Raw genomic sequence first — 114,685 nt, 5'->3', positions numbered from 1 at the left:
CGGCGCTGGAGATTGCGCAGGCGCAGGGCATGGCCAAGCGTGGCGACACTTTATTGATCACGGCGGGTGTGCCGTTTGGGCAGCCGGGGTCGACTAACTCATTGCGCATTGAGACGCTCATTTAGCGCCTATACCGGCCCCTTCGCGGGCAAGTCGGATCGCCGCCCGCTCGCTCCTACGGGGACAGCGTATTCCTGTAGGAGCGAGCGGGCGGCGATCCGACTTGCCCGCGAAGAACGATTACACGGTCCCCCAGACACACAGAAAAACATGCCTGCCAACCACTTCAACACCCACTGCCCCGACTGGGCGACTGCCCTGCTCAACGGTTTCAGTCAGGTCTTCCTCCAGCGCCATCCGCTGTGCGGCCTGCTGTGCCTGCTGGCCATTCTTTTTACCGCGCCGGCTCTGCTGGGCGGTGCGCTGCTGGGCGGTGTCGCCGGGTTGCTCGCCGCGCAACGACGCGGTTATGCCAAGGCCGATCGACAGGCTGGGCTTTTCAGTTACAACGGTGTCTTGCTCGGTTTGCTGCTAAGCCTCTACTTCCCATGGTCAGCGATGTTGCCGCCGCTGATCATCGCCGCTGGCGGCCTGAGCGCGATGTTGACCCAGCAATGGCTCAAGCGCGCCCGCGATCGTCATTGCCTGCCCGCCTACACCGCGCCCTTTGTCGGGTTGAGCTGGATCCTGCTTTCGTTTGCCGCGCCTCAATTACCCGCGCCTGTGATCGAGATGAACACACACAACCTGCTCGTCGCTTCATTGAAAGGGCTCGGTCAGGTGATGTTTCTGGATCATCCGCTGGCCGGTGCTCTGATTGCTGCGGGTTTGCTGATCGCCGATCGCCGCGCTTTCCTGTGGGCACTGCTGGGCTCCACTGCCGGCCTAGGCTTCGCTTTACTGCATCACGAAACTGCAGACGCGCTGCTGGGTTTGAGCGGTTACAACGCGGTGCTCGCCGCCCTCGCTTTCAGCCAGAATCGCCGTCAACCCTGGTTGCCGCTGCTCGGCATTGTATTGGCCGTATTGCTCACACCGGGCTTCGCCACGCTGGGATTGGCCACGCTCACTGCACCCTTCATCCTCGCCTGCTGGCTGATCCGTGCCGGCATTCGGGTGCTGCGCCAGTCCGTCGTGGATAGCGCGCCTTGCGCTATTGAGCGCCAAACCAAGGGTGGCGCCTGAAAGGGCTGAATCTGCATTCAGCGCAATGAGTCAGTCTCGCAAGCCAATGGCAGATCCGACCGCGAGCCCCAACTTTCATCGTATCCCTGATCGTGGGTGGCAAGGGTTTCGACGACTTCCAGGCATTTGCCCTGAAGCTGCGTGGTATAGACCTGGAGTATTTGAGGCGGCACGACCTTGTCATTCAAACCGATGAAATGGCGTTGCGGGAGCGCACGCAACTTGTCGCTAAACTCCAGAGGTGTCACCGGCTTCGAGAATGGCGCGAGCTGCATCAGCTTCGCCCACTTTACAGGGTCGAGATTCCCGGCAATCGTTTGCACCTGAGTTACGTCGTTACGAGAACCCGCAAGGATCAAGGCAATCGCCGCGCCGCCCGAGTATCCGACCAGTTCGAACTGCTCCACTGCAAAGCGACTTTTCAGACGATCAAGGGCGGCGCTCATGGTCTCTATGACCAATGAATTGAAACGACCGGAAGTCCACAAATCAGTGTTGCAACCCGGTGATGTCACGAACTGACAAGGGCGTGCCAGATAGGCGCTGGGCCCCCGATCTCCAGCGGCCAATCTCGCCATCAAGGACACGCGAGGGGTCGGATCGATACTCGGTTGAGACCGTGTCGCCCACGCCCGACCATCGCCTTCAATGTAAACACGCAGATGCTTGTAGCCCCCTGGTGGCGGTAGCAAGGCCATGAGTGTGTAAGGTGAACTATCAAGCGTGCCAGGAGTAAGCGAAGTGCCTTGGCTTACCGCCTGCAAATCGACTTTACCCGCGCACCCGCTGAGCCCGAGGAGCGAGAAGCCGATGGCGGCCAGTGCTTTAAACAGGGTTTTAATCTGTTGGTCAGACGCAACGGTCCGCCAGCGCGAACCGTTGCAATCCAGTCGATCAAAAAGCGTAGCGCGCTTCAAGGGTAAAGGTGTCGGCGTTAAAACCGGTCTTCGCTTGATAGCTGTAATGGGTCCCCAGGGTTAGAGCATCAATTTGATACTTCACTCCTATGCGACCTTCATAACTATCACGCACCGGACTGGCTCCCGCGACAATGAACGGCGAGCCCCCCAAGGTGAAACTGGAGGTCTGATTGATCTGGTCACCGATGAAGTCATGGTAAGCCATCACGCTCGCTTCAGGTGTAAGGGTGCCATTGAGCAATGGCACGTCAGCGGCCATTCGCAACCCGGCACCCAGCTCGCCAATTTCGAAGCGCTGGGCATTGGAGTGCAGGGCGGCCGAAGAGCCATGCTCATTAAAACTGTCCAGCTGAATATTGGTGTAACGCGCGGCGACACGCGGCTCGATAATCAGTTGGTCGGTGAGTTTGAAGGTATAACCGCTCAAGACGCTTAGTGCCCATGCGTCACTGTTGTAGCTGGCCTTGGCCACGCTGTCGGCGACATAACGTTTGCTGTCATTGTCATTGCGCCCGTAACTGAGGCTGCCATCGACAAACCAGTTGCGCAGATCCCAGCTACCGTACAGCGTCAATGCGCTGCCCTGTACATCGGTTTTATTTCCGGTATCGGAGGTGACGTTAGTGTTCAGATAGGAATAGGCCAGACCCACGGTGGAGTTGGCATTCAGCTTGCCATCCGCCCCGACGGCAATACCGCTGCTGTTGGCCGAATAACCGGCGACCGCATCACGACTGTCCTGATCCTGGTTGCTGCTCAACCCCTGAACCCATACGCCGGTATCTGCCAGCGAATCGCCTGATGAGAGCCCCGAGCGCAGACCGGACACGCGGTTGCCGATCGCTCCATTCATCATCGCCTGACCCGACACTGCCGCATTGACCGCCCCACCGCTGACTTCCGGAGCCAGTTGCTCACCGAGCTTTGCCAGTTCCTCTTGGGAGGAGGCGTTGGCAAAGGCTTTGAAGACCGCATCATCACTGTTCAATTGTCCCAGCGGGCCATTCTTGAAGCGATTGAGGATCTCGCGGGTGCTGCTGGAGGTGCCGATGCTCCCCTGTTCTTCATCCACCTGCCTGTCACTTTTCAGTGTGACCAGTGCGTTGACGGTCTGGGCATCGGTTGTATAGCTGGCGACGTTCAACAACGAGGACGAACTGGTGACGCTCAACCCGTTGTTCTGCAGGCTGCTGGCCTTGACCAGTGTGTATTGAGTGCCGGCAGCGGTCGGCGTGAAATCACCTGGTTTGGCATTCAACGTCACTCTGGAGGACTGGGCGAAGGTGGCCTTGCCGTCCACCGTCAAATAAGGCGTACCGGGTGTGACGCGATCCGAAAGCAACATATCGATGCCACTGTTGGCACCGACGTTCAGGTCACCGGTAATTTCGACCCCCGGGTTCTGAAGGTTTAGAGATCCCGAAACGATGGAAACCGTGCTGTCGATTTTGCTACCGGTGTAATTGGCCTGACCAGCGACATTCACCCCATTGAGGTTGAGCAGATCGCCCTTGATCGCACCGCCGGCCCAGTTCAGTTGCGCCAATCCTGCGCCATCGATGGCCGCCGCATGATTGCTGCGAATTTCGCCACCCTGCTGGTTGATCTCGAACGCTGATGTCTGGTCCGCATCGACCCGGATCGCCACACCGTCCGCAGTGATATTGCCGGAGTTGATAATGCCCCGAGCGCCAGACACAGCATTCTGCGTGAAAGTGGCACCGCCGAGCTTGATGCCCACGGCGTCTTCACCCGATGCCTCAATAGTCCCGGTGTTGAGCAAATAATCGACTGAACCCTCCAAAAACCCGATAGCTTCGGAGTTCTTGCCAACGCTCATGATCGTGCCGCTGTTCTCGATCCTCAACGCGCTGGTTTGGGTCTCGACGTGAAAAGCGGACGCGCTCTGACCCGTGGCACGAATCGTTCCTGAGTTGAGAAGCCTGCCGGCGATGCTCACGGGATGCCCGGAATGGGAATCCAGAATCAGCCCCATGGCATAGTTACCCTGCACATCGACAACACCACTGTTGATCAGATCGCCGCCAATAGTGGTCCCATGGAGGTAGATACCCTCAGGCTCGCCATTGATGTTGGCTCCCGATGCCTGGGTGATGGAGACAGTCCCGGCGTTGATGACATTGCCGGTGATAGTGGCATTGGCGATCTCGATTCCCTCAGCGCTATTCACGTTGGAAAGAGAAAGCTTGCCGGCATTGATGAAGTCACCCTGGATGTTGCTGCCGCTGGAGTTGAGGAAACTGACATCCAGTCCGATCCCGGTCACCGTCGCGCCTTGAGCGTCGAAAGTGAAGTCGCCCCGGTTAATGAGTGAGCCCGCGACAGTGTTCTGGAAGAACGTGACACCTGTTTTGTCCGTGTTGCTCTGGCGGGTTCGTTGCCCGGTCAGGGTCAAGGTTTCACTAAGGGTTTGACCAGTCCAGTCCTTGAAACCCTGGCTCAGATCGTACTCGCTGGCAAATACCTGAGCGGTCGAAGCGCTGACAACCATTGCCAGCAGGCTTTTCTTGAAAAACTTACTATCCATATCGCTTCCGTGTGGTTCTGAAATCCAAGCCGCACATCAAAATAAAGGCTTTTGTTCTGTGGGAAGTCGATATATCGACGAGAGAATCAATTTCTTAAGCCATGAACGACTAGAACCGGCTGAACATGGCGTACTCGGCGTCCCGCTTGCGAAATCCTCGTCAATCGCCCAGGCTTCTCTCATTTTCGGCCTGGGCAAGACATTATGGAAAGTAACAACGACTGGCGCCATCGCCTCTACGTCATGATTTTCCTGAGCGACACCAAGGCCGGTCGGCGCTTCGACGGCATTTTGCTGTTGATCATCCTCGCCAGCATTGTGATCGTGATGCTCGACAGCATCGACACGATCCACAAGAACTATGCCGACGTGCTGGCCTACATCGAATGGGGCTTCACCGTCATCTTCGCCATCGAATATGGCCTGCGGCTGTACTGTTCGCCGAGGCCGTTGCGCTATGCGTTCAGCTTTTATGGGTTGGTGGATTTGCTGGCCATCGTGCCCGGCATCCTCGCGCTGTATTACGCCGATGCGCAGTACCTGCTGATCATCCGGATCATTCGGATGCTGCGGATTTTCCGCGTGCTCAAGCTCAGCCCGTATCTGAAGCAAGCCAACTATTTGATGTCGGCGCTGCGCGGCAGCAAGCAGAAAATCGTCGTGTTTCTGGTCAGCGTCTGCACGCTGGTCACGGTGTTCGGCACACTGATGTACGTGATCGAAGGCCCGGACCACGGCTTCACCAGCATTCCCAAGGGTATCTATTGGGCCATCGTCACGCTGACCACCGTGGGCTTCGGCGACATCGTGCCCAAGACGCCGTTGGGCCAGGTGATCTCGTCGCTGGTGATGATCACCGGTTACTCGATCATCGCCGTGCCCACGGGAATTTTTACCGCCGAACTGGCCAACGCCATGCGTGGCGAACAACTGCAGCACGACTGCCCGGTGTGCAAGAAAAACAGCCACGAACACGGCGCGGCGTTCTGCTCGCAATGCGGCAATCAACTGTACAAGAAACTGGAATAAGCAAAGTGCTTTTTAATCTTTAAAGGACTATGCAAGCCCGGCTATAGTCGCTGGCAAATTGCCTCATAAAAACTTTATAGAACAAGGAATGCGCAGTGAAAAAACTCTTTGGCGCCTCACTTCTGGCCGCTGGCCTGGCATTGACCAGCGTGGCTCAGGCCGCACCGACCCTGCTCAATGTTTCCTACGACGTGATGCGAGATTTCTACAAGGACTACAACACTGCCTTCCAGAAACACTGGCAAGCCGAGCACAACGAAAACATCACCCTGCAGATGTCCTTCGGCGGCTCCAGCAAACAGGCGCGCTCGATCATCGATGGCCTGCCGGCTGACGTCATCACCATGAACATGGCCACCGACATCAACGCCCTGGCGGACAACGGCAAACTGGTCCCGGACAACTGGGTCACCCGCCTGCCGAACAACAGCGCGCCGTTCACCTCGGCCACCGTGTTCATCGTCCGCAAAGGTAACCCGAAAGCCCTGAAAGACTGGCCAGACCTGCTCAAGGACGGCGTGCAGGTGATCGTGCCGAACCCGAAAACCTCGGGCAACGGCCGCTACACCTACCTCTCGGCTTGGGGTTATGTGCTGAAAAACGGTGGTGACGAAAGCAAAGCCAAAGACTTCGTCGGCAAGCTGTTCAAACAAGCGCCGGTCCTCGACACCGGTGGCCGTGCAGCCACCACCACGTTCATGACCAACCAGATTGGCGACGTGCTGGTGACCTTCGAAAACGAAGCGGAAATGATTGCGCGTGAGTTTGGTCGTGACCAGTTTGAAGTGATCTACCCTAGCGTCTCCGCTGAAGCTGAGCCGCCGGTGTCGGTGGTCGACAAAACAGTCGACAAGAAAGGCACCCGCGCGGCAGCTGAGGAGTATTTGAAGTACCTGTGGTCGCCGGAAGGCCAGGAAATTGCGGCGGCGAACTACCTGCGTCCGCGTGATCCGGCGGTGCTGGCCAAGTACACCGACCGTTTCCCAAAAGTGGATTTCCTGTCGGTAGAAAAGACCTTTGGTGACTGGCGGACTGTGCAGAAGACTCACTTCAATGATGGTGGGATCTTTGATCAGATCTACAGCGGCCAGTAATTCCTGAGCCCAATGAACAAGGCGACCTGAGAAGGTCGCCTTTTTTTTGACGCAAGGTTCATCGACGGACATCGCACACGTCCGTCATTCATTCCGCAAAGGAATGATTGCTATCACTCCAACCCCTCTTCCGCCGTTCCGGTCAGCCCATTAGCCTGCGCGCATTCCCTTTTGTTCAGCGAGACCCGATATGAACCCAGCAACCCAGGTACCCCACGGCGCCGCGACAATGACAAAAGGCATGGTGCTACTATTTGCCTTCTGCTGCGGCGCCATTGTTGCCAACATTTACTACGCCCAACCGATCATCGGCCTGATCGCGCCCGACATCGGCCTGACCAGCACCATGGCCAGCCTGATCGTTTCGCTGACACAGATTGGTTACGCGTTAGGTTTGTTTTTCCTGGTGCCGCTGGGTGATCTGCTGGAAAACCGCCGCTTGATGATCATCACCACCGTGGTGGCGATTGCCAGTCTGCTGGGTGCAGCGTTCACCGATCAGCCAAACGTGTTTTTGCTGATCTCGCTACTGGTGGGTTTCAGTTCGGTGTCGGTGCAGATCCTGATACCGCTGGCTGCACACCTGGCGCCGGAAGAGTCTCGAGGCCGCGTGGTCGGTGGGATTATGGGCGGTTTGCTGCTGGGGATTCTGTTGGCGCGACCGGTGTCCAGTGTGGTGGCTGACCATTTCGGCTGGCGCGCGATGTTTGTGATTGCAGCGGTGTTGATGGCCGCGATCAGCATCGTGCTGGCGCTGACGATTCCCAAGCGCCAGCCTGATCACAGCGCTTCTTATGGTCAGTTGTTGGGCTCGCTCTGGACCCTGTTGCGTCAACAACCGGTATTGCGCCAACGCGCGTTTTACCAGGGTTGCATGTTCGCCACGTTCAGCCTGTTCTGGACCGCCGTGCCGCTGGAACTGGCGCGCAATCATGGCTTGTCGCAAACCCAGATAGCGATCTTCGCTCTGGTCGGGGCCATCGGGGCCATCGCCGCCCCCATTGCCGGTCGACTGGCCGATGCTGGCCATACCCGCATCGCTTCGTTGCTGGCCCTGCTGTTTGCCAGCCTGAGCTTCCTGCCCGCCTTCGTCCACCCGGCCTTCAGCGTCATCGCGCTCGCGGTCACCGGCGTGGTGCTCGACTTCTGCGTGCAGATGAACATGGTGCTCGGCCAACGCGCGGTCTACGCCCTCGACGCCAAAAGCCGCAGCCGTTTGAATGCGCTGTACATGACCAGCATTTTTATCGGCGGCGCGTTTGGATCCTCAGTGGCCAGTGCGGTGTATGAACACGGCGGCTGGTTATGGATCGTGATGGTGGGTAGCGCATTTCCGCTGTTGGCGTTGTTGCGGTTCTTGAGTGTTTCGCAGAGGCGTTCGTTGGCGACGGCATAGACCACCAATAGCTTCGCGGGCAAGGGTTAGGAGCCCGCGAAGGCAATGGGCTTGATATCACTTAGTGCCGAACCAACTTCTCCATCGCCGCATCTGCCAGAAAGGAAGAGCGGCTTTTGACATTGTGCTCACGCACATACCGGTCAATGCGCTGGATCACATAGCCAGGAAGCGTCACGTTAACCTTCTCGGTTTTGCCCATATAGGGCGCGATGTCCAACTCCAGCATTCCCCAGCCCATGTCGGCAAAGTCTGGATGTCCACGATGAGCAGCCGCAGAAGTAGGCATCGGAATCGACTCCCCGTCAGCCGCTATCTCCTGAAGCAGGATGTGGGCAATCTCGACCGCTGCGTTATAGGCGTCTTCAAACGTATCCCCGGCCGTTACGGCGCCTGGAATATCGGGGATCTGAATACCGATGGCAGTGTTCTCGTCGCCCCACTCGATACAGATTGGGTATTGCATTATGGATCTCCTGTGTAACTGGCTCCCGGGCAATACAGTCCGGCTCGCCTCCTGATGCTTTTGACCGTCCCGATCGGTAAATCCTTTTTCGGATTGAGGTACGGGAATCGTGTATGGGTTGTATCGGTGAGTGAAGATGTGATGGCTGCCGGTAATCCGATCCGGCGTCCAGCCCGCCTCCTCCAACTCCTTGATCAATAGCCTGCTCTGCACCACTCGCCTCCTTGCTCAGGCCCGATTAAAAATAACCCTAGAGTTATCTTTACTCAAGCACAAAAGTTCGGGACGCGACGCTCGGTTGTTTTACAGAGTGTGATTCATGGCGCCTCATTCCCTTATGGCGTGATTCGTTACACCGAGGTCAACCCGGATTACACTCAGCGACCTGAGCCTGAATCGATGCTGAATGCGATTCGCGGCTAACGATCAAATGCCGCCTGACCCGCGGCATGTTCTTTCAAGGAGTGTGCAATGACCCGACGTACCTTTCTCATTACTGGCGCCAGCAAAGGCATTGGCCGCGCGGTGGCCGAGTACCTGGACCGCGCGGGTCATCGGGTGGTCGGGATTGCCCGATCGCCCGACCTGAGCTTTCCCGGCATTCTGTTTCCGCTGGATCTGAGCGATAGAGCACTGACGCAGGAAGTGCTGGCGGAGCTGGCCAGGACTTATGAGTTCGACGGGCTGGTCAATAACGTCGGCCTGGTTCGCCCACAAGTGCTGGGCGAAATCGACCTCGACACCTTCGACGACGTGATCCGGGTCAACCTGCATTCGGCCTTGCAGGCCACCCAGGCACTGCTGCCGAACATGCGCGCCAAGGGCTGGGGTCGGGTGGTGAATATTTCCAGTTTGACCGTGCTTGGCATCACCCAACGCACGGCGTACGCGGCGGCCAAAGCGGCGCTGATCAGCTTCACGCGATCCTGGGCGCTGGAACTGGCTCAAACCGGTGTAACGGTGAACGCCGTGGCGCCGGGTCCGACCGAAACCGAACTGTTTCGCGCCAACAACCCGCCGGGCAGTGAGGGTGAAGCACGTTATCTGGCCGGCGTGCCGATGGGTCGGTTGGGGCAGCCGCAAGAGATCGCTGCGGCGATTGCGTTTTTGCTGTCCGAGCAGAGCGGGTTTATTACCGGGCAAACCTTGTTTGTCGACGGTGGCGCTTCGATAGGTAAAGCGGCGTTCTAACCAACAACACCAACCCCTGTGATCCTTAGATCGCCGTTTCTGTTTACTGCCCGAACTGCCTGCCCAACCCACCCGGCACGCCCTGAATATCGGTGTCCTCCCATGGCCCGTTCGGGCTGATCGACCGGCTCCAGCCGTTATTCCAGCGATAGTACGTGCGCTGGCGGTAGAAGGTGTTGGTCTGATCATCGAGAACGTACACGCCGAGCTTGGCATCCCAATGGCTGTTGCCACCCGGTGGCGGCGCGAAGCTGGCGGAGGTACGTGGCAACGGTTTGGCGGGCTTGGCCGGAATGCTCGGTTTGCCCGGAGCGGGTGCCGTAGAAGGCGTGGGTCTGGGCTGCGAGGGCGGGATCGGCGGCAGCGACGTCGGCGCGGGTCGCTGGACCGCACAAGCGCTTAACCCCAAAACCAGACCGAGGAGGGTGATACGAGCGATGGCGGTCATGTTGGCGTGTCCTGTTATTTATCCGGGCTATCGATGGTCAATTGTTGCGGCGCGGTGGTGCTGCTGGCCAGAGGCTGGCTGCGACCGATCCATTCGCCGGCAGTTGGTTGGCCGGCGCGGGAGATGCGCGCAACCACTTGGACTTCAGGGAAGTTCGACAGTTTCAACTGCGGCATCATTGCATCGGCGTCGCCCAGCTCGACGGTCGCTGGCAAGTCGGCCACGGTCAGGCGCTTGGCAGCCAGTGGCGCCGGTGGGCCTGAGGTGGCGCGGGCGAAGATGAATACGCTGTCGCCCGGCTGGACCTTGGCTTTCAGGTCTGGCGCCAGATCCACACGCACCTTGAGCAACGCCGCAACCTTGGCGGCTGGCGCCTGGGCAACCTTGCCGCCGCTGGCGACAAGTTTCTCGGTGGCCCGGGTGATCCCGCCTTGCAGCGCGGCACGGGAACTGTCTTCCGGCGACAGTTGCGCCAGTAAGCGATTCCAGTAGTCGATGGCGTCCTGATAGCGCTCGCTCTCGAAGGCGGCGATGCCGAGCAGACCAAGGCTGGTGACTTCTTTCGGATCAGCTTTCAGGGCTTCATCGGTCAAGGCCTGAACCTTGTCCGACCACTTCTTGCCGTCGGCGAAGTACTGGGCCTGAGCCCATTGGCCCAACAGTTCCGGCTGACGACCGGCCAGGTTCACCGTGCGCTCGAAGATCTTCGCCGCGTCGCCAGGACGGTCCTGGGCCATGTAAGTGCGACCCAGGAAGTACAAGCCCTCGGCCGAATCCGGTTGAGCGGCGACCGCACGCTCCAGGCGCTGGGTCATCTCTTCCATCGACTGGGGTGCCTGGGAGAATTCGCGGGTCAGTTCAACCTTGTCGCTGGCACCGAAATGCAGATAGAGGCCCAGGCCCAGCACCGGCACCAGAATCGCCGCCAGCAAGGGCCACGGTTTGCCCAGACGGGACACGCGCGGCGCCTCGGCGCCTTCAGTGTCGGCGAGCAATTCACGGGCCGCTTCGGCGCGGCCGGTGTCCATTTGCGCAGCATCGAGAACGCCCTCTTCCTGCTGAGTCTGCAACTCAGCCACGCGCTCCTGATACAGCGCGACGTTCAGGGCAGTACGATCCTCTTCAAGCTGCGCGCGACGACCACGCAGAACGGGGATCAGCAGAAAACTCAGGGCAACCAGAAGTAGCAGACCTGCAGCGAGCCAGAAATCAATCATTCTTGGTTTTATCCAACAGGTGGTCGAGGCGCTCGCGCTCCTCGGCAGAAAGCTCATCCTGGGTGTCAGTGCGTTGCACGCGACGACGGCGGACGATCACGGCGATGATCACAAAACCGCCCAGCAGCAGGCCGGCAGGGCCGAACCAGAGCAAAGCAGTCTTGGCGTTCAGAGCAGGTTTGTAGCGGACGAAATCACCGTAGCGGTCGACCATGAAGTCGATGATCTGTTGATTGTCCTTGCCCTCACCGAGCATGCGAAAAATCTCTTTGCGCAGGTCGGCGGCGATCGGTGCGTTGGAATCGGCGATGTCCTGATTCTGACACTTGGGGCAACGCAGCTCTTTGGTCAGCTCGCGAAAACGCTCACGATCACCTTCTTTGGCGAACTCGTAGGTGTCGATGGCCGCGTGCGCCACGCCGGCCATGCTCAAACCCAATACTGCGGCGGCTATCCAGCGCTTCATGGCTTGGCCTCATCGACCAGCGCCTGATACTTGGCCGCCAGTTTTTCGCGCCAGACCTGTTCGTCGATCACGCCAACGAACTTGTCGCGGATGATGCCCTTGGCATCAATGAAGAAGGTTTCCGGAGCACCATAAACGCCAAGGTTCAGGCCCAGGGTGCCTGCGTCGTCACGGATATCCAGCTGGTACGGATTGTGGAATTCGTCCAGCCATTTCAACGCATCCGCGTTGACGTCCTTGTAGTTGATGCCGTAGATCACCACACCCTGCTTGGCCAGTTTGTTCAGCACCGGGTGCTCGACCCGGCAGGAAATGCACCAGGTGCCCCAGACATTGACCAGCGCTGGCTTACCCAGAATGTCGGCCTTGGTCAGGGTCTTGTCACCCTGCACGGCTGGCAGGGAAAACGCCGGGAATGGCTTGTTGATCATCGCCGAGGGCAACTCTGCGGGGTCCAGGTACAGACCGCGGTAAAGAAAAACAGCCACCACCAGAAAAATCACCAGTGGCAACAGCATCAACCAACGTCTCATGCCGTGGCTCCCGTCATGCCCAGTGCTTCACGCACACGGCTTTTCACCTTGACCCGGTAACGGCGATCCAGCGCCGCCAGCAGCCCGCCCAAACCGGTGAGCAGACCACCGAACCAGATCCAGCGCACGAACGGTTTGACGTGGACGCGAACGGCCCAGGCGCCGTCGCCCAACGGTTCGCCAAGGGCGACGTAGAGGTCACGGGTGAAACCAGCGTCGATCCCGGCTTCGGTCATCACCGAGTTCTGCACGGTGTACAAGCGTTTTTCCGGGTGCAGCACGCTGACTTCCTTGCCGTCGCGGATCACCCGTACGGTGCCCTTGTCGGACGTAAAGTTCGGGCCTTCGAAGTGCTTGGCGCCTTCGAACACAAAGTGGTAACCGCCCAGGTCCATGGACTCGCCCGGTGCCAGACGCAGGTCGCGCTCGGCACTGTTCTGGCTCGACAGCACGACGCCGAGGGCGCACACGGCGATGCCGAGGTGAGCGACCTGCATGCCCCAATAACTGCGGGTCAGCGTCGGCAGGCCTTTGATCAGGCCTTTGTGGCGAGTTTTGTCGAAGATGTCACGCACGCCGGCCAGCAATACCCAGGCCGCGAGCATGAAGGTCGCGATCACCGCCCAGTTGAAATCGCCATAAGCGACGCCAGCCACCACCGCCAGCGCGGCGCTGCCGAGCAACACCGGGGTCAGCATGTTGAACAGCCATTTGACCGGGGTGTCTTTCCAGCGCACCAGCATGCCGACCGCCATCACCAGCATCAGTAACGCCATCAACGGAATGAACAGCGCGTTGAAGTACGGCGGGCCAACCGACAGCTTGGCACCGGTCATCGCATCGAGAATCAGCGGATACAACGTGCCCAGCAGGATCATCGACGCCGCCACCACCAGCACCAGGTTGTTACCCAGCAGCAGGGTTTCCCGGGACCAGAGGTTGAAGCCGACGTGGCTCTTCACCACTGGAGCGCGCAGGGCAAACAGTGTCAGCGAGCCACCGACCACAAACAGCAGGAAGATCAGGATGAACACGCCGCGCTCAGGATCGGACGCAAACGCGTGAACCGAGGTCAGCACGCCGGAACGCACGAGGAAGGTCCCCAGCAAGCTCAACGAGAACGCGGCGATGGCCAGCAACACGGTCCAGCTCTTGAACACGCCACGTTTTTCCGTGACCGCCAACGAGTGAATCAGCGCCGTGCCCACCAGCCATGGCATGAAGGATGCGTTTTCCACCGGGTCCCAGAACCACCAGCCGCCCCAGCCGAGTTCGTAGTAGGCCCACCACGAACCGAGGGTGATGCCGATACCGAGGAAGGCCCAGGCGACGATGGTCCACGGACGGGACCAACGCGCCCACGCGGCATCAAGACGACCGCCCAACAGTGCAGCAATGGCGAACGCGAACGCCACGGAGAAACCGACATAGCCCATGTACAGCATCGGCGGGTGAACGATCAGGCCGATGTCTTGCAGCAAGGGATTGAGGTCACGACCGTCTGCAGGAATTTGCGGCAGGATCCGTGCAAACGGGTTGGACGTGAGAATCAGGAACAACAGGAAACCGGTGCTGATCATGCCCATCACCGCCAGTACGCGAGCCAGCATCACTTGCGGCAATTGTCGGGAGAATACCGACACCGCGAAGGTCCAGCCGCCGAGAATCAACGCCCAGAGCAGCAACGAACCTTCGTGAGCGCCCCACACCGCGCTGAACTTGTAGTACCACGGCAACGCGCTGTTGGAGTTGCTGGCGACGTAGGCGACGGAGAAATCGTCGGCCATGAAGGCGTAAGTCAGGCAACCGAAGGCGAACAGCAGAAACGCGAATTGCCCCCAGGCGGCCGGTTGGGCCAGGCTCATCCACAAACGATCACCGCGCCAGGCACCGAGTAACGGCACCACGGCCTGAACCAGCGCGAAACACAGCGCCAGAATCATCGCCAGGTGGCCCAATTCGGGGATGAACAGCCCTGAACCATAAAGTGCAGAAGTCATCAATTAGCCCTCTTTGACGGGAGTGGGTGCCGACTGGCCGCTGTCTTTCAGGGCCTTGGTCACTTCCGGTGGCATGTACTTTTCATCGTGCTTGGCCAGCACTTCGTCGGCCACCACCACGCCGTCTGCGTTGATTTTTCCCAGGGCGACGATGCCCTGCCCTTCGCGGAACAGGTCCGGAAGGATGCCGCGGTAGCTGATGGTCACGGATTTATTAAAGTCGGTGACGATAAATTTCACGTCCAGCGAATCGCCGGAACGTTGCAGCGAACCTTTTTCGACCATGCCGCCGGCGCGGATGCGCGTGTCTTGCGGGGCTTCGCCGTTGGCGATCTGGGTCGGGGTGTAAAACAGATTGATGTTCTGCTGCAGGGCGCTCAGGGCCAGGCCGACAGCAGCGCCGACACCGACCAGGATCGCGAGAATGATGATAAGACGCTTTTTGCGTAGCGGATTCACTTGCCGTTCTCCCGGCGCAGACGACGCGCCTCTTGTTGCAGATACCGCTTGCGGGCCAGGATCGGCGCCGCCACGTTGAGGGCCAGCACTGCCAGGCAAATGCCATAGGCTGACCAGACATACAGGGCATGATGGCCCATGGCGAGGAAGTCGCCGAATGAAGCAAAACTCATCGCGCGGCCTCCAGACTGTTCTGCACTTCGGCCTTGACCCAACTGGCGCGGGCTTCGCGCTTGAGCACTTCAAGGCGCATGCGCAGCAGCAGCACCGCGCCGAAGAAACAGTAGAAACCCAGCACCGTCAGCAGCAGTGGCAGCCACATCTCGGCCGGCATTGCCGGTTTTTCGGTGAGGGTGAAGGTCGCGCCCTGGTGCAGGGTGTTCCACCACTCCACCGAGTATTTGATGATCGGGATGTTGATCACGCCGACAATCGCCAATACCGCGCAGGCCTTGGCGGCACTGTCACGATTGCTGATGGCGTTGCCCAGCGCAATGAGACCGAAGTACAGAAACAGCAGAATAAGCATGGACGTTAGTCGTGCATCCCAGACCCACCATGAACCCCAGGTCGGTTTGCCCCAGATCGCCCCGGTGACCAGCGCCACGGCGGTCATCCAGGCACCGATGGGCGCCGCGCACTGCAGGGCGACGTCGGCCAGCTTCATCTTCCACACCAGCCCGACGATGCCGCACACGGCCAGCATCACGTAGACGGATTGCGCCAGCATGGCGGCCGGAACGTGGATATAGATGATGCGAAAGCTGTTGCCTTGCTGGTAGTCCGGTGGCGCGAAGGCCAGGCCCCACACTACACCAACGCCGATCAGCAGCAACGCCGCAACGCTCAGCCACGGCAGCAGTTTGCCACTGATGCCGTAAAACCATTTGGGCGAGCCGAGCTTATGAAACCAAGTCCAGTTCATTACTGTTTCCATCACGGTTGCTGCTCGCTATCACAAGCAGCCAAGGGTCTTTACTGATTAAAAAATAACCAGACCTCATTATTCGCCGACGCTGATCTTCAGGCCAGCGGCTATTGCAAAAGGTGTCAGGGTTATCGCCAGGGCGGTCAGGCTACCAAGCCACAAGAGATAACCGGTCGCCGGCATGCCCTGCAATGCCGCCTGCAAGGCGCCACTGCCAAGAATCAACACCGGGATGTACAGCGGCAGAATCAGCAGCGCCAGCAACAGGCCGCCGCGTTTCAATCCCACCGTCAGGGCTGCGCCCACCGCACCGAGCAGGCTCAGCACCGGTGTACCCAGCAACAAAGAAAGCAGCAACACCGGCAGACAGGCGGTTGGCAAGCCGAGCATCAATGCCAGCAGTGGAGCGAGCAAAACCAGTGCCAGGCCAGAGAAGGCCCAGTGTGCCAGTACCTTGGCCAAAACCAGAAGAGGCAGGGGGTGCGACGAAAGGACCCACTGTTCAAGCGATCCGTCTTCGAAATCACTGCGGAAAAGCCCGTCCAGCGAGAGCAAAACCGATAAAAGGGCCGCTACCCAGACCAGTCCCGGAGACAAGGTTTGCAACAATTGAGACTCGGGGCCGACCGCCAATGGGAACAGCGAAACGACGATCGCGAAGAATACGAGCGGATTGGCCAGTTCCGCAGGACGGCGGAACAGCAAACGGGCCTCGCGGGCGACCAACAGGCCGAAAACACTCATACGGCCCAATTCCCCAAATCGATGTCGCGATAACCGGCCGGCATCCGGGTCAGCGTGTGGTGAGTGGTCAAGACCACCATGCCGCCGCGCTCGCAGTGCGCAGCCAGGTGTTCTTCAAGTTGCGCCACGCCTTGTTTGTCGAGCGCGGTGAACGGCTCATCGAGGATCCATAGCGGCGGGCTTTCCAGGTACAACCGCGCCAACGCGACCCGGCGTTGCTGCCCGGCAGACAGCGTGTGGCATGGAACATCCTCGAAACCGCGCAATCCGACGGCAGTCAGCGCTTGCCAGATCGCCTCATGGGAGCCCGGTTGATGCAAGGCGCAAAGCCAGCTCAGATTCTCTTCCGGCGTCAGCAGATCCTTGATCCCGGCGGCATGGCCGATCCACAGCAGGTTGCGCGCCAGCTCAAAGCGTTGCTCGTTCAGTGGCCGGCCGTTGAGCAGCACGTGACCGGCGGTCGGCTGCATTAGGCCGCAAAGCAGACGTAAAAGGCTGGTCTTGCCGCTGCCGTTGGGGCCGCTGATTTGCAACATTTCGCCACTGGCCAGTCTCAATTCGAGATTTTCGAAGAGCAGCCGAAGGTCTCGCTCACAAGCAAGGGCAACGGTTTGCAGGACTGGACTGGTCAAGAGATCACGGGCCTTTACGGTTCAAGTCGGCAGCGGAACGGCCGCTAAAGAGATGCAGGATAAATGCATTGGCGGCCCTTTCTAAGGAGCTGGATCAAGTAATTGAAATGTTTTCAGCGCTCCGGTTGCAACGGGGCGGCATTATACATGCCATGCCCTCCTCTCAAGAGGGCAATTTCCTCAGGTTGTGACCGCGTATGACAGGCGAAATGAACATTCTCCCGCTACCGCAGACCACGCCCGCGACTTCGCGGCCGCTGGTGGTGAGTGGCGATTTGCTCAAGCTGCTGACGCCAATGGAAGGCCTGATCACTGCCGGTCAGACCGCCAAGGCCGAAGTGCTGTCGCTCAAGCAGGCGGATCAAACCTTTCAACTGTTGCTCAAGGTCACCCTCGACAGCGGCCGTCAGACCACGGTCCAGGCCACCAGCACCCAACCGCTGCCCCAGGGCACCAGCCTGGCGATCACTCAGCCGTCGGCGGGTAATTTGGCCGTGACCGTGCAACAGGCCATCGCCTCCAGCGTTGCCACCCTCACCCGTATCGACACGGCGCAACTGCCCGTTGGCACCCTGCTGCAAGGCAAAGTGCTGACCTCTCAGGTGATGCCGCAGGTGCCGGGCCAGCCGACGGTGTTTCGCTCGATGGTGAGCTTGCTCAACACCGCGTTGAGCGGCAGCACCCTGAGCATCGACAGCCCGACGCCGCTGCGCATCAACACCTTGCTGAGCGCGCTGGTGCAGGACACCCAGACGTTGAAGTTCGTGCCGTTGAGCAGCCGTCAGGAGCAATTGGCAGTGACCCACCAACTGGCCAGCCAACAGAGCCGCCAGGGTTCGCTGGATGGCCTACTCAAACTCCTGCAAAACCTGCCGTCTTCGAATCAGACGTCCAGTGATCTGCGTGCCGCCGTCGACACGTTGCTCGCCGGCCTGCCCGATGTTCAACAACTCAGTACGCCTAAGGGGTTGGCCCAGGCACTGGCCAATAGCGGGTTGTTCCTTGAAGCCAAACTGCTCAGCGGTCAGAACCCGACATTGGCCCCGGACATGAAAGGCGATCTGCTCAAGCTGATCGCACAATTGACCCCAGGCCTGCCGGCCAGCACCAATCTCAACGCGATCATTGCCGCCAACACACTGGCCCAGGCCATGCCGAACTTCGTGCGCAACGCCCTCGGCATGCTCGGTCAGGTCAGCGCCAAACCGCAGCCAACCAGCTTCCCGCTGCCCGAGCGCCTACTACAAAGCATGGACGGCGAAGGCGATCTCGAGCACTTGCTGCGTTTGGCAGCAGCAGCTGTTTCGCGCCTGCAAAGTCATCAGCTGTCGAGCCTGGAACAGACCGGCGTCACTGACGACGGTCGGCTGATGAGCACCTGGCAGCTGGAAATCCCGATGCGCAATCTGCAAGACATCGTGCCGTTGCAGGTCAAGTTCCAGCGCGAAGAAGCCCCCGAGAAAGAACAACCAAAAGAACGCAATGAAGAACGTCCCCCGAAGCAACAGCTCTGGCGGGTCGAGTTGGCATTCGACATGGAGCCTTTAGGCCCGCTGCAGATTCAGGCGCAACTGATCAAAGGCAGCTTGTCCAGCCAGCTGTGGGCCGAACGACCGTACACCGCCAGCCTGATCGAACGTAATCTGGCCGAACTGCGCCAGCGTCTGCTGGCGTCCGGCCTGAATGTCGGCGATCTGGATTGCCACCTCGGCACACCGCCACAAGGCACTCAAACCCGTCTCGAACAACGCTGGGTCGACGAAACCGCATGAGAAACCCCAACACCCCCCGCCAAGCCATCGCCCTCAAATACGACGGCAGCCACGCCCCTACCCTCACGGCCAAAGGTGACGAGGCACTGGCCGAAGCCATTCTGAAGATCGCCCGCGATTATGAAGTGCCCATCTACGAAAACGCCGAGCTGGTGAAACTGCTGGCGCGGATGGAATTGGGGGAGAGTATTCCGCAGGAGTTATATCGCACGATTGCGGAGATCATTGCGTTTGCGTGGAATCTGAAGGGTAAGTTTCCTGAGGGGCAGGATCCGGATGCGCCGATGGTGGAGAAGGACATCACCGATCTCGGCGACGACTACTGATCATTCCCACGCTCTGCGTGGGAATGCAGCCCGTGACGCTCTGCGTCACATTCAACGACGGAACGCGGAGCGTCCCAAGAGACATTCCCACGCAGAGCGTCACTAGTGTCCGGTAAACATGCTTCATAGCTGAAGGCTGCCTTGGGCAGCCTTCAACTTTTCTCGCTCCTGCCTTCGTCGATCCCTCAATACTGGGGTTCCGAGCCGTTCAAACAGGACATGAACTATGCGAACCGTCAGTTCGAACAACGAGCCGGTAAATCCTGAGCGACGATGGAGTATTTGCAGTAACAGATAGCTGATCAAGGCACTGTAAATCTGCAAACGCACCGCATTTTCGGAGTAGGCATAAAAGCGTTTGAGCTTCAGATGTTGTTTGATCCACTTGAAAAATAGCTCGATCTGCCAACGATCTTTGTACAAGGACGCGATTTCTTCAGCTGTCCTCGTGAAGTCGTTGGTCACCAGAACTAACGGCGTCGCATGCCCCTCGCGCTCAACCACGACGCGTCTTACCGACTTTTCCCAATAGTCGTTCAGGCGTTTGCCGGCCAAATGCTTTTTGCCAAACTGGACGACTTCATCGGTCATGACCGAGCTTTGCTCAGTCACGGTCGAGTGCTCATGCAGCACTTTGATATTGGCGTTTTTCTTCAGGCGGGTGACGAAAAAAGCACCTTTGGTCTGCAACTCGTGCCACCAGTTGTAATCGCAGTAGCCCTTGTCGAAAACATACGTCATGCCGGTCTGGATCGGCATTTCCAGTGCATCGCTCAGGTCGTTGACGTTGGCAGGCGTAATGTTCACGTACACCGGGGCCAGCTGCGCCAGATCCAGCCCGACATGCACTTTGAGGCCTTGGGTGATGCGGGTTTTCGTCGCGGCTGTCCAGCCATCGAAGTGAGGTCCGCGCAAGGTGATCGACGTGGAGTCAATCAGGCTAACCATGGCCCCGACCTCCTTGCGCTGCTGGCGGCTGACGGCGCTCATCAGGTACCCACAAAGGTCCTGTAATGGCCGGTAGTCACGCTTGTTCAAGGCATCGGACATTGTCGAGCGGGCAATAGGGCCGGCATTAAGATGGTAGCTATGCGGGCCGAAATTTTCGGAGATAGTCGCCAAGGATCGCAGGCTTGAGGCTCGGGTCAAATGGCCGCTGATCAGTGTCACCAGCAATTGCCAGGTCGTGCAGCGTTTGACGTAGCGATCAGCTTGGTGTGTTTCGATGGATTGCTGGAAAAACTGGCGCGGGATCGCACTGAGTAGTTGGCTTAAACGGGTGCTGGAAAACATAAGTCAAAATCGAGTCTGAAAAAACCGATTATGCCTCACAGCCGCCAACAGCAAGAGGGAGCAAGCTCCCCCCTCGTTTTTTACCGGACACTAGTGACGCAGAGCGTGGGAACGATCTTTGGTAGGCCTCAGTCCTTGTCCAACTTACTCATCAACTCCGCCGCCGTCACGTTAGCGGACTTGAAAAAGCATAAAAGCCTTAGACTGCGACCCACAATCAAACCATTGATAAGGCCGGCCCCCAGTGCTGACCATGCCACCATCGATACTTCATTGGCCAGTTCCGGATGCATGGCCGCTTGGTAACCGCTGTAGTAACGCCAGGCAAAAAAACACCAATAAACAACAAGTACTTTGACCGAGCCACCCAGTACCAAACGATCGCCCTCGCGTTCGACGTCTTGGTACGAAAAGAAACGCTGTGCCACAAGCCATCCGGCAAATAACCCCAACGCGTAAACCGAAACGGAATCGCAATGCCCTGCGAGAACTTTAAGGACGCCACCGAAATGACGACGAATATCATCGGCGTTAACTGCAACAATCTTTTCGATTCATGATTTTTAAAGCAGGCAATGGCGCCGTAATACGTCACTACAAAAAAAACCGCATAAACCCATAGTGGTGTTCCGAGCAGAATATCGAGCATAAAAAGCCTTGGAATAAGATTTTAACTTTGACTGCGGACGGGTAAATCCAATCGATGATGAGTGGTTACACAGTTCAAGTTAGCGACGAGGGGCAACTCTCGCAAGTCGGCGGAATCCGTACAAGTTGTAGGCAGCGGACTAAGACAGGATTTGAGAAGGTGAAGAATGGGGCGAACACAGGGATAACGACTGAGGTTTGAGGACGCATTCGCGAGCAAGCTTTGCTCCTACAGAATCGAGATGTTCGCAAATTTTGTGAATGACATTAATTCTTAGGAGCAAGGCTTGCCTGCGATAAGGCCAGCACTTTCAACATCAACAGAGACTGACACACCGCCTTCGTCGGAACGCCGCCCGGAGCCAGCCCGGTCCCACATTAGATCTTCAGCGAACATAAAATTTGTGTTCGACACCGATTAAGTGTGGGAGCGGGCTTGCTCGCGAATAGCGGTATCAGAACAATCGCAAAAATCAGTTCTTGTGCAACTTACTCATCAACTCCGCCTCAGCCTGGGTCAAGCCACAGGATTGAGTCAGTTCATCAACACTCGCGCCCATCCCGACCAATCGCGCCGCTTGGGCAAACGACAGGCTCGACGGATCGCGCTGTTCCAGCTGAGCCAGTTTGTCCGGTAACGGGCCAACCACCGCGCGCAGTTCGTGCAGGTTTTCACCCATGCGCACGTTGCCGCTCTGGTAGTCCTCGACACGCCGGGTCAGGTCCTTGATGCGCTGATCACGCAGCGCATCGCCCTGGGCCTGTTGCGCAGCGATCATTCGCTGGCCTCGTATGTAAGCCAGAAACATCGCCAGCGTGCCTGCCCAGAAGAGGAACAGGACAATGACCGCCACCTCAAGAATCAATCAGATGTTCTCCAGGTCCGACCATTCTTCTTCGCTCATCATCTTGTCCAGCTCGACCAGAATCAGCAGTTCGTTGTTCTTGTTGCACACGCCTTGAATGAACTTGGCGGATTCTTCGTTACCGACGTTCGGCGCGGTTTCGATTTCCGACTGACGCAGGTAAACCACTTCGGCCACGCTGTCGACCATGATCCCGACCACTTGCTTGTCGGCTTCGATGATGACGATACGGGTGTTGTCGCTGATCTCGGCATTCATCAGCCCGAAGCGCTGACGGGTGTCGATCACGGTGACCACATTACCGCGCAGGTTGATGATGCCCAGCACATAGCTCGGGGCACCCGGGACCGGGGCGATTTCGGTGTAACGCAGGACTTCCTGAACGCGCATCACGTTGATGCCGTAGGTTTCGTTGTCCAGTTTGAAGGTTACCCATTGCAGGATCGGATCTTCGGAACCCTTTGCAGACGACGCCTTATCATTCATACCCTGACCCCTCGAAAAACCGCCCTAGCGGTGTGTGTTCTGTGCGACGGCAGTCACTGCCGTCACGTGTTTTATGTCGGTTTGTGAGCTGGTTTAACGCTGCTCATGTGCTTTGCCCCGCCGCTGGCGATCAACTCGGCCAATGCGGAAACATCGAGCAACGCACACATGTGTTCAATCACGGTGCCCGCCAGCCATGGCCGTTGACCACGGTGGCTGCGCCATTTGATTTCGTCCGGGTCCAGGCGCAACGAGCGGCTGACCTGATGCACCGCCAACCCCCATTCATAGCCCTGAACCGAAATAACGTACTGCAGGCCCTGACGGAAATCGTCGCGGTAGCGGTCAGGCATGACCCACCGCGCGGTGTCCAACACTTTCAGGTTGCCGGCCTGGCTCGGCAGAATCCCGAGGAACCATTCCGGCTGACCAAACAGCGGCGTCAGCTCGTGGCCGGCCAGGGAGTAAATCGAGCCCAGACACACCAGCGGTACCGCCAGGGTCAACCCGGCGACATCGAACAACAGGCATTCGAATGGCTCGGCGGCCCATGACGGACGACCATCGGTTTCCACCGGTGGCGGCGTGTTGCTCGGCGGCAAGTGGACTTCGACCACCGGCGGCACCAGGGCTTGCAGCAGCGGTGCGATAGTCGATACAGACGCCAGAATCGGTGCCGGTGCTTCTTCGATCACAACAGGTGCTTTCGCCACGGGTGCTACCACTGGCGCTACTGTCGGCGTGGCGACCACGGCGGGTGTCTGCGCATCACGAGCCTGCTCTTCAAGCACCGCCGCCTGGAATTCGTCCAGAGCTGCTTCAACCTCCACAACCTCGGGCAGCGCCTCGATTTCCGGCGGCAACTCTTCGGTCGCCTCCATCAGCAAGCTGTCCAGATAAGACTGGAGCGCGAGTTGCGGGCGCGAAGTGATTTTTACCGGGCGGTTCATCTCACGCCACCTGCGGGACAAGTTGTGCTGCCAGCAAATGCTTGAGCAGTGCGCGGTAGGCGAGAACACCACGGCTCTTGCCGTCAAATTGCGAAGGCGTCACGCCGGCACGGCTGGCGTCACGCAAGCGGGTGTCGACTGGAATGTAGCCTTGCCAGATTTCTTCCGGGTACTTGTCGCGCAACACCCGCAACGTGCCGAGGGAAGCCTGCGTGCGGCGGTCGAACAGGGTCGGCACGATGCTGAAGGGAAGCGCCTGTTTGCGTGAACGGTTGATCATCGCCAGGGTGTTGACCATGCGCTCCAGGCCTTTGACCGCCAAGTGCTCGGTCTGCACCGGAATTACCAACTGCTGGCTCGCCGCCAAGGCATTGACCATCAACAAACCGAGCAACGGCGGGCTGTCGATCACGGCGTAATCGAAGTCCTGCCACAGTTGCGCCAGGCTCTTGGCAATCACCAGGCCCAAGCCACTCTGACCCGGCGACTGGCGCTCGAGGGTCGCGAGTGCGGTGCTCGATGGCAACAGGGAAATACTCTCGTGGCTGGTGGGCAACAACAACTGACCAGGCAAGCCTTGCGGCACCCTGCCCTTGTGCAGGAACAGGTCGTAACTGCTGTGTTCCAGGCTGTCGGGGTCATAACCGAAGTAGCTGGTCATGGAGCCGTGAGGATCGAGATCGACCACGACCACGCGCTTGCCCGCCTCGGCCAGTAAACCGGCTAAAGCGATAGAGGAAGTGGTTTTACCGACACCACCCTTTTGATTGGCGACTGCCCAGACTCTCATTCGGATTGTTCCTCCCGGTCGAAATGCTCGACCGAGAAATAGCTCAACGTATTAATGCGGGTGACGGAGAATTGACGGCGCTCTCTCGTACCGGCGACTTGACCGGGGTCGGTGCAGTTTGTGTGCCAGCACGCTTCAACGCGGCATCCGGATGCGCATTGGCCGTTCCGGTACCGGTGAGGCTGCGGCGTACATCGAGATTTCGTGACACCACCAACACGACCCGACGGTTACGCGCCCGGCCCTCGGCAGTGGCGTTGTTGGCCACTGGCTGGAACTCGCCGTAACCTACCGACGCCAGACGACCAGGATTCACACCCTGCATCGCCAGCATGCGCACGATGCTCGCCGAACGGGCCGAGGACAGCTCCCAGTTGGTCGGATATTGCGCGGTGCGGATCGGTTGATCGTCAGTGAAGCCTTCGACGTGAATCGGGTTGTCGAACGGCTTCAGAATCGCAGCGACCTTGTCGATGATGTTGAACGCGATGTCACTGGGCATGGCGTCGCCACTGCCGAACAACAGGCTGGAATTGAGTTCGATTTCGACCCACAGCTCATTGCCGCGAATGGTCATCTGATTGGCGCTGATCAAGTCGCCGAACGCGGCGCTGATATCGTCGGCGATGCTTTTGAGCGGATCGCTGGCACCCGCGATACCGGCGTCGACCTGCTCGGCGTCTTTAACCAGCGGCTTGGCCGGGGTCACAGTCTTCGGTCGTTCGTCGCCGATCGGGATCGGCTTGAGGGCACGATCCGAATCGGTGAACACACCAATCAACGCTTCCGAGATGACCTTGTACTTGCCTTCGTTGATCGAAGAGATCGAGTACATCACCACGAAGAAAGCGAACAGCAACGTAATAAAGTCGGCGTAGGAAACCAGCCAGCGTTCATGGTTTACATGTTCTTCAGGTTGCCGGCGACGAGCCATAATCCATTACTCCCATCAATCCATGAAGCCCTGAAGCTTCAACTCAATAGAGCGAGGGTTTTCACCTTCGGCGATCGACAGAATGCCTTCCAACAACATTTCGCGATAACGCGACTGTCGCAAAGCGACGGACTTGAGTTTGGCGGCAATCGGCAGCAGCACCAGGTTGGCACTGGCCACGCCGTAGATGGTCGCGACGAAGGCCACGGCAATGCCGCTGCCCAGTTGCGATGGATCGGCCAGGTTGCCCATCACGTGGATCAGGCCCATCACCGCACCGATGATGCCGATGGTCGGCGCGTAGCCGCCCATGCTTTCGAAGACTTTGGCGGCTTCGATGTCGCGGCTCTCCTGGGTGTAGAAATCCACTTCCAGGATGCTGCGAATCGCTTCCGGCTCCGCGCCGTCCACCAGCAGTTGCAGGCCTTTGCGCGAGTAGTTGTCGGGTTCGGCGTCGGCCACCCCTTCCAGACCGAGCAGGCCTTCCTTGCGTGCGGTCAGGCTCCAGTTGACGACGCGATCGACGCCACCGGCCAGATCCACGCGAGGTGGAAACAGGATCCAGGCCAGAATCTGCATGGCGCGCTTGAAGGCGCTCATCGGTGCCTGCAGCAGCGCCGCACCGATGGTCCCACCGAGTACGATCAACGCCGCCGGGCCGTTGGCCAGCGCGCCGAGGTGACCGCCTTCAAGGTAGTTGCCGCCAATGATGGCGACAAACGCCATGATGATCCCGATGAGGCTTAACACATCCATCAGATACAAGCCTCGACCAGATGCTTGCCAATATCGTCCAGGCCGTACACCGCGTCGGCGAGTTCGGCTTTGACGATGGCCATCGGCATGCCGTAGATCACGCAGCTGGCTTCATCCTGGGCCCAAATCGAGCTGCCGCCCTGCTTGAGCAGACGCGCGCCTTCGCGACCATCGGCGCCCATGCCGGTCAACACGACCGCCAGAACTTTGTCACCGTAGGTCTTGGCCGCCGAACCGAAGGTGATATCCACACACGGCTTGTAATTCAATCGCTCGTCACCCGGGAGAATTTTCACCGCGCCACGGCCGTCGATCATCATTTGCTTGCCACCCGGCGCCAGCAGCGCCAGGCCCGGACGCAGGATGTCGCCATCCTCGGCTTCCTTGACGCTGATGCGGCAGAGCTTGTCCAGACGTTCGGCGAAGGCCTTGGTGAAGGCGGCCGGCATGTGCTGGATCAACACAATCGGTGCCGGGAAGTTGGCCGGCAATTGGGTCAGAACCCGCTGCAGGGCAACCGGGCCGCCAGTGGACGTACCGATGGCGACCAATTTGTAGGCTTTGCGTTTCGGCGCTGGCGACGACGAGGCGGGTGCGTGCGTACGCGCCGGAATCGGCGCCGGTGCCGGACGCGCAGGCGCGCTGCTGCCGTAGCTACTGACGCTCGAAGGCGCAGGTGTCGGGGCTGGCGCGGCGACGGGTGCCGGAGCACTGTAAGTGCTGGCACGACGGTTACTGCGCGAGATGCTGAGAATCTTCTCGCACAGCAGTTGCTTGACCTTTTCCGGGTTGCGGGAGATGTCTTCGAAATTCTTCGGCAGGAAATCCACCGCGCCGGCGTCCAGCGCATCGAGAGTGACCCGAGCGCCTTCGTGTGTCAGCGAGGAAAACATCAACACCGGGGTCGGGCAGCGCTGCATGATGTGCCGCACCGCCGTGATGCCATCCATCATCGGCATCTCGTAGTCCATGGTGATCACGTCTGGCTTGAGGGCCAGCGCCTGATCAATCGCCTCTTTTCCGTTGGTCGCCGTGCCGACGACCTGGATATTCGGATCCGCTGAAAGAATTTCCGAGACGCGGCGGCGGAAAAACCCCGAATCGTCCACCACCAGGACTTTGACTGCCATAAACACTCCGTTAGACGGAGCGAGGCTCAGTCGCCCCGCTCCACCAGAATCAAATACGCCGTGCGGCGTAACGCTTGAGCATGCTGGGTACATCGAGAATCAGCGCAATGCGGCCGTCACCGGTGATGGTGGCGCCGGACATCCCCGGGGTTCCCTGGAGCATTTTGCCCAATGGCTTGATGACCACTTCTTCCTGGCCCACCAGTTGATCGACGACGAAGCCGATCCGCTGAGTGCCCACCGAAAGGATCACCACATGGCCCTCGCGCTGCTCTTCGTGAGCGGCGGAGGCGACCAGCCAACGTTTGAGGTAGAACAATGGCAGTGCCTTGTCCCGCACGATCACCACTTCCTGGCCGTCCACCACGTTGGTGCGCGACAGGTCGAGGTGGAAGATCTCGTTGACGTTCACCAGCGGGAACGCAAACGCCTGGTTGCCGAGCATGACCATCAGCGTCGGCATGATCGCCAGGGTCAACGGGACCTTGATGACGATCTTCGAGCCTTTGCCCTTGGTCGAGTAGATATTGATGGTGCCGTTGAGCTGGGCGATCTTGGTTTTCACCACGTCCATGCCCACGCCGCGTCCGGAGACATCGGAAATTTCGGTCTTGGTCGAGAAACCCGGCGCGAAGATCAGGTTGAAGCAATCGGACTCGCTGAGGCGATCTGCTGCATCCTTGTCCATCAACCCTTTTTTCACCGCGATACCGCGCAAAACATCGGCGTCCATGCCCTTGCCGTCATCAGAGATGGACAGCAGGATGTGGTCGCCTTCCTGTTCAGCGGACAGGATCACCTTGCCGCTGCGAGGCTTGCCCATCGCTTCGCGCTCGGCCGGTTCTTCGATACCGTGGTCAACCGAGTTGCGCACCAAGTGGACCAGCGGGTCGGCCAGGGCCTCGACGAGGTTCTTGTCGAGGTCGGTTTCTTCGCCGACCAGCTCCAGATTGATCTCTTTCTTGAGCTGACGAGCCAGGTCGCGAACCAGACGCGGGAAGCGCCCGAAGACCTTCTTGATCGGTTGCATCCGGGTCTTCATGACCGCGGTTTGCAGGTCGGCCGTGACCACGTCGAGGTTCGACACAGCCTTGGACATGGCTTCGTCGCCGCTGTTGAGGCCCAGACGGACCAAGCGGTTACGCACCAGCACCAACTCGCCAACCATGTTCATGATTTCGTCGAGACGCGCGGTATCGACCCGCACGGTGGTCTCGGCTTCGCTGGCCGGTTTTTCCGCCGGTGGCGCGGCCGGGGCACGAGCCGGAGCCGGTGCAGCAGCAACAGGCTTCGGCGCTTCGGCTTTAGGCTCGGGCGCTTTGGCGACGGGTTTCGGTGCAACAGCCTTGGCAACCGGGGCTGCAACCGAAGCGCTGGCGCCCGACGCGGTACCGACTTCAGTGAACTTGCCTTTGCCGTGCAATTCGTCGAGCAGCGATTCGAACTCGTGATCCGAGATCAGATCGCTGCCAGCCGCTTTAGCGATTGGTGCAGCCGGGGCCGGAGCCGCAGCAATGGCCGATTCCAGCGCATCAACGGCAAAGTTGCCCTTGCCGTGCAGCTGATCGAGCAGTGCTTCGAACTCGTCGTCGGTGATATCGGAGCTGTCGCCTGCCGCTTTCGGGGCAACCGGTGCGGCTGGCGCCGGAGCTTTCGCATCGACGGCGAACTGGCCTTTGCCGTGCAACTGATCGAGCAACGACTCGAACTCGGCATCGGTGATTTCGTCGCTGGCAGCGGCACTACCCGCTGGCAGTGGAGCAGCCGCCGGGGCCTCGGCCTGCGCCTTGACGGCGTTCAGCGAGTCCAGCAGTTGTTCGAATTCGTTATCGGTGATGTCGCCCGACTCGCTGTCGGCAGCCGGTATTTCGACCACGTCGGCAATCGGTGCGGCTTCTTCAGCTTTCGGCTCGGCCAGACGGGCCAGAGCTGCCAGCAATTCAGGCGTGGCCGCCGTGATCGGGCTGCGCTCGCGGACTTCGGTAAACATGCTGTTCACCGCATCCAGCGCTTCGAGAACCACGTCCATCAATTCCGAGTCGACGCGACGTTCACCCTTGCGCAGGATGTCGAACACGTTCTCGGCGATGTGACAGCACTCCACCAGCTCGTTGAGCTGGAGGAAGCCGGCGCCTCCTTTTACAGTGTGAAAACCGCGAAAAATTGCATTGAGCAAGTCCGCATCATCGGGTCGGCTTTCAAGCTCGACCAGCTGTTCGGACAGTTGCTCTAGAATCTCGCCGGCCTCAACCAGGAAATCCTGAAGGATCTCTTCATCGGCGCCGAAGCTCATGTGTAGGGGTGCTCCTAGAATCCAAGGCTGGAAAGCAAATCGTCTACATCGTCCTGACCGGACACAACGTCTTCTCTTTTATCGGCATGAATCTGCGGACCTTCACCCTGAGAGAGATGTTTTTGCGGATCTTTTTCAGCCAGCATCGCTTCACGGTCATGTTCGATGCCCGCAAAGCGGTCCACCTGACTGGCCATAAGTACGAGCTTGAGCAGGTTGCTTTCAACTTCGGTGACCAATTGGGTCACACGCTTGATTACCTGACCGGTGAGGTCCTGGTAATCCTGAGCGAGCAGAATGTCGTTGAGGTTGCTCGACACCACGCGATTGTCTTCGCTGCTGCGTGTCAGGAAACCATCGACTCGCCGGGCCAGTTCGCGGAACTCTTCAGCCCCGACCTCGCGACGCATGAACCGTCCCCAGTCGGCGCTCAAGGCCTGGGCTTCATTGCTCAGGCCGTTGACCAGCGGCGTGGCGTTCTCCACCAGGTCCATGGTGCGGTTGGCCGCGGCCTCGGTCAGCTTGACCACATAGCCCAGACGCTCAGTGGCATCCGTGATTTGTGACACTTCCTCGGCTTGCGGCATGTTCGGGTCAATCTGGAAATTGACGATCGCGCTATGCAGCTCGCGAGTGAGCTTGCCCACTTCCTGGTACAGGCCGCGGTCACGGGTCTGGTTGAGCTCATGGATCAGTTGCACGGCGTCGCCGAACCTGCCTTTCTCAAGGCTTTCGACCAGTTCGACAGCGTGTTTTTTCAGGGTCGACTCGAAATCGCCCTGTGAAGATTCGTTATGCTCCATAGCTCCCCCGTGGCGCAGTTTCTCAACCGATGCGTTCGAAAATCTTTTCGATTTTTTCTTTCAACGCCTGGGCCGTAAAGGGTTTGACCACATAGCCGTTAACACCGGCCTGGGCTGCCTCGATGATCTGCTCGCGCTTGGCTTCAGCGGTCACCATCAGCACCGGCAGGTGCTTGAGCTTTTCATCGGCGCGCACGTGGCGCAGTAGATCGATACCGGTCATGCCGGGCATGTTCCAGTCCGTTACCAGAAAGTCGATGCTCCCGCTGTTGAGGACAGGAATGGCAGTGGTGCCATCATCGGCCTCGACCGTGTTGGTGAACCCAAGGTCACGCAACAGGTTTTTTATGATCCGCCGCATCGTTGAGAAGTCATCAACGATGAGGATTTTCATGTTCTTGTTCAATTCGACCTCCAAGCAGTCTTAAACGCGCCCAGCACCTGGACACGCCATTTCGATCAATCCGGCAAAGCACTCAATGACTGTCTGGAGCACAACAGATCGGGACCCGTGTGGTTTCAACACCCCACCAGCCTCGTTCGCAGTGTCCCCACACTGCCTTCAGCGCGCTCGCCACTCCCCCAAACGCCCCCGCAAACGGGCCGCGCACTGGCTGTGTAACTGGCTGACCCGAGATTCGCTGACCCCCAGGACTTCACCGATTTCCTTGAGATTCAACTCTTCGTCGTAATACAGCGCCAACACCAGTCGCTCACGCTCCGGCAAATTGGCAATCGCGTCCGCCAGCGCCATCTGGAAGCGTTCATCTTCCAGATCGCGCGACGGCTCGAGATGAGCACTGGCGCCATCCTCGTGCAGCCCTTCGTGTTCGCCGTCCTGCAACAGATCGTCGAAACTGAATAACCGGCTGCCCAGGGTGTCGTTCAAAATCCCGTAATAATCGTCGAGACTCAATTGGAGTTCGGCCGCAACCTCGTGATCTTTAGCGTCACGACCGGTTTTAGCTTCAATCGAGCGAATGGCGTCGCTAACCATCCGGGTATTGCGGTGGACCGAACGTGGCGCCCAGTCCCCTTTGCGTACTTCATCGAGCATCGCGCCGCGGATTCGAATGCCCGCGTACGTCTCGAAACTCGCACCTTTGCTGGCGTCGTATTTGGTCGACACTTCAAGCAGGCCGATCATCCCGGCCTGAATCAGGTCTTCGACCTGGACACTGGCCGGCAGACGCGCCAGCAAGTGGTAGGCAATGCGCTTAACCAGTGGCGCGTAACGCTCGATCAGCTCGTACTGCGCGTCACGTGCCGAATTCTTGTAAAGGTTGTAACCGCTGGCTGTCATAGCACCGGTCCTGCCGTTTGTTGTACGAGGCGCTCGACGAAAAACTCCAGGTGACCACGCGGGTTGGCAGGCAATGGCCAGGTATCGACCTTCTGTGCAATGGCCTTGAACGCCAGGGAGCACTTGGAACGCGGGAAGGCTTCATAGACGGCGCGCTGTTTCTGCACAGCCTTACGCACGCTTTCGTCGTAAGGCACCGCGCCGACGTATTGTAAGGCGACGTCGAGGAAGCGATCCGTGACCTTGGTCAACTTGGCGAACAGGTTGCGACCTTCCTGTGGGCTCTGGGCCATGTTGGCCAGGACGCGGAAGCGGTTCATGCCGTAATCGCGGTTAAGTAGTTTGATCAGTGCGTAGGCATCAGTGATCGAGGTCGGTTCGTCGCAGACCACCAGCAAGACTTCTTGCGCTGCGCGAACGAAACTGACTACCGACTCACCAATGCCCGCAGCGGTGTCGATCACCAATACGTCGAGGTTGTCGCCGATATCGCTGAACGCCTGGATCAGGCCGGCGTGTTGGGCCGGGCTCAGATGAACCATGCTTTGAGTGCCGGACGCGGCCGGGACGATGCGGATGCCGCCAGGGCCTTGCAACAATACGTCGCGCAGCTCGCAGCGGCCTTCGATCACGTCGGCCAACGTACGTTTGGGTGTCAGTCCCAGCAGGACGTCGACGTTCGCCAGCCCCAGATCGGCGTCCAGCAGCATGACGCGCCGGCCGAGCTCAGCTAGAGCCAGGGACAAGTTCACTGACACGTTAGTTTTCCCGACGCCACCTTTGCCGCCGGTCACCGCGATCACCTGTACGGGATGCATGCTGCCCATGAATTTTCTTTACCTTGTCTTACTTAGACGGAGGCCACATTACTGGCTGCGCGTTCACAAAATGAACAATGCATGGCAGACCATCGATGTAGGTACAAAAACTGTTCATTAATACCTCAGCCGACCTGCTTGGTCGGGCTGTGGTAAATATCAGCGAACATGTCAGCCATGGCTTCTTCGCTGGGTTCTTCTTGCATTTGCACGCTTACGGCGCGACTGACCAACTGATGACGACGCGGCAGATGTAAATCATCCGGAATCCGCGGGCCATCGGTCAGGTAGGCCACCGGCAATTCATGACTGATGGCCAGGCTCAACACCTCACCCAGACTTGCCGTTTCATCCAGTTTAGTCAGGATGCAGCCCGCGAGGCCGCAGCGTTTGTAACTGTGATAAGCGGCCGTTAGCACCTGTTTCTGGCTGGTGGTTGCCAACACCAGATAATTTTTGGATTTGATCCCACGACCCGCCAGGCTTTCAAGCTGCATGCGCAGTGCCGGATCGCTGGCCTGAAGGCCCGCGGTATCGATCAGCACCACGCGTTTGCGCAGCAAGGGTTCCAGTGCCTGCACCAGTGACTGACCCGGGTCGACGTGAGTCACCGACACATTGAGGATCCGGCCAAGGGTCTTGAGCTGCTCCTGAGCACCAATACGGTAGCTGTCCATGCTCACCAACGCGATATTTTGCGCGCCGTACTTGAGCACGTAGCGGGCGGCGAGCTTGGCCAGAGTGGTGGTCTTGCCCATGCCGGCAGGGCCGACCATGGCAATCACACCGCCCTCTTCCAGCGGCTCGATTTCCGGTGTGGCGATCATCCGCGCCAGGTGCGCCAGCAGCATGCGCCAGGCCTGACGAGGTTCTTCAATATCGGTAATCAGCGCCAGCAAATCGCGTGACAACGGGCCGGACAAGCCGATGCGTTGCAGGCGACGCCAAAGATTGGCCTGGGCCGGACGGCTGCCTTGCAGCTGATTCCAGGCCAGGGAGCCGAGTTGCACTTCCATCAGTTCGCGCAAACTGTTGAGTTCGAAACGCATCGAGTCGAACGCCCGCGAGTCCACACCACCGGAGGCTGGCGCAGCGGCCGGTGCAGGACGACGGGGTTCGGCGTAGGTCGGTTCGATCAGCGGCTCGGCGGCGGTCAGTGGCAGGCCGGCGAACAACTGGCGATTGGTGCTCTTGTCGCTCTCGCCTTCGCCTCGCAGGCTCAGTTCGGCCTGGGCGGTAACGATCCGCGACTGGGTCTTGCGCAGCTCGTCTTCGAGTTCCATGTTCGGAACGCGCGGGGCCAGCGCCGATAATTTGTAATCCAGGGCAGCCGTCAATTCGACACCACCGGCGATCCGGCGGTTGCCAATGATGGCGGCATCAGCGCCCAGCTCATCACGAACCAGTTTCATGGCCTGACGCATATCGGCGGCGAAAAAACGCTTAACTTGCATAAACCACTACCTCAGCCGTTGGGCCCTACTGTCGCAACGATGGTCACTTGCTTGTTGTCAGGAATTTCCTGATACGCCAACACGTGCAAACCCGGGACTGCCAGTCGGCCGAATCGCGACAGCATCGCGCGAACCGGACCGGCTACCAGCAGAATCACCGGTTGACCCTGCATTTCCTGGCGCTGCGCCGCATCGATCAACGAGCGTTGCAGTTTCTCAGCCATGCTTGGCTCCAGCAGAACGCCCTCTTCGGAGCCTTGTCCTGCCTTCTGAAGACTATTGAGCAATATTTGTTCCAACCTTGGCTCCAGGGTGATCACTGGTAGCTCGGAGTCAGTGCCTACAATGCTTTGGACGATTGCGCGGGATACGCCGACGCGCACGGCGGCCACCAGCGCGGCAGTATCTTGACTCTTGGCGGCATTGTTGGCGATGGCCTCGGCAATGCTGCGAATGTCCCGTACTGGCACCTGTTCGGCCAGCAAAGCCTGCAAGACTTTGAGCAGCTGCGACAGAGACACCACGCCAGGCACCAGCTCTTCAGCCAGTTTTGGCGAGCTTTTAGCCAACAATTGCATGAGTTGCTGCACTTCTTCGTGACCGATCAACTCGCTCGAGTGCTTGTACAAAATCTGGTTCAAGTGGGTTGCCACTACTGTACTGGCATCGACCACGGTGTAACCGAGGGATTGCGCCTGGGCACGCTGGCTGATTTCGATCCAGACCGCCTCCAGACCGAAAGCCGGATCTCTGGCGGTAATGCCATTGAGCGTCCCATAGACCTGCCCCGGATTGATCGCCAGCTCGCGGTCCGGGTAAATCTCCGCTTCGGCCAGGATCACCCCCATCAGGGTCAGGCGATAGGCACTTGGCGCCAGGTCGAGGTTGTCACGGATATGCACGGTCGGCATCAGAAAGCCCAGATCCTGCGACAGCTTCTTGCGCACACCCTTGATCCGTGCCAGCAACTGACCACCCTGGTTGCGGTCCACCAGCGGAATCAGCCGGTACCCGACTTCCAGGCCGATCATGTCGATCGGGGTGACGTCGTCCCAGCCCAGCTCCTTGGTTTCCTGGGCGCGGGCCGGGGATGGCAGCAGCTCTTGCTGACGCTTGACCTCTTGCAGGGCCTGCACCTTGACCACGTTCTGCTTCTTCCAGAACAGGTAAGCACCGCCGGCCGCCAGGGCCGCCATGCTGAGAAAGGAGAAGTGCGGCATGCCGGGCACTAGGCCCATCACCGCCATCAGGCCTGCCGCGACGGCCAACGCTTTTGGCGAGGCGAACATCTGGCGGCCGATCTGCTTGCCCATGTCTTCCGAGCCGGAAGCACGGGTCACCATGATCGCCGCCGCTGTCGATAACAACAGTGATGGCAATTGCGCCACCAAACCGTCACCGATGGTCAACAGCGCATAAACCTTACCGGCGTCGCCGAAGCTCATGCCGTGCTGGAAGATGCCGACGGCCATGCCGCCGATCAGGTTGATGAACAGAATCAGCAGGCCGGCGATGGCGTCACCGCGAACGAACTTGCTGGCACCGTCCATGGAACCGTAGAACTCGGCTTCCTGGGCGACTTCCATCCGGCGCAATTTCGCCTGATTTTGATCGATCAGGCCGGCGTTCAAGTCGGCGTCGATGGCCATTTGTTTACCGGGCATCGCATCGAGGGTGAAACGTGCGCTCACCTCGGAAATCCGCCCGGCACCCTTGGTCACCACGACGAAGTTGATGATCATCAAAATCGCGAAAACCACGATACCGACCACGTAGTTACCGCCGATCACCACCTCACCGAAGGCCTGGATCACCTTACCGGCGGCGGCATGGCCTTCCTGACCGTGGAGCATCACCACCCGCGTGGACGCCACGTTCAGCGCCAGCCGCATCAGCGTTGCCACCAGCAGAATCGTCGGAAACACCGCGAAATCCAGCGGCCGCAAGGCGTAGACGCACACCAGCAGCACGACGATGGACAAGGCAATGTTGAAGGTGAAAAACACGTCCAGCAGGAACGGCGGCACCGGCAACATCATCATGGCCAGCATGACCAGCAGCAACAACGGCACACCCAGATTGCCCCGACTTAAGTCGGCAACGTTTGTGCGAGCACTGTTGAGTAACTGAGAGCGATCCACCGGTTTTCCCCGTTCCTTTAAAGCAAACTTTTGACGCCTGAAGCAGGCGCAAAGCGGCTACTGCAAGAAGCCTTCCAACTTTTGCGGGGGGGTTCGAATCGGAGAGAATTAACAAGGACTTGCCGCCCCGGACGGCCGGTGCAGCCTCCGCGCGCGGGATATCCGTACAACAGGCCAAACGGCCCGTGATTGCTCCGGGTTTCAGTCCAAAACCACGGGCACGGGCACGGGCACTCGAAAGGCTAAGGTCAGCTCGCCGTCAGGATCTGCTCTTCCTGGATATCGCCGAAGCTCAAGTCTTTGCCGACCATATACCGCGTATTGCGGAGCATCTGCACGTCACCGATCGGCACAATATCCTCTTGGGCATACCCCAGAATCACAATCGAGGCAGGTGATCTCGGCTCTTCGAAGACATTTAGTCCATCCCTTAACCCGTGGTCCTGCATTAGATTAAGCGCCCACTGAAATGGAATGACCGGCAAATCACTGATCTGGATTTCACCATTTTCCAACATGAAGTCCTGCTTGGCAGTCAACAGCAGCTGTCCACCGGCGATTTCGAATGTCGGCTTGCTATAACGTCTGCGCAGGTTTCCGTCCAGCCAGCCGTCAAAATAGAAACTCGAATGGGTAAACCGTTTGAACAATTTTTCATTGTTATGGATCTTGCCCGCCTCATCTCCAAAATAACTCTGAGAGTGGTGATAAGCCAACCCCGTCAACTCAGGCCGGATGGCATTGAAATGCTGGTTGAGATAACCCGGAATGTAAGTATTTGCAGTTTCCTTAAATAGATCAAAATCCAACGAAAGCTTAAAGGTGACTGTATAGCCGATCTCTTTTTTTTCGGGACGTTCTTCCAGCACACCGGAAACAAACTCTAACTTCATACCTTGCAGATTTTTGTACGGAACTCGATCCATGACTCTAATCCTCGAAAACCTTAAGAGACACCTATTGGCGATACCCTCACCACACTCGGAAACAGGCGCATTAATCGGGGAAAATCCCCAAGGCATGACAACGCTTCAGAGGACTGGCGTCTACTGTCATGAACGAGCCCCATGAAAGACAGGACACCGTTTCCCCCTTACGATAAGGGATAGGCAAACGGTTATGTTTATGACTAATAGCAACGATAAGAGTGGGGAGCTTTTGGGTCAGGAGCGGCGCCGCCGCTGGAGCCCAGAGCAAAAACTGGCCATGGTTCGCGAGAGCCTTGAGCCCGGACAAAGCGTTTCGGTGGTGGCCCGGCGCAACGGCATAAATGCCAACCAGCTGTTCCTGTGGCGCAAGCTTTACCAGGACGGCAGCCTGTCGGCGGTCAGTGCTGGCGAGGCCGTGGTGCCGGCCTCCGAGCTGAGTGATGCGCTCAAGCAGATCCGTGAACTGCAACGGATGCTGGGCAAGAAAACGATGGAAGCAGAAATCCTCAAAGAGGCCGTGGAGATTGCCCGGTCGCGAAAATGGATTGCGCACTCACCCTTGTTGCCGGGGGACGATCAGTGAAGCTGGTCAGCGAATGTCTCGGTGTGGCGCGCTCGCAATTAACGGTTCGAATCAAGCAATCGGTATCGCCCAAAGTACGGCGAAGCAGGCCTGTGGACGATGCTGCGCTGGTGGTCGAAATCCAGCAACAGGTCAGCGAGCTTCCCAGCTATGGCTACCGTCGTGTCTGGGGATTGCTGCGTCGCGCCCGTGAAACCCAGTTGCTGCCAGCGATCAACGTGAAGCGGGTTTACCGGGTGATGCGTGACCACAACCTTTTGCTTGAACGCCGGATCAAACAGCCCGGCGTGCCGCGTCGGCACGAAGGCCGTATTGCCGTGGAAACCAGCGATACGCGTTGGTGCTCGGACGGCTTTGAGTTCCGCTGCGAGGACGGCGCAAAACTGAGCGTGACCTTCGCCCTGGATTGCTGTGATCGCGAAGCCATCGGCTGGGTCGCCAGCCCGACCGGGTACAGCGGCGATGATATCCGCGACTTGATGCTGGAAAGCGTGGAGAAGCGCTTTGGTGATCAACTGCCCACCACGCCGGTACAGTGGCTAAGCGATAACGGCTCGGCATACACGGCCGAACAGACGCGCCTGTTTGCTCGGCAGATCGGTTTGCAACCGGTGACCACACCTGTGCGCAGTCCGCAGAGCAACGGCATGGCAGAGAGCTTTGTGAAGACGATCAAGCGTGATTACGTGGCGCACATGCCCAAGCCTGATCGGGAAACAGCGTTGCGTAACCTGGCCATTGCCTTCGAACACTACAACGAGCAGCATCCGCACAGCGCCTTAAACTATCGCTCACCGAAAGAGTTCAGGCGCTTGGCGGCAGCAACAATTTAACGGGGAGTTGGTGTCCGGTTTTGTAGGGGCAAGTCCATGTCAGAACTAACAGGTAAGCGGTGTTTTCAGACAGACGGAAGAATCTGTGGGAGAAATCAGGAATCGCGCCGCAAGTCCGGCGGGATCGGCAGATCGCCCTTGAGCGGATCCGGGCGCTTGCCTTTGCCGGCGCGGTGCTGGCGGATCTGGTAGACGTAAGCGAGCACCTGGGCGACGGCAAGGTACAGCCCGCCAGGGATTTCCTGATCAAGTTCGGTGGAGTAGTAGATCGAACGCGCCAGCGCTGGCGACTCAAGCAGCAGCACTTCGTTGGCCACAGCGATTTCACGGATCTTCAAGGCCAGGAAGTCGCTGCCCTTGGCGATCAGCATCGGTGCCCCGCCCTTGTCCGGATCGTACTTGAGCGCTACGGCGTAGTGGGTCGGGTTAGTGATGACCACATCGGCGTCGGGGATCGCCGCCATCATCCGGCGCTGGGACATGTCGCGCTGTAGCTGGCGAATCCGTTGTTTGACCTCCGGCCGCCCTTCCTGATCCTTATGCTCGTCGCGCACTTCCTGCTTGGTCATCAGCAGTTTCTTGTGGCTCTCCCAGAGCTGCACTGGCACGTCCACCGCTGCGATGATGATCAGCCCGCAAGCCATCCACAAAGTGCTCCAGCCGACCACTTGCAGGCTGTGGATGATCGCCTGGTCCAGCGGTTCGTGCGCAATGCGCAACAGGTCGTCGATGTCGGCAGACAACACTGCCAGGGCTACGAACAACACGATCAGGAATTTTGCAAAGGCCTTGATCAGTTCTACCAGGGCTTTGGTGGAGAACATCCGCTTGATGCCGCTGAGGGGATTCATGCGGCTGAATTTGGGCGCCATGGTGCTGGCCGAGAACAGCCACCCCCCCAGAGAAATCGGGCCTATCAACGCCGCCAGCACCAGGGAGATCATAATGGGCTGAATCGCCCACAAGGCAATCTGCCCGGAGTGCAACAGGTAGGTCGCCATCGAGCGCTGATCCAGAATCACTTCCCGTGACAGCGAGAAGTTCATGCGCATCAGCTCCATGAGATCCTGAGCCAGGGCACCGCCGAAAATCAGCAACGCGCTGGCACCGATGAGCATGATCGCCAGCGTATTGAGCTCCTTGGAGCGGGCAATCTCGCCCTTCTCACGGGCGTCCTTCTTCTTTTTCTCCGTGGGGTCTTCTGTTTTGTCCTGACCGCTTTCGCTCTCGGCCATGGCTCAGCTCGCCCGTGCCAGCTCGCGTAAAAACTGCAGGGCCTCGGAGGCCAGCGGTTGATACTGATTGAGAATGTCCGCCAGCCCGACCCAGACGATGAACAGCCCGAGCACCAGCGTCAGCGGGAAGCCGATGGAAAAGATGTTGAGTTGCGGCGCCGCCCGGGTCATCACCCCAAACGCAATGTTGACCACCAGCAACGCGGTGATCGCCGGCAGCACCAGCAGCAGTGCAGCGCCAAGCACCCAGCCGAGCTTGCCGGCCAGCTCCCAGAAATGATTGACCATCAACCCGCTACCGACCGGCAATGTAGTGAAGCTTTCGGTGAGGACTTCGAAGACCACCAGGTGGCCGTTCATGGACAGAAACAACAGCGTCACCAGCATGGTGAAGAACTGCCCGATCACCGCCACAGACACACCGTTGGTAGGGTCGACCATAGACGCGAAGGCCATACCCATCTGGACGGCGACAATTTGTCCCGCCACCACAAAAGCCTGAAAGAACAGCTGCAAGGAGAATCCGAGCACCCCGCCCACGAGGACCTGCTCGGCAATCAGCAGCAGGCCGCTCAAGTCCAACATACTGACCGGTGGCATGGGGGGCAGACCGGGAGCGATGACCACGGTAATGGCCACCGCGAAATATAGACGGACCCGCCGGGGCACCAGAGTCGTACCGAACACCGGCATGACCATCAGCAACGACCCGACGCGAAACAGCGGCAACATGAAGGTCGCCACCCAGGTACTGATCTGGGTATCGGTCAGCTGGAGCAGTGACATGGCTTAGCCGATGACCTGAGGAATGCTGCCGTACAACTGCAGGATGTATTCCATGAAGGTCTGCACCAGCCAGGGGCCAGCGACGATCAGCGTCACCAGCATCACCAGCAGGCGCGGCAGGAAGCTCAGGGTCTGTTCGTTGATCTGGGTGGCAGCCTGGAACATCGCCACCAGCAGGCCCACGATCAAACTCGGGATCACCAGCACAGCAACCAACAGGGTGGTCAGCCAGAGCGCTTCCCGAAAGATGTCTACCGCCACTTCCGGCGTCATGGCGATACACCGCCGAAGCTGCTAGCCAGTGTGCCGATGATCAACGCCCAGCCATCCACCAACACGAACAGCATGATCTTGAATGGCAGAGAAATGATCAGCGGCGACAGCATCATCATCCCCATGGCCATCAGCACGCTCGCCACGACCATATCGATAATCAGGAACGGTATGAAGATCATGAAGCCAATCTGGAACGCGGTTTTCAGCTCGGAGGTCACGAAGGCCGGCACCAGAATGGTCAGCGGCGCCTGATCCGGCGAGGCGATGTCGGTACGCTTGGACAGGCGCATGAACAGTTCAAGGTCGCTGCTGCGTGTCTGCGCAAGCATGAAGTCCTTGATCGGCACCTGAGCCTTGGCCACAGCATCCTGGGCGGTCAGTTTTTCCGCCAGATACGGCTGCAAGGCATCCTGGTTCACACGGTCAAACACGGGCGCCATGATGAACAGCGTCAGGAACAGCGCCATACCCGTGAGGATCTGGTTCGACGGCGTCTGCTGCAGGCCAAGGGCCTGACGCAGGATCGAAAAGACGATGATGATCCGGGTAAAACTGGTCATCAGCATGACGAACGCCGGGATAAAACTCAGCGCGGTCATGATCAGCAGGATTTGCAGGCTGACCGAGTATTCCTGAGCGCCGTTGGCATTGGTGCCCAGGGTGATCGCCGGGATCGATAACGGATCGACGGCGAACGCCAGCGGTGCGGCCAGCATCAGGGCCAGCGTCAAGACGATGCGTAACGCACCCATTACTTCTTATCCTTCTGATCCTTGCCCATCAGCTCCATCAGGCGCTGGGCAAACTCGGGGGTCGCTTTTTCAGTACCGCTGGGCACTTGCACCGGCTCCTTGAGCACATGCAACGCAGTGATGGTGCCGGGGCTCAAGCCAAGCAGAATCTGCTCGTTGCCGACCTGCACCAGCATCAACCGGTCGCGAGGGCCCAGCGCGCGGGAACCGATCAGCTCGATCACCTGCCCTTTGCCGGCCGGCCCGGCCTGTTGCACCCGACGCAGTAACCAGGCGAGGAAGAAGATCAACCCCAGCACCAGCAGTAAACCGAACACCAACTGTGTCAATTGCCCGCCCACACCACTGCTGACCGCGGCGGCGGTGGCGGTGGCAGCGGTGGCAGCCGGCTCGGCAGCCAAAACACTGAACGGCAAGGCAAGCAGAGCGCCCAGAACCTTTTTCACTTAGCGCAGCTTCTTGATGCGTTCGCTTGGGCTGATCACGTCGGTCAGGCGGATGCCGAACTTCTCGTTGACCACCACCACTTCGCCGTGAGCGATGAGCGTGCCGTTGACCAGCACGTCCAACGGTTCACCGGCCAGACGATCGAGCTCGATGACCGACCCCTGGTTAAGTTGCAGCAGGTTACGGATGTTGATGTCGGTGCTACCGACTTCCATGGAAATCGATACCGGGATATCGAGGATCACGTCCAGGTTCGGACCGTCCAGGGTGACTGGATTGTTGTTTTTCGGCACGCTGCCGAACTCTTCCATCGGCAGACGGTTGGACGGCGAACTGGCGGCGTCGGCGGCCAGCAAGGCGTCGATGTCGTCCTGCCCGGCATCGCCGGTTTCTTCCAGGGCAGCAGCCCATTCATCGGCCAGCGCCTGGTCGTCCTGGGTATTCATATCGTCAGCCATCATGTGTCCTCGGCGGGCAACCATTCAATTAGAAGCCGTCAGTTAAAAGCGAATGTGTGCGAGCGCCAATCAACGGCGCTCGATCGGCTCGATCACTTGCAACGCGAGGTTGCCTTTGTGCGAGCCCATCTTGACCTTGAACGCAGGCACGCCGTTGGCGCGCATGATCATCTCTTCCGGCATCTCGATCGGGATAATGTCCCCCGGCTGCATGTGCAGAATGTCCCGCAGGCGCAACTGACGACGGGCAACCGTGGCACCGATCGGTACGTCAACGTCCAGCACGTCCTGGCGCAAGGCATTGACCCAGCGCTCGTCCTGATCGTCGAGGTCCGACTGGAAGCCGGCGTCGAGCATTTCGCGTACCGGTTCGATCATCGAGTACGGCATGGTCACGTGCAGGTCGCCGCCGCCGCCATCGAGTTCGATGTGGAACGTCGACACCACAATGGCTTCGCTCGGACCGACGATGTTGGCCATGGCCGGGTTCACTTCCGAGTTGATGTACTCGAAGTTCACTTCCATGATCGCCTGCCAGGCTTCCTTCAAATCGACGAAGGCCTGCTCCAGCACCATGCGCACCACACGCAGTTCGGTCGGAGTGAATTCACGCCCTTCGATCTTTGCGTGGCGGCCGTCGCCGCCGAAGAAGTTGTCCACCAGTTTGAACACCAGTTTGGCGTCGAGGATGAACAGCGCGGTGCCGCGCAACGGTTTGATCTTGACCAGGTTGAGGCTGGTCGGCACGTACAGCGAGTGCACGTATTCGCCAAACTTCATCACCTGCACGCCACCGACGGCAACGTCCGCCGAGCGGCGCAGCATGTTGAACATGCTGATGCGGGTGTAGCGGGCGAAACGCTCGTTGATCATCTCCAGGGTCGGCATGCGTCCACGGACGATGCGATCCTGGCTGGTCAGGTCGTAGCTTTTGACGCTGCCGGGTTCGGCAGCGGTATCGGTCTGCACCAGACCATCGTCGACGCCATGCAACAGCGCATCGATCTCATCCTGGGACAGCAGGTCCTGCACGGCCATGTCGTGTTCCTACTGCAGTACGAAATTAGTGAAGAGCAACTGTTCGATGACCACTTTACCGAGTTCTTTCTGCGCCACTTCCTGGACGCTGGCCGTGGCTTTCTGACGCAACATTTCCTGCCCGACCGGCGACGCCAGGGTGGCGAAGTCCTGCCCGGAGAACAGCATGACCAGGTTATTGCGGATGACAGGCATGTGGACTTTGAGCGCTTCCAGATCGGCCTGATTGCGCCCCTGCATGGTGATGCTCACCTGCATGTAGCGCTGACGACCGTTCTGGTTATAGTTGGCCACAAAGGCCGGAGCCATGGGCTCGAAAATCGCTGGCTGCTTGCCGACCGGCGCGGTTTCGGCCGCGGCGGCAGGCTTGCTCTCGGCGCTGTGCATGAAGAACCAGGTCGCCCCCACGGACAAACCAATCGCCAGCAGCAGGGCCACCACGATCACGATGATCAGCTTGATCTTCCCTTTGGTTGCGGGGTCTTTTACTGCTGCTTCGCTCTTCGCCATGCCAATAATCCGTCACTATTCGGGTTTTCACAGTCGCACGGCAAGGCAAGAGCAAGTGTTATGCCAGAAGTGTCTGAGGGAAAACTGGAAGGACAGTTTGATCGTTCCCACGCTCTGCGTGGGAATGCGCCCCGTGACGCTCCGCGTCACATGCAAGAGCGGACGCGGAGCGTCCATTGAGGCATTCCCACGCAGAGCGCGGGAACGACCGGAGAGAAATCAGGCGTAGTAGTCGACTGCGCTCGAGCCGATGACGCTGGTGGTGCTGGCCGCAACTTCGGCAACGCTAACCGCAAGCTCGTCGTCCATGGAATCGAGGCGACCACCGCTGGCGTTGGTACGCCCGCCCTGGCCTTGGCCCTGTTGAGCCTGATCCTGCCCCTGACCTTGCCAACCACGGGACTGGTCGGACACATTGACGTCGACCTGGCCCATGCCCTGCTGCGCAAACATGTCACGCAAGCGGTGCATTTGCCCGTCCAGCGCTTCGCGAACGCCTGGATGGGCGCTCATGAAAGTCACCTGAGTCTGCTGATCCGGAACCATGTTCACTCGAATGTCCAGGCGCCCCAGTTCGGCCGGTTGCAACTGGATGTCGGCCGCCTTGAGATTGGCACTGGACAGGTACATGACCCGGTTCACTACTTCTTCGGTCCAGCCGCTCTGGTGCATGGCGATCGGCTGGTTCACCGGCAAGGCATTGGCGGTTTTCGGCGTGGCCGCCTGGGTCAGCGCCGCCAGACGATTGGCAAAATCATCGACCCGGGTATCGCTGCTCGCGGATTTCAGATCCTTGAGACCGTCATCGATAAGACCGCTGAAGGCCTTGTCGCCGCCCTGGCCGGTGCTGTCCTTGTCGGCTTGCACATCGAGCATGCTCGCCATGCCCGCGGCAAAATTCTGCGCCGAGGTCGAGTCGCCGTCGGCCTGAGCCTGGGTCGAGGTCGGTGCCGCTTTGGGCTGAGCCTGACTGGAAGCGGAAACGTGCCCGCTCTGCTCCATGGCCATGCGCACGGCTGGCAGCGCGTCGAGGGGATCGGCTTCTGGGTCGAAATCGGTGTCAGTGGTTGCGGCGGGAAAGATTGCCGCCGTAACGGCCGCAGCGATCGGCGATTCAACCTGCGCGGCGGCTACCAATGGCGGAGTCGTCGGCACTGGCACTGCCGGCTGGACTGCCTGCATCAATGCAGGATCGAGAGTCGGGTCGACAGGCGCGGCATCGACGACCGACGTTTCAGCCGGATCCGAGGCTTCATCGCTGGCAGCCTTGTCGTCAGCCGGCGCCGGTTTATCGGCGGGCAAGGATTTGCCGCTATCGGCAACCGCGGGTTCCGGGGCGGCAGACTTGTCGTTGTCGACGTCCTTTTTTCCAGGGCTGTCCGGGGTTTTATCGCGTACCGGCTTTGCCGATCCGTCAGACACGGCAGAGGGCTTGTTCTGGGCTTGATTGGCGTAGACCTGAGCGAAGCTTGACGCCTCCCCAGGCTCGGCGGCCAGTGCCGGTGTATTGGCGGAGGCAGCTTGAGTCTTGGCCTGCGCGGCGGCCTGAAGCAGCATATTGGGGGTAACGGGCATGGAACGGTCTCCGCTGCACTGGGATCGTAGGTACAGTTAACGAAGATTATTGCAAAGGTCGCGCCAGGTTTGAGTGCCCGGCGCTAAAAGCGCCGGACGGTCGTCTCAGTCAGCAAGAGAGCGCTGGCGCTCGGCTTCATAGAGCGGTCGAACAATGGCAAATTCGCCATCAATTTCGCCCACCAGTTTTTCAATTCCGGCGAGGCTTTCTTGCTTGGCGCGTTGCTCCAGCTCATTGCACAACTCAGCCAGGCGAATGGCGCCCATATTGCTGCTACTGCCTTTGAAACTATGGGCAGCATTCATGAGTTGCGCGGCATCATCAGCGTTTCGCAAGATGCGCAAACGCTCTTCGGAATCGGCGATGAAGGTATCCAGCAACATCGGATACTGATCCTCCATGACCTCTTGCAACGCGCTCAGCACGTCGCGGTCCAGGTGTGTGTCAGCCACTTGCTCACTCCTTGATCAAGAATGCGTGGATTATGCCAGAGCCTCCCAGATAAATTCCACGCGAGCACTTCGACCATTATCGGACCAACTCGCATTGTGGCCCAACTGACGGATCAGACTGACGCCACGTCCCGACAGACGGACGCCATCGACGGGCCGCTCCATCACCCGCGCGACATCGAAACCCTTGCCACTGTCTTCGACCCGAACTGTCAGGCAGCCGCCCTCGCCCCTCGGGACAACCTGCAAATGCACCCGCACAAAGCCGTCCTGCAAATCGTCCAGGCGCGTTTTGCGCTGTTGATAATAGCGAGTAAAACCCGAGGCATCGCGTTTGAGCGCCGAGTCCAGCCCCAGTACGCCATGCTCCAGGGCATTGGAATACAGTTCGGCCAAAACACTGTAGAGCGCCCCGCTCTGAGCCCGCAGACCGTGGACCTCAAGCAGCAATTGCAGAAGATACGGCAGTGGATTGAAACGTCTGAGCGTGGCGGCGCGAAACTCAAAACTCACTGACCAGTCCAGCGGGCAGGACTGGCCGCTGTCGGAATACACCAGCGCCGGCGGGCTCAGTTGCGCGGCGTCCAGCAGACTGACCTCGACCATGCTCACGTCATCGCGGGCCTCGCCGCGAAAGTCCCGCAACGCCTGCTCGATCTCTTCGAACAACTCATCAGGCTGATGATTGGCCGCAAACACTTGCTGCAATCGTTCCATACCAAACAACTGTTCGTTCGCATCGCAAGTATCGATCACCCCGTCGGACAACAGGAAGACCCGATCCCCGACCGCCATCGGAAACACCTCGGTGCGGTCATTAAACGATTGCGGGCTCAGCACGCCGAGCGGCAAATGCCGAGCCTTCAGCGCCGTGCGCTCACCGTTGGCGATGCTGTGCAGGTAACCGTCCGGCATCCCGCCGTTCCAGACCTCCACCGAGCGCCGCTGAAAACTCAGGCACAGCAGGGTTGCACAACAGAACATGTCCACCGGCAGGATGCGCTTGAGCTTGGCATTCATCTCGCGCAAGGTTTCGGACAGGCCGTACCCCTTGGCGGTCATGCCGTAGAAGACTTCGGCCAAGGGCATCGCACCGACCGCAGCCGGCAATCCGTGGCCGGTGAAATCACCGAGCAGCACATGCATGTCACCGGTCGGAGTAAACGCAGCCAGCAGCAGGTCGCCGTTGAACAGCGCATAGGGCGATTGCAAGTAGCGAATATTGGGTGCATTCAGGCAGCCGGAGTGGGCCACCTTGTCGAATACGGCCTTGGCCACTCGCTGCTCGTTGAGCAGGTAGTCGTGGTGCCTGGCGATCTGGTCACGCTGCTGCAACACCGTGGCCTGCAACCGCCGCAAGCGATCCATCGCCTTGATCTTGGCGGCGAGGATCACCTGGTTGTAGGGCTTTGCCAGAAAGTCGTCGCCCCCGGCCTCCAGACAGCGGGCCAGCGCTTCGCTTTCGGTCAGCGAGGTGAGGAAGATGATCGGCACCAGGGTTTCCCCGGCCAATACCTTGATCTGTCGCGCCGCCTCGAAACCGTCCATCACTGGCATCATGGCGTCCATGAGTACCAGTTGCGGTCGCTGTTGGCGAAACGCTTCAACGGCTTCGGCACCATTGGCGGCCGTCAGCACCTCATGGCCCTGGCGACGGACGATGGTCGACAGCAGCATGCGATCGGCCGCGCTGTCTTCAGCGATCAGGATCGTCAGCGGCTCGAACAAGGACTGCATGGCGGTCACGCCACGTCGAAGATTTGTTCGAAGTTGGAAATGGCGAGAATCTTGCGCACATCTGCATTTGCGTTGGTCAACGTGATCTCGGCATTCTCGCCACCGGCGTGATCACGCAATAGCAGCAACATGCCGAGCGCTGAGCTGTCGAGGTAGGTGGCCTCTTTGAGATCCACCTCGAAGGATTCAGGTTTTGGCTGAAGATTTTCGTAGGACTCGCGAAATTCCTGATGCTTGGCGAAATCGAATCGTCCCTTGATCGATATCGTCAGTTTTTGCCCATCTTGAGATACTTCTGTAACAACTGACATTGAACGGCTTCCTTGTCATTGGTGAACGTACGTGTACAAGGTTTAGCACTTGGCGGGGATGGGGGCAAGGCTGGAAAGTTGTGAAGTCTTCGAGTACGCCTTCGCGGGCAAGCCTTGCTCCCACAGGTTTGGTGTTGTTCGTGATTATTGTTGAACACACCAAACCTGTGGGAGCAAGGCTTGGTCCGGGCGGCGATCCGACGAAGAACGATAACGCGGTCTACGTGATTCAATACGGATCCTGACGCGGTAACCGCTGGGACAACTCATCCAGCAGCTTTTGCTCGCGCCGGTCTTCCAGCCGCCGCGCCTCATCCATATAGCGCGACACCAGTTTGCGCAAGCCTTCGACCCGGGCAAAAGCCTGTTGCCAGCTTTCGCGCGCCTTGTTCAGATTGTTTTGATGCCACACGAGGCTTTGTCGCTGCTGGTCGATGGCGGTGCCCAGTTGCGCAAGGAAGCCTTGATAACCCAGCAGCCATTGGCCCGACACGCCACTGCTGCCGCGCACGATCCATTGTTCCTGATAATCGAGGCGAAACGCTTCGAGGTCGGCGAGCTTGCTTTCTGCCAGACGAACCTGCCCTTGGAAGTGCCCCAGGCGCTGGACCGCCGCTTTCTCGACCTTTTCAGCCATTTCGACCACGGGGGCCAGGCGCGATGCTCGGCTCTGGGCCATGGCCGGTTACCCGCCGGCCGCGGGGGCGAAGATCGACGCGAGATACGCTTCGCTTTCGCCCAGGCTGATACTGTCGTTCAGGCCCTGGCGCAGGTATTTGACCAGCTGCGGTTGCAGGGAGATCGCCAGATCGGTTTCCCGATCACCACCCGCAACGTAGGCGCCGACGCTGATCAGGTCTCGACTCTGTTGATAACGAGACCACAGCTGCTTGAAATACTGAGCGCGAGTCATGTGCTCCGGCGATACCACCGACGGCATGACCCGGCTGATGGACGCTTCGATATCGATGGCCGGGTAATGACCTTCCTCGGCCAGGCGCCGGGACAGCACAATGTGCCCATCGAGCACGCCTCGCGCGGCGTCGGCAATCGGATCCTGCTGGTCATCGCCTTCGGACAATACGGTGTAGAACGCGGTGATCGAACCGCCGCCCTTCTCGGCATTACCGGCCCGCTCAACCAGTTTCGGCAGCTTGGCGAACACCGATGGCGGATAACCCTTGGTCGCTGGTGGTTCCCCGATGGCCAGGGCGATTTCTCGCTGGGCCTGGGCGAATCGGGTCAGGGAATCCATGAGCAACAGGACGTTTTTGCCCTTGTCGCGGAAATACTCGGCAATTCGCGTGCAGTACATGGCAGCCCGCAGACGCATCAGTGGCGCATCGTCCGCCGGGGACGCCACGACGACAGAACGCTTGAGCCCTTCTTCACCGAGGATGTGCTCGATGAACTCTTTAACTTCACGACCCCGCTCACCGATCAACCCGACGACGATGATGTCGGCCTCGGTGAAGCGGGTCATCATGCCCAGCAACACACTCTTACCCACGCCGGTACCGGCGAACAGGCCGAGTCGCTGGCCACGGCCGACTGTCAACAAACCGTTGATGCAGCGAATACCCACATCCAGCGGCTCACTGATGGGTTCGCGCTTGAGCGGGTTGATGGTCGGGCCGTCCATCGGCACCCAATCTTCAGCCTTCATCCCGCCCTTGCCGTCCAGCGCGCGACCGGCGCCATCGAGCACCCGCCCGAGCATGCTCATGCCCATCGGCAGACGACCGGTATCAGCCAGAGGAACCACTCGGGCACCGGGAGCGATGCCGGCCACGCTGCCGACGGGCATCAGAAACACCTTGCTGCCGGAGAAGCCCATGACTTCGGCTTCGACCTGTACCGGGTGATAACTGTCGTCATTGATGACCATGCAGCGGCTGCCCATGGCGGCGCGCAAGCCTTCGGCTTCGAGGGTCAGGCCGACCATGCGCAGCAAGCGGCCTTCAAGGATCGGCGCGCCTTCCAGCTCCGTGGCCTCGGCGTAGCTGCCGAGACGCTTGGCGAAGCTGGTGCGATCAAGGCGCATCGGGGTCGTCCAGTTCGGGTTCGACCGGCGCGATCGTTGGTTTCTCGTCAATCGGCAGTTCCAGGCTCAGGTCCGGCGCGGCCGGGTGCAATGCCTGTTCGTGCAATTGATCGAACAGCTTGTCCATGACCCGCGCAACGCGGGTTTCGACCGTGGCGTCGATACGGCTGTGTTCAGTCTCGACCCGGCAACCACCGGGCAATAATGCCTCGTCCTCGACGATGCGCCAGGTTTCTTCATGGCGTTCGCGCAGGGTTTTGACCTGTTCGAAATCTTGCGGATTGATGTACAGCCGCACATTGCCCACGCCCAGCGGCAAGAGCTTGAGAGCCTCGCGCATGACGCGTTCGATCTGCGTCGAGTCGATGGCCAGTTCGCGCTGAATCACCTGTTTGGTGATGTGCTGCACAAGGTCGACCAGGGACTTTTCGATCAGCGTGTCCTGTTCGGCAATGGGCTCGAACAGATGCCCCATCAATTGCTCCAGAGCAGCAATCTTGGCGGTCAGCGCCACTTCGGCTTCCTGACGCACCTTGAGCGCGGTGCTGTGAAAACCTTCTTTCTCACCCGTGGCGAAGCCTTCGTTGTAGGCCTCCTGGCGAATGCTTTCGAGCTCTTCGAGGGTCAGTGGCTGCACTTCTTCCAGCGGCACTTCTTCCATTTCCGGAGGCTCGGGCTCAGGTTCAGGCTCGGGCTCCGGCACAAAAGGGTCGAAACTGGGCAGCGACCAGACGTCAAAACCACCGACGTCCTTGGCACGGATCAGGTCGGTGTTGGACTCATCATGTTTGGACGACATAGTGACCTTAGATCATCTCTTCGCCGCCCTTCCCGCCGAGAACGATTTCTCCGGCTTCGGCCATACGGCGGGCAATGGTGAGGATTTCTTTCTGCGCGGTTTCCACGTCGCTGACACGCACCGGGCCTTTGGCCTCGAGGTCGTCGCGCAACAGTTCGGCCGCCCGTTTGGACATGTTCTTGAAGATCTTCTCTTTGACGCCTTCGTCCGAACCTTTGAGGGCCAGCACCAGCACGTCGGAGGACACTTCGCGCAACAGGGCCTGAATCCCGCGATCGTCGACATCGGACAGGTTGTTGAACACGAACATGAGGTCTTCGATCTGACCGGACAGGTCTTCGTCGACTTCGCGGATCGAGTCCATCAGCTGACCTTCGATCGAGCTGTCGAGGAAGTTCATGATATCTGCCGCACGCTTGATGCCACCCAGGGTGGTGCGCGCGGCGTTCGAGTTGCCGGAGAACTGCTTCTCGAGAATCTGGTTGAGTTCTTTCAGGGCCGCAGGCTGCACAGTGTTCAGCGAGGAAACCCGCAGAATGATGTCCAGACGCACCTTGTGGTCGAAGTTACCGAGCACTTCACCGGCCTGGTCTGGGTCGAGGTACGCCACGACAATCGCCTGGATCTGCGGGTGCTCGTAACGAATCACGTCGGCGACGGCGCGCGGCTCCATCCACTTCAAGCTGTCGAGGCCGCTGGTGTTGCCGCCCAGCAGGATGCGGTCGATCAGGCCGTTGGCCTTGTCTTCGCCCAGTGCCTGGGTGAGCATTTTGCGCACGTAGTCGTCGGAGCCGACGCCGAGGCTGGTCTGGTCGCCGACGATGTCGACGAACTCGCTCATCACCTGCTCGACTTGCTCGCGGTGCACGTTGCCCATTTGTGCCATGGCCACACCCACACGCTGGACCTCTTTGGGCCCCATGTGGCGCAGCACCTGGGCGGCGTCGGTTGAACCCAGCGACAGCAGCAGAATCGCGGCTTTGTCGACCTTGGACAGTTTGGCGGCAACGGCTCGGTTATCACTCATCTGCGTTAATCCACTCTTTCACGACCTGGGCCACGCGACCCGGATCTTCTGCCACCAGACTCTTGATTGCGTTCAACTGTGCGTCATAGCCTTCGCTCGGGCTCGGCAGCAGGATGCTGGTCGGGCCACCGAGGCTGACGCGGTCGTTGGCCAGTTCGCCGTCCAGACCGCCCATGCCGCCCAGTTCGACGTCGCTACCCAAACCTGCCAGCTGCTTGCCTTTGCCGCCGCCGGTGATGTTGTTGAGCACCGGACGCAGCACACCGAACACCAGCACCAGGATGAACAAGACACCCAGCACTTGTTTGACGATGTCCCAGAACCATGGCTGGGAGTAGAACGCAATATCGGCAATCACTTCACCGCGCTCGGCGGAGAACGGCATGTTGATCACGCTGACGCTGTCGCCACGGCTGGCGTCGAAACCGACCGCGTCCTGCACCAGACGGGTGAAGCGCGCCAGTTCATCGGCGGTCCACGGCGCGCGGCTGGTTTCACCGTTGGCCGCGTTGATCTTGACCTGGTCGTCCACCACCACTGACACCGACAGGCGATTCAAACGGCCTTGCTGTTGTTTGGTGTGGCTGATGGAGCGGTCGAGCTCGAAGTTCTTGGTGGATTGTTGACGCTTGTCCGCCGGGTACGGTGCGAGCATAGGCTGGCCGGTGGCCGGGTCCATGATTTGCTGACCGTTGGCATCAATCAATGGCTGGCCTGGCTGCACCATGCCGGCCGACGCGGTAGCGCCACCGGTGGTTTGCGGCGCGGAGGCTGGCGCTGGTGGCTGGTTGCTCAAAGCACCCGGCACACCTTGCGGGCCATTGCTGGCGGTGCGTTGCTCATTGACCGACTGCTCGCTGCGCAAGGCAGGTTGATCCGGGTTGAACTGCTCGGAGGTCGACTCGACAGCACTGAAATCCACGTCGGCCGAGACTTCCGCTTTATAGCGATCGTTGCCCAGCACCGGTTGCAGGATGTTGTGCACGCGCTGAGTCAGCATGCTTTCCATGCGCCGGCTGTAATCGAATTGCTTGCCGGCCATGGTCAGTTCGGAGTTCTCCGCCTGATCCGACAGCAGGTTGCCCTTCTGGTCGACGACGGTGATCTGGGATTTGCTGAGTTCGGGAACGCTGGTGGCCACCAGGTTGATGATCGCCAGCACCTGGCCAGGTTCCAGTGAACGGCCGGAATACAGCTCCACCAGAATCGAAGCGCTCGGCTTGCGCTCGTCGCGCACGAACACCGAACTTTTCGGAATCGCCAGGTGCACGCGGGCACCCTTGACGTTGTTCAGGCTGGAGATGGTGCGGGCCAGTTCGCCTTCGAGACCGCGACGATAACGGGTCGCCTCCATGAACTGGCTGGTACCGAGGCCCTGGTCCTTGTCGAGAATTTCAAAACCGATGTTGCCATCGCTGGGAGTGACACCAGCGCCCGCCAGTTTGATTCGCGCACGGGACAGGTCATCAGCCTTGACCAGCAAGGCACCGGAATTCGGTTCAACGGTATAGGGAATGTCAGCTGCAGCCAGCGTATCCATGACCTGCTTGGCGTCCATACCGGCAAGACTGCCGTACAGAGGTCGGTAGTCCGGCTGCTGGGACCACAACACCACGGCAAAGCCAATCGCCACGCTCGCCGCCAGGCCGACCAACAGGCCCACCTGACGCAACATGGTCATCTCGGAGAGGTTTTCCAGGAAGGACAACCCGAACAGCGGCGGCTTGCCGTCTATTGGAGTGGCCTTGGCCGGAACATTATCGGCGACTGCTTCTGCCATGACTCAATTCGTCCTTAAACCGGCATCTGCATGATGTCTTGGTATGCCTGAACCAGCTTGTTGCGTACTTGCGTCAACGCTTGAAAAGACACGCTGGCCTTCTGCGAGGAAATCATCACGTCCGTCAGGTCGACGCCGCTCTTGCCGATCTCGAAGGCACTGGCCAACTGACTGGACGCCTGCTGGGTGTCGTTCACTTTATTGACGGCTTGACCGAGCATGTCGGCAAAGCTGCTGCCACCCAGTTGAGGGACTGCGGCAGTCGATTTCGACGCAGACATGGCATCCATTTGCATGGAGCGCATGTCCAGCATCAATCGATTAAATTCAATACCTTGACTCATGGTCTACTCTCTTTGACGAGCTACGTCTTTGGCGACCCGCAATTTTTTGACGCTCACTCGGCGGGTAGTGAGGTGTTAGCAACAAGGGTGCCAGCTCCGTGGCCGTTCTGAACAAAAGCCGTCCCGGGCTTTCCTGTTGCTAACGAATCAGGTGGCGAACAAATAAGCTTCCACGTCCATTCCGGCATCACGCATCTGCGCCAGCTTGTAACGCAGGGTGCGCGGACTGATGCCCAAACGCTCGGCGGCCTCTTTGCGACGGCCGCGCTCGGAGCGCAAGGTGTCGATGATCATCTGGAATTCACGGCGACGCAGGTCATCACCCAGTGCCCCGGCCGACTCGGATTCGACCTCCACGACCCGCACGGACGTCGGCATCAAGGCTGGCAACGGCGCACAGGCGACCGGCCCGGCCAGACAGAAATCCTCAGGCTGTATCAAACCGCCCTGCTGCAGGATCAGCGCCCGCTGAATCGCGTTATCCAACTCACGCACATTACCCGGCCATGGATAACCGATCAGACACGCCTGTGCCTCAGGCGACAGCCTTGCCGCGGCATGCTTCATTTTATTGACGTACTTGGCCAGCAGACGCTCAGCCAGCGGCAGGATGTCGGCGGTACGCTCGCGCAATGGACGCCAGGCCAGCGGAAACACCGAGAGGCGATAGTAAAGGTCTTCACGAAAACGCCCCGCCGCCACTTCCCCTGCCAGGTCACGATTGGTGGTCGCGACGACTCGAATGTCCAGCGTAATCGGCTTGCGCGCCCCCACCCGCTCGACCTCGCGCTCTTGCAACACGCGCAGCAACTTGGCCTGGAGGCCCAACGGCATTTCGGAAATTTCGTCGAGCAGGATGGTCCCGCCATCAGCCTGTTCGAACTTGCCGGCCTGAGCCGCGATGGCACCGGTGAACGAGCCCTTCTCATGACCGAACAGCGTGGCCTCGAGCATGTTGTCGGGGATGGCTGCGCAGTTGATCGCAATGAACGGCTGACTGGCACGATGGGAGTGCTGATGAATGTAACGCGCCAGCACTTCTTTACCGGTCCCGGACTCGCCGGAGATCAATACCGTGGAATCACTGCGCGCCACCCGCGCAGCCAGTTCCAGCAATTGAGCACTGGCCGGCTCGAAGGCTACAGGCCCCTCGCACTCGGACGCGCCGAGACTGCCCAGCGCATGACGCGCCACCAGATCCAGCAACGCCTTGGGCTCGAACGGTTTGACCAGGTAATCCGCCGCGCCTTGTCGCATCGCATCGACTGCCCGCTCCACGGCGCCGTGAGCCGTCATCAGCAACACAGGCAGTTGCGGCTGACGAGCGCGCAGCAACCCGAGCAGTTGGTGGCCGTCCATGCCCGGCATGTTGACGTCACTCAGCACCAGGTTGAACGCCTCGGAACCGACCGCTGCCAGCGCCTCTTCCGCCGAACCGACGGCTTTGAAATCGTGCCCGGCGAGCAATAGCGTATCGGCCAATGCTTCGCGTAGCGCGCGGTCATCCTCGACCAGTAAAACCTTGATTGCCATGTCCTTCACTCCGATCCCTGAGCGCTGTGCTTTTCACCACAAAAAAGCGGCAGGATCACCTGCGCACACGTGCCGCGACCCAGCCGCGAGTGCAGTTGCAATTCTCCCTGATGGGCCCGCGCCACTGACTTGACCACGGTCAGGCCGAGGCCGGTTCCGGTGGTTTTAGTGGTAAAGAAGGGTTCACCCAGGCGCGCCAGTACTTTCGTATCGATGCCGCTACCGCTGTCGCTGACCGATACACGCAGGTTGTTGTCACGGGTATAGAGATGGACTTTCAACCGGACGTCGCCGGCACTGGCCTGGATGGCGTTCTCGATCAGGTTCAGGATCGCCCCGACCAGTGTGTCGCGATTGCACAGCAACTCGCCGGAATGGCTGTCGCATTGCCAGCGAATCGGCAGGTCCTGCACATGGGTCAGTGCGGCAGCCTGCAGCGACTGCATCAGCACCTTGGGCGTGACCCGATCAGTCAGCGGCAGCTCGCCACGAGCGAACACCAGCATGTCGCGAACCTGATGTTCCAGTTCATGCAGACGCTCTTTCAGGCGCCCGGCAAAACGCTGCTGGGTCTCGACCGGCAGCTCCTGCTCAGTCAAATGACTGGCGTAGAGCAAGGCGGCGGATAACGGTGTACGAATCTGATGAGCCAGCGAGGCGACCATTCGGCCGAGGGACGAGAGTCGTTCGTGGCGGGCCAGCTGATCTTGCAGATGACGGGTTTCAGTCAGGTCGTTGAGCAACACCAACTGGCCGGGCTCGGCATCCAGCGAGCGGGTGGCGATCGACAAGCGCCGACCGTCCTTGAGAGAAATTTCATGACCGTCGTCTTCACGGGGCGCAAAGCAGCGGGCAATGACATGACGCCACAGCTCGCCTTCGAGGGGCAGGCCGAGCAGTTCGCAGGCAGCGGGATTGGCTTCGCGCACGATGCCTTGAGCGTCGATGACAATGACGCCGCCGGGCAACAGATCAAGGAGATTTTGCAGCCGGTTGGCCAGGCGTTCTTTTTCCGCCAGTTCTTGCATGCGCTGAGCGCTGACGAACGCCAGCTCACCCTTGAGCTCGGTGACCCGGGCCTCAAGCATGCTGTAAGAGTCAGTCAATTGGCTCGACATCTGGTTGAACAGCGTAAACGCCTGCTCAAGACCAAGCCGGCTCGTCTGCTCTACGGACGACGGTTGCCCCGAAGCGTCAGGGGCAGGAGACATCTGGGCGGCTTGGGGCATCGTGCTCTCTCGCTTGGCTGACCGTCAGTTAAACGGAACGTTGCGAGGGATGTAGCAATACCCGTGCCTAAAAAAAACCGCCTATAAATGAAGGACTTGAAAAACAGGCGTCAATCATCCGCCTGTTCATCACCGTCACGACGGCTCATGCCGTACTTGCGCATCTTTTCCACCAGTGTGGTGCGACGAATTCGCAGCCGCTCTGCCGCGCGAGCGACGATGCCATTGGCATCATCCAGCGCTTGCTGAATCAGCCCTTGTTCCAGACCACCGAGGTAGTCCTTCAGGTCCAGGCCTTCCGGCGGCAGCAGGGCCCCAGCAGAGAAATCCGGGGCATGACCGTTGATGGCCACCCGCTCTTCGAGATCGCTGCGCAGGCTGTCGACCAGTTGCTCGTCTTCATCGTCGACGTAACGGAATTTCTTTGGCAATTCGACCACGCCGATCACTCCGTACGGATGCATGATCGCCATGCGCTCCACCAGGTTGGCGAGTTCGCGGACGTTGCCCGGCCAGCCGTGACGGCACAGCGACATGATCGCCGCGGAATTGAAACGGATCGAACCACGCTTCTCGTGCTCCATGCGCGAGATCAACTCGTTCATCAGCAGAGGAATGTCTTCGACACGTTCGCGCAGTGGCGCCATCTCGATCGGGAACACGTTCAGGCGGTAGTACAAGTCTTCGCGGAAGGTGCCGATCTCGATCATGCTTTCGAGATTCTTGTGGGTCGCGGCGATGATGCGAACGTCGACGCTCTGGGTCTTGTTGCTGCCCACGCGCTCGAAGGTGCGCTCCTGCAACACGCGCAGCAACTTGACCTGCATCGGCAACGGCATGTCGCCGATTTCATCGAGGAACAGGGTGCCGCCGTTGGCCAGTTCGAAACGCCCGGCGCGGCTGGTGATTGCACCGGTGAATGCGCCCTTTTCATGGCCAAACAGTTCGCTTTCCAGCAACTCGGCCGGGATCGCCCCGCAGTTGACCGGAACGAACGGTGCGTTACGACGCTTGGAGTGATAGTGCAGGTTGCGCGCAACCACTTCCTTGCCGGTCCCGGACTCGCCGAGGATCAGCACGCTGGCGTCGGTGTCGGCAACTTGCTGCATCATCTGACGGACGTGTTGAATCGCCCGGCTGGTGCCGACAAGACTACGGAAAAGATTGGGTTCGCGATGACGACCGCGCTCACGGGCCTGGTCGTACATCTCGCGATAGACCTGGGCACGGTGCAGGGAGTCGAGCAATTTGCTGTAGCTGGGTGGCATTTCGAGGGTCGAAAGCACTCGCCGACGCTGGTCTTCTGGTAAGTCAATGGAAGAATTATCGCCCATTAACAAAACCGGAAGGAACTCATCCCAGGTAGAGAGTGTCTTTAACAAGCCCGTAAGTGCGCCAGGAGCATTGACTGTCCCGATGAGGACACAGATCACTTCACGACTTGACGACAATGAGCCGACGGCCTGCTGCCAGTCATGGCTACCGCAGGGTAAATTTTCTTCGCCAAGAAAATTTAAAATCACGGCCAAGTCGCGGCGACGGACGCTATCGTCATCAATCAGCAGAATTTTGGTTTCACGCCACATGCAATTGCAACTTCCCTAGTCAACTCAATGCCCAAAATGAGGGGCAAGCTAGACGCTTGCAGACACGTTATGCCTGTAGACGCCTGAAATCTGGAAACAGCCACTAGTTAAGTCAAAAAACCGTGCACAGTCAAATTTATGGCGCACTATGTTTGGATTAACCGGGGATTAATTAACCAAACAGATGGTAAACCTTTGCCGCGTTCTGTGCTTGGTGGATCTGCGACATCTCGTCGACTATCGCTTGCCTCTCCCCTGTCGCTGCCTCCAGAAGCTGTTTATACACCCCCAGCAACTCCTCGAGGTTGTCGCGCAACGCGGCCTCGTCCACCGAAGCTTCACTCAAGACGTCTTCCATGCAGGAACGGCAAGCCAGGTCCAGTTCACCAATGGCTTCCCAGTTACGCTCTGCCAAAGCACCGACCAGCCCATCACGGGTTTGTTCGATTCGCTGCAATACAAGACTCATGGTGATCTCCTTAGAACTGCGGACCTGGCGCGGCGATAGCATCCCAACCTTCTTTCACCGTACGAAGCAAACCAGCGACTTCATCGAGAATCCGCGGGTCGCTTTTGATGTTGGCCTCGGCGAGGCGCTTCATCATGTAAGCGTAAAGACGATCGAGTTCGCCGACTGTTTCAGCCGCCTTTTCAAGATCCAGACCTTCACGCAATCCGCCGATGATGCCGATCGCTTTGCTGATCGACACACCTTTGCCAGGAATGTCTTTGCGCTCCATCGCACCTTTGGCCTGAGCGATACGATCCAGACCGCCTTCCATCAGCATTTGCACCAGACGGTGCGGACTCGCTTCGGACGTCTGGGCTTGCGCCCCTACCTTCTGGTATTGCCGAAGGGCTAACATCGGATTCATGTTCTACCTCATTGCCACTCAATGACTCGTATGACCAGTGTATCGCCTGCGAATCAAAAAACTTTAGATCAGAAGACAAAAACCCGGCGCACCTGAAAGGGTGTGGCCGGGTTTTTGGCGTCAGCTCATGACTAGTTGGACTTCTGTGCGTTCAACGTCTCAAAGAAGCCAGTGATGTTGCTGGCAGTGGCCTTCATCTGGCCGACCAACAGGTCCATCGCATTGTACTTCGCGGTCAGCGAGGCCGTCAGGTTAGTCACCCGCAGGTCCAGTGCCGACTGCTGACTGCTCAGGTCCTTCTGGACCTTGCTCAGGTTGCTGTTGCGCTGATCGAGGATACCGCCTGTCTGGGAGTAAGGAGTGATCGCAGCCGACATACGTGCCAGCAAACCATTTTTTGCGTCAGTCCCGGTGAACAGGGCCTGTACCGAACTACTCATGCCCGGCTTCGCCATGGCGGCGGTGAACTTGGTAGAGTCGAGGGTCAGCGCGCCAGTCTTCTGGTCGGTCTGGATGCCCAACTGCGACAGTACTGACAATTGGCCGCCCGCCCCAGGCGCCACCAGTTCATTGCGCACGGCAGTGATCAGGTTACGTGGCAGAGAGTCACCGGTCATTGCCGCCCCGATGGTCGGGTTGCCTTCATCATCAAGGCTTGGCTTGGTCAGGGAGGTCAGGGTGTTGATCACGCTGTTGTAAGCATCGACGAACGATTGCAGCGAAGTTTTCAGGCCTTCGGTATTGGTGCCTACCGTGACCGTTACCGGTGTCGCACTTTCCGCTACCAAGGTCATGCTGATGCCGCCGACCGCCTGGCTGATCGTGTTGCTTTTGCTGGTGACGGTCAGGCCATCAATGGTGACCTTTGCATCCTTGGCCAAACCACCAATGTTGCCGGAAGCACCGGCGGCTGGAGTGTTCCCCAAACTATTGGCACCGTCGATTTCCAGGCCGGCGATACCGCTGACCTTAAGATCCGAGCCTGCGCCTGTCACCGTTGAACCGATAACCAATCGCGAACCATTGGAATCGGTGACGATGTTGGCGCTGATACCTTTGCCTTGCAGCGTGGTGTTGATCGCGTCACGGGTCGACTGCAAGGTCGCGCCGCTGGCAATGGTCACCGGGTAATCAATACCATTTTGACTGATTTTCAATGTACCAGTCGGAATGGCACTGCTGGCACCGCCGGCAAACGCCGCGCTGGCCACTTTCGAACCGGTTGCCAGGTTGTTCACTACAACGCTATAGCTACCGTTCACCGCCGTGTTATCCGAGGTGACGGTCAACGTCGTCGGCGCGCTCGAAGTCGCGGTAAAACCCGAAAACGCAGGCGCGTCTTTTTTGCCGAGATTCGTCATGGCCGTCTGGAACGCCGCCAGAGCCGATTTCAACGCACCTGTGGCGGAAATCTTCGCCGTGTTGATCGACGTCTGTTTGGTGATCAGCGTCTGCTTGGCCGACTTGTCGGAATTGACCAGCGCGGTCACGATCGAACCGATGTCGAGGCCGGACCCTAGACCCGAACCCGGTAAAATTGGACTTGCCATGTGCATCTCCCTATCTGTGTGTCGCCGGGCTTTTGACCACTAGATGCGGCCAATGAACGTACAAACACGTTTCATGCCAGTGTCAGGCTTTCACATCGAACAACACGTTACTGGCGTTATGCAGGCTTTCAGCCAATTTCATCGCTTCCGCCGACGGAATCTGTCGAATAACTTCACCGGATTCGCTGGCGATCACCTTGACGATGACTTTGCCGGACGTTTCATCGATAGAAAACTCCAGATTACGCTTGACCGACTGAACGAACTTTTCGATCTCCTGAACGGCCATTTTCAACTTATCCGAATTGTCAGAATCCGAGCTTTTACCCGTTGCAGCGACAGCCTGGATGCTTTCGACGCGAGGCTTTTCGGCTGGCTTTTCGGCTGGCTTATCGGTAGTGCTGACCGCCGTTTTCGCGGTCGGGTAAGACAAGTTCAGCTTCACGCTCATGTCCATGACCATCACCTCTTAAACGGAAAAAGCGAGAGAGCACGCAAGCGCACTCCCCCGCCAAAACTCAATCCGAAATTACTGAAGCAGCTTCAGTACAGCGGATGGCAGCTGGTTAGCCTGGGCCAGAACAGCAGTGGAAGCTTGTTGCAGAGTTTGCTGTTTGGTCAGGTTAGCGGTTTCTGCGGCGAAGTCGGTATCTTGTACGCGACCTTGTGCAGCAGTAACGTTTTCAGTGATGTTTTGCAGGTTGGAGATGGTGCTGGTCAGACGGTTTTGCGAAGCACCCAGGTTTGCACGGGTCTTACCGATGGAAGCGATAGCAGCGTCGATCGCGGTGATCGCGTTGTCGATGTTGGTAGCGGCGGCGGCGCTGGTAGCACCGGTCAGAACGGCAGTACCGCTGCCAACCGACAGGCTGACGGCGTCGAACTTGGAGCTCAGGGTCAGGTCGATCTGGTTAGCAGTACCGGTGTTCGAACCCACTTGCAGGGTCATGGTGCCAGCCGAACCGTCCAGCAGGTTTTTGCCGTTCAGGTTGGTCGAAGCCGAGATACGGGTCAATTCGTCAGACATCTGAGCGAATTCGGAGTTGGTTGCAGTTTGGTCAGCAGTACCGTTGGTGCCGTTACGTGCTTGTACAGCCAGTTCACGCATACGTTGCAAAATGTTGGTCGATTCTTGCAGAGCGCCTTCAGCGGTCTGAGCCATCGAAATACCGTCGTTGGCGTTTTTAACTGCAACGTTCTGACCGCGGATCTGGCTGGTCATACGGTTGGAGATTTGCAGGCCGGCAGCGTCGTCTTTAGCGCTATTGATTTTCAGGCCGGAAGACAGACGAGACATCGAAGTCGACAGAGCGTCGGAAGCGCGGTTCAGGTTTTTCTGAACGTTCAACGACGTGGTGTTGGTGTTTACTGTTAAAGCCATGACGAATTCCTCGTTGGTTGGGTACTGCGGCTTCCGGCCCTGGCAACCGCCGGGTATGGCCTAGAGAACCTTCGTAATAGTTATCGTCGGGAATGCAGGTTGCTTGAGGGCTTTTTAAAAAAATATTGCCATCACACTGCCACCCCCTAGAAAACAATGGTTTAGCCCCCCGACCACCCGAAAAATGACGCCATAAAACCGTCCGGCGCCCAAACATCCCAACCAGAGCCGTCACCCGGCTTTTTCAAGCCTGCACGCTTTGCAGCAAATCGACCAATTCGTACTCCATGAAGTCAGCAAGCCCCAGCCAATCCTGGCGCTCCTGGCAGGCCAGCATCTGTGTGAGCACCTGCGCCCACTTAAGCTGAACCTCCCGGGGCGCCGTCGACAACAGTCGCTGCGCCTCATCGAACACATCAACCATGGTCAACGCCGCTTCGACATCGCGGCCCAGCCGAAACAACCCTGCACACTGGCGGCATTCGTTGATGCATTGCGACAGCGCACTCACTGCACGAACTCCTGATTGAACTGCGTGCCGGCAATCATCGCGCCCGCCCGGCTGCTGTTAAAGAAGCGCACCTCGGGGTGCCCGGCGATGTATCGCTCCAGCTCACACAGGTAGCTGCGGAAATTCAGCTGCGTCCTGACGCGCTCGCCATGCCCGTCGCGCACCCAGTGCCGGGCCAGATTTACCCCAGGTCCCAGATCACCATCGCTCCAGCCGGCATGGGTCTTGTTCATGGGGAAGGCGAAGTCGGCGCCAAACAGGGTAATGCGGTCGGCACCCATCTTCACCGCCAGGTCCACGGCCGGATGAATCACACTGCCGCCCACGTACAGTTGCGCCCTGCGGTGCTGGCGACGCAACGTGGCATAGATCGGGCTGGCCGAGTAACCCCCATAGCGCTTGCCCTTCCAGGCTTTCAACACCTGTGGATCACTCATGGGCAGGTACACCAGCGGGATGCCGTCAGAGTCCTCGAAGGGCAAATGCCGGAAGCTGATGCGCTGATCGATGCTCACCACCATGTCTGGCTTGATTCCGTGTTCGCGCAACGGTCGATAAGCGGTGTCGACACACATGAACAGAGGTCGCGGCACCTGTTCGCGTATCGCCGCCAACTGCTCGAAATGCCCTTCCAGGCTGGGCCCGGTGCCGATCACATAGATTTCCCGGTCCGCGCACGTACCGAACAGCTGCGCAACATCGTCGTCGGCGAGCAGCACTTCAAGGCTGTCCTGCAAGCGCTGGAGAATCACCGGGGATTGCGGATCGAAATCGCGGTTGTTGAAACTCAGGTGCACTTCACTGACCAGGCGATCGCGAATCTTCGCGTTGAAGTCGTCTGCCAGCACCATCTCGCAGGGCAGCGCAAAAAACGGTGTGTAGATATCCGCTTGATCACCGGCATATAGCAGCTCCACCCGCGGATCGTCGAGCCATTGCCGCTGGTCGAGCAATTGCAGCACCAACACAAACAGGGCGCCGTTGAGGATGTGTACATACAGCCGCTCAAGCTCGGCACGCTCCAGCAGGACAGTCGGCAAATCGCCGAGGCCAGTGCCATAGACATGCAACTGTGCCTTGCCAGTCGGTAGACTGGCCGCCTGTACGCGGGCTTCATGGACACGATCATGGCGACTGGTGAGCTGAATGCCGCCGATGCTCAGCGTCGAGCCTAGCCCTTCAATCAACTCAGCCTGGACCGAAGCACTGTCTTCCAGCATCAATCGGATATGCAGCGCCGGCCAGCGTCGCTCTATCACCTGAGCATTGTCGTCAAAGCTTTTGCTCATGCTGCCTCGCTCTTCTTACAGGCAAAAAAATAGCGTCCAAGGTTATACCTTGAACGCTATTTTTGTATCGGGGTTGTGGTTCAAGGACGATAGATGATCGCCGAACCCCAGGACAGTCCCACACCAAAACCACTCAACGCAACGCGCTTCCAGTCGGAATCCAGGACGTGTTTTTCCAGCAGCAGCGGAATGCTCGATGACACGGTGTTACCGGTCTCGACCATGTCCTTGATGAATTTCTCCGGCTCGCCTTCGAAGCGTCGGGCGACAGCATCGACAATCGCCGCACTGCCCTGGTGGATGCAGAAGGCATCGATATCGTCAGCCGTCAGTTGCGAGTCTGCCAGCAGCTCATGCAAATGCGCCGGGACTTTGAGCAACGCAAAATTGAACACCTGACGACCGTTCATGAAGAACACGCCGTCGGTGACTTTCAGGTGCGGGGCCCCGGAACCGTCGGTGCCGAACTTGGCTTTGCCCAGCTGCCATGGCGCGTTTTCGCCCATCCAGGTCGCGGTGGCGGCGTCGCCGAACAGCATGGTGGTGTTGCGGTCTTCCGGGTCGACGATCTTCGAATACGGATCAGCGGTGATCAGCAAGCCATTCTTCAGGCCTGCGGCTTCCATGAAGCCCTTGATCGCATAGATGCCGTAAACGTAGCCGGAGCAGCCCAGGGAAATATCGAACGCGGCCACGGTGGTCGGCAGGCCCAGTTTGTCCTGAACGATGGCGGCGGTGTGCGGCAGGCCTTCTTCGTCGCCGTTCTGGGTGACGACGATCAGTACGTCGATGGCTTCACGTTTCAAATCGGGGTTATTGGCGAAAAGCGCGTTGGCTGCTTCGACACACAGGTCCGACGTTTCTTGCTCAGCGTTTTTGCGCGGCAGGAAGGCGGAACCGATTTTGCCCAGGATGAATTCTTCATCCTTCTCGAATTTTGCACCTTGTGCGTAATTGTCCACGCCGGCTACAGGAACGTAGCTCGCAATGCTTTTTATGCCAATCATTACGGCTTCCCAATAATAAACAGCCCAATACCACCGCTCGTAATGATTCGAGGGGCGCCGACAAACAGAGAAAAATGCCGCCCCGAGGGAGCGACAGACGGGAAGAATAAAAGGCTATCACTGGGTCAAAAAGACACCGGGCGCCACCTCCCCGATTAATACAATACAGTGAAGATGCGCGTTATGACTCGCAGGTCACGCTATTTTGCCGAATCAGCACCACAACAGGTTATTCGACCAACGACCAGTCCAGCGGCGTTCCACGCTTGATCGCCTGGCGGGCGTGGCGCCCCAGAAGGCTTTCAGCGTGTTTAGGCGCCAGCCCCAGGCCAGGACGGATGGCCCGCAGATTCTCGGCTGTGAAGGGCTCACCGACGGCCATGTCCTGTGTTACGTACAGTGAACGGCGAAACACCACGGACTTGCGCTCGGCTTCGGTCACGCCGTAATGCACCTTCCCCATGGCCTGCCAGGCGCGTTCGGTTTCGATCACCAGACTGGCCAGCTCCGCAGGTTCCAGAGAGAAACTGGCATCCACGCCACCCGCTGCACGGTCGAGAGTGAAATGTTTTTCCACCACCGTCGCCCCCAGTGCCACCGCCGCCACTGAAACGCCTACGCCCATGGAGTGATCGGACAAGCCAACTTCACAGCCAAACAATTCACGCAAATGAGGAATCGTCCGCACGTTGCTGTTGGCTGGCGTTGCAGGATAAGTGCTGGTGCACTTGAGCAATACCAGATCCTTGCAACCCGCTTCACGGGCGGCACGCACGGTTTCGTCGAGTTCAGCGATGCTGGCCATGCCAGTAGAAATGATCAACGGCTTGCCGGTGGCGGCGACTCGCCGAATCAGTGGCAGGTCGGTGTTTTCGAAACTGGCGATCTTGTAGGCCGGTACGTCGAGACTTTCGAGGAAGTCCACCGCGGTGTCATCAAAGGGCGTGGAGAACGCGAGCATGCCCAGTTCTTTGGCACGGGCAAATAGGGGCGCGTGCCATTCCCAGGGTGTATGAGCCTTCTCGTACAACGCGTACAGCGAAGAACCGGCCCAGAGGCTGTTCGGGTCCTTGATGAAGAATTCGCCTTCGGACAGGTCCAGGGTCATGGTCTCGGCGGTGTAGGTTTGCAGCTTCAAGGCATGCGCGCCGGCCTTGGCCGCGGCTTCGACGATCTGCAGCGCCACGTCAAGGGACTGGTTATGGTTGCCACTCATTTCGGCAATGATGAACGGCGGCGCATCAGCACCGATCAAGCGGTTGCCGATCTTGAAACTAGTCATTGCTGTGATCCTTTAAAACGCGGGTGAACACGCAAGCACTCTGGGTGAAGCCTGCTTCTCGGAAAACCCTCAGCGACCGCTGATTCGCCGGCAACACCTGCGCGGTGATGGCAACCAGTTGCGACCAGTGGGCGGTCACGAAGGCTTCGCCCCGCGCCAGCAGTGCCCTGCCCCAGCCCAGACCGAAACGGCCTTCGAACAGATAAATCGAGACTTCAGCTTCAACGCCGCGCAAGTCATAACGCAACACACCCACCGGACCGTCATCGGACTCGGCGATCAACAGCAAGCGTTGAGAATTACTCAAACTTGCGGCCAGCCAGTTTTGATGTGGCTGCCATTCAATAATGCCGGTTTCCAGTGACCAGCGCCGCACCGCCTCGGTATTGCGCCCTTCAAGCAACAACTGCGCATCGTCTATGGTCGCTTGGCGGACGTGCAAAACCGCACCCGCCAGCGCTGCCGCAACGCGCTGCGCACCACGACCATCGACCAACTGCCGCGAGTGTTCAGCCAGGCTTTGGCGTAACCCCTGATTGCCCGCGACAAAACCGATGGCCTGACGCAACTGTTCGACGCTGACTTGCTCACGGGTGCCCAGATACACATGGGAACCCGAGGTCGCCATTATTTCGCCGTTGGCCTGCTGATTATTCGACACTGCAATACAGATGGTTGGCAGGCCCATCGCCGCGCGCTCCCAACTGGTGCCGCCACCGGCGCCGACAAACAGGTCGGCCTCGGTCATCAGCCGGTAGAAATCGCTGACAAAACTGTGCAAACGCCAGTTCGAACGACTCGCTGCCAGCGCCTGCATCTGAGTCCAGGCAGGGTTGTCGGCACCGGCGACGAAATCGACTTCAAGCTCATGAAATTCCGCCAGCGCCAGCATCGCATGGTGGGTCTGCATCGCCGCATCGAAGCCGCCAAAGTTCACCAGCACCCGTTTGGCCTGAGGTTTGATCGGGATTGCAGGGCAACAAAACTCATCGCGCAGCATCGCGAAACGTGGACCCAGCAACGTCTGGCAATTGGGCGCTACCAGCGAAGCATAGGCCTGAGGCGTACCCGAAAGATTCTGATTGAGCAGCAAGTCAACGCTATAAGTGCGAGTGGCGAGGTCGTCCACCGCGGCAATCCGTGGTGCCCAGCGGCGGGCCGCGGTTTGCCAGTGATGATCGAGGCCGTAGTGGTCGACGACGATCCAGTCGAAGGCTGGGCGGCTTTCCAATGCGTGCCCTAACGCAGCAATGTCCACCGGCCACGGCAGCATGGATTCGATAGCCTGCTGCGGGTCTTCATCGGGATAGCGGCCCGGCAGCGCGAAGGTTTCGAAGCCCTCGGCTTGCAGACTGTCCAGCCGATGCCCCGGCAGCAGACGACACGCGAAGGAAACGTGCGCGCCCTGCTTGCGCAACACTCTGGCTAGAGTCAGGCAACGGGCGATATGGCCGCTGCCAATAGTCGGCGACGCGTCGGCGCGGATCAACACTCTCATTGCAGCTCCCCCCCGGCCCTCAACGCGGCGTAGAGGTATTCGGCACGTTTCCAGTCTTCGGGGGTATCGATGTCCTGCACCAGGTAACGCGGCAGGATGACCGGCAGACTTTGCGGTGAATACACCACGTCACCACGCAACCAGGCATCGCTGTGGCCCCAGTAGAACTGCCCGGCGTCCTGATAGGCGATCGGCAAATCCTGGGAGCGGGTGTCGCGAAACTCCGGGTACAACGCGTTCAAGGCACCCTGCTCGTCAAGGGTAAGGGCTCGCTGCACGGGAAAGCCGAAATCGCACACCGAGAACGCAAAAGACCTGGCCGGATGGAGCGCCAACAGGTTCAGACCCTGTTGCAAAAATCGCGTTTGCAGCAGCGGTGCCGTGGCATAGATGCAACAGGCGTAATCAAAATCGTGGCCCTGTCGATGCAGTTCTTCCAGGGCATGGACCACCACAGCGGCCGTGCCGGTGAAATCATCAGCCAATGCCGCCGGCCGCATGAACGGCACTTGCGCACCGCAGACCCGAGCCAGTTCGGCGATTTCGTCATCGTCGGTGCTGACCACTACCTGGGCGAACAGGCCCGAATCGAGGGCGGTTTGAATCGAACGGGCAATCATCGGCACGCCGTCGAACGGCTTGAGGTTCTTGCGCGGTATGCGTTTGCTGCCACCGCGGGCCGGGATGATTGCGACGCTGTTCAAGGGCGTTTTTCCAAAAGGAACCAGGTGACGTCGTCCATCGGGAATTGCGTGTCGCGGTGGTAGCCGAAACCATAATCCACCAGCTGCAAATCGCCATAACGATCGAGCATTTCACCGGCAAAATCCCGCTTGAACAACTTGCCGCTGTTACCGCGATAGGACACTTCGACCGGCGCCGGGTTGTAGTACTCGGCGATCAATATATAACGCTGGCTCAACTCATACAGCTGCGCGTATGCGGCCGGCAGCAGCTCTGGCGCCAGATGAATCAGTACGCCTTTGCTCAGGGTCAGGTCGAAGGTGCGCTCGCGGGGAAAATCGAACAGCGAACCGTGCCAGATCTGCGCAATGCCCAGCTCCCGGGCCTGGGTATAAGCGCTGGCATTGATCTCCAGGCCGAACAATTCGCATTGGGGCAACAGCTGATGCAATGCCTGCAAGTTGTTCCCGGCGTTGGTGCCCAACTCCACCAGACTTTCAATGCGCCCGGCTCGCGTCAATGCCTTGGCAAACAACGCCAGGTTGGCGGCCACCAGCGGTTGTCCGACGTTGCGGTCGACGTACTGGTTACCGAAGTCGCCCTGCCAGAATTTTTCCTGCTCGGTCAGTTCACGCATCACACAATTCCCATCAGTCGCCATGGCGGCATTTATTCGGTCAGCCGTCGCAGTTGCTCGACCACGTAATCCTGCTGTGCATCGCTGAGCAACGGAAACAGCGGCAGGCTGATGGCTTCGGCGTAGTAACGTTCGGCCTGCGGGAAGTCACCTTCGGCAAAACCCAGATCGCGGTAATACGGCTGCAAATGCAGCGGGATATAGTGCAAATTCACACCCACCCCGGCGGCCCGCAACCCTTCGAAAACCTGTCGATGACTGAGATTGATACGGTCGAGTTGCAGGCGCACCACATACAGATGCCAAGCCGATTGCGCTTCGGGTTGAGGACTTGGCAGGGTCAGCGGCAAGTCCGCCAGCAAGCAGTCATAACGTGCCGCCAGTTCACGCCGACGCTCGATGAAGTCATCGAGCTTGTCCAGCTGTGACAGGCCGAGGGCCGCTTGCAGGTCGGTGATGCGGTAATTGAAGCCCAGTTCCACTTGTTGGTAGTACCAGGGGCCGTGGCTGGGTTCTGTCATCTGCTGTGGGTCGCGGGTCATGCCATGGCTGCGCAGGCGTTGCAAACGCTCGGCGAGTTCCGGGCGATTGGTCAACACCATGCCGCCCTCGGCACTGGTGATGATCTTCACCGGATGAAAGCTGAACACCGTCATCGCCGCGAACTCGCCACACCCCACTGGCCGCCCTGCATAGGACGCGCCGACCGCGTGGGACGCGTCCTCGATGACCGTAAAACCATAACGCTCGGCCAGTTCGGCAATCCTGCGCATGTCGCAGCTTTGCCCGGAGAACGCCACCGCCACCAGGACTTTCGGCAGCGTGCCGTCGCGCTCGGCCTGTTCGAGCTTAGAGGCCAACACGTAGGCGTCGAGGTTCCAGGTCAGCGGGTCGATATCGACAAAATCCACCTCGGCGCCGCAATAACGACCGCAGTTGGCCGAGGCCAGAAAGGTGTTTGGCGTCGTCCACAAACGATCACCCGGCCCGAGCCCGGCCGCCAGGCAAGCGATGTGCAACGCCGCCGTGGCATTGCAGACCGCTACTGCAAAATCAGCCCGGCAGCGTTCGGCCATCGCCTGTTCAAAGCGCTCGATGGTCGGCCCCTGGGTCAGCCAGTCGGACTGCAACACGGCAACTACCGCGTCGATGTCCGCCTGATCGAGGCTTTGCCGACCGTAAGGAATCATGCCGACAACCGGGCGTGCAGGTCAGCGATCTGCCCCACCGACAAGAAGTGCGGGTTGGTGTCGGAGCGGTATTCGAAATCTTCGCTCACCGGCCTGCCGTGTTCGCCCAATTTGTCCACGGCGAAATCCACATCGACGCTGGTGAAGCGGATCGACGGCTGGATCGTGTAATGATCAGTGAATTCCAGGGTCATGCGCGCATCGTCCAGCGGCACCATCAGCTCATGGAGTTTTTCCCCCGGACGAATCCCCACGTGTTTGTGCGGCAAGTGCTCGGCCATGCCCAGCGCCAGATCGACAATGCGAATCGACGGAATCTTCGGCACGAATACTTCACCGCCATGCATCCGGGCAAAGCTGTCGAGCACAAACTGCACGCCGTGATCGAGGGTGATCCAGAAGCGCGTCATGCGCTCGTCGGTGATCGGCAGCTGTGTCGCACCTTCGGCAATCAGCTTGCTGAAGAACGGCACCACCGAGCCTCGCGAACCGGCAACGTTGCCATAGCGCACCACGGCAAACCGGGTCTGCTGATCGCCGGCAATGTTGTTGGCGGCCACGAACAGTTTGTCCGACAGCAGCTTGGTCGCACCGTACAGGTTGATCGGGCTGGCCGCCTTGTCGGTGGACAGCGCGACCACTTGCTTGACGCCGTTGTCGATCGCCGCCGCAATGATGTTTTCCGCGCCGTTGACGTTGGTACGAATGCATTCGGTCGGGTTGTACTCGGCGGCCGGCACTTGTTTCAGGGCCGCGGCATGCACCACGTAATCGATGCCGCGCATGGCCTGACGCAAACGCTCGGCATCGCGGACATCACCGAGAAAATAACGCATGCACGGTGCGTTGAACGTCTGCTGCATCTCGTACTGCTTGAGCTCATCGCGCGAGAACACCACCACCCGCTTGGGCTGGTATTGCTCCAGCAAGCGGCGGATGAAATTGCGCCCGAACGAACCGGTGCCGCCCGAGATGAAAATCGATTTACCGTTGAACATGCCTTGAGTCCTTATACCTGTCAGCCAGGCTTATGCGAGCAACTGCGCCCAGTCCACCGGGGCGCTTTCACCCAGGACGAAACCCTTGCCGGTCAGTGCCAGGTTGGCGTTGTAGGCCTGGTCCTGAGCAAACGCGGCGGCCCATTTTTCACGCAAGGCGTCGAGCACCTGCGGCCCTTGTGGCACCACGCCCGAATGAACGACCTGGACCAGCGGTGTCCACACGGTGAGGTAGCCGGCCTGACCGGCCTTGAGGCACAGATCGACGTCACTCAAGCCTTCGGCAAATGTCACGTCATCCAGGCCACCGAGAGCGTCGAACAGCTCTTTGCGGATCATCAGGCACGCGTTCGACACCGCCGAGTAGTTCTGTTCCAGCACCAACCGCTGCAGATAGCTGCTGTCAGCGTCATAGCGTTCGCCAACGAAGGCCGAACCAACGCCGCCATTGAGTCCCAGAATCAGGCCGGCCTGGGTGACGTTACCGTCGTGATCGACCAGCTTGGCACCGACGATGCCCACTTCCGGACGCTGGGCGTGGTTGAGCAGCGATTCGATCCAGCTCGGGTTGACCAATTCACTGTCCGCAGCCAGCAGCACCAGGTACTCGCCTTGCGCTTCCTGGCTGGCGGCGTTGTACAGCGCCGTGTCGCTCAGTGACCGGTCGGCGTGCAGCACGCGGACCTTGGCATGCTGATAAGTACCCAGCCAGTCGTTGACCTCGGCCGACTGATGCAGGTTTACCGCGATCAGCACTTCGTATCGGGTGTAGCGGGTACGCAGCAGCACACCTTGCAGGCACTGTTGCAGCGCAGGCAGATCATCCCCGGCCGGAACGATGATCGACACCAGCGGACGTTCGGTGTGGCGGTAATCGATCTGGTAAGTACCCGGCACTGCCGAGCTGATTTTGGCCTTGTAGCCACGGTTGCCCAGGTGGCGCGACAGCGCCAGGCGCTCATGGGTATTTTCTTCGAGCGCGGGTGCCCGGGTGATCAACAATGGCTCATCCAGGTGGGCCAGACCGCTCAGGCCACCCTGCTCGATAATGCGCAGCAGCAGGTCGAATTCCAGGGCCTTGCTGAAGTCGGCCTGATAACCGCCGACTTCGTTGAACACGTCTTTGCGAATCAACCAGTGCCGCGCCATCAGCGCCGGCAGGCTTTGCAGCAGATCAAGGTTGAAGCCCGGACGGAATACATCCACCAACGCGCCTTCGGCGGTGCGCTGGATTTCGTCAGTGGCCACGGCGCGGATGTCGGGGGCCGACAACAGCTCCAGGCTGGCGCGCAACAGACCACCTGCGGTAAAGGCTTCTCCGACCTCGGACAGCAGCAGCCAGTCGCTGGTCGACTGACGGGCGATCTGGTTCAGCTTGTCAACATAGTTGCTTTGGGTGACGCGAACAAAATGCAGCAAGTTTTGCGCGGTGGTGGCCGCTGGCGGCTCACCGGTGGTGAAGACCACCACTTTGAACGCCTTGCTGTGACCTTCGAGCAGGCTATCGAGGGTGACTTGCAATTTGTCGACGTCGTTGTCCAGGTCGAGCAAGAGGATGCCAAACTGCGGACCGCCGGCGTTGGCCGCCAGATGCCGGGCGATTGCCTCGGCCTGTTCGGCGTCCGGTTTGCGCGGCGCCAGCCACTGGAGCAAACGACCGGACAGCATCTTGTCGAACATCTGGAGATTGTCATCGAGGGACACCGCCTCCAGCCGCGCATTCCAGGCGTGCAGCTTCTGCGCTTCCTCGTCCTCGCCCAGGCTATCGAGCTGCGCCGCCAGGCGCTTGATGACGGTGCGATTGAACACATTGCTGTCGTGGGCCTGCCACAAGCGGTCGACAACGCTTTCGGGCGTGTCGTTGTTGCGCGCTTGCATAAGGTCCTGCTGGCGAGTCCAGATGCCTTCCAGGCCTTTCAACTGAACACGGCCAGCCGGCATGGCGTGCAGCAGGAACTCGAATTGGGTCAACTGATCGAAAAACGCCTGATTGTAGAAAGGCATTTCGACGTATTGCTTGGGACCAAAACGGCGCTGCGGGCCCGCGTCGACATTAATCCAGCCTGATTCGAAGATCAGCTCGGCCGTCAGTGCACGGCCGGTGCGCAAGCTGTCGGTCAGGGCTTCGAAGCTTTGCAGTACAAACTGCTTGCTCTGCTCTGGGTCCAGGTCCTGGATTTGCGTCGGCAACCCGGCCAGGAAACCGGCAAAGGCTTCACGCTCGGCGACCGACTTGGTGTCGGTATACGCCAGCGAGTGGAAAATCTCGGTTTTGTGATCGGAGTGCTCATAGTTGAGTTCACGTACCACATAGGCGATCGGCAGAATCCGCGCCTTGCCCCGCGCCAGCATGTAATACGTGTGACCGACTTCCTGCCATTGAAAGATCGTGTCTTGCGGCATGGCGCGGTACCAGTCGCGCAACAGTGCGGTGCGCTGTACGGCATAAAACGGCGGCAGGTATTGATGCAGGTAATCGAGCAAACGTTCCTGGGGACGTTCCGACGAATAATCTTCACAGACTTTCTTGTCTCGGCGGTAGTAGCTGACGCTGTTGGCCAAAGCCAAGTACATCATGCTGTAGCCATGGCACAGGCTGTAGTCGGGGTTGGCGTCCATGAACGCAACGGCTTCGTGCAAGGCGTCATGCACCAGGAAGTCGTCGTCGGCGGCGAACACCATGAACGGTGTAGTGAGTTGCTCTACGCCATGGGCCAACTTGGCGCGGATCCCCCAGTAACCGTATTGCGGCAGGTGCTGATAATCCACATTCGGGAATTGACCCGCCATGCCCGGCTGAGCATCAACCGAGGAGTCCAATACGAGAATCCTGCAGGGCAAGCTGCTGTAAAAACGGACCGCCCTGCGCAGAAACGCCGGCCGTTCGTGAGATATCAGCACCACGGTCAACTGTTCGTTGAGTGCCAACCCGTGTTCAGAATTGTTCTTGCCTTGCATAAACTTCCCCACAACCGGCCAGTAGCCGAAAGAACCCGACAATGTTGTTGATTAACGCACGCGACGCAGGTAGCCATCCGGCGCGACGGTGATCAGCAGTTTGCTGTGAATGGCCTGGTCGATTTCGAAATCGCGGTTTTCTTCCAGGTAGGCCCACACGGCGGTTTTCGGGTTGTCGCCCTTGCCCCACGGACGATCCGGGAACGCGTCTTCCGGCATGTCTTCAACAACCGTATCCATCACCACGCAGTAGCTGCCCACCGAGACCATCGGCGCGTAGGCCCGCAGCTCTTCGAGTACGTGCTCGTGGGTGTGATTGGAATCCAGCACCACCAGTACTTTCTTGCCAGCGATACGCTGGCGAACCTGATCGACGATGGCCGGATCGATGCTCGACCCCTGGATCATCTCGATCCGTTTGAACATCGGGTGCGCTTCGATCGCTTCACGGTTGTGCTGACGGATATCGATATCAACGCCCAGCACTTCGCCATGGCCGATCAGTTCCAGCATAGAGGCGTAGAACACCAGGGAGCCGCCGTGGGCGATACCGGTCTCGACGATGATGTCCGGACGCAGCGACCAGATGATCTCCTGCATGGCGACCATGTCTTGGGGGAACTGGATAATCGGGCGGCCCATCCAGCTGAAATTGTAGGTGTACTTGTGCTTGGCGGTGGTGCCAACCCAGTCCAGCGAGGTGGCTTGCAGGGCTTTGTCCTGTTGCAGGCCTTCGATGTTTTCTTTTACTTCTTCACGAAACTGCTCATGAGGATTCATTACAAACGCTCCAGAAAATAGCCGCGGTGGTTACTTGAAAATCCGACCGTCTTGAAAGGAAACAGGGTTGGTATTGATGGTCCTGGCGGGACTGCCCACCACGACCGCATAGTCAGGAATATCGTTGATCACCACGGCACCCGCGCCGATGGTGACCCAACGGCCGATGCGCAAACGCGGCAGGATCGTTGCGTTGGTGCCAATGAAGGTACCGTCGCCGATCTCGACACAACCGGCGATGCAGACACCGGGCGCCATGAACACCGAGTGGCCAATCTGCCCCTCGTGGCCAACCACGCTACCGGCGCTGATACTGGTGTTGTCACCCAGGCTGACTTGCGCCTGCATGATCACGCCCTCTTGCAAATACGTGCCTACGCCCATTGTGATCATCGTCAAATCGATCCCGGGATGGATAAAGTTGCCCAGGGTGCCACCTGCCTCGACGATCTCACGGGTGGTCTGATAACGCAGCGCCGTACTGCCGGTGATCAAATTGACAAACCGCGTGTCGGGACCTTTCAGCTCCGCTACTTTGTCGGTGCCGCCCACCACCGGCACACCATGAAACAGCGTGCCTTGTTTCGCCGGGTCGTTATCGAGGAAGGCGAATTGCACCTGCGGCTGGCTGCGTTGCAGGGTGAGGATCATCCGTACCGCTTCGGGATTGGCCGCCCCCAGCAAGTACACCTTCATAGCGGCGTCCTTTTGAGTAACAGCGTGCGCAGCACCTCGATGACACGCTGCTGATCGTCATCGGTCATGTCGTGGTAACTCGGCAGATTGATCGCCCGCTCCGGCAGCGCATACGCCGCCGGCGAGTCCGCTGTGATATCGCTGAACATCGGCAAGGAAGACAGCGGCCAGAAGAACACCCGCGCGTCGATGTCCGCTGCCTGGAAGGCGCCGATCAAGATCTCCCGAGTGATCCCCAGCTCGCGATCAAAGACCACGGTGGGCATCCAGAAACCGTTACGCCCATGCTCGGGCTCAGGGTTCATCGACAAGCCCGGCAACGCTGCCAACGCTTTGGCGTAATTGGCGAAGATCGCCCGTTTACGCTCGATGAGCTCCTCTATCCGCTCGACCTGGGCACAGCCAACGGCCGCTTGCAGGTTGCTCATCTTGTATTTGAAGCCAATGAAATCCGGCCAGAACTGTTTGCTGCTGCCGGCCACCCGACCGTGGTTGGACAGGGTCAACACGCGCTCATACAACGCCTTGTCCGAGGTGACGAAAATGCCGCCTTCGCCAGTGGTCATTGTCTTGGTGCCGTGGAAGGAAAACGCCCCGAACGCTCCCAGCGATCCGGCCGCTTGGCCGCGCCACTGAGAGCCGATTGCTTCGGCCGCATCTTCGATGACTGGCAGGCCAAACTCGCGGCCGATGGCCAATAACTCATCCATGTCGCAGAGGTTGCCGTAAATGTGCACGGCCAGAATGGCTTTGGTCCGCGGCGTAATCGCCCGGCGAACCTGTTGCGGGTCCAGGCACCAGCTGTCAGCCAGAACGTCGACAAACATCGGCGTCGCGCCGAGATAGGTAATGGGTGCGGCGGAGGCGATCCAATTGGTGTCGGCGAGTATCACCTCGTCGCCGGCGCCGATGCCCAACGCAGCCATTCCCATGTGCAGTGCGCCGGTGCAACTGGAGGTCGCAATCGCGTAGGTCGTGCCCACATGCTCGGCGAAGGATTTTTCGAAGCGGTTCAGGTATTCGTAGCAGCGCTCACCCCAGCCGTTCTGCACGGCATCGAGGGCGTAACGCGCTTCCAGCTCACCGACACTCGGCTTGGTGTAATGAATTCTGCTCATCGAATGATCAACTCAGGAATGGCGATGACAAAACGACCGTCCCATGCACGAATACCGGAGAAGGCCTGGGTGATCTCATCCAGCAGATTCCACGGCAACACCAGCACGTAATCGGGTTTCTCGATTTCAATGCGTTCAGGCGACACAATCGGAATGCGGCTGCCCGGCAGGTACTTGCCCTGCTTGTGCGGGTTGGCGTCGGCAACCCAGGCCAACAGATCTGGCTTGACCCCGGCGTAGTTGAGCAAGGTGTTGCCCTTGGCCGCTGCGCCGTAACCGACCACGCGCTTGCCCTCGGCCTTGGCCTGCAACAGGAAGCGCAGCAGTTCGTGCTTGATGCGCTCGGCCGCCGGCGCCAGGGTCGCGTAGTACTCAGCGGTTTTCACACCCGCCGCCCATTCGGCTTGCAACTGTTGCTGCACCGCCGGTTGCACATCACGGCGTTCGCCATCGAGGCGCTGGACAAACACTCGCAGCGAACCGCCATGGGTCGACAACTGACTGACGTCGAACACTTCCAGGCCATTGCGCTCGCACAAGGTTTGCACGGCAGTCAGAGACAGGTAGGAGTAGTGCTCGTGATACAGCGTATCGAACTGCTGGCCGGCCATCAGCGTCAACAGGTGCGGAAACTCGAACGTCGCCACGCCCGTCGGTTTGAGCAAGGTCGCAAAACCGCCGAGGAAATCATTGATGTCAGGGACGTGGGCCAGCACGTTGTTGGCGGCCATCAGGTCGGCGGCCCAGCCTTCAGTGATCAACTGCGTGGCGGTGTTGCGACCGAAGAACAGTTCGCGAATCTCCAGACCTTTTTCCCGGGCCGCTTGGGCGGTGCTGCGGGTCGGCTCGACGCCCAGGCAAGGAATGCCGCGCCCTGCCACGTACTGCAACAGGTAACCGTCGTTGGCGGCGATTTCCACCACGCGGCTGTCAGCCGTCAGATCGAAACGTTCGACCATCTCGCCCACATAGCGCTCGGCATGGGCCAGCCAGGTGCTGGAAAACGAACTGAAATAGGCGTACTCAGCATCGAACAGGCTGTCAGCGCTGGTGTAGTCCTCGGTCTGCACCAGCCAGCACTGCTGACATACCGCCACTTTCAACGGCACCCACTGCTCGGCCTGCTCCAGTTGATCGGCGCGCACATAGGCGTTGGACGGCGGCGAGGTGCCGAGGTCGATCAGCGGCAAGGCCAGCGGCGTAGCGCAACCACGGCAGTTCATAGACGCACTCCGGCGAAGTGTTCATCGAGCACGGGATGGCTGGCGTCCCGGGCTGACAGATTATTGACAGGCAACGGCCAGGCAATCGCCAGCCGTGGATCGCTCACCGACAAACCGCCCTCGTGCGCCGGCGCGTAATCGGCGCTGTGCAGGTAGAGCAACTCGGCGTCATCGGTGAGGGCCTGGAAACCGTGGGCGAACCCGGCCGGGATCAGCAAGCTGCGCCCGTCACCGGCTCGCAGGTGTTCGGCATGCCAGTGCAGGAACGTCTCGGAATCGCGGCGCAAATCCACCGCCACATCCCACACTTCACCGCGTAGGCAGGTGATCAGCTTGGCTTCCGGCGCGTTGGCATTCTGGTAATGCAAACCCCGCACACTGCCCCGGGCGCGGGTGCAGGAATGGTTGATCTGGCAGATATGAAACGCCTGGCCGAAAGCGCTCAGGCTGCCTTCGCAGAACAGCCGGGCGAAGTGCCCGCGATCGTCTTCGAAGCGCTTGTGCTGCACGCTGAACAAGCCGTTCAGCGGCAATGCGCTCAACAGAAATTCGCTCACAGCGCACCTCGGTACAGGTTCAACTGACCCAGCGTAATGGCGCGCATGTCATCGCCGTTTTGCCACGCCAGGTGCCAGTCGAGGGTCTGGGTCAGGCACTGCTGCAACGACCAGCGCGGCTGCCAGCCGAGCAATTGACGGGCGCGGCTGCTGTCGAGTCGCAACAGGCCGGCCTCGTGCAAATCGCTCGGCTCAATGCGCAAACCGCGGGCTTGCGGCCAGCGGCTGGCCAGCAGTTCGACCACTTCGCCGACACTGCACATGTCCGTTTCGCTCGGACCGAAATTCCATGCACCGGCGTATTCCGGGCCTTGTTCATAGAGGCCGGCGGCCAGTTGCAGGTAACCGGCCAGCGGCTCCAGCGCGTGCTGCCAAGGGCGCACGGCTTGCGGGTAGCGCAGGGTCACGGGCTCGTCGGCCGACCACGCTTTGAGCACGTCCGGAATCAAGCGCTCCGGCGCAAAATCGCCACCGCCCAGCACGTTGCCGGCGCGCGCCGTGGCCAGGGCCAGGCCGTGTTCGGCATGTTTGTCGGCCGGGAAGAACGACGCCGCGTAGGACTGCGCCAGCAATTCGCAGCAAGCCTTGCTGCTGCTGTAAGGATCGTGACCGCCGAGGGCTTCGTCTTCGCGGTAGGGCCACAGCCATTCCTTGTTGGCGTAGACCTTGTCGGTAGTCACCAGCACGCAGGCACGCACACCGCCGACCTGACGAATCGCTTCAAGCAGGTTGAGGGTGCCCATGACGTTGCTGGAGTAAGTCCCCAACGGGTCGCGATAGCCTTCGCGCACCAGCGGCTGGGCCGCCAGGTGCAGGACTATTTCCGGTTGGGTCTCAGCGATCAGCTCCAGCAAGGCCCCGAGGTCACGCAGGTCGCCGCGCTGATCGTTGATGCCTTCATGCACGCGCGCCAGTTCGAACAGGCTCGGTTCGGTGGATGGGTCAAGGGCAAACCCGCTGACCTGCGCCCCGAGGCTTTGCAGCCACAATGTCAGCCAACTGCCCTTGAAACCAGTGTGTCCGGTGACCAGAACCCGCTTGCCGCGCCAGAATTCCGGGCTCAGTCCCATTGCTTCCATGGGGCCTCCCCGGTCTGCCACAACGCTTCGAGGTGGTTCTTGTCCCGCAGGGTATCCATGGGCTGCCAGAAACCGTCGTGCTGATACGCCATCAACTCACCGCGTTCAGCCAGGCCATCCAGCGGGCCGGACTCCCACGACGTCTCATCGCCGTCGATCAAGGGCAATACCTTGGGCGACAGGACGAAGAAGCCGCCATTGATCCAGCCACCATCGCCACGGGGCTTTTCGGTGAACCCGAGGACGCTGTCGCCATCGCGATTCAGCGCGCCGTAGCGGCCTGGCGGCTGCACGGCCGTGACTGTCGCGAGCTTGCCGTGGTCAAGATGGAAATCCACCAGTGCGCTGATGTTCAGGTCCGAGACACCGTCGCCGTAGGTAAAACAGAAGGCTTTTTCGTCTTCGACGTAACGTCGAGCCCGGCGCAAACGGCCACCGGTCATGGTTTCTTCCCCGGTGTCGATCAGCGTGACACGCCATGGCTCACTGTAATTCTGGTGAACATCCATGCGGTTGTTGCGCATGTCGAAGGTGACGTCAGAGGTGTGCAGGAAGTAGTTGGCGAAGAAGTCCTTGATCGCATAGCCCTTGTAGCCAAGGCAGATCACGAAATCGTGGATTCCGTGCGCGGAGTACTGCTTCATGATGTGCCAGAGAATTGGCTTGCCGCCGATCTCGATCATCGGCTTGGGCTTGAGGTGCGACTCTTCGCTGATCCGCGTGCCCAGGCCACCCGCCAAAATAACTGCCTTCATCCTCTTCCTCTCTTGTTCGTCACAGAGCACAGCCAAGCTGTACCAAGCTTTTGCAGGCCTTCTGGATAAAACGCTGAATGCCGCTCATGGCACTGCTGACAACGCCGCCAGTGCTCGTTTTATGGCGATATGGAGGGGACTTGCAGGAAACGCGCCAGCTCTATCGTCTGACGGTATGTGCCAGCGCACCGGGGGAAGCAGCCTGAAACCAGTGGTGCGCAGGCATAAAAAAACAGGCGACTCTAAAGTCGCCTGTCTGTGAAGGGATACTGCCTGCTGTGGTCAGTCCGCCAACCAGCCATTTTCCCAATAACGCAGGTTGTCGCCGCGCAACATGTAGTCGCGCAAGACGATCTCACGCAATTCATCACCCATGCGGTAGCTGGCGTCCGGGTCGGCCAAGTGCATGCGGATGGCTTGCAGCCATTCATCCGTGGTGTTGGTCTTGACCCGCGTGCACGGCAGATAGCCGCGATAGGCTTCGGTGTCGGTGCAGATCACCGGGTAGCCGCACGCGCCGTATTCCAGCAAACGCAAGTTGCTCTTGCAGTCGTTGAAGATATGGAATTCCAGCGGTGCCAACGCCAGGTCGAGGTTCAGGCTGGCCAGCTTCGCCGGGTAGACATCCAGCCCGATCACACCATGAAACTCATGCATGTAAGGGCGCAAATCATCCGGGCACATGCCGAAGAACACCCAATCGACTTCATTGGCCAGTTCGCGGACCACCTCGGCAATCACCGCCAGGTCACCGTGGTGACTGGTGCCACCGCCCCAGCCGACCCGAGGCTTTTTCGAGGTGCGACGCTGGCTGCGCAACGTGCTCCACAAGTGAGTCGCCAGCATGTTCGGGACCACTCGAATGTCGTGATGCATATCGGACAAGGCGTTGCCCAAGGGTTCGGTAGACACCACCACCCGATCACACATGCCGATCGCACGCCGGACCAGTTTCTCCATCTCGTCCTTGCCAGGCATATTGCGAATATGCGCATTGCGATGGGGAACGTTAATCACAAAGTCATCCAGCTCATAGATCCGCCGGGCGTTGGAGTATTTTTGCAGGCTTGGAATTTCACTGATCGGGCCTTCGGAATAACGCCCCTGCAAGACGATCACGTCAGGCGAAAGACGCTCGACTTCAATGATGGTCGGCAGGTTGTAGTGGATGCGCCCGTGCGCCCTGCCCGCCGCTTCCAGTTCAATCAGCGGCTGCGTCACCCGATAGTGTCCGATGGCCGATGCATTGACCGGCAAGGCGAGCACTTTCGGCAACTGGGGCCTGGAAAAAGGACTCCAACCGGAGCGCAAGCCTGGCTCCAGGTTGAAACTCGAACCGCTGAGCCCCTGCAACGCCAGGTTAGGGTTGTAGGCAGGATCACGCGCAACGATTGGCAACCAGCGCTTGTAGAACACCTCTTGTTCCTGGCCCTGCAACGCCTGCTCATCCGCTTGCTCGCTAGCGGCCGGTTGGGCGCCGAGCGCCAGTTGCGCATGAGGCGTCCAGACCACCAGGTAGCCGTTTTGACCGACCCGCAGGCAGAGGTCGACTTCATGAAGGCTGTGGGCCAGGTCTTGCTCATCCAGCCCGCCGACACTGTCAAACAGCGCTTTTCGAACCATCAGGCAATCGGCGCCGACGGCACTTAAATCCTGCACCACCTGCGACCGGAACATATAACCGGCGGCATGCAGGGCATCGCCGTAAAACGGCAAGCCTGCCGGGCCGCGCAAGCCAAGAATCAGCCCGGCGTGCAATACCCGACCGTCCGGATTGAACAGCTTGGCACCGACCACGCCGACTTCAGGACGCTGGGCATGATTGAGCAACTCGTGCAGCCACTCCCCATGGGTAATCACCGCATAGGGGTTGAGGATCAACACGTACTCGCCACGGGCCTGGCCCACGGCGAAATTGCGTACCGCTGCGACGTTGCCTTGCTGCGCATACTCCAGAACCCGCACTCGGTCTGAGCCCAATTGCGCCATGCCAGCCAGCCAGGTACGGGCCTCGATGCTCTCGCTGCCATTGTCGATCAGCAGTAACTCGAATTCGCTGTAAGCGGTTTTCTCAAGCAGGCTTTCGACACACCGCTGCAAGGCAACCGTTTGATCCTTGCTGACGATGATGATCGAGACCAGCGGCTGGCTCGCGTGTACATAGTCGATGCGATTGAGCAGCGGTGCATTACCCCTTTGAATCTCATGGTCGATCCCCATGCGCAGCAGATGCGCTTGTACCAACGGCGCGTTGCCTTCCAGTACTTCGGGCAGCGCCAGCCACTTGGACAGGTTATGCGCCGACTCCAGCAGAATGTCTGCGATATGTTCGACGACGCTTGCCCCCTGCGCCTCGACCATGCGCCAGAGCACATCGTGTGGGGCGAGTTCGCCGTGCTGCGAATCCAGGCCGCCGAGCGCCAGGAAACGTCCACGCTCGAACGCCAACGCTCGCCCGACATAGGGGTAACTGCGCAACAGGTCCAGATTGAAATCGGGCTTGAAGGCGGGCTCCGTTGATTCGCCCTGAAACAAGCCACCTTCATCGCTGTAGATGCACGAAACGTTGTCCGAGACGGCGATTCGCTCCGCAAGGATCAGTAACGCCGGCTCCACCAGACGATCCCCGGCCCGCAGCAAATAGAACCAGTCAGCCCCGTCAAGTTGCGGCAAGAGTTCGTTGATCTGCTGCTGCCAGTCGTCCTGCAACGGCAAACGGAAAACGCGGCCGTCCAGCTCGGCCTCGGTGCAGTCGCTGGACAGTACCAAGGTCAACTCGGGTGAATAGAGCTGCCCGGCGAGACTCTCCAGGGTCAGGTCCAGGGTAGAACGGCTGCCGTGTTCATCGATGATGATCGGCACAATCTTCGGCTGCCAGGCCCAGTTCGCCAAGGTGTCCGGCAACAGCAGCCGCTGCGGTTCGCTCAGCGTGCGGCAGGCCAGCCACTGCGCGTACAACTGAGAAAAGCTGACGCTATCGATACCGACGTGCCATTCCTGGGTACTTTGCTTGGTCCCCAGGGTTCGAGTCAGCGGCAGCTCTTCCCAGACCCGGGGCGACTCGTCGAGCCGCGTCACTGGCAGGTAGCGAACCCAGCCCGGCGCAGGCGCGGATTCGCCACTACGAGCCTTGAGCATTTGCAACAACCATGCGCGCTCGGACTCTACCGCATCCTTCATCGCCTGCTGACCGCTCAGACGTTCCGGATACAGGCGCTCGACACTCAATACGTGATTGAGAATGACCACGTTGCCGCGGCGCATCAAACACACGAACAAGGCAAAATCGAGGCTCGCGACAAAACAATGACCCGCCTGGGTCAGCGCCGGAAGCAGCTCCAGCACATCCGCACGACGGATCATGGCGTTGCTGAAACCACCCAGAATGTTGGCCGGGAAATTCTCGAAAAGCGCCAGCAGATCGTCACCCTTGAATAGCCCGCACAACGGCGACAGCGGCGTATTCTCCAGCCGCGACGGCAGCTGCATATCATCGGCGTCCCAGAACAGCCGCTGGGCCAGCACCAGGTTGACCTCAGCGCGCGCGGTCAATAGGTAGGCCTGGCGCTCGATGCACGAAGAGAACAGCTGATCATCGTCGCAGAGAAACTTGATGAACTCGCCCTGAGCCTGCTCTAGACAGGCATGCAGATTACCCACGAGGCCGAGGGTCTGCGGATTGCGCACGTAGCGCACGGCTACTCCCGTCTGCTCCACCACCTGATCGACCTGGGTCTTGATCTCATCGCCGCGGCTGTCATCGCAGACGATGATTTCAAGATTGCCGTAGCCTTGCGCCACTGCCGAGTGCAATGCACGACTGAAAAAGCGCGGATTGATGGCAGGGATGACAATGCTGACAAGAGGGAGTGAATTCACGGCGGACTCGCAGGCGGCGAGAGCTCGTCCAGAAAAGCGAGCCCTTTTAACCGCGGAAAAAGACAGTAGGTATTGGAGAGCCAGCGGTCACCGGGCGCTTGCGCGCCCCCGACTGCCGTCAGATCTTGTTGAACAGGCCCAGCTGCGTGATCTTGCTGAACGCCAGTTGCGCGGCTTGCAGCATGGTTTGCTGCAGGGTCAGACGGGTCATGACTTCGGCAGGGTCGGAGTCACGAATCGCCCCCTGGGTGGCGGTGTTCGCCAGGTCCAGGCTCTGGTTAGTCGTGGATTGGTCATCCAGCGACTGACCACGGGCGCCGATCGAGGTGGTGGCCGAGCCCAACTGGTCGCTGGCGCTGTCCAGATTCGCGAGGCCCGAATCCATTGCCGCCAGGAATTGCTGCTTGGCAGTTGTATTGCCATCAATCGGCACGCTCATGGCAGTGACCATCTTGCCTAAGGTATCGAGCACGTTCTGGGTCTGGTGATTGTTGAACTGGATCGCAAACTGGTCGCCCGACGCCGGTGCGCCGCCGCCCAGAGCGAACGTCACGCCTGCAGCGGTGGCAGTGGAGGGAGGGCCAGCCACCACGGTGCTCGACGATACAGGACGGCTGCTGGCTGTCACTGGCGCCGCGTACAGATCAAACGCGGTGGCGCTAGTGAACTTGAGTATCGCCCCGCCCGTCGGGAACGCAGCGTTGTAGGCCACCGGGTTGGTCACGGTGGAACCCGTGATGACGGCAGTGGACGGGTTGCCGGCGCTGCGCGTGGCATTGAACGTGTCCGGCTTGGCCGACAACTGGAAGGTGTGACCGGCGATAACCGTGTCCGCCACATCGCCCGACTTGAGGTTGATGTTCAAGTTCAGGTCGACGCCACGGAAGCTGACCACTTGGTTGGCGCCGTTGCTGTTGCTGACCACACCGTTCTGGCTGGCCTCGGTCGTCACGTCATTGCCCAGCGCATCGGTGATCTTCAGCTGGGTACTGCTCAGGAAGCTAACGGTGTACGGCTGGCCGCTGGCGAACTTGGCGTCGTAAGTTGCACTGCTGCCCACCTGACCATTGGACAGGACCACTCGACCATCATCTACCGCCGGAGCGGTCATGGTGGCCTGGGTGCGGCTGGTATTGATGGTCTGCTGGAATGCGTCCCAGCCGGTGGTGTTGGTGGCCACTGTCAAACCATCGCCGATGCCCAGGTTGATGCTGGTCTGGTCACCGTTGTAAGTGTAGGTGCCGTCGGAATTTTGCGAGTATGGCGCGGTGTCGGTTTTCGAACCGGAGAACAGGTAGTTGCCCGCCGAGTCCTTGGAGTTCATCAGGCCCAGCACTTGTTGCTGGATCTGGCTCAATTCCGCCGAGTAGGCTTTACGGTCATCGTCGGTGGTAATGCCGTTCTTGGCACTGAGGGCGATTTCCTTGGCGCGCTGCAAGGCCGTACCAATGGAGCTCAGCGTGGTTTCCTGCAGGCTCAACGTACTTTTGGTCGTGCTGATATTGGTGCTGTACTGACTCAACATCGCGCTCTGCTGGCCGAGCTGCAGCAAACGCCCTGCACCGATCGGATCATCGGCGGCGGTGTTGATGCGCACCAGGCTGCTGGCTTCGTTGCTGGTCGCGATCGCCTTGTTGAAGTTGCGCTGGTAGTTGGCAGCGGTTATTTCGTAATACTGGGCGGTGGAAATGCGCATGAATTACGACTCCTTAAAGGCTGTTGATCAGCGTGCTGAAAATTTCCTGCGCAGCCTTGATGATCTGCGAAGAGGCGGTGTAGTACTGCTGGTACTTGACCAGGTTGCCGGTTTCTTCATCCAGGTCGACCCCGGAGTGCGAATCGCGGGCACCTTTGGCGTTGGCCAGGATCGCCGTGGTGGCTACGCTGTCGGACTTGCCCTGGGCCGCCTTGGTGCCGACGTTGGTCACCAGCTTGCCATAGGCGTCAGTCAGGCTGATGCCCTTGCTCGCGCTGCCGGTATCCACGGTCTGCCTGGTTTGCAGCGCCACCAGGGATTGAGCGTTGCGGTTGTCCGAGGACGCCGCACCGGTCAGGTTGATCGTGAAGCTTTCGCCGCTCGTCGGTGTGGCACCGACCGTGGTTTGCACGGTGAAGGTCTTCTGCACCGGCGGAACGACGCTGGTGTCCATGATCGCGGCACCCGTGGAATCGACCATGCCCACTTTCAGGTTCAGGGTGTTGCTCTGACCCGGAACAATCGTCCCGGTGCCCATCGAGGTGCCTTTGGCATCGACCAGGTTATAGCTCTGACTGCCGCCGCTCGCGGCACCGAACACCAGTTTGACGGGCGTCGAGTACTTGAGCGCAGTCTGCAATTCTGCCTGGGACGCCGGGTTGTAGATGTCCAGGGTGGTGGTCAGCGTCGGCTGGGTGTAAGTGCCGGTGTTTTTGGCACTGGTCACGCCAGTCAACGGTGCCGCCGCGGCAATTTTTTTCGGGTCGGTGAGAACGGCCTGGATGCTGCTCGCAGCGCCACGAGTCGGGGTCACCTTGAACGAGTCACCGGCGCTCAACCCGCCGCCGTTGAGCTTCAGGCTGAACCCGTCGATCACCGGAGCTGGCGTGGTCGCGGTGTTGAAGGACCCCATGTCGGTACCGTCAGAACGCTTGACGCTGTAGTCGGTCGCGCTGGTGAACGTCACCTGATAGTCGCTGGCGGTGAGCTTGCCGGTGTCATTGATAGTGACATCCAGGTTGCCGGAACCCGCGCTGTTGCCAGCCTGGCCAATGCTGCGCTGACTGATCAGGGTGGCACTGTTGATGTTGTTGAAAATCGCCGCGCCAAAGTCACCGTTCTTGTCGATGCCTTGCGCCTGCTGACTGTTGATCTGATCAGCCACCACCAGAGCCACACGCCCCAGCTCATTGAGCGAAGGGTCGAGCACTTCCTTGCGGTAGGTGAGCAGACCACCGATTTCGCCGCCGGTGACCACTTGAGTGATGTCAATGGTGCTGGAGCCACGGTTCATCTGCAGCGCCACGCGCGACGGATCATCCTTGCTTGGCACGGTTTCCAGGGTGTTGGTGGTGTTGCCGACCACCAAAGGCTGACCGCTGCCGACGTAGATGTCGTAGCTGTTGTCGCGCTCGACAACCTGCGCACCGACCAGCTCGGACAGTTGACGCACCGCTTCGTTGCGGCTGTCCAACAGGTCGTTCGGCTGACTGCTGCCGGTGGAGAGTTCGGAAATCTTCTGGTTGAGACTGGCAATCGAAGTGGCCAGCTTGTTCACCTGCGACGCCAAGTCCGACAGGCTGCCGTTGAGGTTGGTGTTCTGGTCGTTCAACTGCTTGGAAACGCTATTGAAGCGGGCGGCCAGAGCCTGGGCACCGCTCAACACGGCCTGGCGAGACGTATCGTCAGTCGCCGAAGTCGATACACCTTGCATCGAAGTGAAAAATTTCTGCAGCACACCGGTCAACCCGGTATTGGTGTCAGATAGCGTGGCGTCCAGCGGAGTGGTCTGAGCCTGATACGAGGCTGCTTCGCTGTTGAGCGAGGTCGCCGTGCGCAGTTGCGAATCGAGAAAGCCGTTGTACACCCGACGGACATCAGCCAGCGTTGTGCCGGTGCCAATGAACACATTGCCATACTGAATAGAGCTTTTGGTGCCCTGCACTGTTTGCTGACGTGAGTACCCGGCGGTGTCAACGTTGGCGATGTTGTTACCGGTGGTCACCAACGAGGATTGGCCCGCGGCCAGACCCGACATCCCGATATTGAGCAAACTCATGGTTCAGACCTTATGCCTTGTGCCTATAAAGGCGTAGTGGAAGCGCCCGCCGCAGCGTAGTTCTGGTAACTCGTCATCTGCTTGGCTATCTGCGAAATCTTGCTTGCGTAGTCCGGGTCGGTTGCGTAACCGGCCTTTTGCAACTCGCGTACAAACTGTTCTGGGTTATCGGCCGACTTCACAACATCTTGATAGCGATTGTTGGTTTGCAGCAGCGTCACAAGGTCATGGAAGCTGTCCTTGTAAGAGTCGTAGGAACGGAACTCAGCCGTCTCCTTGACCCTCTCGCCATTCCTGAATTCGCTGGTGATCGCTCGCGCCGAATTGCCCTTCCAATTGCTGCTGGCCTTGATGCCGAACAGGTTATGGCTGCTGCTGCCATCCTGAGCGCGCATGACCGATTTGCCCCAACCGGTTTCCAGGGCAGCCTGCGCCACCAGATAACGCGGATCGACACCAATGCGTTCGGCGGCTTCTTTGGCCATCGGCAGCATGGTGTTGACGAATTCGTCGGCGGAACTGAATGCTTTCTTCGCCGGTGCCAGCGGTATTTGAGCCATGGCACGACCATAAACCTGCAGGCGACCGCTGGATGTCGCATCCGTTTGCGAAGCCAGCCAATCACCGTTGTACAGGGGACCGGAACCGGTCTTGGTACTCTGCGGCATTTGGATTTGGTTCTGCGCCGCGGCGGCACTCGCGGCAGTGGTCGATGCCGACGGCACCAAACCGGCGAGCAAGCGGTCGGCCAGTTTCGGCGGCAGCGCCAGACGCCGCTGATTGATCAGCGCCATATCATTGTGATGAGCGCCCTCGCCCGCATTTGCCGGCGACTTCACCGAGCGCGAAGCCCACAACGGACGCTCGCCATTGAGGCGCGACAGCGGCCCGTTGGTGGCGACCGTTCCGGCGGCAATCGGCGTTTCCACGGCGGCTTTCGCGGCAGCTTGCTTGGCGGCTGACGCGGCAGCGGCCTCGCCCGGGGCCAACGGTTTGTTCTTCGACATCTGACGCATCAGCACGTCGGCCAGACCGATACCACCACCCTCACGGGACATGGAAACGGCCAACTGCTGGTCGTACATTTCCTGGTATTGCTTGGCTGCCGGCGTATTGAGCGGATTGTCCTGGCCCAGCGTTTCAGTGGCCGAGCGCATGGACTTGAGCATTTCGCCGAGGAACAGCGACTCGAACTCCTGCGCAACTTTGCGCATGTTCGCGTCACTGTCCTTGTCGCCGACCTTGAGCTGGTTCAGGCGATTGAGGTCCGAATAGGAACCCGAGTCGCTACTGCTGACCAGACCGCTCTTGTGCATATCCATGGTCGCCGTCCTCAGATCACGATCAGGTCGGCTTGCAATGCGCCAGCCTGCTTCAGTGCTTCGAGGATGGCCATCAAGTCACCCGGTGCCGCGCCGACCTGGTTCACCGCACGCACGATTTCGTCGAGGGTGGTGCCAGGGCCGAACTTGAACATCGGCTTGGCTTCCTGCTGGGCGTTGACCCGCGAGCGCGGCACGACCGCCGTCTGACCATTGGACAGAGGGCCGGGCTGGCTGACGATCGGGTCTTCGGTGATGGTCACGGTCAGGCTGCCGTGGGTCACGGCGGCCGGGGAAACCTTGACGTTCTGGCCGATCACAATGGTGCCGGTACGGGAGTTGATGATGACTTTCGCCACCGCCTGACCCGGGTCGACTTCAAGGTTCTCGATGATCGACAAGTAGTCGACGCGCTGGCTCGGATCGAGTGGCGCGCTGACACGAATCGAGCCGCCGTCGATGGCCTGGGCAACGCCAGGGCCGAGCATGTTATTGATCTTGTCGACGATGCGCTTGGCCGTGGTGAAGTCCGAACGATTGAGGTTCAGGGTCAGACTATTGCCCTGGTTGAAACCGCTCGGCACCGAACGCTCAACCGATGCACCGCCCGGGATTCGACCGGCCGACGGAACGTTGACGGTGATCTTCGAACCATCGCGACCTTCGGCATCAAAACCGCCGACCACCAGATTGCCCTGAGCGATCGCGTAGACGTTGCCGTCGATACCCTTGAGCGGCGTCAGCAGCAAGGTGCCGCCGCGCAGGCTCTTGGAGTTACCGATGGACGCTACGGTAATGTCGACCTGCTGACCTGGCTTGGCAAACGCCGGCAGATCGGCACTGATTGACACCGCCGCGACGTTCTTCAGTTGCACGTTGCCCGAACCTGCCGGCACCTTGATGCCGAACTGCGAGAGCATGTTGTTGAAGGTCTGCAGGGTGAACGGGGTCTGGGTCGTCTGGTCGCCAGTGCCGTTAAGCCCGACCACCAGGCCGTAGCCGATCAATTGGTTGGAACGCACGCCGGAAATACTGGCGATGTCCTTCAGCCGTTCCGCGTGTACGCCAAACGCCGAGGACATCAACAGGGCAGCCACCATGAGGCTTTTGAAATTCAACGTGGCCACCTAGAAAGGGAACAGCGGGCTGAGGAAGAAACGGTCGAACCAGCCTGGCTGACTCGCATCGGCAAACGAACCGGTGCCCGAATAGGTGATGCGTGCATCGGCGATACGTGTCGACGAAACGGTGTTGTCAGTCGAGATGTCATCGGCCCGAACCAGCCCGGCAATCCGCACCAGCTCGTCACCGGTATTGAGGGTCATCCACTTCTCGCCGCGCACGGCGATGATGCCGTTGGGCAACACGTCGGCGACGGTCACGGTGATCGAACCGGTCAGGCTGTTGCCCTGCCCGGCTTTACTGTCACCCTTGGTCGCACGGTCGCCGCTGTAGCCGGCATCCAGACTCAGATCACCACTGCCTAACGGGTTATTAGTGTTGGGCACCGTACCAAACAGCGAGGACAGGCCGATGCTGGCCTTGCTGGTCTTTCCAACCTGGGAATTGGCGTTTTTGCTGGCCTGGGTCTTCTCGTTCAGGGTGATAGTGATGATGTCACCGACCCGGAACGCCTTGCGGTCGCTGTACAGATTCTGTTCGAAGCCGGCCTGATAAATCGAACCGTTATTGGCGGCAGCCGGCAACGGCGTGCGCGGCAACACCGGAGCGTAGTAAGGGTCATTGGGCTTGGGCGTCGGACCGACGCAGCCCGCGAGCGCGGCGATCCCACTCAGTGCCAGAACAGATACATAGCGATTCATGACCCTACCTCACGGTGTTGCCGGCGACCTGATGGCCGCCTCATAGACTTGATTACAGATTCTGCGTTACGAACGAGAGCATCTGGTCGGCGGTCGAGATCACCTTGGAGTTCATCTCGTAAGCGCGCTGAGTGGTGATCATGTTGACCATCTCTTCAACGGTGCTGACGTTGGACGTTTCCAGGGTGTTCTGCAGCGTGGTGCCGAAACCGGCCAGGCCCGGGGTGCCGACTTGCGGCGCGCCGCTGGCAGCGGTTTCCAGAAACAGGTTGTTGCCCACCGCTTGCAGACCGGCCGGGTTGATGAAGTCGGCGGTTTGCAGGTTGCCGATCACTTGGGACGCCGGGTTGCCGGCAACGGTGATGGACACGGTGCCGTCGCGACCGACCGTAAAGGTCTGGGCATCGTTGGGGATGACAATGGCCGGTTCCAGGGCGAAGCCGCTGGCGTTCACGATCTGACCGTTGGAGTCCAGGTGGAACGTACCGTCACGGGTGTAGGACGTGGTGCCGTCCGGCTGCAGAATCTGGAAGAAACCGCGACCGTCGACAGCCAGGTCAAGCGGCTGTTCGGTGGTTTGCAGGCTGCCGGCGGTGAAGTTTTTCTGGGTGCCGACGATGCGCACACCGGTACCCAATTGCAGACCCGACGGCAGTTCACTGTCCTGAGTCGACTGGGCGCCTGGCTGGCGTTTGATCTGGTAGAGCAAGTCCTGGAACTCGGCACGGTCACGTTTGAAACCCGTGGTCGACACGTTGGCCAGGTTGTTGGAAATGGTCGTCAGGTTAGTGTCCTGGGCGGACAGACCTGTTTTGGCAACCCATAGAGCCGGAAGCATTCGATTCTCCTCGTGCGCCTGTTTTACGGCGCGACGTTCTGATAATTAGCTGATCTGCAAGACCCGAGCCATGGCCTGGTCATCGTCTTTGGCGGTGTTCATCATCTTGATGTGCAGCTCGAACTGCTTGGCCAGGGCCAGCACCGAGGTCATTTCTTCCACGGCATTGACGTTGCTCGACTCGAGAAAACCGGACACCAGCTTGACGTTGGCATCGGCTTGCGCCGGCTTGCCGTCCTTGGTGTGGATCGAACCGTCCAGGCCTTTGGTCATGTTCTTGAAGTCAGGGTTGACCAGTTTGATGCGGTCGACTTCCGCCATCACGCGAGGACCTTCGCCCATCGCACGAATGCTGATAGTGCCGTCCTCGCCCACTTCGATTTGCTGCTCGGGCGGCACGGCAATCGGCCCGCCATTGCCCATCACCGGCATACCGTTGCCGGCCCGCAACACGCCCAGGGCGTCAACGTTCAGGCTGCCGGTGCGTACGTAGCTTTCGCCGCCGTCAGGGTTCTGCACGGCGATCCATCCGCTGCCTTGCACGGCGACATCGAGGTCGCGACCGGTTTCCACCAGCGCGCCAGGGGAGAAGTCAGTGGCCGGACGCTCGGACAAGGCAAACGCACGCGCCGGAAAGCTGTCACCGAACACCGGCATCGAACGAGCCTGCTCCAGGTCTTTCTGGAAACCGTTGGTGGAGATGTTCGCCAGGTTGTTCGCATGAGCCTTCTGCGCCAGTGCATTCTGGCTGGCGCCGGTCATTGCCACATAAAGGTACTTGTCCACACTCTTTCCTCTGCATGCCGGACGTTTGCCGCCCACTGCTGTACTGCTGAGCGATAAGCAATTTGCAGACCAACTTTTTTCTGGCGGCGCGGGGCCCGGCAAACAAAGGACTTGAGGGGTTCGTAGGGGAAATGGAGATTGTGTCGAAGACGAAAAACCGGCGGTGTTATGCCGGTTAGTGGCAAGTGCTGGCCTTTGCAGCCAACAGATTTCCCTGTGGCGAGGGAGCTTGCTCCCTCGCCACAAAAGTCGCATTGCGCCTCAGGCACCGGGTTCTTTACCGACTTCATACTCACGCAACTTATTGGCGATGGTCGTATGCGAAACCCCAAGCCGCTTGCCCAGCTGCCGACTACTCGGATGCTCGGAGTACAAGCGCTCAAGCACCGCTTTCTCGAAGCGCCCGACAATCTCGTCCAACCCGCCCTCGAGCGAGAAATCGCCAAGTGGCTGACGCACGCCGTAATCCGGCAGGCGAATATGTTCGGCCTTGACGGTCCCGCCCTCGCACAACGAAACCGCCTGGAACAACACATTTTCCAATTGCCGGACATTGCCCGGCCAGTGGTAATGACTGAGCCGATCCATCGCCGCCGGCGCCAGTTTTGGCAGTGGGCAACCGATCTGCCTACTGGCCTGATCGAGGAAGTGCTCCACCAGCGGCGTCAAACCATCGAGGCATTCGCGCAGTGGCGGGATGTGCAGCGAAAGCACGTTCAAGCGGTGATACAAATCCTGGCGAAACTCACCGCGCGCGCACAACTCGGACAGGTCGACCTGCGTTGCGCAGATCACCCGCACATCCAGATAAACCTCTTCATCGCTGCCCACACGACGGAAGCAACCGTCCTGCAGGAATCGCAGCAATTTCACCTGCAAACGCGGGCTCATTTCCCCGACGCCATCGAGAAACAGCGTACCGCCCGCTGTCAGTTCCAGCAGCCCGAGCTTGCCTTCTGCCCTCGCCCCTGCGAAAGCGCCGGGGCCGTAGCCGAACAGCTCCGTCTCAGCCATGGATTCCGGAAGACCGGCGCAGTTGAGCGCCATCAAAGGTGACTGCCCCCGCGGACTCGCCAGGTGGCAGGCGCGCGCCAGCAACTCTTTACCGGTACCGGTTTCACCTTCTATCAGTAGCGGCGCATCCAACGGCGCCATGCGTCGGGCTTCGCGCACTACGGCGGCCATCACCTTGGAGCTTTGGAAAATGCTGTCGAAACCGCGCAGCTCCTGCTTGCGCACGTTATAGATGCGCTCACCGACCCGGTCGGCGCGGTGCAGCGTGAGTACCGCGCCGGCCATGGCTTCGCTGTCGTCATGCTCCGATTGCAGTGGTGCGATGTCGGCGAGAAACACATCACCCTTGACCTTCACCCGCAAGCCGTTGATCCGCGACTTGTTGGCGCGCACCAGTTCCGGCAAGTCGAAATCTTCGGCGTAACGCGACAGCGGAATCCCCGGCACCTCATCCACCCGCACCCCGAGCAACTGTGCCGCTGCGCGGTTGGCCGCGACGATCGAGCCGCCCATGTCGATCGACAGCACCGGAAACTCCAGGGCGCCGAGCAAGGCATTGAGCTCCATGTGCCGACGCTCGCTGGGCATCAGACCTACACGCTTGACGCCAAAAACCCCGGCAATCGATTCGAATTTCGGACGCAACGCCTGGAACTGAATGTTGATCAGGTTCGGGCAATGCAGGTAGATGGCATTGCCATGCTCACCGCCGACCTCGCCGCGTGCGACGTTGATCCCGTATTCCACCAGCAGGTTGAGAATGTCGCGCAGGATGCCGATGCGGTTCTGGCAGTGGACTTTGATACGCATATAAAGGCCCGAAACAGGAGTGATCGAGGGCCTGAGCCAAGAAATTTCTGCGCAGGCGCCAACTTAGTCGTCAAGATTATGTGACACCTGTGCGCTGTTTCAAACCCTGAAATCTCAATAGCTGCGCGACAAGCGTCCATCCGTAACGAATACTTTACGAAAATTGGCGAATTCTCCTACACGCGATGCTAATCACCTACTGCAACGCCGCACACCTTGGAGTATTTCTAAGCCCATAGCAGGACATAACAAGAACGAAATCCCCTAGCAGGAGAGCAGCATGAAGCAGACGCAATACGTGGCTCGCGAGCCCGATGCGCAAGGTTTTATCGACTACCCCGCCGAAGAACACGCGGTGTGGAACACGCTGATCACTCGCCAACTGAAAGTGATCGAAGGGCGTGCGTGCCAGGAATACCTGGACGGTATCGAAAAGCTTGGTCTGCCCCACGACCGCATTCCGCAACTCGGGGAGATCAACAAGGTCCTCGGTGAAACCACCGGGTGGCAGGTTGCCCGGGTACCTGCACTGATCCCCTTCCAGACCTTTTTCGAATTGCTCGCCAACAAGCAGTTCCCGGTGGCGACGTTTATTCGTACTCGCGAAGAGCTGGATTACCTGCAAGAGCCGGACATTTTCCACGAGATTTTTGGCCACTGTCCGCTGCTGACCAACCCTTGGTTCGCCGAATTTACCCACACCTACGGCAAACTTGGCCTACAGGCTTCCAAGGAAGAACGCGTGTACCTGGCGCGTCTGTACTGGATGACCATCGAGTTCGGTCTGGTCAACACGCCAGAAGGCCTGCGCATCTATGGCGGCGGCATTCTGTCTTCACCGAAAGAAACCGTTTACTGCTTGTCGGACGAACCTGAACATCAGGACTTCGATCCGCTGGAATGCATGCGCACGCCGTACCGCATCGACATCCTGCAACCGCTGTACTTTGCCCTGCCGAACCTTGAGCGCCTGTTCGACCTCGCCCACGAAGACATCATGGGTATGGTCAAGCAAGGCATGCAGTTGGGTCTGCACGCCCCGAAATTTGCGCCAAAACCAAAAGCCGCGTGAACCGCGACTTTTGCTGACAAGTGAGCCTGTCAGTTGCCGCCGCTTTGGTTTAGCGTGGCACGATTGACGACCGAATATAAAAAACACTCGATTCAGGAAATCCGCCATGTCCACTTTGAACCAAGCCCACTGCGAAGCCTGCCGCGCCGATGCGCCACAAGTCAGCGACGAAGAACTGCCGATCCTGATCAAGCAGATCCCTGACTGGAACATCGAAGTCCGCGACAGCATCATGCAGCTGGAAAAAGTTTTCCTGTTCAAGAACTTCAAACACGCGCTGGCGTTCACCAACGCCGTCGGTGAAATCTCCGAGGCCGAAGGTCATCACCCAGGCCTGCTCACCGAATGGGGCAAAGTCACAGTGACCTGGTGGAGCCACTCGATCAAAGGTCTGCATCGCAACGACTTCATCATGGCCGCGCGCACTGACGAAGTGGCCAAGGACGCCGAGGGCCGCAAATAATGCATTTCGACGCCATAGGTCGGGTACCCGGCGACCCGATTCTCGGCCTGATGGAGGCCTATGCGCAGGACCCCAACCCGCGCAAATTCGACCTCGGCGTGGGCGTCTATAAAGATGCCCAGGGCCTGACACCGATTCCCCAGTCCGTGAAGCTCGCCGAGCAACGTCTGGTGGATCGTCAGACCACCAAAACCTACATCGGTGGCCACGGCGAACCGGCGTTCGGCAAGGCCATCAACGAGCTAGTGCTCGGCGCCGACTCCGCCTTGATTGCTGAACAACGCGCCGGCGCTACGCAAACGCCTGGCGGCACCGGCGCGCTGCGCTTGAGTGCCGACTTCATCGCCCAGTGCCTTCCCGGTCGTGGCGTGTGGCTGAGCAACCCGACCTGGCCAATCCACGAAACCATCTTCGCGGCGGCCGGGGTCAAGGTCAGTCATTACCCGTACGTCGGCAGCGATAACCGCCTCGACGTCGAAGAGATGCTCGCGGTACTCAATGCAGCGCCGAAAGGCGATGTGGTGCTGCTGCACGCCTGCTGCCACAACCCGACCGGTTTCGATCTGTCCCATGACGACTGGCGCCGGGTGCTGGAGGTGGTGCGCAGTCGCGACTTGTTGCCGCTGATTGACTTCGCCTACCAAGGCTTCGGCGATGGGTTGGAACAGGATGCCTGGTCGACGCGGTTGTTCGCTGCCGCGTTGCCGGAAGTGCTGATCACCAGTTCCTGCTCGAAGAACTTTGGCCTGTACCGCGACCGCACGGGCGCGCTGATTGTCTGCGCGAAAACCGCGGACAAGCTGGTGGATATCCGCAGCCAACTGGCCAACATCGCCCGCAACCTGTGGTCGACACCGCCGGATCACGGCGCTGCTGTGGTGGCGACCATCCTCGGTGATCCGGAGCTGAAAAGCCTCTGGGCTGACGAAGTGGAAGCCATGCGTCTGCGTATCGCTCAACTGCGCAGCGGTTTGGTTGAAGCACTAGAACCTCATGGGTTGCGCGAGCGCTTTGCGCACATCGGCGTGCAGCGCGGGATGTTTTCCTACACCGGGTTGACCCCGGACCAGGTGAAACAACTGCGCGATCATCACAGTGTTTATATGGTCAACTCAGGCCGGGCCAACGTGGCCGGGATTGATGCAACGCGGCTGGATCTGCTGGCCGAAGCCATCGCCAAGGTTTGCAAATAACTCTGCCTTCAACTGATCGTTCCCACGCTCCGCATGGGAATGTCTCAATGGACGCTCCGCGTTCGTCTTTAAAGGGACGCAGAGCGTCCCGGGCTGTATTCCCACGCAGAGCGTGGGAACGATCATCTGCGTGACTGCTACAGACCTGCCTATACAACCCCATCCGTCGCAACAAATGGATATAAAAGTCTATTTGTCTTTTCTCCTGCTGTATCCTTCCCAGGCTTTTTTAAAAGCGCGGATCTACCAGATCTATCAACAGACTTTGCGAGGAGCGCGATATGCACGAGATCCCTAATCTCCCCTTCCCAAGCCTGCACGAAACTGAGCAGACGCCCACGCAACAAGCCGGTGCCCAACAGCCCGAGCCGAAAGAAGCCACTGAACGCCGCAAGGCCGACAGCGAAGACTGACTCACCTGCAATGCCAGACCGTGTGGAAAGCGCTAACATGCGCTTTCCACACCGCCTGAACCCTTGAGCCCCACACCATGACCGATGATTTCTCTCCTCCTTTTGATGAAGAGCTGCAGGCCAGCGTCCTGATCGGCACCACCGAGAAGATGATCGAGATCTGGAATCGCCTTTCCCCCGAGAAAAAAGCCGCCCTCCTGGCCCGTTTCGGCAGCGAAGAAAACGCCCTGGCCGCCCTGGTCACAACGCACCTGGTCGCTCCCGACAAACTCTGATTCATCCCCGCCCGGCAAATAGTTTTACTTTTTCCACGACCCGCAGCCGCTTGCGCCGCTATCATAAGCAGCCTATCTATCCTGCTTCCCCGTGGACCTTTTACCCATGTCTGAAAATCAGCGCCCCTTGGCGGTCACGCTGCAAGTCGTTTCCATCGTCCTGTTCACCTTCATCGGCTACCTCAATATCGGCATTCCCCTGGCCGTGTTGCCGGGCTACGTCCACAGCGAACTGGGCTTCGGCGCGGTGATTGCCGGTCTGGTGATCAGCGTGCAATACCTGGCCACTCTGCTCAGCCGTCCTTATGCCGGGAAAATCATCGATAACAAGGGCAGCAAACTCGCCGTGATGTACGGCCTCGCCGGCTGCGGTTTGAGCGGGGTGTTCATGCTGATTTCGGCCTGGACCCAGAGCCTGCCGATGCTCAGCCTGATCAGCCTGTTGATCGGCCGATTAGTGCTCGGCAGCGCGGAAAGTCTGGTGGGTTCGGGTTCGATCGGTTGGGGCATTGGCCGTGTCGGCGCGGCCAACACCGCCAAAGTCATCTCCTGGAACGGCATCGCCAGCTATGGAGCCATCGCCATCGGCGCCCCGCTGGGGGTGTGGCTGGTCGGTGAATTGGGTTTGTGGAGTATGGGCGTGAGCATCGTGCTGCTGGCCGTGCTGGGCCTGGCGCTGGCCTGGCCGAAAACTGCCGCACCGATTGTTGTCGGTGAACGCCTGCCATTCATGCATGTGCTGGGTCGGGTACTGCCCCACGGCTGCGGCCTGGCGTTGGGCTCCATCGGTTTTGGCACCATCGCCACCTTCATTACCCTGTATTACGCGACTCAGCATTGGTCGAACGCAGTGCTCTGTTTGAGCCTGTTCGGGGCCAGCTTCATCGGCGCACGCCTGCTGTTCGGCAACCTGATCAACCGCCTCGGCGGGTTTCGCGTGGCGATTGCCTGTCTGTCGGTGGAAACGCTTGGGTTGTTGCTGCTATGGCTGGCACCGGACGCTCATTGGGCACTGGCCGGTGCGGCGCTGAGTGGGTTCGGCTTCTCGCTGGTGTTTCCTGCGCTGGGTGTGGAAGCAGTCAACCTGGTGCCAGCCTCCAGTCGTGGCGCAGCGGTCGGAGCCTATTCGTTGTTCATCGACTTGTCGCTGGGGATCACCGGGCCGGTGGCCGGTGCGGTTGCGGCCGGTTTCGGCTTTGCCTCGATCTTCCTGTTCGCCGCCCTCGCCGCTTTAAGCGGGTTGATGCTTAGCGTTTATCTGTACCGGCAAGCGCCAAAGTATCGCAAAGAAAGAGACGCGCGTTAGAAATCGACCTTGCCACGCCCGGCCTTGATGCTGCCGCGCTTGGTCTTTGATTCCAGTCGACGCTTCTTCGAACCGAGGGTCGGTTTGGTCGGGCGACGTTTCTTTTCGACCTTGGTGGCACTGAGGATCAACTCGGTCAACCGTTCCAGCGCATCGGCACGGTTGGCTTCCTGCGTGCGGTATTGCTGGGCCTTGATGATCAAAACCCCTTCGCTGGTGATGCGACTGTCACGCAACGCCAGCAACCGCTCCTTGTAGAACTCGGGCAAGGACGAGGCCGGAATGTCGAAGCGCAGGTGCACCGCGCTGGAGACCTTGTTAACGTTCTGCCCCCCCGCGCCTTGGGCGCGAATAGCGGTCAATTCGATCTCGGCATCCGGTAGGTGCACGTTGTTGGAAATCACCAGCATGGAAAAGCGTCCGTATTCAGAACGCGCAGGATACCGCGAATGCCTGTTGGACAGCAGGTGATCGCGGCGGCCCCCCGGATCAACAGCCACAGTCAGGCTTATGCATGGCCACGCAATCTCGGAATGTAAAAGCGCAAACCAAAAAAAACGAGAGTCACGTACGTTACCAAATAAACAATGTTCAGATATTTCCCTTCTAGGGGTACTATTTCGGTTATGCACCAAACTATTACGCCAGTCGGCAAACCACAGCAGCCTAGAACCAGGCAAGTGACAGACAAATAGTATCGAATGCTCTCAAGCGCCATATACTTTCACGTCCTCTTGAATCGTACTCTCCGAGTGAAAAAGCCAACCACAGCAAGCTCTTAATTCTGTTGCGAAAATGTTGTTCAAATAACGGAGTAGCCACCGTTTCATCCACCCGCAGAGCTTTCTTTAAGCATTGCATCCACAGTCAAAAAATCAACCAAGGCTTCGAGAGCCAATGCTAACTTACCCGTTGCCGAAAAGCCTGCTCATAATTCATAGGATCACGCTTGAACAGTTCAAACGTGCCAGGTTTTTGTACTGACCTGAACACTCCATACCCAGATAAAAATAAATCCATAGAATAATAGGCGATATTGCCCCTGCGATTATTTTTCAATGTTGCTTGATAGATATATCTAACAGGTCCAATCGTAGCCGGTGCTTCTGGACCGTTATAAATATTCCCCACCCCCTCATAGATATTATTAGTGCCGTGCGCAATCAACAATGCTCCTGGTATCGCGCCAATTGCTGCGGGGGCTGCTGTTACCGCAACGCCGGTTCTAACCTGCATAACACCTGCCGCTACACCCATGCCATTTTGCAGGTAAAAACGCGCTTTTGACGACAACTCCCCGTACTCGCTAATGATCTCTTGAACCCCCTCCCACGCACTTATTAACCCTTCATCAACCGCTTTAACAATCTCATTGGCATAAGCTGAGATAATCGAACTGAACCGCAGCTGCGCGAATCCATCAGGAAGATGAGTCATACCAATGTGGCATCCCGTCGCAACGAGATCGGATGCGGCCTTAGTCACATCATGAATATCGCACGACGTTTCATTCATTCTCATTGCCCCAAGTACTATAGGCACTCGTTGCCCCTGGCACGTGTGCCCAGGCAATATCCCTATATCGAATGGACACGAGCTCTTGCGGCTCCGCATCGTTCATACGAATAGCATGGGGAACTTGCTGGCTGATATGCGCAATGCGCGCACCTGTAAGGTGTACTGAATAATATCGCTCCTGACCACCAGCCGAAGAGGTGCGGTAAAAATCTATCGTACATTCCACTTCTTCACACTCGTGCAGCGCACTTGCCAACAAAGGTGATGACTTATCGATCCCCTTGGTAATCATGATCGGCATGTGCTTGCTTCGCCCACCCGCCATACTGCCATCATTACCGGTCACCATATCGTGCGAGTAAGCCAGCACCATTATTTCGTCTTGATGAGCGACCTGACATTTATTGCCGATAGAACCAAGACCTGAGCAACCAGCAGAAATCAAACCTTGTCGTTCACCGGTATGCTCAGGAAGCTATGACTGGCCATATGTTCCACTCCTTGTATTCGGAGCGTCAGCCTATGACAAGAAGGTGCAAATCAGTTGTAGTCCGTTTCTGAATTTAGCGATCCTTTGTCTCAATTCTCAGGAATCGCGGCGACTATTTTGCAACAACTGATTACTGCGAGGCGATACCTCAGCGCAATCGAGAAGCTTCTATAACGCTCATAAAAAACCCGGCACATGGTCGGGTTTGTTGTGTTTGCGCGCTGAGCTATTTCACTGCAGCCTGCAACGCCTGTTGAGCGCTGCGCTTGTTCTTGATGCCATAGCAAATCCACATGAACGCGACCCATACCGGAATCGCATACACCGAGATCTGGATGCCCGGGATCAACAACATTACGCCCAGAATGAACACCACGAACGCCAGGCAGACGTAGTTCCCGTACGGGTACCACAGGGCCTTGAACAGTGGCGTTTGTTGGGTCTTGTTCATGTGCTGGCGGAACTTGAAGTGCGAGAAGCTGATCATCGCCCAGTTGATCACCAAGGTGGCCACGACCAGCGACATCAACAGTTCCAGCGCGTTTTGCGGGATCAGGTAGTTCAGCAACACCGCGATCAGCGTCACCGCCGCTGAAGCAAGGATTGAACGCACCGGCACGCCGCGCTTGTCGATCTTCGACAAGGCTTTCGGCGCATCGCCCTGCTCGGCCATGCCCAGCAGCATGCGGCTGTTGCAGTAGGTGCCGCTGTTGTACACCGACAGCGCCGCGGTCAGGACCACGAAGTTGAGGATGTGCGCGGCGGTGTTGCTACCGAGCATCGAGAACACTTGCACGAACGGGCTGCCGCTGTAGGAATCACCCGACGCGTTCAGGGTCGCCAACAGGCTGTCCCATGGCGTCAGCGACAGCAGGATGACCAACGCACCGATGTAGAAAATCAGGATCCGGTAGATCACTTGGTTAATGGCTTTCGGGATCACGGTTTTCGGCTTGTCGGCTTCCGCTGCGGTGAAACCGAGCATTTCCAGGCCGCCAAAGGAGAACATGATGATCGCCATGGCCATCACCAGACCGCTGACGCCATTCGGGAAGAAGCCGCCGTGGGCCCAGAGGTTGGTCACCGACGCTTGCGGGCCGCCGTTACCGCTGACCAGCAAATAGCTGCCCAGCGCAATCATGCCGACGATGGCCACGACCTTGATAATCGCAAACCAGAACTCGGCCTCACCGAAGACTTTGACGTTGGCCAGGTTGATCAGGTTAATCAGGACGAAAAATCCGGCTGCCGATACCCAGGTCGGGACGTCCGGCGCCCAATAGTGGATGTATTTGCCGACCGCGGTCAGCTCCGACATGCCCACCAGAATGTACAGAATCCAGCAGTTCCAGCCCGACAGGAAACCGGCGAAACCGCCCCAGTATTTATGGGCGAAGTGGCTGAAAGAACCGGCCACTGGCTCTTCGACGATCATTTCGCCGAGCTGGCGCATGATCATGAAAGCAATGAAGCCGCAGATGGCGTAGCCAAGGATCATCGACGGGCCGGCGGATTTCAGGACGCCGGCCGAGCCGAGGAACAGCCCGGTACCGATCGCGCCACCGAGGGCGATCAGTTGAATATGGCGATTTTTCAGGCCGCGTTTCAGCTCGCCTGAATGCGAGTTTTGTCCACTCATGAAAAGGGTCTCACGCAAGGTTTGATGATATTCGTTAGACGTTGCTGCTCAGTTGCGATTTCAAGCAGCGCCGATCAAACCCCAGCGCAGGCACCAGGAGTTCAGCGTTTTTACAACGGTCATGCGTCACCTGTTTGTTTTTATCTGTGACGAAATCGAACCCGACACGCTCGTGACGCGGCGGAGTGAACAAGGCGGATAGCCTTGAGGTTTGCGCAGAAGCGCAGGAGGTCACAGTTAAAACGCGGCGCATTGTACACCTGTAACCCCCTGCTGCCAGACACCGCTGGATCAGCGTGTCGTTTTCCGGGATTGCCTGTGTCCGCCTCGAGGGTCTCGGGCGGCTGCAAAAATTGAGTCAGACCTTTGCGGGTCATCGACGGGGACGGCGGAAAAATCGCCCCACGGGGAGTAGTGGAGATGAGTCACGGCGTTCATTGCGCCTCCTTCTTGTTATGCACCTGCACGACAGGCATGGGGCGCATCTCACCCTCCAACCGAGTCTGAAACAAGCCGGCCAGAGCCCTGGATCGGGGTCAAACGGCTCTGGGTCGGAAGGTTTTCCTTACATCCGTTCCATAATCGTCAAACCAAGGGTTATGAGGCTTGATTTCGTCAGCATTTCTTTACACGCCGTAACGTAAATTTTCCGAATCAGATCTGGATGTAGGCTGACTGCAAATTGACGGCAGGACCTTTCCTTAAGTAAGGGTCGAGTTAGTTTTTTGTTTTTTATTAGTAAATTACCTCTTAGAAAACAGAATAAAAAATTCAAATAAATCTTATTTGATTATTTTTTTGCATTTAAGAAACCTCTGAACTAGGTTTTAGCGACTTGCCGAGCCGCATCGATCGGCAGGTTGTTCCTACTCAAAAGTCATCAAGGAGATTCACCATGCAAGCACTGGACAAAGACTTGGAAACTGAACTGCAGCTGGACGCCTGGTTTGAAGCACCGACCCATGAAGCCGCCGTTGAAATGATGCAAGCCGACGCGGTTGTTCCGTTCGGCACGGCGATGTGGCCTCTGTAAGACATCCCGGCAGGCACGATTCGGCCGGTTGTGCCTGCCACTTTTTCTCGGTTTGTCAGGGAGGACTACATGAATAAGCAACGCGCCATCTCGCATTTCCTTTACTACCTCGAACACCACCCCGCCCTTGTCGGCATCAACCCGGCGAAGGTTTTGCTCGGCCATACGGCTGATTACGCGGCACTGATAGGCGCCATCGCCGAACAGGCCGGTGACAGCCCACGATTCAGTTTCAACGCAATACGACTGGATCTGGAACCTACGCAATTGCTGGCACAGGCGATTGCCGACAGCGATCTGTACATTTTCTTCTACGACTCTTCCACCCTGCCCAACCCACGCCCCGATGGCCCGGAATTTGTCCGCGCGCTGCAAAGCGTGATGGCTGAGAACTGGAAGAAGTCGCTACTGTTCAAGGATTACGGCGATTATTTCTACGATACGTTCAGTGTCACCCCGCAGCGCATCGCCGGGTTGAATAGCCACTTGATCCAGCGCATGTCTCACGCCACCACGTTAAGTTTCAAAGATGATCACGGTTCATGGTTCGAAACACCGTTGAGCAGCATCAAGAAGTGGACCGACATTAATGGTGTTGGCAACTTCGATCTGGCGCCCGGTGAAATTGCCACGCACAGCGAAGCCATTAACGGCCGGGTCAAGTTCATGGGGACTTTTCTCAGTACTATTCCATTTGCCCGCAAATACGGGGTGCTGGAGTCACCGCTGGAACTGTGGATCGAGAACTCGACCATCAGCAAAATCGCCACCGAGGTGCCCGGGCTGGAACATGACTTCAACAAGTATCTGGAAGCCAATCCATCCAATCGACGGATCGAGGAGTTGGGGATCGGCACCAACGAAGGCGTGAAGACGTTGTATGCACGCAATGCCGGATTCGAGGAACGTCATTGCGGGCTACATCTTGGGTTGGGCGGTGGCGCGAAGGGCAGTCATCATCTGGACTTGATCTTCTCCAGTGGGGTGTTGGCGCTGGATGATGAGCCGGTGTTTGATGGGCGGTTTGTGTTCTAAACGATCAGCCGGACCAAAAAAAACGCCAACCCTAAGGTTGGCGATTTTCATGGGGCGCTTACCGTTTACTCAGGCTTGCGACGACCGAAGCCCGGGCGCTGGCCCGAACCGGCTGGCGCACCACGGCGCTTGCCCGATGGCGCGTCCTTGTCGACCAGAACGATGCCTGGGCGTTTCTTCGGCGCTGGCTTGGCCGGGCGCTTGATATCAGAAGGACGGTCTGCCACTGGCGTACCGCGACCGGCTGGAGCACCGCGATCGCTACGACCGCCGCTTGGCGCACCGCGACCTTCGCCACGCTCAGTGCGACCGTTGGCCGGACGCGGAGTGCGTGGACCGCGCTCGCCATCTGCGCGTGGCGCGGCGGGTTTGCGGGCGGGGCGCTCGCCTTCGATTTGCGGTTCACGGGAGTCACGTGGTGTAGCAGCGGTCTGGTTACCGATGGCTGGACGCAACGAACGCACGCGCTCGGTCTTGCCCATTGGACGCGACGATTTACGCTGCATGCGATCGAGCTTGTCTTTGCTCTTGGCGTTCATTTGCGGCATGGCCACAGGCGTCAGGCCCACTTCAGCACTCAGAATGTCGACTTCGTACTGGCTCATTTCGCGCCAGCGACCCATCGGCAGGTCGGAGTTGAGGAACACCGGACCGAAACGCACGCGCTTCAGACGGCTGACCACCAGGCCCTGGGATTCCCACAGACGACGGACTTCGCGGTTGCGACCTTCCATCACCACGCAGTGGTACCAGTGGTTGAAACCTTCGCCGCCTGGGGCCTGCTTGATGTCGGTGAACTTGGCCGGGCCGTCTTCGAGGACGACGCCTGCCTTCAGACGCTCGATCATCTCGTCATCGACTTCGCCACGCACACGTACCGCGTATTCACGGTCCATTTCGTAGGAAGGGTGCATCAGGCGGTTGGCCAGCTCACCGTCAGTGGTGAACATCAGCAGACCGGTGGTGTTGATGTCCAGACGGCCGATGTTGATCCAGCGACCTTCTTTTGGGCGCGGCATCTTGTCGAACACGGTCGGACGGCCTTCCGGGTCAAGGCGGGTGCAGATTTCACCGTCGGGTTTGTTGTACATGATCACGCGGCGTACCGACTCGGCGGCTTCTTCGCGCTTGATCACCTTGCCATCAATGGTGATGGCGTCATGCAGGTCGACACGCAGGCCAAGGGTGGCGTCTTTGCCATTGACCTTGATGCGGCCGTGGCTGATCCAGGCTTCTACGTCACGGCGCGAGCCGACGCCGATACGGGCGAGGACTTTCTGCAGTTTCTCGCCTGCTGGGCCGATTTCCTGGTCGTCTTTCTGGTCTTTGATACTCATCTGGGCACCTCCCGGTGTGGTCTGTTCAGGCAGCCCTGAATTGAGCGTCCTGAAGCGATGTAAAACTGGTACTTGGCAAAGGGATCGCCGAAGGGTCGCGAATCATACGCTCATGGGAGCATTCGCGCATCAGAGACTAGCTGATCAATGGAGACTTACTTGGTTTTCCGCCGACCGGTGGTACCCAGTTTGATCAGCCTGAGCGACGCTTCGGCGAGGACGGTGCGCTTGTCGACCTTGTCGAGTTTCTTCCACGCCTTGATCTCACGCTTGCTGCGGCCGCAGCCGAGGCAGATGTCGTCGGAGAATTTGCAGACACTGATGCACGGGTCTTTGGTTGAGCTCATCAAATACTCCAGGCAACACCAATAACCTGTGGGAGCGGGCTTGCTCGCGAGGAGGGTGTGTCAGTCGACATCATCATTGACTGACACGACGCATTCGCGAGCAAGCTCCGCTCCCACAGGGATCTCCATGGCTCATAGAATAGGGATCAATCGTCGAATTCGCGGCGTTCGGCCTCGATTGCTTCGGCGAGGGCCCGGGCTTCGGCTTCTTCGTCGCTCAATTCGGGCTCGGGCTTTTGCTGCTCTAGAGCGGCGACAGCGGCCAGGAGTTTCTCCCGAGCCTCGGCCACACCGAGTGCATCGTCTTCAAGTTCTTCTTCCTGTTCTTCTTCGACTGTGGCTTCGGGCTCGACGTGAAGTTCAACTTCGATTTCAGGCTCCGGTGTCTCTAGAACCTCTTCGGTCTCGGTCACCTCGCCATCGCGCAACAGATCGTCGAAATCGGTCTTGAGCCCCTCCTCCATGGTGTCCAGTTCCAGCAACAGGGTGTGGAAACTGGTTTCTTCCTTCGGCTCTTCCGGTTCGGCACTGGCGTCGGCCAACGCTTGCAGACCGGCAGGCACCGGCGCGTCGTCGAAATCGAGCACCGGATCAGGTTCAAGCTCTCGCAATTCGGCCAGCGGTGGCAAATCGTCGAGGTTTTTCAGGTTGAAGTGATCGAGAAAGGCCTTGGTGGTGGCGAACATCGCCGGCTTACCCGGCACGTCGCGGTAACCGACGATGCGGATCCACTCGCGCTCCAGCAAGGTTTTGACGATGTGACTGTTAACCGCCACGCCCCGCACATCTTCGATCTCGCCCCGGGTAATCGGCTGACGATAGGCGATCAGGGCTATGGTTTCGAGCATTGCGCGCGAATAACGCTGCGGGCGTTCTTCCCACAATCGTCCTACCCACGGCGAGAATTTTTCGCGGATCTGCAAGCGATACCCGGAGGCCACTTCCTTCAGCTCGAAGGCGCGGCCGTCGCAGGACTTGGCGAGAATCGTCAGGGCTTTCTTGAAGACTGGCGGCTCAGGCCGCTCGCCCTCTTCGAAGAGTTCGAACAGGCGTTCAAGCGATTGCGGTTTTCCCGAGGCCAACAGAAAGGCTTCAAGCAGTGGCGCCAGCTCGCGGGGTTCAGTCAGGTTCATGATTCAACTCGTTATTCGGCTCGGGCCCGGACATGGATCGCCGCGAACGGCTCATTCTGCACCAACTCGACCAAGGATTCCTTGACCAGTTCGAGAATCGCCATAAAGGTCACCACCACCCCAAGACGCCCTTCTTCAGCGGTGAACAGCTCGACAAACGGCACGAAACCACCGCCCTTGAGCCGCTCCAGCACATCGCTCATGCGTTCGCGTGTGGACAGCGCCTCGCGGCTGACCTGGTGGCTTTCGAACATGTCACCACGGCGCAGGACCTCGGCCATGGACAGCAGCAGTTCTGACAGACGCACGTCCGGCAACAACTTGCGCGCCAGGGCTTGCGGGGCATCGAGCTTGGGCACCACGACGTCGCGACCGACACGACTCAGGCCATCGATGCCTTCAGCGGCAGCCTTGAAGCGCTCGTATTCCTGCAAGCGGCGGATCAGTTCGGCGCGAGGGTCGTCTTCTTCGGCCTCGATCGTTTCAGCGCGCGGCAGCAGCATCCGCGATTTGATCTCGGCCAGCATCGCGGCCATGACCAAGTACTCGGCGGCCAACTCCAGGCGCACCGACTGCATCAACTCGACATAGCCCATGTATTGCCGAGTGATTTCCGCCACCGGGATGTCGAGAATGTTGATGTTCTGTTTGCGGATCAGGTACAGCAGCAGGTCGAGGGGGCCTTCGAACGCTTCAAGGAAGACTTCCAATGCGTCCGGCGGAATGTACAAATCCAGCGGCATTTCCATGACCGCCTGGCCATAGACCATGGCGAAGGGTAGCTCTTGCTGGGCTCCGGCCTGACTGTCGACAACGGGTTCTACTGCAGACATCTACGCCTCGGCCATGAACGGCGTAGGGTCGCCGCAACCGACACGGATCACTTCTGGCTCGCCGTCGGCGAGGTTGATCACGGTGGACGCCTTGATCCCGCCGAAACCGCCGTCGATGATCAGGTCGACCTGATGTTCGAGCAATTGACGCATTTCGTAAGGATCGGTCATCGGATCGGTTTCGCCGGGCATGATCAGGGTCACGCTCATCAGCGGTTCGCCGAGTTCCTCCAGCAGCGCCAAGGCAATCGGATGGCTCGGCACGCGCAGGCCGATGGTGCGTTTTTTCGGGTGCAACAACAGCCGCGGGACTTCGCGGGTGGCGTTGAGAATGAAGGTGTAAGGCCCCGGCAGGTGCGCTTTCAGGAGGCGGAAGGTGCCTGTGTCGATCTTGGCAAACAGCCCCAATTGCGACAGGTCGCTGCAAATCAGCGCGAAGTTGTGCTTTTCGTCCAGCTGTCTCAACCGGCGCACGCGCTCCACGGCATTCTTGTCGCCGATCTGGCAACCAATGGCGTAGGACGAGTCTGTGGGATAAATCACCACCCCGCCGTTGCGGATGATCTCAACAGCTTGTTTTATCAGGCGCGCTTGCGGGTTTTCCGGATGAATCTGGAAAAATTGACTCACATTCTCTACCTGTTCAGACGGCGGCAATAATTGGGTCATGTTTGAATCGACACCACAGTGGTGGCAGATCCTCCGGGAGCGAGCGGTATTCGCCGATCTCGGACCAGCCTCCAGGGCCATGAAAGTCACTGCCGGCGCTGACCAGCAGACCGAACTCGCGGGCTAGAATCGCCAGGCTGCCCACTTGCTCGGCGGGCTGATGGCCATTGACCACTTCGATAGCGTGGCCCCCTGCTTGAATATAGTCGGCAATCAGGCGGCGGCGTTTGCTGCGAGTGAAATCGTAGTGCCACGGATGCGCCAGGCTGACCCAGGCTTTCGCGGCGCGCAGGGTTTCGACGGTGTCTTCCAGGGTTGGCCAGTGTTGCTTGACGTCCCCCAGTTTGCCGGCGCCCAGCCATTTGCGGAACGCTTCGGCGCGATCCTTGACGAAACCTTCACGCACCATCCAGTCGGCGAAATGCGGGCGGGCCGGCGCGTTGCCGCTGTCGCCCAGTTCCTGCTGGATGGCCCGGGCACCTTCGAGCGCTCCCGGCATGCCTTTCAACGCCAACTTACGGCTTATTTCTTCGGACCGTAGCCAGCGGCCATCGTGCAATTTGGCGATGGCCTCGACCAACGGTGCGGCGTTGACGTCGAAACCATAACCCAACACGTGAATGGTCGCGCCGCCCCAGGTGCAGGACAATTCGACGCCGTTGACCAGTTGCATCCCCAGCGCAGTCGCCGCGCTGCGGGCCTCGTCGAGGCCCTCGAGGGTGTCGTGATCGGTCAAGGCCAGGACTCGCACGCCTTTCTCGAACGCTCGCGCAACCAGAACCGCAGGCGCCAGGGCGCCATCGGAGGCCGTGCTATGGCAGTGCAAATCAACATTCACGGGGATGTGTTACCTCAAATCAGCTGGCGCTATCGCGCGCCCATATGTTTGTTATTATGCCGCCACATCCTGCTTCTGGCTGCCACTGTGAAACAATTCATCGATTTCATCCCGCTCCTGCTGTTTTTCATTGTGTTCAAAATCGATCCACGGGTCGTCGACATTGCCGGCCACGAGATAACTGTAGGCGGTATTTACAGCGCCACCGCGATGCTGATCATCAGCTCCCTGGTGGTGTACGGCACGCTGTTCATCAAGCAGCGCAAGCTGGAGAAGAGCCAGTGGCTGACCCTCATCGCCTGCCTGGTCTTCGGCAGCCTGACCCTGGCGTTCCACAGCGAAACCTTCCTGAAATGGAAAGCCCCGGTAGTCAACTGGCTGTTTGCCCTGGCGTTCATCGGCAGCCACTTCATCGGTGATCAACTGCTGATCAAGCGCATCATGGGCCACGCGCTGACCCTGCCAGACCCGATCTGGACTCGCCTGAACATCGCCTGGATCGGGTTTTTCCTGTTTTGCGGTGCCGCCAACCTGTTCGTCGCGTTCACGTTCCAGAACTACTGGGTCGACTTCAAGGTCTTCGGCAGCCTGGGCATGACGCTGCTGTTCCTGGTCGCGCAGGGCATCTACCTGTCCCGCCACCTGCACGACGCCGATACCACAACGCCAAAAACCGAGGACTGACATGCTTTACGCAATCATTGCCACAGACGTCGCCAACTCCCTGGAAGCCCGCCTGGCCGCACGGCCTGCACACCTTGAGCGCCTGCAAGTGCTCAAAGGCGAAGGTCGCATCGTTCTGGCCGGCCCACACCCGGCGGTCGACAGCAATGATCCGGGTGCTGCGGGTTTCACCGGCAGCCTGATCGTCGCCGAATTCGATTCCCTGAGCGCCGCCCAGGCCTGGGCCGATGCTGATCCGTACATCGCCGCCGGTGTCTACGCTAACGTTTCCGTCAAGCCGTTCAAGCAAGTCCTGCCATAACTTCCTCCTGCACGATGAACCTTGTCGGTTCATCGTGCTCTCAATCGCTCATTATTCTCGTTTGCCTGCCGACAACTTGCCCAATAACTCGATTGGAATCAGGAGTCGCGATGCGCAAGGGTCCGTTGTGTCTGATGTTGGTGACGTTGTCGATCGTGGCCCCCGCCCACGGTGAAGAAAGCGCCGAAGGCGGTAATTCCACGCCATTGTCCTTGAGCGCCGGCAGCCAGATCACCGTGTTGCAGCAACGCTTGAAGGCAAGCGAGCAGCAACGAGAAGAACTGAGCAAACAACTGCAGAATGTCGATGGCGAACGCGAAAGCGTTCAGCTGAGCCGGTTGCGCCAGGACAACCAGCGTCTGAAGCTGCAACTCAAGGAAGCCCAGGCCAGCAGCCCGCTGCCGCGCTTGCTGACTGATCAGCAGCAGTGGTTCGTCATCGGGGCCGGAGTAGCGCTATTGGCGCTGCTCTGCGGTATCTTCGCCAGTGGTGCCACTAGAAAACGTAGGCAATGGCTAAATTGAGTGAGTCATGAGCGAGCTGTTATTAATTGATGATGACCAGGAGCTATGTGAGCTCCTGAGCAGTTGGCTGAGCCAGGAAGGCTTTCAGGTCCGTGCCTGCCACGATGGTCAGAGCGCACGCCGTGCGCTGGCCGAAACCTCCCCGGCTGCCGTCGTGCTGGACGTGATGCTGCCGGACGGCAGCGGCCTGGAGTTGCTCAAGCAATTGCGCAACGACCACCCGGACTTGCCGGTGCTGATGCTCTCGGCCCGCGGCGAGCCACTGGACCGCATCCTCGGCCTGGAACTCGGCGCCGACGATTACCTGGCCAAACCGTGCGACCCACGGGAACTGACAGCCCGCCTGCGCGCCGTATTGCGCCGCAGTCATCCGACGGCGGTGTCCAGCCAGATGGAACTGGGCGACCTGTGTTTCAGCCCGGTGCGTGGAGTCGTCAGCATCGATGAACAGGAATTTACCCTCACCGTTTCCGAAAGCCGTTTGCTCGAAGCCCTGCTCAAGCAACCCGGCGAACCGCTGGACAAACAGGAACTGGCGCAAATCGCCCTCGGCCGCAAGCTGACGCTGTACGACCGCAGCCTGGACATGCACGTCAGCAACCTGCGCAAAAAGATCGGCCCGCACCCCGACGGGCGCCCACGCATCGTGGCCCTGCGCAGCCGTGGCTATTATTACAGCCTGTAAGTTTTGTCAGGTCGGCAAGAAATCGTCTTTACCCAAGCTTTACGCTCCGCTGACCGCCGCTGACCTTGATCTCCGTAATCTGCACACATCCGGAACGTACCGGGAACGAGACAAGGAGATTCACCATGCGCAAGACTCTTATCGCTCTGATGTTCGCTGCCGCCCTGCCGACCGTTGCCATGGCCATGCCTGAAGGTGCCGGCCCGATGGGTGACCCGATGGATGGCTCACGCCATGGCGGTCAGATGCACGGCATGCACGGCATGCACGGCAAAGGCCCGTACAGCCAGCTGGACCTGAGCCGCGAACAGCGCGAGCAGATCCGCAAGATCATGGGCGAGCAGATGCATGAGCGTAAGCAAGTGGTCGACAAGTACCTGGAAAAACTTTCGCCAGCCGACCAGAAAGCCATGAAAGATGAAATGGCGGCCAACCACAAGAAAGCTGAAGCCGACGTGCGTGCCCTGCTGAAACCGGATCAACAGAAGCAATTCGACGAGATCCAGAAGAAAAAGGCCGAGCGTCGCGCCGAATGGGCCGAGTTCAAGGCCTGGAAAGCGCAACAACCGCAAAAAGCGCAATAATGTTTTAGCGACACTCTCCAGCCCAACGGTTCATCGCCGTTGGGCTTTCTTTGTTTGAGGATTTTCTGTGCGCTCATTGTTCTGGCGTATTTTGGCCAGCTTCTGGCTGGCCATCGCTCTGGTTGCAGGGCTTTCCATTCTGCTCGGGCACATGCTCAACCAGGACGCGTGGATTCTCAGTCGCCACCCGGGCCTCAGCACCCTGGCCGAACAGTGGACGCAAACCTACGAGTCGCAGGGTGAAGAAGCGGCCCAGGACATTCTGGAACAGCGCAAACGCCAGTATCACATCGACGTTCAAGTGCTCAACGAGAGCGGTGATCCGGTCGTTCGCGGCACCTTCCCACGTCGTGCGGCGGCCTTCGAAGCGCGGCAGAACAACGACGACCGTCGCCTGCCATGGCGTCGCTTGACCGCTGAGTACACCAGCGCAAAAACCGGCGACACCTACCTGCTGATCTACCGCATTCCGCACCCGGAACTGGATGCGTGGCACCGCGAAAGCCTGCTGTGGCCGTTGAGTGCGCTAGGTATCGCGCTGGTGGTGCTGACCTTGTTCAGCCTGTTCGTGACGCTGTCCATTACTCGCCCACTCAACCGCTTGCGCGGCGCGGTGCATGACCTCGGACAAACCACCTACCAACAAAACAGCCTGGTAAAACTGGCCAACCGGCGCGATGAGTTCGGCGTGCTGGCCAACGACTTCAACCGCATGGGCGCGCGCCTGCAAAGTTTGATCGGCAGTCAGCGGCAGCTGCTACGGGATGTGTCCCACGAATTGCGCTCCCCCCTCGCCCGGCTGCGCATTGCGCTGGCACTGGCCGAGCGGGCCAACACTGAAGAACGGGAAAAGCTCTGGCCGCGCCTTACCCGTGAGTGCGACAGACTGGAAGCGTTGATCAGCGAAATCCTGGTACTGGCACGGGTCGATGCCGACAACGCCAGCGCCGAAGAGGTTGATCTCAATGCACTTCTCAACACCCTGCAAAAGGATGCTCAATTGGGTTCGCCCGAGCAGAACGTGCGCCTTGAGGCCGAGCCGCAGCTGAATCTCAAAGGCTGGCCGACGATGATCGAGCGCGCCGTGGACAACTTGCTGCGCAATGCTCAGCGGTTCAACCCGGAGGGTCAATCAATTGAAATGCAGGCGGTGCATCAGGGTGAGCGGATTGTGGTCAGCGTGCGTGACCATGGACCGGGTGTAGAGGCTGCACATTTGAGCCAGTTGGGGGAGCCCTTCTATCGGGCGCCGGGGCAGACGGCGGCTGGGCATGGTTTGGGGTTGGCGATTGCGCGGCGCGCGGCGGAACGGCATGGCGGTAGCCTGGTGCTGGCGAATCATCCGCAAGGTGGGTTCATCGCCAGCCTTGAATTACCGTTGGTGCCGGGCGCTGTCGTCCAACCCTGACCCCCTGTGGGAGCGAGCCTGCTCGCGAATGCGGTTTAACATTCAATAGATATGTCGACTGACGCGACGCTTTCGCGAGCAGGCTCGCTCCCACAGTTGATCAGTGGCGTCAGGCCTTTCCGGGCCAGACGCTGACGAATTCAGTGAGGTCTACCTTCTCCGCCACCCGCGGTTCCTTCTGCGGCGTACCCAGATAAAGAAACGCAATCACCTCTTCCCCTTCCGCAAGCCCCAACCCTTTGGCCACATGCGCCGAATACGCCAGCTCACCCGTGCGCCACACCGCGCCAATACCCTGCGCATAAGCCGCCAGCAAAATCCCGTGA

The 114,685-nt window shown here is 59.2% G+C and carries 116 protein-coding genes and 1 pseudogene (2 of these 117 only partly in view); 23 read left to right on the top strand and 94 right to left on the bottom strand.

The window, feature by feature from the left end:
* A protein-coding gene (pyk, locus tag ACYZT0_RS04975) for a pyruvate kinase (protein ID WP_462044879.1) crosses the window boundary here: on the top strand, positions 1–125 show its final stretch. Its footprint begins 1,291 nt before the window's first position; the window shows 125 of its 1,416 coding nt (coding positions 1,292–1,416); its start codon lies beyond the left edge, outside the window; its stop codon occupies positions 123–125.
* A gap of 145 nt (positions 126–270) precedes the next feature.
* Entirely contained in the window at positions 271–1,185 is a 915-nt protein-coding gene (locus ACYZT0_RS04970) for an urea transporter (RefSeq protein ID WP_462044878.1), read from the top strand.
* 17 nt (positions 1,186–1,202) lie between these two features.
* Here the strand turns inward: ACYZT0_RS04970 and ACYZT0_RS04965 are convergent, their stop codons facing one another.
* Positions 1,203–2,102, bottom strand: a complete 900-nt coding sequence (locus tag ACYZT0_RS04965; RefSeq protein ID WP_462044877.1) for an alpha/beta hydrolase — start codon at positions 2,100–2,102, stop codon at positions 1,203–1,205.
* Positions 2,080–4,653: an autotransporter family protein gene (locus ACYZT0_RS04960; RefSeq protein WP_462044876.1), complete on the bottom strand. Its 2,574-nt coding sequence runs from the start codon at positions 4,651–4,653 to the stop codon at positions 2,080–2,082. The genes ACYZT0_RS04965 and ACYZT0_RS04960 overlap by 23 nt, the downstream gene beginning before the upstream one ends.
* Positions 4,654–4,857: 204 nt before the next feature.
* Here ACYZT0_RS04960 and ACYZT0_RS04955 point away from each other — a divergent pair, with 204 nt between their 5' ends.
* The 3 genes from ACYZT0_RS04955 (at position 4,858) to ACYZT0_RS04945 (ending at position 8,172) form a co-directional block, all read left to right on the top strand.
* The gene (locus ACYZT0_RS04955) at positions 4,858–5,682 is read left to right on the top strand and encodes an ion transporter (RefSeq protein ID WP_462044875.1); all 825 of its coding nucleotides are present in this window, start codon (positions 4,858–4,860) and stop codon (positions 5,680–5,682) included.
* Between the two features lie 95 nt (positions 5,683–5,777).
* Positions 5,778–6,776, top strand: a complete 999-nt coding sequence (locus ACYZT0_RS04950; protein ID WP_462044874.1) for a sulfate ABC transporter substrate-binding protein — start codon at positions 5,778–5,780, stop codon at positions 6,774–6,776.
* A gap of 190 nt (positions 6,777–6,966) precedes the next feature.
* Positions 6,967–8,172 (top strand): MFS transporter, encoded by a 1,206-nt coding sequence (locus ACYZT0_RS04945; protein ID WP_462044873.1) that lies wholly within the window; start codon positions 6,967–6,969, stop codon positions 8,170–8,172.
* A gap of 61 nt (positions 8,173–8,233) precedes the next feature.
* Here ACYZT0_RS04945 and ACYZT0_RS04940 read toward each other — a convergent pair whose 3' ends face one another.
* Both ACYZT0_RS04940 and ACYZT0_RS04935 read right to left on the bottom strand, forming a co-directional pair.
* The gene (locus ACYZT0_RS04940) at positions 8,234–8,638 is read right to left on the bottom strand and encodes a type II toxin-antitoxin system HicB family antitoxin (protein ID WP_462044872.1); all 405 of its coding nucleotides are present in this window, start codon (positions 8,636–8,638) and stop codon (positions 8,234–8,236) included.
* A pseudogene (locus ACYZT0_RS04935) lies at positions 8,638–8,851 on the bottom strand (type II toxin-antitoxin system HicA family toxin). Before ACYZT0_RS04935 ends, ACYZT0_RS04940 begins: the two are co-directional and overlap by 1 nt.
* 258 nt (positions 8,852–9,109) lie before the next feature.
* Here ACYZT0_RS04935 and ACYZT0_RS04930 point away from each other — a divergent pair.
* Positions 9,110–9,829, top strand: a complete 720-nt coding sequence (locus tag ACYZT0_RS04930) for an SDR family oxidoreductase (protein WP_462044871.1) — start codon at positions 9,110–9,112, stop codon at positions 9,827–9,829.
* A gap of 43 nt (positions 9,830–9,872) precedes the next feature.
* Here the strand turns inward: ACYZT0_RS04930 and ACYZT0_RS04925 are convergent, their stop codons facing one another.
* The 10 genes from ACYZT0_RS04925 to ccmA all read right to left on the bottom strand — a co-directional run bounded on the left by ACYZT0_RS04925 (position 9,873) and on the right by ccmA (position 17,256).
* Positions 9,873–10,277: a hypothetical protein gene (locus ACYZT0_RS04925; RefSeq protein WP_462044870.1), complete on the bottom strand. Its 405-nt coding sequence runs from the start codon at positions 10,275–10,277 to the stop codon at positions 9,873–9,875.
* 14 nt (positions 10,278–10,291) lie between these two features.
* Complete coding sequence (gene ccmI, locus ACYZT0_RS04920; RefSeq protein ID WP_462044869.1) at positions 10,292–11,494, bottom strand: c-type cytochrome biogenesis protein CcmI; 1,203 nt, start codon at positions 11,492–11,494, stop codon at positions 10,292–10,294.
* On the bottom strand, positions 11,487–11,960 hold the full coding sequence (locus ACYZT0_RS04915) for a cytochrome c-type biogenesis protein (protein WP_462044868.1): 474 nt from the start codon (positions 11,958–11,960) through the stop codon (positions 11,487–11,489). Before ACYZT0_RS04915 ends, ccmI begins: the two co-directional genes overlap by 8 nt.
* Positions 11,957–12,493: a DsbE family thiol:disulfide interchange protein gene (locus tag ACYZT0_RS04910; protein WP_462044867.1), complete on the bottom strand. Its 537-nt coding sequence runs from the start codon at positions 12,491–12,493 to the stop codon at positions 11,957–11,959. The genes ACYZT0_RS04915 and ACYZT0_RS04910 overlap by 4 nt, the downstream gene beginning before the upstream one ends.
* Positions 12,490–14,493 carry a heme lyase CcmF/NrfE family subunit gene (locus ACYZT0_RS04905; RefSeq protein WP_462044866.1) on the bottom strand — a complete coding sequence of 668 codons (2,004 nt, stop codon included), beginning with the start codon at positions 14,491–14,493 and terminating at the stop codon, positions 12,490–12,492. Before ACYZT0_RS04905 ends, ACYZT0_RS04910 begins: the two co-directional genes overlap by 4 nt.
* A gap of 3 nt (positions 14,494–14,496) precedes the next feature.
* Positions 14,497–14,952 (bottom strand): cytochrome c maturation protein CcmE, encoded by a 456-nt coding sequence (gene ccmE, locus ACYZT0_RS04900; protein ID WP_462044865.1) that lies wholly within the window; start codon positions 14,950–14,952, stop codon positions 14,497–14,499.
* Positions 14,949–15,125, bottom strand: a complete 177-nt coding sequence (ccmD, locus tag ACYZT0_RS04895) for a heme exporter protein CcmD (protein WP_008145547.1) — start codon at positions 15,123–15,125, stop codon at positions 14,949–14,951. The genes ccmE and ccmD overlap by 4 nt, the downstream gene beginning before the upstream one ends.
* Complete coding sequence (locus tag ACYZT0_RS04890) at positions 15,122–15,877, bottom strand: heme ABC transporter permease (RefSeq protein ID WP_462033993.1); 756 nt, start codon at positions 15,875–15,877, stop codon at positions 15,122–15,124. Before ACYZT0_RS04890 ends, ccmD begins: the two co-directional genes overlap by 4 nt.
* Positions 15,878–15,955: 78 nt before the next feature.
* Entirely contained in the window at positions 15,956–16,624 is a 669-nt protein-coding gene (gene ccmB / locus ACYZT0_RS04885; protein WP_090188533.1) for a heme exporter protein CcmB, read from the bottom strand.
* Positions 16,621–17,256 carry a cytochrome c biogenesis heme-transporting ATPase CcmA gene (gene ccmA / locus ACYZT0_RS04880; RefSeq protein WP_462044864.1) on the bottom strand — a complete coding sequence of 212 codons (636 nt, stop codon included), beginning with the start codon at positions 17,254–17,256 and terminating at the stop codon, positions 16,621–16,623. Before ccmA ends, ccmB begins: the two co-directional genes overlap by 4 nt.
* A 197-nt stretch (positions 17,257–17,453) precedes the next feature.
* Here ccmA and fliK point away from each other — a divergent pair, with 197 nt between their 5' ends.
* Positions 17,454–19,028 carry a flagellar hook-length control protein FliK gene (gene fliK / locus ACYZT0_RS04875; RefSeq protein WP_462044863.1) on the top strand — a complete coding sequence of 525 codons (1,575 nt, stop codon included), beginning with the start codon at positions 17,454–17,456 and terminating at the stop codon, positions 19,026–19,028.
* Positions 19,025–19,354: an EscU/YscU/HrcU family type III secretion system export apparatus switch protein gene (locus tag ACYZT0_RS04870; protein WP_462044862.1), complete on the top strand. Its 330-nt coding sequence runs from the start codon at positions 19,025–19,027 to the stop codon at positions 19,352–19,354. The genes fliK and ACYZT0_RS04870 overlap by 4 nt, the downstream gene beginning before the upstream one ends.
* Before the next feature lie 123 nt (positions 19,355–19,477).
* Here the strand turns inward: ACYZT0_RS04870 and ACYZT0_RS04865 are convergent, their stop codons facing one another.
* The 17 genes from ACYZT0_RS04865 to ACYZT0_RS04785 all read right to left on the bottom strand — a co-directional run bounded on the left by ACYZT0_RS04865 (position 19,478) and on the right by ACYZT0_RS04785 (position 36,945).
* Positions 19,478–20,647, bottom strand: coding sequence for an IS4 family transposase (locus tag ACYZT0_RS04865; protein WP_462044861.1), 1,170 nt, complete (start codon positions 20,645–20,647; stop codon positions 19,478–19,480).
* A 128-nt stretch (positions 20,648–20,775) separates the two neighbouring features.
* Positions 20,776–21,075 carry a hypothetical protein gene (locus ACYZT0_RS04860; protein WP_462044860.1) on the bottom strand — a complete coding sequence of 100 codons (300 nt, stop codon included), beginning with the start codon at positions 21,073–21,075 and terminating at the stop codon, positions 20,776–20,778.
* Positions 21,076–21,768: 693 nt separating this feature from the next.
* Positions 21,769–22,161 carry a DUF2802 domain-containing protein gene (locus tag ACYZT0_RS04855; protein ID WP_462044859.1) on the bottom strand — a complete coding sequence of 131 codons (393 nt, stop codon included), beginning with the start codon at positions 22,159–22,161 and terminating at the stop codon, positions 21,769–21,771.
* Entirely contained in the window at positions 22,162–22,647 is a 486-nt protein-coding gene (locus tag ACYZT0_RS04850; protein WP_131061597.1) for a chemotaxis protein CheW, read from the bottom strand.
* A 71-nt stretch (positions 22,648–22,718) separates the two neighbouring features.
* Positions 22,719–23,597, bottom strand: a complete 879-nt coding sequence (locus ACYZT0_RS04845; RefSeq protein WP_462044858.1) for a CheW domain-containing protein — start codon at positions 23,595–23,597, stop codon at positions 22,719–22,721.
* Between the two features lies 1 nt (position 23,598).
* Entirely contained in the window at positions 23,599–24,387 is a 789-nt protein-coding gene (locus tag ACYZT0_RS04840) for a ParA family protein (protein ID WP_462044857.1), read from the bottom strand.
* A gap of 43 nt (positions 24,388–24,430) precedes the next feature.
* Positions 24,431–25,321: a flagellar motor protein MotD gene (gene motD / locus ACYZT0_RS04835; protein ID WP_462044856.1), complete on the bottom strand. Its 891-nt coding sequence runs from the start codon at positions 25,319–25,321 to the stop codon at positions 24,431–24,433.
* Between the two features lie 15 nt (positions 25,322–25,336).
* Entirely contained in the window at positions 25,337–26,077 is a 741-nt protein-coding gene (locus ACYZT0_RS04830) for a flagellar motor protein (protein WP_462044855.1), read from the bottom strand.
* Positions 26,077–27,207: a protein-glutamate methylesterase/protein-glutamine glutaminase gene (locus tag ACYZT0_RS04825; protein WP_462044854.1), complete on the bottom strand. Its 1,131-nt coding sequence runs from the start codon at positions 27,205–27,207 to the stop codon at positions 26,077–26,079. The genes ACYZT0_RS04830 and ACYZT0_RS04825 overlap by 1 nt, the downstream gene beginning before the upstream one ends.
* A 49-nt stretch (positions 27,208–27,256) precedes the next feature.
* Complete coding sequence (locus ACYZT0_RS04820) at positions 27,257–29,500, bottom strand: chemotaxis protein CheA (RefSeq protein ID WP_462044853.1); 2,244 nt, start codon at positions 29,498–29,500, stop codon at positions 27,257–27,259.
* A gap of 14 nt (positions 29,501–29,514) precedes the next feature.
* Positions 29,515–30,303 (bottom strand): protein phosphatase CheZ, encoded by a 789-nt coding sequence (locus ACYZT0_RS04815; protein ID WP_462044852.1) that lies wholly within the window; start codon positions 30,301–30,303, stop codon positions 29,515–29,517.
* Between the two features lie 22 nt (positions 30,304–30,325).
* Positions 30,326–30,697: a chemotaxis response regulator CheY gene (locus ACYZT0_RS04810; RefSeq protein WP_003183998.1), complete on the bottom strand. Its 372-nt coding sequence runs from the start codon at positions 30,695–30,697 to the stop codon at positions 30,326–30,328.
* A 168-nt stretch (positions 30,698–30,865) separates the two neighbouring features.
* Positions 30,866–31,606, bottom strand: coding sequence for an RNA polymerase sigma factor FliA (gene fliA / locus ACYZT0_RS04805; protein WP_462044851.1), 741 nt, complete (start codon positions 31,604–31,606; stop codon positions 30,866–30,868).
* The gene (fleN, locus tag ACYZT0_RS04800; RefSeq protein ID WP_007975361.1) at positions 31,603–32,433 is read right to left on the bottom strand and encodes a flagellar synthesis regulator FleN; all 831 of its coding nucleotides are present in this window, start codon (positions 32,431–32,433) and stop codon (positions 31,603–31,605) included. The genes fliA and fleN overlap by 4 nt, the downstream gene beginning before the upstream one ends.
* Before the next feature lie 116 nt (positions 32,434–32,549).
* Complete coding sequence (gene flhF / locus ACYZT0_RS04795) at positions 32,550–33,878, bottom strand: flagellar biosynthesis protein FlhF (protein WP_462044850.1); 1,329 nt, start codon at positions 33,876–33,878, stop codon at positions 32,550–32,552.
* 11 nt (positions 33,879–33,889) lie between these two features.
* Positions 33,890–36,019: a flagellar biosynthesis protein FlhA gene (gene flhA / locus ACYZT0_RS04790; protein ID WP_462044849.1), complete on the bottom strand. Its 2,130-nt coding sequence runs from the start codon at positions 36,017–36,019 to the stop codon at positions 33,890–33,892.
* A 248-nt stretch (positions 36,020–36,267) separates the two neighbouring features.
* Complete coding sequence (locus ACYZT0_RS04785) at positions 36,268–36,945, bottom strand: hypothetical protein (RefSeq protein ID WP_462044848.1); 678 nt, start codon at positions 36,943–36,945, stop codon at positions 36,268–36,270.
* Between the two features lie 199 nt (positions 36,946–37,144).
* Between ACYZT0_RS04785 and ACYZT0_RS04780 the strand changes: the two genes are divergently transcribed.
* Positions 37,145–38,364, top strand: a protein-coding gene (locus ACYZT0_RS04780; protein WP_462044847.1) for an IS3 family transposase whose coding sequence is annotated in 2 segments (ribosomal slippage) — positions 37,145–37,490 and positions 37,490–38,364 — 1,221 coding nt in all. Because the reading frame shifts where the segments join, the coding sequence is not laid out codon by codon here.
* 95 nt (positions 38,365–38,459) lie between these two features.
* Here ACYZT0_RS04780 and flhB read toward each other — a convergent pair.
* From flhB to ACYZT0_RS04520, 52 genes are all read right to left on the bottom strand, one after another.
* Entirely contained in the window at positions 38,460–39,599 is a 1,140-nt protein-coding gene (flhB, locus tag ACYZT0_RS04775; RefSeq protein ID WP_462044846.1) for a flagellar biosynthesis protein FlhB, read from the bottom strand.
* A 3-nt stretch (positions 39,600–39,602) separates the two neighbouring features.
* Positions 39,603–40,385 (bottom strand): flagellar biosynthetic protein FliR, encoded by a 783-nt coding sequence (gene fliR, locus ACYZT0_RS04770; RefSeq protein WP_462044845.1) that lies wholly within the window; start codon positions 40,383–40,385, stop codon positions 39,603–39,605.
* Between the two features lie 3 nt (positions 40,386–40,388).
* Positions 40,389–40,658 carry a flagellar biosynthesis protein FliQ gene (fliQ, locus tag ACYZT0_RS04765; RefSeq protein WP_461973488.1) on the bottom strand — a complete coding sequence of 90 codons (270 nt, stop codon included), beginning with the start codon at positions 40,656–40,658 and terminating at the stop codon, positions 40,389–40,391.
* Positions 40,655–41,413 (bottom strand): flagellar type III secretion system pore protein FliP, encoded by a 759-nt coding sequence (gene fliP / locus ACYZT0_RS04760; RefSeq protein WP_462044844.1) that lies wholly within the window; start codon positions 41,411–41,413, stop codon positions 40,655–40,657. The genes fliQ and fliP overlap by 4 nt, the downstream gene beginning before the upstream one ends.
* Positions 41,413–41,859, bottom strand: a complete 447-nt coding sequence (gene fliO, locus ACYZT0_RS04755) for a flagellar biosynthetic protein FliO (RefSeq protein WP_462044843.1) — start codon at positions 41,857–41,859, stop codon at positions 41,413–41,415. Before fliO ends, fliP begins: the two co-directional genes overlap by 1 nt.
* The gene (gene fliN / locus ACYZT0_RS04750; protein WP_282377495.1) at positions 41,860–42,318 is read right to left on the bottom strand and encodes a flagellar motor switch protein FliN; all 459 of its coding nucleotides are present in this window, start codon (positions 42,316–42,318) and stop codon (positions 41,860–41,862) included. It lies immediately after the preceding gene.
* A gap of 69 nt (positions 42,319–42,387) precedes the next feature.
* Positions 42,388–43,356 (bottom strand): flagellar motor switch protein FliM, encoded by a 969-nt coding sequence (gene fliM, locus ACYZT0_RS04745; RefSeq protein WP_283190247.1) that lies wholly within the window; start codon positions 43,354–43,356, stop codon positions 42,388–42,390.
* A gap of 9 nt (positions 43,357–43,365) precedes the next feature.
* A complete protein-coding gene (gene fliL / locus ACYZT0_RS04740) occupies positions 43,366–43,866 on the bottom strand; it encodes a flagellar basal body-associated protein FliL (protein ID WP_462044842.1) in 501 nt (166 codons plus the stop codon).
* Positions 43,867–44,085: 219 nt separating this feature from the next.
* Positions 44,086–45,441, bottom strand: a complete 1,356-nt coding sequence (locus ACYZT0_RS04735; RefSeq protein WP_462044841.1) for a flagellar hook-length control protein FliK — start codon at positions 45,439–45,441, stop codon at positions 44,086–44,088.
* A 105-nt stretch (positions 45,442–45,546) separates the two neighbouring features.
* Positions 45,547–45,894, bottom strand: coding sequence for an Hpt domain-containing protein (locus tag ACYZT0_RS04730; protein WP_462044840.1), 348 nt, complete (start codon positions 45,892–45,894; stop codon positions 45,547–45,549).
* Between the two features lie 30 nt (positions 45,895–45,924).
* Positions 45,925–47,631, bottom strand: coding sequence for an ATP-binding SpoIIE family protein phosphatase (locus ACYZT0_RS04725; protein WP_462044839.1), 1,707 nt, complete (start codon positions 47,629–47,631; stop codon positions 45,925–45,927).
* A gap of 5 nt (positions 47,632–47,636) precedes the next feature.
* Entirely contained in the window at positions 47,637–47,942 is a 306-nt protein-coding gene (locus ACYZT0_RS04720) for an STAS domain-containing protein (RefSeq protein WP_462044838.1), read from the bottom strand.
* A gap of 229 nt (positions 47,943–48,171) precedes the next feature.
* Positions 48,172–48,621, bottom strand: coding sequence for a flagellar export protein FliJ (fliJ, locus tag ACYZT0_RS04715; RefSeq protein WP_462044837.1), 450 nt, complete (start codon positions 48,619–48,621; stop codon positions 48,172–48,174).
* 6 nt (positions 48,622–48,627) lie between these two features.
* The gene (gene fliI / locus ACYZT0_RS04710; protein ID WP_462044836.1) at positions 48,628–49,986 is read right to left on the bottom strand and encodes a flagellar protein export ATPase FliI; all 1,359 of its coding nucleotides are present in this window, start codon (positions 49,984–49,986) and stop codon (positions 48,628–48,630) included.
* Complete coding sequence (gene fliH / locus ACYZT0_RS04705) at positions 49,976–50,785, bottom strand: flagellar assembly protein FliH (RefSeq protein WP_462044835.1); 810 nt, start codon at positions 50,783–50,785, stop codon at positions 49,976–49,978. Before fliH ends, fliI begins: the two co-directional genes overlap by 11 nt.
* A gap of 7 nt (positions 50,786–50,792) precedes the next feature.
* Positions 50,793–51,812: a flagellar motor switch protein FliG gene (fliG, locus tag ACYZT0_RS04700; protein WP_282377484.1), complete on the bottom strand. Its 1,020-nt coding sequence runs from the start codon at positions 51,810–51,812 to the stop codon at positions 50,793–50,795.
* Entirely contained in the window at positions 51,805–53,592 is a 1,788-nt protein-coding gene (gene fliF, locus ACYZT0_RS04695; RefSeq protein WP_462044834.1) for a flagellar basal-body MS-ring/collar protein FliF, read from the bottom strand. Before fliF ends, fliG begins: the two co-directional genes overlap by 8 nt.
* Positions 53,593–53,606: 14 nt before the next feature.
* Entirely contained in the window at positions 53,607–53,936 is a 330-nt protein-coding gene (gene fliE / locus ACYZT0_RS04690) for a flagellar hook-basal body complex protein FliE (RefSeq protein ID WP_461965193.1), read from the bottom strand.
* A 147-nt stretch (positions 53,937–54,083) separates the two neighbouring features.
* Positions 54,084–55,469, bottom strand: a complete 1,386-nt coding sequence (gene fleR, locus ACYZT0_RS04685) for a sigma-54-dependent response regulator transcription factor FleR (RefSeq protein ID WP_462044833.1) — start codon at positions 55,467–55,469, stop codon at positions 54,084–54,086.
* A gap of 5 nt (positions 55,470–55,474) precedes the next feature.
* Positions 55,475–56,680, bottom strand: a complete 1,206-nt coding sequence (locus ACYZT0_RS04680; RefSeq protein ID WP_462044832.1) for a sensor histidine kinase — start codon at positions 56,678–56,680, stop codon at positions 55,475–55,477.
* Positions 56,681–56,808: 128 nt separating this feature from the next.
* The gene (locus ACYZT0_RS04675; RefSeq protein ID WP_462044831.1) at positions 56,809–58,284 is read right to left on the bottom strand and encodes a sigma-54 dependent transcriptional regulator; all 1,476 of its coding nucleotides are present in this window, start codon (positions 58,282–58,284) and stop codon (positions 56,809–56,811) included.
* Between the two features lie 172 nt (positions 58,285–58,456).
* Entirely contained in the window at positions 58,457–58,753 is a 297-nt protein-coding gene (locus ACYZT0_RS04670) for a flagellar protein FliT (RefSeq protein ID WP_462040781.1), read from the bottom strand.
* A gap of 10 nt (positions 58,754–58,763) precedes the next feature.
* Positions 58,764–59,159, bottom strand: coding sequence for a flagellar export chaperone FliS (gene fliS / locus ACYZT0_RS04665; protein ID WP_461973501.1), 396 nt, complete (start codon positions 59,157–59,159; stop codon positions 58,764–58,766).
* A 131-nt stretch (positions 59,160–59,290) separates the two neighbouring features.
* The gene (gene fliD / locus ACYZT0_RS04660) at positions 59,291–60,709 is read right to left on the bottom strand and encodes a flagellar filament capping protein FliD (protein WP_462044830.1); all 1,419 of its coding nucleotides are present in this window, start codon (positions 60,707–60,709) and stop codon (positions 59,291–59,293) included.
* Positions 60,710–60,791: 82 nt separating this feature from the next.
* Positions 60,792–61,166, bottom strand: coding sequence for a flagellar protein FlaG (locus ACYZT0_RS04655; RefSeq protein WP_462044829.1), 375 nt, complete (start codon positions 61,164–61,166; stop codon positions 60,792–60,794).
* A 72-nt stretch (positions 61,167–61,238) separates the two neighbouring features.
* A complete protein-coding gene (locus tag ACYZT0_RS04650) occupies positions 61,239–62,090 on the bottom strand; it encodes a flagellin domain-containing protein (protein ID WP_461973504.1) in 852 nt (283 codons plus the stop codon).
* A gap of 244 nt (positions 62,091–62,334) precedes the next feature.
* Positions 62,335–62,601 carry a hypothetical protein gene (locus ACYZT0_RS04645; RefSeq protein ID WP_462044828.1) on the bottom strand — a complete coding sequence of 89 codons (267 nt, stop codon included), beginning with the start codon at positions 62,599–62,601 and terminating at the stop codon, positions 62,335–62,337.
* Entirely contained in the window at positions 62,598–63,890 is a 1,293-nt protein-coding gene (locus tag ACYZT0_RS04640; RefSeq protein WP_462044827.1) for a motility associated factor glycosyltransferase family protein, read from the bottom strand. Before ACYZT0_RS04640 ends, ACYZT0_RS04645 begins: the two co-directional genes overlap by 4 nt.
* 80 nt (positions 63,891–63,970) lie before the next feature.
* Positions 63,971–64,897 (bottom strand): ketoacyl-ACP synthase III, encoded by a 927-nt coding sequence (locus ACYZT0_RS04635; RefSeq protein ID WP_462044826.1) that lies wholly within the window; start codon positions 64,895–64,897, stop codon positions 63,971–63,973.
* A 229-nt stretch (positions 64,898–65,126) separates the two neighbouring features.
* A complete protein-coding gene (gene pseI, locus ACYZT0_RS04630) occupies positions 65,127–66,179 on the bottom strand; it encodes a pseudaminic acid synthase (protein ID WP_462044825.1) in 1,053 nt (350 codons plus the stop codon).
* Positions 66,172–67,677, bottom strand: coding sequence for a UDP-2,4-diacetamido-2,4,6-trideoxy-beta-L-altropyranose hydrolase (gene pseG, locus ACYZT0_RS04625; RefSeq protein WP_462044824.1), 1,506 nt, complete (start codon positions 67,675–67,677; stop codon positions 66,172–66,174). The genes pseI and pseG overlap by 8 nt, the downstream gene beginning before the upstream one ends.
* A complete protein-coding gene (gene pseF / locus ACYZT0_RS04620) occupies positions 67,674–68,381 on the bottom strand; it encodes a pseudaminic acid cytidylyltransferase (protein WP_462044823.1) in 708 nt (235 codons plus the stop codon). The genes pseG and pseF overlap by 4 nt, the downstream gene beginning before the upstream one ends.
* Positions 68,378–68,998: a pseudaminic acid biosynthesis-associated methylase gene (locus tag ACYZT0_RS04615; protein WP_462044822.1), complete on the bottom strand. Its 621-nt coding sequence runs from the start codon at positions 68,996–68,998 to the stop codon at positions 68,378–68,380. The genes pseF and ACYZT0_RS04615 overlap by 4 nt, the downstream gene beginning before the upstream one ends.
* 32 nt (positions 68,999–69,030) lie before the next feature.
* Positions 69,031–70,188: a UDP-4-amino-4,6-dideoxy-N-acetyl-beta-L-altrosamine transaminase gene (pseC, locus tag ACYZT0_RS04610; protein WP_462044821.1), complete on the bottom strand. Its 1,158-nt coding sequence runs from the start codon at positions 70,186–70,188 to the stop codon at positions 69,031–69,033.
* Entirely contained in the window at positions 70,185–71,186 is a 1,002-nt protein-coding gene (gene pseB, locus ACYZT0_RS04605; RefSeq protein WP_462044820.1) for a UDP-N-acetylglucosamine 4,6-dehydratase (inverting), read from the bottom strand. Before pseB ends, pseC begins: the two co-directional genes overlap by 4 nt.
* Before the next feature lie 30 nt (positions 71,187–71,216).
* Complete coding sequence (locus ACYZT0_RS04600) at positions 71,217–74,144, bottom strand: glycosyltransferase family 2 protein (RefSeq protein WP_462044819.1); 2,928 nt, start codon at positions 74,142–74,144, stop codon at positions 71,217–71,219.
* Between the two features lie 51 nt (positions 74,145–74,195).
* Positions 74,196–74,924 (bottom strand): cephalosporin hydroxylase family protein, encoded by a 729-nt coding sequence (locus ACYZT0_RS04595; protein WP_462044818.1) that lies wholly within the window; start codon positions 74,922–74,924, stop codon positions 74,196–74,198.
* Between the two features lie 30 nt (positions 74,925–74,954).
* Positions 74,955–75,620, bottom strand: coding sequence for an acetyltransferase (locus tag ACYZT0_RS04590; protein WP_462044817.1), 666 nt, complete (start codon positions 75,618–75,620; stop codon positions 74,955–74,957).
* On the bottom strand, positions 75,617–76,738 hold the full coding sequence (locus tag ACYZT0_RS04585) for a DegT/DnrJ/EryC1/StrS family aminotransferase (protein ID WP_462044816.1): 1,122 nt from the start codon (positions 76,736–76,738) through the stop codon (positions 75,617–75,619). The genes ACYZT0_RS04590 and ACYZT0_RS04585 overlap by 4 nt, the downstream gene beginning before the upstream one ends.
* Entirely contained in the window at positions 76,735–77,961 is a 1,227-nt protein-coding gene (locus ACYZT0_RS04580) for a methyltransferase domain-containing protein (RefSeq protein WP_462044815.1), read from the bottom strand. The genes ACYZT0_RS04585 and ACYZT0_RS04580 overlap by 4 nt, the downstream gene beginning before the upstream one ends.
* On the bottom strand, positions 77,958–78,518 hold the full coding sequence (locus ACYZT0_RS04575) for a dTDP-4-dehydrorhamnose 3,5-epimerase family protein (RefSeq protein WP_462044814.1): 561 nt from the start codon (positions 78,516–78,518) through the stop codon (positions 77,958–77,960). The genes ACYZT0_RS04580 and ACYZT0_RS04575 overlap by 4 nt, the downstream gene beginning before the upstream one ends.
* A complete protein-coding gene (gene rfbG / locus ACYZT0_RS04570) occupies positions 78,515–79,597 on the bottom strand; it encodes a CDP-glucose 4,6-dehydratase (protein WP_462044813.1) in 1,083 nt (360 codons plus the stop codon). Before rfbG ends, ACYZT0_RS04575 begins: the two co-directional genes overlap by 4 nt.
* Complete coding sequence (gene rfbF / locus ACYZT0_RS04565) at positions 79,579–80,352, bottom strand: glucose-1-phosphate cytidylyltransferase (protein WP_461973521.1); 774 nt, start codon at positions 80,350–80,352, stop codon at positions 79,579–79,581. The genes rfbG and rfbF overlap by 19 nt, the downstream gene beginning before the upstream one ends.
* A gap of 282 nt (positions 80,353–80,634) precedes the next feature.
* Entirely contained in the window at positions 80,635–84,231 is a 3,597-nt protein-coding gene (locus ACYZT0_RS04560) for a glycosyltransferase (RefSeq protein ID WP_462044812.1), read from the bottom strand.
* A gap of 118 nt (positions 84,232–84,349) precedes the next feature.
* On the bottom strand, positions 84,350–85,927 hold the full coding sequence (locus ACYZT0_RS04555) for a flagellar hook-associated protein 3 (RefSeq protein ID WP_462044811.1): 1,578 nt from the start codon (positions 85,925–85,927) through the stop codon (positions 84,350–84,352).
* A gap of 13 nt (positions 85,928–85,940) precedes the next feature.
* Positions 85,941–87,986 (bottom strand): flagellar hook-associated protein FlgK, encoded by a 2,046-nt coding sequence (gene flgK, locus ACYZT0_RS04550; protein ID WP_462044810.1) that lies wholly within the window; start codon positions 87,984–87,986, stop codon positions 85,941–85,943.
* Positions 87,987–88,009: 23 nt separating this feature from the next.
* Complete coding sequence (flgJ, locus tag ACYZT0_RS04545) at positions 88,010–89,308, bottom strand: flagellar assembly peptidoglycan hydrolase FlgJ (protein ID WP_462044809.1); 1,299 nt, start codon at positions 89,306–89,308, stop codon at positions 88,010–88,012.
* A gap of 11 nt (positions 89,309–89,319) precedes the next feature.
* A complete protein-coding gene (locus ACYZT0_RS04540; protein WP_462046501.1) occupies positions 89,320–90,408 on the bottom strand; it encodes a flagellar basal body P-ring protein FlgI in 1,089 nt (362 codons plus the stop codon).
* Between the two features lie 27 nt (positions 90,409–90,435).
* Positions 90,436–91,131: a flagellar basal body L-ring protein FlgH gene (gene flgH, locus ACYZT0_RS04535; RefSeq protein WP_462044808.1), complete on the bottom strand. Its 696-nt coding sequence runs from the start codon at positions 91,129–91,131 to the stop codon at positions 90,436–90,438.
* A 52-nt stretch (positions 91,132–91,183) separates the two neighbouring features.
* A complete protein-coding gene (flgG, locus tag ACYZT0_RS04530; RefSeq protein ID WP_462044807.1) occupies positions 91,184–91,969 on the bottom strand; it encodes a flagellar basal-body rod protein FlgG in 786 nt (261 codons plus the stop codon).
* 45 nt (positions 91,970–92,014) lie between these two features.
* A complete protein-coding gene (locus ACYZT0_RS04525; RefSeq protein WP_462044806.1) occupies positions 92,015–92,755 on the bottom strand; it encodes a flagellar basal body rod protein FlgF in 741 nt (246 codons plus the stop codon).
* Between the two features lie 261 nt (positions 92,756–93,016).
* Positions 93,017–94,579, bottom strand: coding sequence for a sigma-54-dependent transcriptional regulator (locus tag ACYZT0_RS04520; protein ID WP_462044805.1), 1,563 nt, complete (start codon positions 94,577–94,579; stop codon positions 93,017–93,019).
* Positions 94,580–94,859: 280 nt separating this feature from the next.
* Here ACYZT0_RS04520 and phhA point away from each other — a divergent pair, with 280 nt between their 5' ends.
* The 6 genes from phhA to ACYZT0_RS04490 all read left to right on the top strand — a co-directional run bounded on the left by phhA (position 94,860) and on the right by ACYZT0_RS04490 (position 99,301).
* Positions 94,860–95,651: a phenylalanine 4-monooxygenase gene (phhA, locus tag ACYZT0_RS04515; RefSeq protein ID WP_462044804.1), complete on the top strand. Its 792-nt coding sequence runs from the start codon at positions 94,860–94,862 to the stop codon at positions 95,649–95,651.
* A gap of 106 nt (positions 95,652–95,757) precedes the next feature.
* Positions 95,758–96,114 (top strand): 4a-hydroxytetrahydrobiopterin dehydratase, encoded by a 357-nt coding sequence (locus ACYZT0_RS04510; RefSeq protein ID WP_007975310.1) that lies wholly within the window; start codon positions 95,758–95,760, stop codon positions 96,112–96,114.
* Positions 96,114–97,307 (top strand): amino acid aminotransferase, encoded by a 1,194-nt coding sequence (locus tag ACYZT0_RS04505; RefSeq protein WP_462044803.1) that lies wholly within the window; start codon positions 96,114–96,116, stop codon positions 97,305–97,307. The genes ACYZT0_RS04510 and ACYZT0_RS04505 overlap by 1 nt, the downstream gene beginning before the upstream one ends.
* Before the next feature lie 281 nt (positions 97,308–97,588).
* The gene (locus tag ACYZT0_RS04500) at positions 97,589–97,720 is read left to right on the top strand and encodes a hypothetical protein (RefSeq protein WP_008156098.1); all 132 of its coding nucleotides are present in this window, start codon (positions 97,589–97,591) and stop codon (positions 97,718–97,720) included.
* A 77-nt stretch (positions 97,721–97,797) separates the two neighbouring features.
* A complete protein-coding gene (locus ACYZT0_RS04495) occupies positions 97,798–97,995 on the top strand; it encodes a hypothetical protein (protein ID WP_462044802.1) in 198 nt (65 codons plus the stop codon).
* Positions 97,996–98,101: 106 nt separating this feature from the next.
* Positions 98,102–99,301, top strand: a complete 1,200-nt coding sequence (locus tag ACYZT0_RS04490; RefSeq protein ID WP_462044801.1) for an MFS transporter — start codon at positions 98,102–98,104, stop codon at positions 99,299–99,301.
* Here ACYZT0_RS04490 and arfB read toward each other — a convergent pair.
* The 4 genes from arfB to ACYZT0_RS04470 all read right to left on the bottom strand — a co-directional run bounded on the left by arfB (position 99,298) and on the right by ACYZT0_RS04470 (position 102,948).
* On the bottom strand, positions 99,298–99,711 hold the full coding sequence (arfB, locus tag ACYZT0_RS04485; RefSeq protein WP_008010994.1) for an alternative ribosome rescue aminoacyl-tRNA hydrolase ArfB: 414 nt from the start codon (positions 99,709–99,711) through the stop codon (positions 99,298–99,300). The genes ACYZT0_RS04490 and arfB overlap by 4 nt on opposite strands.
* A 490-nt stretch (positions 99,712–100,201) precedes the next feature.
* Positions 100,202–100,816 carry a DUF4225 domain-containing protein gene (locus ACYZT0_RS04480; RefSeq protein WP_462044800.1) on the bottom strand — a complete coding sequence of 205 codons (615 nt, stop codon included), beginning with the start codon at positions 100,814–100,816 and terminating at the stop codon, positions 100,202–100,204.
* Complete coding sequence (locus ACYZT0_RS04475) at positions 100,809–101,264, bottom strand: Hcp family type VI secretion system effector (RefSeq protein WP_462044799.1); 456 nt, start codon at positions 101,262–101,264, stop codon at positions 100,809–100,811. The genes ACYZT0_RS04480 and ACYZT0_RS04475 overlap by 8 nt, the downstream gene beginning before the upstream one ends.
* 271 nt (positions 101,265–101,535) lie before the next feature.
* Positions 101,536–102,948 carry an amino acid permease gene (locus tag ACYZT0_RS04470; protein ID WP_462044798.1) on the bottom strand — a complete coding sequence of 471 codons (1,413 nt, stop codon included), beginning with the start codon at positions 102,946–102,948 and terminating at the stop codon, positions 101,536–101,538.
* 895 nt (positions 102,949–103,843) lie between these two features.
* Between ACYZT0_RS04470 and ACYZT0_RS04465 the strand changes: the two genes are divergently transcribed.
* Together ACYZT0_RS04465 and ACYZT0_RS04460 are read left to right on the top strand one after the other, a co-directional pair.
* Positions 103,844–103,981, top strand: a complete 138-nt coding sequence (locus ACYZT0_RS04465) for a hypothetical protein (protein ID WP_462044797.1) — start codon at positions 103,844–103,846, stop codon at positions 103,979–103,981.
* Positions 103,982–104,050: 69 nt separating this feature from the next.
* On the top strand, positions 104,051–105,016 hold the full coding sequence (locus ACYZT0_RS04460) for a M29 family metallopeptidase (protein ID WP_462044796.1): 966 nt from the start codon (positions 104,051–104,053) through the stop codon (positions 105,014–105,016).
* 65 nt (positions 105,017–105,081) lie between these two features.
* On the opposite strand, the gene rluB is transcribed toward ACYZT0_RS04460, so the two are convergent.
* The 6 genes from rluB to ACYZT0_RS04430 all read right to left on the bottom strand — a co-directional run bounded on the left by rluB (position 105,082) and on the right by ACYZT0_RS04430 (position 110,173).
* Positions 105,082–106,353 (bottom strand): 23S rRNA pseudouridine(2605) synthase RluB, encoded by a 1,272-nt coding sequence (rluB, locus tag ACYZT0_RS04455; RefSeq protein ID WP_462044795.1) that lies wholly within the window; start codon positions 106,351–106,353, stop codon positions 105,082–105,084.
* Positions 106,354–106,508: 155 nt separating this feature from the next.
* Positions 106,509–106,700, bottom strand: a complete 192-nt coding sequence (locus ACYZT0_RS04450; RefSeq protein ID WP_462044794.1) for a DUF1289 domain-containing protein — start codon at positions 106,698–106,700, stop codon at positions 106,509–106,511.
* A 146-nt stretch (positions 106,701–106,846) separates the two neighbouring features.
* On the bottom strand, positions 106,847–107,833 hold the full coding sequence (gene scpB, locus ACYZT0_RS04445; RefSeq protein ID WP_462044793.1) for an SMC-Scp complex subunit ScpB: 987 nt from the start codon (positions 107,831–107,833) through the stop codon (positions 106,847–106,849).
* An 11-nt stretch (positions 107,834–107,844) separates the two neighbouring features.
* Positions 107,845–108,543, bottom strand: a complete 699-nt coding sequence (locus tag ACYZT0_RS04440; RefSeq protein WP_282380816.1) for a segregation and condensation protein A — start codon at positions 108,541–108,543, stop codon at positions 107,845–107,847.
* A gap of 123 nt (positions 108,544–108,666) precedes the next feature.
* Positions 108,667–109,296 carry an L-threonylcarbamoyladenylate synthase gene (locus ACYZT0_RS04435; protein WP_462044792.1) on the bottom strand — a complete coding sequence of 210 codons (630 nt, stop codon included), beginning with the start codon at positions 109,294–109,296 and terminating at the stop codon, positions 108,667–108,669.
* A 13-nt stretch (positions 109,297–109,309) separates the two neighbouring features.
* On the bottom strand, positions 109,310–110,173 hold the full coding sequence (locus ACYZT0_RS04430) for a PHP domain-containing protein (protein ID WP_462044791.1): 864 nt from the start codon (positions 110,171–110,173) through the stop codon (positions 109,310–109,312).
* Between the two features lie 87 nt (positions 110,174–110,260).
* Here ACYZT0_RS04430 and ACYZT0_RS04425 point away from each other — a divergent pair, with 87 nt between their 5' ends.
* The 6 genes from ACYZT0_RS04425 (at position 110,261) to ACYZT0_RS04400 (ending at position 114,359) form a co-directional block, all read left to right on the top strand.
* Positions 110,261–110,857, top strand: a complete 597-nt coding sequence (locus tag ACYZT0_RS04425; protein ID WP_462044790.1) for a septation protein A — start codon at positions 110,261–110,263, stop codon at positions 110,855–110,857.
* Between the two features lies 1 nt (position 110,858).
* Complete coding sequence (locus ACYZT0_RS04420) at positions 110,859–111,158, top strand: YciI family protein (RefSeq protein ID WP_008156126.1); 300 nt, start codon at positions 110,859–110,861, stop codon at positions 111,156–111,158.
* 110 nt (positions 111,159–111,268) lie between these two features.
* Positions 111,269–111,682, top strand: a complete 414-nt coding sequence (locus ACYZT0_RS04415) for a translation initiation factor 2 (protein ID WP_462044789.1) — start codon at positions 111,269–111,271, stop codon at positions 111,680–111,682.
* 7 nt (positions 111,683–111,689) lie between these two features.
* On the top strand, positions 111,690–112,367 hold the full coding sequence (locus ACYZT0_RS04410; protein ID WP_282380720.1) for a response regulator transcription factor: 678 nt from the start codon (positions 111,690–111,692) through the stop codon (positions 112,365–112,367).
* A gap of 125 nt (positions 112,368–112,492) precedes the next feature.
* Positions 112,493–112,951 carry a Spy/CpxP family protein refolding chaperone gene (locus ACYZT0_RS04405; RefSeq protein WP_462044788.1) on the top strand — a complete coding sequence of 153 codons (459 nt, stop codon included), beginning with the start codon at positions 112,493–112,495 and terminating at the stop codon, positions 112,949–112,951.
* A gap of 67 nt (positions 112,952–113,018) precedes the next feature.
* Positions 113,019–114,359 carry a sensor histidine kinase gene (locus tag ACYZT0_RS04400; RefSeq protein WP_462044787.1) on the top strand — a complete coding sequence of 447 codons (1,341 nt, stop codon included), beginning with the start codon at positions 113,019–113,021 and terminating at the stop codon, positions 114,357–114,359.
* 109 nt (positions 114,360–114,468) lie between these two features.
* On the opposite strand, the gene ACYZT0_RS04395 is transcribed toward ACYZT0_RS04400, so the two are convergent.
* Positions 114,469–114,685, bottom strand: partial view of an NAD(P)H nitroreductase gene (locus tag ACYZT0_RS04395; protein ID WP_462044786.1) — the 3' end only. It continues 350 nt past the right edge of the window; the window shows 217 of its 567 coding nt (coding positions 351–567); the start codon falls outside the window, past its right edge; the stop codon is at positions 114,469–114,471.

This window comes from Pseudomonas sp. ZS1P83 (assembly GCF_054897825.1).
Note: the sequence above shows the minus strand (reverse complement) of the source record. Positions and strands in the feature narration are given on the sequence as shown.

Coding starts and splice junctions, on each gene's coding strand:
- fliA (WP_462044851.1), bottom strand. CDS start 31,606: ATGACAGCCAGCGGTTACAACCTTTACAAGAATTCGGCACGTGACGCG.
- ACYZT0_RS04460 (WP_462044796.1), top strand. CDS start 104,051: ATGAATAAGCAACGCGCCATCTCGCATTTCCTTTACTACCTCGAACAC.
- ACYZT0_RS04650 (WP_461973504.1), bottom strand. CDS start 62,090: ATGGCTTTAACAGTAAACACCAACACCACGTCGTTGAACGTTCAGAAA.
- ACYZT0_RS04510 (WP_007975310.1), top strand. CDS start 95,758: ATGTCCACTTTGAACCAAGCCCACTGCGAAGCCTGCCGCGCCGATGCG.
- ACYZT0_RS04600 (WP_462044819.1), bottom strand. CDS start 74,144: ATGCAAGGCAAGAACAATTCTGAACACGGGTTGGCACTCAACGAACAG.
- ACYZT0_RS04420 (WP_008156126.1), top strand. CDS start 110,859: ATGCTTTACGCAATCATTGCCACAGACGTCGCCAACTCCCTGGAAGCC.
- fliN (WP_282377495.1), bottom strand. CDS start 42,318: ATGGCTGACGATATGAATACCCAGGACGACCAGGCGCTGGCCGATGAA.
- ACYZT0_RS04785 (WP_462044848.1), bottom strand. CDS start 36,945: ATGGATCGAGTTCCGTACAAAAATCTGCAAGGTATGAAGTTAGAGTTT.
- ACYZT0_RS04810 (WP_003183998.1), bottom strand. CDS start 30,697: ATGAAAATCCTCATCGTTGATGACTTCTCAACGATGCGGCGGATCATA.
- pseG (WP_462044824.1), bottom strand. CDS start 67,677: ATGAGAGTGTTGATCCGCGCCGACGCGTCGCCGACTATTGGCAGCGGC.
- fliH (WP_462044835.1), bottom strand. CDS start 50,785: ATGTCGTCCAAACATGATGAGTCCAACACCGACCTGATCCGTGCCAAG.
- fliD (WP_462044830.1), bottom strand. CDS start 60,709: ATGGCAAGTCCAATTTTACCGGGTTCGGGTCTAGGGTCCGGCCTCGAC.
- ACYZT0_RS04495 (WP_462044802.1), top strand. CDS start 97,798: ATGACCGATGATTTCTCTCCTCCTTTTGATGAAGAGCTGCAGGCCAGC.
- flgG (WP_462044807.1), bottom strand. CDS start 91,969: ATGCTTCCGGCTCTATGGGTTGCCAAAACAGGTCTGTCCGCCCAGGAC.
- ACYZT0_RS04590 (WP_462044817.1), bottom strand. CDS start 75,620: ATGAAGGTGTACTTGCTGGGGGCGGCCAATCCCGAAGCGGTACGGATG.
- ACYZT0_RS04450 (WP_462044794.1), bottom strand. CDS start 106,700: ATGAGCTCAACCAAAGACCCGTGCATCAGTGTCTGCAAATTCTCCGAC.
- fleR (WP_462044833.1), bottom strand. CDS start 55,469: ATGGCAATCAAGGTTTTACTGGTCGAGGATGACCGCGCGCTACGCGAA.
- ACYZT0_RS04830 (WP_462044855.1), bottom strand. CDS start 26,077: ATGGATGTGTTAAGCCTCATCGGGATCATCATGGCGTTTGTCGCCATC.
- ACYZT0_RS04845 (WP_462044858.1), bottom strand. CDS start 23,597: ATGAACCGCCCGGTAAAAATCACTTCGCGCCCGCAACTCGCGCTCCAG.
- ccmI (WP_462044869.1), bottom strand. CDS start 11,494: ATGATTGATTTCTGGCTCGCTGCAGGTCTGCTACTTCTGGTTGCCCTG.
- ACYZT0_RS04655 (WP_462044829.1), bottom strand. CDS start 61,166: ATGGACATGAGCGTGAAGCTGAACTTGTCTTACCCGACCGCGAAAACG.
- fleN (WP_007975361.1), bottom strand. CDS start 32,433: ATGGGCAGCATGCATCCCGTACAGGTGATCGCGGTGACCGGCGGCAAA.
- fliF (WP_462044834.1), bottom strand. CDS start 53,592: ATGGCAGAAGCAGTCGCCGATAATGTTCCGGCCAAGGCCACTCCAATA.
- ACYZT0_RS04670 (WP_462040781.1), bottom strand. CDS start 58,753: ATGAGTCTTGTATTGCAGCGAATCGAACAAACCCGTGATGGGCTGGTC.
- pseI (WP_462044825.1), bottom strand. CDS start 66,179: ATGACTAGTTTCAAGATCGGCAACCGCTTGATCGGTGCTGATGCGCCG.
- fliR (WP_462044845.1), bottom strand. CDS start 40,385: ATGTCACTGCTCCAGCTGACCGATACCCAGATCAGTACCTGGGTGGCG.
- ACYZT0_RS04820 (WP_462044853.1), bottom strand. CDS start 29,500: ATGAGCTTCGGCGCCGATGAAGAGATCCTTCAGGATTTCCTGGTTGAG.
- ACYZT0_RS04815 (WP_462044852.1), bottom strand. CDS start 30,303: ATGGAGCATAACGAATCTTCACAGGGCGATTTCGAGTCGACCCTGAAA.
- fliE (WP_461965193.1), bottom strand. CDS start 53,936: ATGAGTCAAGGTATTGAATTTAATCGATTGATGCTGGACATGCGCTCC.
- ACYZT0_RS04960 (WP_462044876.1), bottom strand. CDS start 4,653: ATGGATAGTAAGTTTTTCAAGAAAAGCCTGCTGGCAATGGTTGTCAGC.
- ACYZT0_RS04480 (WP_462044800.1), bottom strand. CDS start 100,816: ATGAATGAAACGTCGTGCGATATTCATGATGTGACTAAGGCCGCATCC.
- flhB (WP_462044846.1), bottom strand. CDS start 39,599: ATGGCCGAGAGCGAAAGCGGTCAGGACAAAACAGAAGACCCCACGGAG.
- ACYZT0_RS04925 (WP_462044870.1), bottom strand. CDS start 10,277: ATGACCGCCATCGCTCGTATCACCCTCCTCGGTCTGGTTTTGGGGTTA.
- ACYZT0_RS04470 (WP_462044798.1), bottom strand. CDS start 102,948: ATGAGTGGACAAAACTCGCATTCAGGCGAGCTGAAACGCGGCCTGAAA.
- ACYZT0_RS04930 (WP_462044871.1), top strand. CDS start 9,110: ATGACCCGACGTACCTTTCTCATTACTGGCGCCAGCAAAGGCATTGGC.
- ACYZT0_RS04405 (WP_462044788.1), top strand. CDS start 112,493: ATGCGCAAGACTCTTATCGCTCTGATGTTCGCTGCCGCCCTGCCGACC.
- ACYZT0_RS04585 (WP_462044816.1), bottom strand. CDS start 76,738: ATGAGCAGAATTCATTACACCAAGCCGAGTGTCGGTGAGCTGGAAGCG.
- ACYZT0_RS04890 (WP_462033993.1), bottom strand. CDS start 15,877: ATGAACTGGACTTGGTTTCATAAGCTCGGCTCGCCCAAATGGTTTTAC.
- ACYZT0_RS04640 (WP_462044827.1), bottom strand. CDS start 63,890: ATGAGCAAAAGCTTTGACGACAATGCTCAGGTGATAGAGCGACGCTGG.
- ACYZT0_RS04865 (WP_462044861.1), bottom strand. CDS start 20,647: ATGTTTTCCAGCACCCGTTTAAGCCAACTACTCAGTGCGATCCCGCGC.
- ACYZT0_RS04955 (WP_462044875.1), top strand. CDS start 4,858: ATGGAAAGTAACAACGACTGGCGCCATCGCCTCTACGTCATGATTTTC.
- ACYZT0_RS04500 (WP_008156098.1), top strand. CDS start 97,589: ATGCACGAGATCCCTAATCTCCCCTTCCCAAGCCTGCACGAAACTGAG.
- ccmB (WP_090188533.1), bottom strand. CDS start 16,624: ATGAGTGTTTTCGGCCTGTTGGTCGCCCGCGAGGCCCGTTTGCTGTTC.
- ACYZT0_RS04505 (WP_462044803.1), top strand. CDS start 96,114: ATGCATTTCGACGCCATAGGTCGGGTACCCGGCGACCCGATTCTCGGC.
- fliS (WP_461973501.1), bottom strand. CDS start 59,159: ATGAATCCGATGTTAGCCCTTCGGCAATACCAGAAGGTAGGGGCGCAA.
- ACYZT0_RS04555 (WP_462044811.1), bottom strand. CDS start 85,927: ATGCGCATTTCCACCGCCCAGTATTACGAAATAACCGCTGCCAACTAC.
- scpB (WP_462044793.1), bottom strand. CDS start 107,833: ATGAACCTGACTGAACCCCGCGAGCTGGCGCCACTGCTTGAAGCCTTT.
- rfbF (WP_461973521.1), bottom strand. CDS start 80,352: ATGAAGGCAGTTATTTTGGCGGGTGGCCTGGGCACGCGGATCAGCGAA.
- ACYZT0_RS04910 (WP_462044867.1), bottom strand. CDS start 12,493: ATGAGACGTTGGTTGATGCTGTTGCCACTGGTGATTTTTCTGGTGGTG.
- fliL (WP_462044842.1), bottom strand. CDS start 43,866: ATGGCGAAGAGCGAAGCAGCAGTAAAAGACCCCGCAACCAAAGGGAAG.
- ACYZT0_RS04905 (WP_462044866.1), bottom strand. CDS start 14,493: ATGACTTCTGCACTTTATGGTTCAGGGCTGTTCATCCCCGAATTGGGC.
- rluB (WP_462044795.1), bottom strand. CDS start 106,353: ATGAGTATCAAAGACCAGAAAGACGACCAGGAAATCGGCCCAGCAGGC.
- ACYZT0_RS04635 (WP_462044826.1), bottom strand. CDS start 64,897: ATGATTGGCATAAAAAGCATTGCGAGCTACGTTCCTGTAGCCGGCGTG.
- flhF (WP_462044850.1), bottom strand. CDS start 33,878: ATGCAAGTTAAGCGTTTTTTCGCCGCCGATATGCGTCAGGCCATGAAA.
- ACYZT0_RS04615 (WP_462044822.1), bottom strand. CDS start 68,998: ATGCGTGAACTGACCGAGCAGGAAAAATTCTGGCAGGGCGACTTCGGT.
- fliQ (WP_461973488.1), bottom strand. CDS start 40,658: ATGACGCCGGAAGTGGCGGTAGACATCTTTCGGGAAGCGCTCTGGCTG.
- motD (WP_462044856.1), bottom strand. CDS start 25,321: ATGGCTCGTCGCCGGCAACCTGAAGAACATGTAAACCATGAACGCTGG.
- flgH (WP_462044808.1), bottom strand. CDS start 91,131: ATGAATCGCTATGTATCTGTTCTGGCACTGAGTGGGATCGCCGCGCTC.
- rfbG (WP_462044813.1), bottom strand. CDS start 79,597: ATGGAAGCAATGGGACTGAGCCCGGAATTCTGGCGCGGCAAGCGGGTT.
- ACYZT0_RS04945 (WP_462044873.1), top strand. CDS start 6,967: ATGAACCCAGCAACCCAGGTACCCCACGGCGCCGCGACAATGACAAAA.
- ACYZT0_RS04675 (WP_462044831.1), bottom strand. CDS start 58,284: ATGTGGCGTGAAACCAAAATTCTGCTGATTGATGACGATAGCGTCCGT.
- fliK (WP_462044863.1), top strand. CDS start 17,454: ATGACAGGCGAAATGAACATTCTCCCGCTACCGCAGACCACGCCCGCG.
- ACYZT0_RS04465 (WP_462044797.1), top strand. CDS start 103,844: ATGCAAGCACTGGACAAAGACTTGGAAACTGAACTGCAGCTGGACGCC.
- pseC (WP_462044821.1), bottom strand. CDS start 70,188: ATGATTCCTTACGGTCGGCAAAGCCTCGATCAGGCGGACATCGACGCG.
- ACYZT0_RS04580 (WP_462044815.1), bottom strand. CDS start 77,961: ATGAACTGCCGTGGTTGCGCTACGCCGCTGGCCTTGCCGCTGATCGAC.
- ACYZT0_RS04595 (WP_462044818.1), bottom strand. CDS start 74,924: ATGAATCCTCATGAGCAGTTTCGTGAAGAAGTAAAAGAAAACATCGAA.
- ACYZT0_RS04415 (WP_462044789.1), top strand. CDS start 111,269: ATGCGCAAGGGTCCGTTGTGTCTGATGTTGGTGACGTTGTCGATCGTG.
- fliI (WP_462044836.1), bottom strand. CDS start 49,986: ATGCGCCTTGATCGCACCAGCTTCGCCAAGCGTCTCGGCAGCTACGCC.
- ACYZT0_RS04520 (WP_462044805.1), bottom strand. CDS start 94,579: ATGCGTATCAAAGTCCACTGCCAGAACCGCATCGGCATCCTGCGCGAC.
- ACYZT0_RS04410 (WP_282380720.1), top strand. CDS start 111,690: ATGAGCGAGCTGTTATTAATTGATGATGACCAGGAGCTATGTGAGCTC.
- ccmD (WP_008145547.1), bottom strand. CDS start 15,125: ATGAGTTTTGCTTCATTCGGCGACTTCCTCGCCATGGGCCATCATGCC.
- fliP (WP_462044844.1), bottom strand. CDS start 41,413: ATGGGTGCGTTACGCATCGTCTTGACGCTGGCCCTGATGCTGGCCGCA.
- ACYZT0_RS04720 (WP_462044838.1), bottom strand. CDS start 47,942: ATGTCAGTTGTTACAGAAGTATCTCAAGATGGGCAAAAACTGACGATA.
- ACYZT0_RS04850 (WP_131061597.1), bottom strand. CDS start 22,647: ATGAATGATAAGGCGTCGTCTGCAAAGGGTTCCGAAGATCCGATCCTG.
- flgJ (WP_462044809.1), bottom strand. CDS start 89,308: ATGGATATGCACAAGAGCGGTCTGGTCAGCAGTAGCGACTCGGGTTCC.
- fliJ (WP_462044837.1), bottom strand. CDS start 48,621: ATGGCCCAGAGCCGAGCATCGCGCCTGGCCCCCGTGGTCGAAATGGCT.
- arfB (WP_008010994.1), bottom strand. CDS start 99,711: ATGCTGGTGATTTCCAACAACGTGCACCTACCGGATGCCGAGATCGAA.
- ACYZT0_RS04915 (WP_462044868.1), bottom strand. CDS start 11,960: ATGAAGCGCTGGATAGCCGCCGCAGTATTGGGTTTGAGCATGGCCGGC.
- ACYZT0_RS04540 (WP_462046501.1), bottom strand. CDS start 90,408: ATGGTGGCTGCCCTGTTGATGTCCTCGGCGTTTGGCGTACACGCGGAA.
- fliM (WP_283190247.1), bottom strand. CDS start 43,356: ATGGCCGTGCAGGACCTGCTGTCCCAGGATGAGATCGATGCGCTGTTG.
- pseB (WP_462044820.1), bottom strand. CDS start 71,186: ATGTTCAACGGTAAATCGATTTTCATCTCGGGCGGCACCGGTTCGTTC.
- ACYZT0_RS04840 (WP_462044857.1), bottom strand. CDS start 24,387: ATGAGAGTCTGGGCAGTCGCCAATCAAAAGGGTGGTGTCGGTAAAACC.
- ACYZT0_RS04490 (WP_462044801.1), top strand. CDS start 98,102: ATGTCTGAAAATCAGCGCCCCTTGGCGGTCACGCTGCAAGTCGTTTCC.
- ACYZT0_RS04825 (WP_462044854.1), bottom strand. CDS start 27,207: ATGGCAGTCAAAGTCCTGGTGGTGGACGATTCGGGGTTTTTCCGCCGC.
- phhA (WP_462044804.1), top strand. CDS start 94,860: ATGAAGCAGACGCAATACGTGGCTCGCGAGCCCGATGCGCAAGGTTTT.
- ACYZT0_RS04680 (WP_462044832.1), bottom strand. CDS start 56,680: ATGTCTCCTGCCCCTGACGCTTCGGGGCAACCGTCGTCCGTAGAGCAG.
- ACYZT0_RS04870 (WP_462044862.1), top strand. CDS start 19,025: ATGAGAAACCCCAACACCCCCCGCCAAGCCATCGCCCTCAAATACGAC.
- ACYZT0_RS04735 (WP_462044841.1), bottom strand. CDS start 45,441: ATGCCCGTTACCCCCAATATGCTGCTTCAGGCCGCCGCGCAGGCCAAG.
- ACYZT0_RS04725 (WP_462044839.1), bottom strand. CDS start 47,631: ATGCAGTCCTTGTTCGAGCCGCTGACGATCCTGATCGCTGAAGACAGC.
- fliG (WP_282377484.1), bottom strand. CDS start 51,812: ATGAGTGATAACCGAGCCGTTGCCGCCAAACTGTCCAAGGTCGACAAA.
- flgK (WP_462044810.1), bottom strand. CDS start 87,986: ATGAGTTTGCTCAATATCGGGATGTCGGGTCTGGCCGCGGGCCAATCC.
- ACYZT0_RS04940 (WP_462044872.1), bottom strand. CDS start 8,638: ATGCAATACCCAATCTGTATCGAGTGGGGCGACGAGAACACTGCCATC.
- ACYZT0_RS04970 (WP_462044878.1), top strand. CDS start 271: ATGCCTGCCAACCACTTCAACACCCACTGCCCCGACTGGGCGACTGCC.